This window comes from Microbacterium terrae (assembly GCF_017831975.1).
Classification (GTDB): domain Bacteria; phylum Actinomycetota; class Actinomycetes; order Actinomycetales; family Microbacteriaceae; genus Microbacterium; species Microbacterium terrae.
On sequence record NZ_JAFDSS010000001.1, the window covers coordinates 1,474,868 to 1,590,210 of the forward strand.

104 protein-coding genes and 2 tRNA genes (2 of these 106 running past the window's edge) are annotated in these 115,343 nt (G+C 70.3%); 69 read left to right on the forward strand and 37 right to left on the reverse strand.

From position 1 onward, the window contains the following. The 29 genes from JOD63_RS06835 to JOD63_RS06975 form a co-directional block, all read left to right on the forward strand. Positions 1-862, forward strand: partial view of a replication-associated recombination protein A gene (locus JOD63_RS06835; RefSeq protein WP_245618050.1) — the 3' portion only. Its footprint begins 500 nt before the window's first position; only the last 862 of its 1,362 coding nucleotides appear in the window; its start codon lies off the left edge, out of view; it ends in the stop codon at positions 860-862. Between the two features lie 208 nt (positions 863-1,070). Beyond that, entirely contained in the window at positions 1,071-1,700 is a 630-nt protein-coding gene (gene rpsD / locus JOD63_RS06840) for a 30S ribosomal protein S4 (RefSeq protein ID WP_045276869.1), read from the forward strand. Positions 1,701-1,871: 171 nt separating this feature from the next. Continuing rightward, complete coding sequence (locus JOD63_RS06845) at positions 1,872-2,168, forward strand: hypothetical protein (protein ID WP_045276870.1); 297 nt, start codon at positions 1,872-1,874, stop codon at positions 2,166-2,168. Positions 2,169-2,229: 61 nt separating this feature from the next. Continuing rightward, positions 2,230-4,887, forward strand: a complete 2,658-nt coding sequence (gene alaS / locus JOD63_RS06850; RefSeq protein WP_045276871.1) for an alanine--tRNA ligase — start codon at positions 2,230-2,232, stop codon at positions 4,885-4,887. Next, positions 4,884-5,351 (forward strand): Holliday junction resolvase RuvX, encoded by a 468-nt coding sequence (gene ruvX, locus JOD63_RS06855; protein WP_045276872.1) that lies wholly within the window; start codon positions 4,884-4,886, stop codon positions 5,349-5,351. Before alaS ends, ruvX begins: the two co-directional genes overlap by 4 nt. After that, positions 5,351-7,138: an endolytic transglycosylase MltG gene (gene mltG / locus JOD63_RS06860; RefSeq protein WP_052682609.1), complete on the forward strand. Its 1,788-nt coding sequence runs from the start codon at positions 5,351-5,353 to the stop codon at positions 7,136-7,138. Before ruvX ends, mltG begins: the two co-directional genes overlap by 1 nt. Continuing rightward, positions 7,108-7,977 (forward strand): shikimate dehydrogenase family protein, encoded by an 870-nt coding sequence (locus JOD63_RS06865; RefSeq protein ID WP_307803163.1) that lies wholly within the window; start codon positions 7,108-7,110, stop codon positions 7,975-7,977. The genes mltG and JOD63_RS06865 overlap by 31 nt, the downstream gene beginning before the upstream one ends. 30 nt (positions 7,978-8,007) lie before the next feature. Then, positions 8,008-9,222: a chorismate synthase gene (gene aroC / locus JOD63_RS06870; protein WP_045276873.1), complete on the forward strand. Its 1,215-nt coding sequence runs from the start codon at positions 8,008-8,010 to the stop codon at positions 9,220-9,222. Then, positions 9,219-9,737: a shikimate kinase gene (locus JOD63_RS06875; protein ID WP_045276874.1), complete on the forward strand. Its 519-nt coding sequence runs from the start codon at positions 9,219-9,221 to the stop codon at positions 9,735-9,737. Before aroC ends, JOD63_RS06875 begins: the two co-directional genes overlap by 4 nt. Then, positions 9,734-10,810 (forward strand): 3-dehydroquinate synthase, encoded by a 1,077-nt coding sequence (aroB, locus tag JOD63_RS06880; protein WP_045276875.1) that lies wholly within the window; start codon positions 9,734-9,736, stop codon positions 10,808-10,810. Before JOD63_RS06875 ends, aroB begins: the two co-directional genes overlap by 4 nt. Positions 10,811-10,852: 42 nt before the next feature. Further along, complete coding sequence (gene aroQ / locus JOD63_RS06885; protein ID WP_045276876.1) at positions 10,853-11,311, forward strand: type II 3-dehydroquinate dehydratase; 459 nt, start codon at positions 10,853-10,855, stop codon at positions 11,309-11,311. Positions 11,312-11,428: 117 nt separating this feature from the next. Further along, positions 11,429-11,989, forward strand: coding sequence for an elongation factor P (efp, locus tag JOD63_RS06890; protein ID WP_045276877.1), 561 nt, complete (start codon positions 11,429-11,431; stop codon positions 11,987-11,989). Positions 11,990-11,992: 3 nt separating this feature from the next. Next, on the forward strand, positions 11,993-12,403 hold the full coding sequence (nusB, locus tag JOD63_RS06895) for a transcription antitermination factor NusB (protein WP_045276878.1): 411 nt from the start codon (positions 11,993-11,995) through the stop codon (positions 12,401-12,403). Positions 12,404-12,464: 61 nt separating this feature from the next. Continuing rightward, a complete protein-coding gene (locus JOD63_RS18195) occupies positions 12,465-15,725 on the forward strand; it encodes a DEAD/DEAH box helicase (protein ID WP_045276879.1) in 3,261 nt (1,086 codons plus the stop codon). 124 nt (positions 15,726-15,849) lie between these two features. Next, entirely contained in the window at positions 15,850-17,424 is a 1,575-nt protein-coding gene (locus tag JOD63_RS06905) for a Rieske 2Fe-2S domain-containing protein (RefSeq protein ID WP_045276880.1), read from the forward strand. Between the two features lie 164 nt (positions 17,425-17,588). Next, positions 17,589-18,122, forward strand: a complete 534-nt coding sequence (locus JOD63_RS06910) for a DoxX family protein (RefSeq protein WP_084613717.1) — start codon at positions 17,589-17,591, stop codon at positions 18,120-18,122. Between the two features lie 114 nt (positions 18,123-18,236). Continuing rightward, entirely contained in the window at positions 18,237-18,767 is a 531-nt protein-coding gene (pyrR, locus tag JOD63_RS06915; RefSeq protein WP_045276881.1) for a bifunctional pyr operon transcriptional regulator/uracil phosphoribosyltransferase PyrR, read from the forward strand. Continuing rightward, on the forward strand, positions 18,764-19,750 hold the full coding sequence (locus JOD63_RS06920) for an aspartate carbamoyltransferase catalytic subunit (RefSeq protein WP_045276882.1): 987 nt from the start codon (positions 18,764-18,766) through the stop codon (positions 19,748-19,750). Before pyrR ends, JOD63_RS06920 begins: the two co-directional genes overlap by 4 nt. Beyond that, positions 19,747-21,057, forward strand: a complete 1,311-nt coding sequence (locus tag JOD63_RS06925) for a dihydroorotase (protein ID WP_045276883.1) — start codon at positions 19,747-19,749, stop codon at positions 21,055-21,057. Before JOD63_RS06920 ends, JOD63_RS06925 begins: the two co-directional genes overlap by 4 nt. Next, complete coding sequence (locus JOD63_RS06930) at positions 21,054-21,563, forward strand: PH-like domain-containing protein (RefSeq protein WP_045276884.1); 510 nt, start codon at positions 21,054-21,056, stop codon at positions 21,561-21,563. Before JOD63_RS06925 ends, JOD63_RS06930 begins: the two co-directional genes overlap by 4 nt. Next, on the forward strand, positions 21,560-22,801 hold the full coding sequence (gene carA, locus JOD63_RS06935) for a glutamine-hydrolyzing carbamoyl-phosphate synthase small subunit (RefSeq protein ID WP_245243880.1): 1,242 nt from the start codon (positions 21,560-21,562) through the stop codon (positions 22,799-22,801). Before JOD63_RS06930 ends, carA begins: the two co-directional genes overlap by 4 nt. Continuing rightward, positions 22,801-26,109: a carbamoyl-phosphate synthase large subunit gene (carB, locus tag JOD63_RS06940; RefSeq protein WP_045276885.1), complete on the forward strand. Its 3,309-nt coding sequence runs from the start codon at positions 22,801-22,803 to the stop codon at positions 26,107-26,109. The genes carA and carB overlap by 1 nt, the downstream gene beginning before the upstream one ends. After that, complete coding sequence (pyrF, locus tag JOD63_RS06945) at positions 26,106-26,945, forward strand: orotidine-5'-phosphate decarboxylase (RefSeq protein ID WP_045276886.1); 840 nt, start codon at positions 26,106-26,108, stop codon at positions 26,943-26,945. The genes carB and pyrF overlap by 4 nt, the downstream gene beginning before the upstream one ends. Then, the gene (gene gmk, locus JOD63_RS06950; protein ID WP_045276887.1) at positions 26,938-27,834 is read left to right on the forward strand and encodes a guanylate kinase; all 897 of its coding nucleotides are present in this window, start codon (positions 26,938-26,940) and stop codon (positions 27,832-27,834) included. Before pyrF ends, gmk begins: the two co-directional genes overlap by 8 nt. Before the next feature lie 100 nt (positions 27,835-27,934). Beyond that, a complete protein-coding gene (gene rpoZ / locus JOD63_RS06955) occupies positions 27,935-28,189 on the forward strand; it encodes a DNA-directed RNA polymerase subunit omega (protein ID WP_045276888.1) in 255 nt (84 codons plus the stop codon). A gap of 86 nt (positions 28,190-28,275) precedes the next feature. Next, positions 28,276-29,469, forward strand: coding sequence for a methionine adenosyltransferase (metK, locus tag JOD63_RS06960; protein WP_045277051.1), 1,194 nt, complete (start codon positions 28,276-28,278; stop codon positions 29,467-29,469). Positions 29,470-29,526: 57 nt separating this feature from the next. After that, a complete protein-coding gene (locus tag JOD63_RS06965) occupies positions 29,527-31,503 on the forward strand; it encodes a primosomal protein N' family DNA-binding protein (RefSeq protein WP_045276889.1) in 1,977 nt (658 codons plus the stop codon). A gap of 8 nt (positions 31,504-31,511) precedes the next feature. Beyond that, positions 31,512-32,435, forward strand: coding sequence for a methionyl-tRNA formyltransferase (gene fmt / locus JOD63_RS06970; protein WP_045276890.1), 924 nt, complete (start codon positions 31,512-31,514; stop codon positions 32,433-32,435). Beyond that, a complete protein-coding gene (locus JOD63_RS06975) occupies positions 32,435-33,802 on the forward strand; it encodes an RsmB/NOP family class I SAM-dependent RNA methyltransferase (RefSeq protein WP_157004057.1) in 1,368 nt (455 codons plus the stop codon). The genes fmt and JOD63_RS06975 overlap by 1 nt, the downstream gene beginning before the upstream one ends. A gap of 69 nt (positions 33,803-33,871) precedes the next feature. On the opposite strand, the gene glsA is transcribed toward JOD63_RS06975, so the two are convergent. Then, positions 33,872-35,044 (reverse strand): glutaminase A, encoded by a 1,173-nt coding sequence (gene glsA, locus JOD63_RS06980; RefSeq protein WP_045276892.1) that lies wholly within the window; start codon positions 35,042-35,044, stop codon positions 33,872-33,874. 20 nt (positions 35,045-35,064) lie between these two features. Between glsA and rpe the strand changes: the two genes are divergently transcribed. Genes rpe through JOD63_RS07010 form a run of 6 tightly spaced genes read left to right on the forward strand, consistent with a single transcriptional unit; the run spans position 35,065 to position 38,719 of the window. Beyond that, complete coding sequence (gene rpe / locus JOD63_RS06985; RefSeq protein WP_045276893.1) at positions 35,065-35,757, forward strand: ribulose-phosphate 3-epimerase; 693 nt, start codon at positions 35,065-35,067, stop codon at positions 35,755-35,757. A 53-nt stretch (positions 35,758-35,810) separates the two neighbouring features. Continuing rightward, complete coding sequence (locus JOD63_RS06990) at positions 35,811-36,074, forward strand: phosphoribosyl-ATP diphosphatase (protein ID WP_045277052.1); 264 nt, start codon at positions 35,811-35,813, stop codon at positions 36,072-36,074. Between the two features lie 42 nt (positions 36,075-36,116). Next, complete coding sequence (gene hisG, locus JOD63_RS06995) at positions 36,117-36,959, forward strand: ATP phosphoribosyltransferase (protein ID WP_045276894.1); 843 nt, start codon at positions 36,117-36,119, stop codon at positions 36,957-36,959. 16 nt (positions 36,960-36,975) lie between these two features. Further along, positions 36,976-37,749, forward strand: a complete 774-nt coding sequence (gene hisF / locus JOD63_RS07000; protein WP_045276895.1) for an imidazole glycerol phosphate synthase subunit HisF — start codon at positions 36,976-36,978, stop codon at positions 37,747-37,749. Next, positions 37,746-38,111 carry a phosphoribosyl-AMP cyclohydrolase gene (hisI, locus tag JOD63_RS07005; RefSeq protein ID WP_045276896.1) on the forward strand — a complete coding sequence of 122 codons (366 nt, stop codon included), beginning with the start codon at positions 37,746-37,748 and terminating at the stop codon, positions 38,109-38,111. Before hisF ends, hisI begins: the two co-directional genes overlap by 4 nt. Then, complete coding sequence (locus tag JOD63_RS07010) at positions 38,108-38,719, forward strand: Trp biosynthesis-associated membrane protein (RefSeq protein ID WP_045276897.1); 612 nt, start codon at positions 38,108-38,110, stop codon at positions 38,717-38,719. The genes hisI and JOD63_RS07010 overlap by 4 nt, the downstream gene beginning before the upstream one ends. Positions 38,720-39,092: 373 nt before the next feature. On the opposite strand, the gene JOD63_RS07015 is transcribed toward JOD63_RS07010, so the two are convergent. Together JOD63_RS07015 and JOD63_RS07020 are read right to left on the reverse strand one after the other, a co-directional pair. Continuing rightward, a complete protein-coding gene (locus tag JOD63_RS07015) occupies positions 39,093-39,344 on the reverse strand; it encodes a hypothetical protein (protein WP_211088067.1) in 252 nt (83 codons plus the stop codon). A 63-nt stretch (positions 39,345-39,407) separates the two neighbouring features. Then, the gene (locus JOD63_RS07020) at positions 39,408-39,665 is read right to left on the reverse strand and encodes a hypothetical protein (RefSeq protein ID WP_211088068.1); all 258 of its coding nucleotides are present in this window, start codon (positions 39,663-39,665) and stop codon (positions 39,408-39,410) included. 55 nt (positions 39,666-39,720) lie between these two features. Here JOD63_RS07020 and JOD63_RS18200 point away from each other — a divergent pair, with 55 nt between their 5' ends. From JOD63_RS18200 to JOD63_RS07070, 10 genes are all read left to right on the forward strand, one after another. Then, positions 39,721-43,974 (forward strand): cutinase family protein, encoded by a 4,254-nt coding sequence (locus JOD63_RS18200; protein ID WP_211088069.1) that lies wholly within the window; start codon positions 39,721-39,723, stop codon positions 43,972-43,974. Positions 43,975-44,066: 92 nt separating this feature from the next. Further along, a complete protein-coding gene (locus tag JOD63_RS07030; protein ID WP_045276898.1) occupies positions 44,067-44,297 on the forward strand; it encodes a DUF6704 family protein in 231 nt (76 codons plus the stop codon). 2 nt (positions 44,298-44,299) lie between these two features. Next, positions 44,300-45,076 (forward strand): indole-3-glycerol phosphate synthase TrpC, encoded by a 777-nt coding sequence (gene trpC / locus JOD63_RS07035; RefSeq protein ID WP_045276899.1) that lies wholly within the window; start codon positions 44,300-44,302, stop codon positions 45,074-45,076. Next, positions 45,073-46,281, forward strand: coding sequence for a tryptophan synthase subunit beta (gene trpB / locus JOD63_RS07040; RefSeq protein ID WP_045276900.1), 1,209 nt, complete (start codon positions 45,073-45,075; stop codon positions 46,279-46,281). Before trpC ends, trpB begins: the two co-directional genes overlap by 4 nt. Continuing rightward, on the forward strand, positions 46,278-47,072 hold the full coding sequence (trpA, locus tag JOD63_RS07045) for a tryptophan synthase subunit alpha (RefSeq protein ID WP_045276901.1): 795 nt from the start codon (positions 46,278-46,280) through the stop codon (positions 47,070-47,072). The genes trpB and trpA overlap by 4 nt, the downstream gene beginning before the upstream one ends. A 54-nt stretch (positions 47,073-47,126) precedes the next feature. Next, positions 47,127-48,098, forward strand: a complete 972-nt coding sequence (gene lgt, locus JOD63_RS07050) for a prolipoprotein diacylglyceryl transferase (RefSeq protein ID WP_045276902.1) — start codon at positions 47,127-47,129, stop codon at positions 48,096-48,098. 64 nt (positions 48,099-48,162) lie between these two features. After that, positions 48,163-52,761, forward strand: coding sequence for a glutamate synthase large subunit (gene gltB, locus JOD63_RS07055; protein WP_045276903.1), 4,599 nt, complete (start codon positions 48,163-48,165; stop codon positions 52,759-52,761). Further along, the gene (locus tag JOD63_RS07060) at positions 52,754-54,220 is read left to right on the forward strand and encodes a glutamate synthase subunit beta (protein WP_045276904.1); all 1,467 of its coding nucleotides are present in this window, start codon (positions 52,754-52,756) and stop codon (positions 54,218-54,220) included. Before gltB ends, JOD63_RS07060 begins: the two co-directional genes overlap by 8 nt. 52 nt (positions 54,221-54,272) lie before the next feature. Further along, positions 54,273-55,721 (forward strand): pyruvate kinase, encoded by a 1,449-nt coding sequence (gene pyk / locus JOD63_RS07065; RefSeq protein WP_045276905.1) that lies wholly within the window; start codon positions 54,273-54,275, stop codon positions 55,719-55,721. Positions 55,722-55,801: 80 nt separating this feature from the next. Continuing rightward, positions 55,802-56,191: an SHOCT domain-containing protein gene (locus JOD63_RS07070; protein ID WP_045276906.1), complete on the forward strand. Its 390-nt coding sequence runs from the start codon at positions 55,802-55,804 to the stop codon at positions 56,189-56,191. A gap of 60 nt (positions 56,192-56,251) precedes the next feature. Here JOD63_RS07070 and JOD63_RS07075 read toward each other — a convergent pair. Continuing rightward, positions 56,252-56,334, reverse strand: a tRNA-Leu gene (locus JOD63_RS07075). A gap of 46 nt (positions 56,335-56,380) precedes the next feature. On the opposite strand from JOD63_RS07075, the gene JOD63_RS07080 reads away from it, so the two are divergent. After that, complete coding sequence (locus tag JOD63_RS07080) at positions 56,381-57,001, forward strand: ANTAR domain-containing response regulator (RefSeq protein WP_211088070.1); 621 nt, start codon at positions 56,381-56,383, stop codon at positions 56,999-57,001. A 62-nt stretch (positions 57,002-57,063) separates the two neighbouring features. On the opposite strand, the gene JOD63_RS07085 is transcribed toward JOD63_RS07080, so the two are convergent. Continuing rightward, positions 57,064-57,495 carry a hotdog fold thioesterase gene (locus JOD63_RS07085; RefSeq protein WP_045276907.1) on the reverse strand — a complete coding sequence of 144 codons (432 nt, stop codon included), beginning with the start codon at positions 57,493-57,495 and terminating at the stop codon, positions 57,064-57,066. A gap of 53 nt (positions 57,496-57,548) precedes the next feature. On the opposite strand from JOD63_RS07085, the gene polA reads away from it, so the two are divergent. Together polA and JOD63_RS07095 are read left to right on the forward strand one after the other, a co-directional pair. Beyond that, complete coding sequence (polA, locus tag JOD63_RS07090; RefSeq protein ID WP_045276908.1) at positions 57,549-60,206, forward strand: DNA polymerase I; 2,658 nt, start codon at positions 57,549-57,551, stop codon at positions 60,204-60,206. A gap of 67 nt (positions 60,207-60,273) precedes the next feature. Further along, complete coding sequence (locus tag JOD63_RS07095) at positions 60,274-61,947, forward strand: DUF885 domain-containing protein (RefSeq protein WP_045276909.1); 1,674 nt, start codon at positions 60,274-60,276, stop codon at positions 61,945-61,947. A gap of 229 nt (positions 61,948-62,176) precedes the next feature. Here the strand turns inward: JOD63_RS07095 and JOD63_RS07100 are convergent, their stop codons facing one another. Continuing rightward, complete coding sequence (locus JOD63_RS07100; protein ID WP_045276910.1) at positions 62,177-62,797, reverse strand: phosphoribosyltransferase; 621 nt, start codon at positions 62,795-62,797, stop codon at positions 62,177-62,179. Between the two features lie 86 nt (positions 62,798-62,883). Here JOD63_RS07100 and JOD63_RS07105 point away from each other — a divergent pair, with 86 nt between their 5' ends. From JOD63_RS07105 to JOD63_RS07115, 3 genes are read left to right on the forward strand one after another with little or no spacing between them, the layout of a single operon-like run. Then, entirely contained in the window at positions 62,884-63,921 is a 1,038-nt protein-coding gene (locus tag JOD63_RS07105; protein WP_045276911.1) for an LLM class flavin-dependent oxidoreductase, read from the forward strand. Between the two features lie 52 nt (positions 63,922-63,973). Next, positions 63,974-65,329 carry an MFS transporter gene (locus JOD63_RS07110; RefSeq protein ID WP_157004051.1) on the forward strand — a complete coding sequence of 452 codons (1,356 nt, stop codon included), beginning with the start codon at positions 63,974-63,976 and terminating at the stop codon, positions 65,327-65,329. Between the two features lie 55 nt (positions 65,330-65,384). Further along, positions 65,385-66,140: an SGNH/GDSL hydrolase family protein gene (locus tag JOD63_RS07115; protein ID WP_211088071.1), complete on the forward strand. Its 756-nt coding sequence runs from the start codon at positions 65,385-65,387 to the stop codon at positions 66,138-66,140. Here JOD63_RS07115 and JOD63_RS07120 read toward each other — a convergent pair. The 3 genes from JOD63_RS07120 to JOD63_RS07130 form a co-directional block, all read right to left on the reverse strand. Continuing rightward, positions 66,129-66,710 (reverse strand): dihydrofolate reductase family protein, encoded by a 582-nt coding sequence (locus JOD63_RS07120; RefSeq protein WP_045276913.1) that lies wholly within the window; start codon positions 66,708-66,710, stop codon positions 66,129-66,131. The genes JOD63_RS07115 and JOD63_RS07120 overlap by 12 nt on opposite strands. A 71-nt stretch (positions 66,711-66,781) precedes the next feature. Beyond that, positions 66,782-67,618 carry a carbohydrate kinase family protein gene (locus JOD63_RS07125; RefSeq protein ID WP_045276914.1) on the reverse strand — a complete coding sequence of 279 codons (837 nt, stop codon included), beginning with the start codon at positions 67,616-67,618 and terminating at the stop codon, positions 66,782-66,784. Further along, positions 67,618-68,532 carry a pseudouridine-5'-phosphate glycosidase gene (locus tag JOD63_RS07130; RefSeq protein WP_045277056.1) on the reverse strand — a complete coding sequence of 305 codons (915 nt, stop codon included), beginning with the start codon at positions 68,530-68,532 and terminating at the stop codon, positions 67,618-67,620. The genes JOD63_RS07125 and JOD63_RS07130 overlap by 1 nt, the downstream gene beginning before the upstream one ends. Positions 68,533-68,695: 163 nt before the next feature. On the opposite strand from JOD63_RS07130, the gene JOD63_RS07135 reads away from it, so the two are divergent. Then, on the forward strand, positions 68,696-68,953 hold the full coding sequence (locus JOD63_RS07135; RefSeq protein WP_045276915.1) for a DUF6458 family protein: 258 nt from the start codon (positions 68,696-68,698) through the stop codon (positions 68,951-68,953). A gap of 53 nt (positions 68,954-69,006) precedes the next feature. Here the strand turns inward: JOD63_RS07135 and JOD63_RS07140 are convergent, their stop codons facing one another. The 5 genes from JOD63_RS07140 to JOD63_RS07160 all read right to left on the reverse strand — a co-directional run bounded on the left by JOD63_RS07140 (position 69,007) and on the right by JOD63_RS07160 (position 74,732). After that, positions 69,007-70,344, reverse strand: coding sequence for an MFS transporter (locus JOD63_RS07140; RefSeq protein WP_045276916.1), 1,338 nt, complete (start codon positions 70,342-70,344; stop codon positions 69,007-69,009). A gap of 42 nt (positions 70,345-70,386) precedes the next feature. Next, positions 70,387-71,064, reverse strand: a complete 678-nt coding sequence (locus tag JOD63_RS07145; protein ID WP_045276917.1) for a GNAT family N-acetyltransferase — start codon at positions 71,062-71,064, stop codon at positions 70,387-70,389. Positions 71,065-71,154: 90 nt separating this feature from the next. Beyond that, entirely contained in the window at positions 71,155-71,889 is a 735-nt protein-coding gene (locus JOD63_RS07150) for a phosphotransferase (protein ID WP_245618052.1), read from the reverse strand. Positions 71,890-71,933: 44 nt separating this feature from the next. Then, positions 71,934-73,280: a M20/M25/M40 family metallo-hydrolase gene (locus tag JOD63_RS07155; RefSeq protein ID WP_084613721.1), complete on the reverse strand. Its 1,347-nt coding sequence runs from the start codon at positions 73,278-73,280 to the stop codon at positions 71,934-71,936. Positions 73,281-73,322: 42 nt separating this feature from the next. Further along, entirely contained in the window at positions 73,323-74,732 is a 1,410-nt protein-coding gene (locus JOD63_RS07160) for an anaerobic C4-dicarboxylate transporter family protein (RefSeq protein WP_045276919.1), read from the reverse strand. A gap of 162 nt (positions 74,733-74,894) precedes the next feature. Here JOD63_RS07160 and JOD63_RS07165 point away from each other — a divergent pair, with 162 nt between their 5' ends. Then, positions 74,895-75,815 (forward strand): AEC family transporter, encoded by a 921-nt coding sequence (locus JOD63_RS07165; protein WP_045276920.1) that lies wholly within the window; start codon positions 74,895-74,897, stop codon positions 75,813-75,815. On the opposite strand, the gene JOD63_RS07170 is transcribed toward JOD63_RS07165, so the two are convergent. Genes JOD63_RS07170 through JOD63_RS07180 form a run of 3 tightly spaced genes read right to left on the reverse strand, consistent with a single transcriptional unit; the run spans position 75,802 to position 77,407 of the window. Further along, the gene (locus JOD63_RS07170; RefSeq protein ID WP_245243882.1) at positions 75,802-76,095 is read right to left on the reverse strand and encodes a DUF6510 family protein; all 294 of its coding nucleotides are present in this window, start codon (positions 76,093-76,095) and stop codon (positions 75,802-75,804) included. The genes JOD63_RS07165 and JOD63_RS07170 overlap by 14 nt on opposite strands. Continuing rightward, on the reverse strand, positions 76,092-76,817 hold the full coding sequence (locus JOD63_RS07175; protein ID WP_045276921.1) for an FAD-binding oxidoreductase: 726 nt from the start codon (positions 76,815-76,817) through the stop codon (positions 76,092-76,094). The genes JOD63_RS07170 and JOD63_RS07175 overlap by 4 nt, the downstream gene beginning before the upstream one ends. After that, positions 76,814-77,407, reverse strand: a complete 594-nt coding sequence (locus tag JOD63_RS07180) for a sulfite oxidase-like oxidoreductase (protein WP_045276922.1) — start codon at positions 77,405-77,407, stop codon at positions 76,814-76,816. The genes JOD63_RS07175 and JOD63_RS07180 overlap by 4 nt, the downstream gene beginning before the upstream one ends. Before the next feature lie 141 nt (positions 77,408-77,548). Here JOD63_RS07180 and JOD63_RS07185 point away from each other — a divergent pair, with 141 nt between their 5' ends. Next, positions 77,549-78,106 (forward strand): HdeD family acid-resistance protein, encoded by a 558-nt coding sequence (locus JOD63_RS07185; protein WP_045276923.1) that lies wholly within the window; start codon positions 77,549-77,551, stop codon positions 78,104-78,106. Between the two features lie 72 nt (positions 78,107-78,178). Here JOD63_RS07185 and JOD63_RS07190 read toward each other — a convergent pair whose 3' ends face one another. Both JOD63_RS07190 and JOD63_RS07195 read right to left on the reverse strand, forming a co-directional pair. Further along, the gene (locus tag JOD63_RS07190) at positions 78,179-80,164 is read right to left on the reverse strand and encodes a S9 family peptidase (protein ID WP_045276924.1); all 1,986 of its coding nucleotides are present in this window, start codon (positions 80,162-80,164) and stop codon (positions 78,179-78,181) included. A gap of 1 nt (position 80,165) precedes the next feature. Beyond that, the gene (locus JOD63_RS07195; RefSeq protein WP_045276925.1) at positions 80,166-80,930 is read right to left on the reverse strand and encodes an SDR family oxidoreductase; all 765 of its coding nucleotides are present in this window, start codon (positions 80,928-80,930) and stop codon (positions 80,166-80,168) included. Between the two features lie 120 nt (positions 80,931-81,050). Here JOD63_RS07195 and JOD63_RS07200 point away from each other — a divergent pair, with 120 nt between their 5' ends. The 4 genes from JOD63_RS07200 (at position 81,051) to JOD63_RS07215 (ending at position 83,934) form a co-directional block, all read left to right on the forward strand. Beyond that, positions 81,051-81,545, forward strand: coding sequence for an NfeD family protein (locus tag JOD63_RS07200; RefSeq protein WP_045276926.1), 495 nt, complete (start codon positions 81,051-81,053; stop codon positions 81,543-81,545). Then, the gene (locus JOD63_RS07205) at positions 81,538-82,605 is read left to right on the forward strand and encodes an SPFH domain-containing protein (protein ID WP_045276927.1); all 1,068 of its coding nucleotides are present in this window, start codon (positions 81,538-81,540) and stop codon (positions 82,603-82,605) included. The genes JOD63_RS07200 and JOD63_RS07205 overlap by 8 nt, the downstream gene beginning before the upstream one ends. Continuing rightward, on the forward strand, positions 82,602-83,393 hold the full coding sequence (locus tag JOD63_RS07210) for a glycerophosphodiester phosphodiesterase family protein (RefSeq protein WP_045276928.1): 792 nt from the start codon (positions 82,602-82,604) through the stop codon (positions 83,391-83,393). The genes JOD63_RS07205 and JOD63_RS07210 overlap by 4 nt, the downstream gene beginning before the upstream one ends. 160 nt (positions 83,394-83,553) lie before the next feature. Next, positions 83,554-83,934 (forward strand): RNA polymerase-binding protein RbpA, encoded by a 381-nt coding sequence (locus JOD63_RS07215; RefSeq protein ID WP_045276929.1) that lies wholly within the window; start codon positions 83,554-83,556, stop codon positions 83,932-83,934. Between the two features lie 23 nt (positions 83,935-83,957). On the opposite strand, the gene lnt is transcribed toward JOD63_RS07215, so the two are convergent. The 9 genes from lnt to JOD63_RS07260 form a co-directional block, all read right to left on the reverse strand. Next, positions 83,958-85,502: an apolipoprotein N-acyltransferase gene (gene lnt, locus JOD63_RS07220; RefSeq protein WP_045276930.1), complete on the reverse strand. Its 1,545-nt coding sequence runs from the start codon at positions 85,500-85,502 to the stop codon at positions 83,958-83,960. Then, positions 85,502-88,012 carry a DEAD/DEAH box helicase gene (locus tag JOD63_RS07225; RefSeq protein WP_045276931.1) on the reverse strand — a complete coding sequence of 837 codons (2,511 nt, stop codon included), beginning with the start codon at positions 88,010-88,012 and terminating at the stop codon, positions 85,502-85,504. Before JOD63_RS07225 ends, lnt begins: the two co-directional genes overlap by 1 nt. Then, positions 88,009-88,770: a twin-arginine translocase subunit TatC gene (tatC, locus tag JOD63_RS07230; protein ID WP_045276932.1), complete on the reverse strand. Its 762-nt coding sequence runs from the start codon at positions 88,768-88,770 to the stop codon at positions 88,009-88,011. Before tatC ends, JOD63_RS07225 begins: the two co-directional genes overlap by 4 nt. Positions 88,771-88,836: 66 nt before the next feature. Next, positions 88,837-89,091, reverse strand: coding sequence for a Sec-independent protein translocase subunit TatA (gene tatA, locus JOD63_RS17745; RefSeq protein ID WP_045276933.1), 255 nt, complete (start codon positions 89,089-89,091; stop codon positions 88,837-88,839). A gap of 80 nt (positions 89,092-89,171) precedes the next feature. Beyond that, positions 89,172-90,131 carry a helix-turn-helix transcriptional regulator gene (locus tag JOD63_RS07240; protein ID WP_045276934.1) on the reverse strand — a complete coding sequence of 320 codons (960 nt, stop codon included), beginning with the start codon at positions 90,129-90,131 and terminating at the stop codon, positions 89,172-89,174. Next, positions 90,128-91,123: a helix-turn-helix transcriptional regulator gene (locus tag JOD63_RS07245; protein WP_045276935.1), complete on the reverse strand. Its 996-nt coding sequence runs from the start codon at positions 91,121-91,123 to the stop codon at positions 90,128-90,130. The genes JOD63_RS07240 and JOD63_RS07245 overlap by 4 nt, the downstream gene beginning before the upstream one ends. A gap of 66 nt (positions 91,124-91,189) precedes the next feature. Next, positions 91,190-92,119 (reverse strand): FKBP-type peptidyl-prolyl cis-trans isomerase, encoded by a 930-nt coding sequence (locus tag JOD63_RS07250; RefSeq protein ID WP_045276936.1) that lies wholly within the window; start codon positions 92,117-92,119, stop codon positions 91,190-91,192. A 40-nt stretch (positions 92,120-92,159) separates the two neighbouring features. Beyond that, positions 92,160-93,158 carry a tRNA (adenine-N1)-methyltransferase gene (locus JOD63_RS07255; RefSeq protein WP_045276937.1) on the reverse strand — a complete coding sequence of 333 codons (999 nt, stop codon included), beginning with the start codon at positions 93,156-93,158 and terminating at the stop codon, positions 92,160-92,162. Beyond that, positions 93,158-93,862: an HAD family hydrolase gene (locus tag JOD63_RS07260; protein WP_342667301.1), complete on the reverse strand. Its 705-nt coding sequence runs from the start codon at positions 93,860-93,862 to the stop codon at positions 93,158-93,160. The genes JOD63_RS07255 and JOD63_RS07260 overlap by 1 nt, the downstream gene beginning before the upstream one ends. A gap of 241 nt (positions 93,863-94,103) precedes the next feature. On the opposite strand from JOD63_RS07260, the gene JOD63_RS07265 reads away from it, so the two are divergent. After that, complete coding sequence (locus JOD63_RS07265) at positions 94,104-94,970, forward strand: PAC2 family protein (protein ID WP_045276938.1); 867 nt, start codon at positions 94,104-94,106, stop codon at positions 94,968-94,970. Between the two features lie 130 nt (positions 94,971-95,100). Here the strand turns inward: JOD63_RS07265 and JOD63_RS07270 are convergent, their stop codons facing one another. Next, positions 95,101-95,925 (reverse strand): undecaprenyl-diphosphate phosphatase, encoded by an 825-nt coding sequence (locus tag JOD63_RS07270; protein WP_045276939.1) that lies wholly within the window; start codon positions 95,923-95,925, stop codon positions 95,101-95,103. A 51-nt stretch (positions 95,926-95,976) separates the two neighbouring features. Next, the gene (locus JOD63_RS07275) at positions 95,977-97,278 is read right to left on the reverse strand and encodes a M20/M25/M40 family metallo-hydrolase (RefSeq protein ID WP_045276940.1); all 1,302 of its coding nucleotides are present in this window, start codon (positions 97,276-97,278) and stop codon (positions 95,977-95,979) included. A gap of 99 nt (positions 97,279-97,377) precedes the next feature. Between JOD63_RS07275 and JOD63_RS07280 the strand changes: the two genes are divergently transcribed. The 6 genes from JOD63_RS07280 to JOD63_RS07305 all read left to right on the forward strand — a co-directional run bounded on the left by JOD63_RS07280 (position 97,378) and on the right by JOD63_RS07305 (position 105,671). After that, positions 97,378-97,462: transfer RNA gene (locus tag JOD63_RS07280), tRNA-Leu, on the forward strand. A gap of 158 nt (positions 97,463-97,620) precedes the next feature. Then, a complete protein-coding gene (locus tag JOD63_RS07285) occupies positions 97,621-101,322 on the forward strand; it encodes a nitrate reductase subunit alpha (RefSeq protein WP_045276941.1) in 3,702 nt (1,233 codons plus the stop codon). Then, positions 101,322-102,992 (forward strand): nitrate reductase subunit beta, encoded by a 1,671-nt coding sequence (gene narH, locus JOD63_RS07290; protein ID WP_045276942.1) that lies wholly within the window; start codon positions 101,322-101,324, stop codon positions 102,990-102,992. Before JOD63_RS07285 ends, narH begins: the two co-directional genes overlap by 1 nt. Beyond that, positions 102,989-103,633 (forward strand): nitrate reductase molybdenum cofactor assembly chaperone, encoded by a 645-nt coding sequence (gene narJ, locus JOD63_RS07295; RefSeq protein ID WP_045276943.1) that lies wholly within the window; start codon positions 102,989-102,991, stop codon positions 103,631-103,633. The genes narH and narJ overlap by 4 nt, the downstream gene beginning before the upstream one ends. Further along, positions 103,633-104,445 carry a respiratory nitrate reductase subunit gamma gene (narI, locus tag JOD63_RS07300; protein ID WP_045276944.1) on the forward strand — a complete coding sequence of 271 codons (813 nt, stop codon included), beginning with the start codon at positions 103,633-103,635 and terminating at the stop codon, positions 104,443-104,445. The genes narJ and narI overlap by 1 nt, the downstream gene beginning before the upstream one ends. Next, entirely contained in the window at positions 104,442-105,671 is a 1,230-nt protein-coding gene (locus JOD63_RS07305) for an MFS transporter (RefSeq protein ID WP_045276945.1), read from the forward strand. The genes narI and JOD63_RS07305 overlap by 4 nt, the downstream gene beginning before the upstream one ends. Positions 105,672-105,861: 190 nt before the next feature. Here JOD63_RS07305 and JOD63_RS07310 read toward each other — a convergent pair whose 3' ends face one another. The 3 genes from JOD63_RS07310 to JOD63_RS07320 are packed head-to-tail and all read right to left on the reverse strand — an operon-like array spanning position 105,862 to position 109,411. Further along, positions 105,862-106,947 (reverse strand): VIT1/CCC1 transporter family protein, encoded by a 1,086-nt coding sequence (locus tag JOD63_RS07310; protein WP_045276946.1) that lies wholly within the window; start codon positions 106,945-106,947, stop codon positions 105,862-105,864. A gap of 26 nt (positions 106,948-106,973) precedes the next feature. Then, the gene (locus JOD63_RS07315) at positions 106,974-107,447 is read right to left on the reverse strand and encodes an SRPBCC family protein (RefSeq protein ID WP_052682611.1); all 474 of its coding nucleotides are present in this window, start codon (positions 107,445-107,447) and stop codon (positions 106,974-106,976) included. A 53-nt stretch (positions 107,448-107,500) separates the two neighbouring features. Next, entirely contained in the window at positions 107,501-109,411 is a 1,911-nt protein-coding gene (locus tag JOD63_RS07320; protein ID WP_084613725.1) for a DEAD/DEAH box helicase, read from the reverse strand. Positions 109,412-109,545: 134 nt separating this feature from the next. On the opposite strand from JOD63_RS07320, the gene JOD63_RS07325 reads away from it, so the two are divergent. Then, positions 109,546-110,406, forward strand: a complete 861-nt coding sequence (locus JOD63_RS07325) for an SGNH/GDSL hydrolase family protein (RefSeq protein ID WP_045276947.1) — start codon at positions 109,546-109,548, stop codon at positions 110,404-110,406. A gap of 1 nt (position 110,407) precedes the next feature. Continuing rightward, entirely contained in the window at positions 110,408-111,097 is a 690-nt protein-coding gene (locus JOD63_RS07330; protein ID WP_045276948.1) for an SDR family oxidoreductase, read from the forward strand. Positions 111,098-111,136: 39 nt separating this feature from the next. Here the strand turns inward: JOD63_RS07330 and JOD63_RS07335 are convergent, their stop codons facing one another. Next, positions 111,137-111,970 (reverse strand): TrmH family RNA methyltransferase, encoded by an 834-nt coding sequence (locus tag JOD63_RS07335; RefSeq protein ID WP_045277062.1) that lies wholly within the window; start codon positions 111,968-111,970, stop codon positions 111,137-111,139. A gap of 134 nt (positions 111,971-112,104) precedes the next feature. Between JOD63_RS07335 and JOD63_RS07340 the strand changes: the two genes are divergently transcribed. Both JOD63_RS07340 and JOD63_RS07345 read left to right on the forward strand, forming a co-directional pair. Then, complete coding sequence (locus JOD63_RS07340; RefSeq protein WP_045276949.1) at positions 112,105-112,956, forward strand: Sir2 family NAD-dependent protein deacetylase; 852 nt, start codon at positions 112,105-112,107, stop codon at positions 112,954-112,956. Between the two features lie 41 nt (positions 112,957-112,997). Beyond that, positions 112,998-113,600, forward strand: a complete 603-nt coding sequence (locus JOD63_RS07345) for a histidine phosphatase family protein (protein WP_045276950.1) — start codon at positions 112,998-113,000, stop codon at positions 113,598-113,600. 16 nt (positions 113,601-113,616) lie between these two features. On the opposite strand, the gene JOD63_RS07350 is transcribed toward JOD63_RS07345, so the two are convergent. The 3 genes in view from JOD63_RS07350 to JOD63_RS07360 are tightly spaced (at most 19 nt apart) and all read right to left on the reverse strand, a layout consistent with a single transcriptional unit that may run on beyond the window. After that, complete coding sequence (locus JOD63_RS07350) at positions 113,617-114,426, reverse strand: HpcH/HpaI aldolase/citrate lyase family protein (RefSeq protein WP_211088073.1); 810 nt, start codon at positions 114,424-114,426, stop codon at positions 113,617-113,619. After that, entirely contained in the window at positions 114,423-114,926 is a 504-nt protein-coding gene (locus tag JOD63_RS07355) for a MaoC family dehydratase (RefSeq protein WP_045276952.1), read from the reverse strand. Before JOD63_RS07355 ends, JOD63_RS07350 begins: the two co-directional genes overlap by 4 nt. Before the next feature lie 19 nt (positions 114,927-114,945). Next, on the reverse strand, positions 114,946-115,343 hold the end of the coding sequence (locus tag JOD63_RS07360) for an acyl-CoA dehydrogenase family protein (protein WP_045276953.1). The gene runs 754 nt beyond the window's last position; only the last 398 of its 1,152 coding nucleotides appear in the window; its start codon lies beyond the right edge, outside the window; it ends in the stop codon at positions 114,946-114,948.

Here is a 115,343-nt window from a genome sequence, read left to right on the forward strand (position 1 = left end):
GCTCAGCGACGAGGACCTCCGCATCCTCATCGATCGCGCGGTCGCTGATCCCCGCGGGCTCGGCGGCGCCGTCACGCTCGGCGACGCCGCCGCCGAGGCACTCGTGCGACTGTCGTCGGGCGATGCTCGCCGAGCCCTCACCGCGCTCGAGGCCGCCGCATCCCTCGCCGAACCGGTCGACGACGCCGACGGCACCGGCGACGAGGCCGACGGCGACGACGCACGTCCGGTCATCCAGCCCGAGCACGTCTCGCAGGCCGTCGACCGCGCGCTGCTGCGCTACGACCGGCAGGGTGACGAGCACTACGACGTCATCAGCGCATTCATCAAGTCGATCCGCGGGTCCGACGTGGATGCCGCGATGCACTACCTCGCACGCATGGTCGAAGCGGGGGAGGACCCGCGCTTCATCGCTCGGCGTCTCGTCATCTCGGCGGCGGAGGACATCGGCCTGGCAGACCCGAACGCCCTCACGATCGCCGTCGCCGCCGCAGACGCCGTGCAGTTCATCGGCATGCCCGAAGGCCGCATCCCCCTCGCCGAGGCGACGGCGTACCTCGCCACGACGGCGAAGTCGAACGCCGCGTACGTCGCGATCGACGCCGCCATCGCCGACGTGCGCTCCGGCGGGTTCGGGCGGGTGCCGGTGCATCTGCGAGACGCGCACTACCCGGGCGCGAAGCGACTCGGCCACGGCAAGGGCTACGTGTACCCGCACGACCTCGACGTGGGCGTCGCCACGCAGCAGTACCTCCCCGACGAACTTCGCGGCAAGCGCTACTACGTGCCGACCGCGCGCGGCGCGGAACGCGACATCGCAGCGCGCGTCGAGAAGATTCGCCGCATCCTCGGCGACGACTGAGCGCCCGGCCGGGGCGCCGGGCGGGCTCTCAGGGGCTGCGCGGGAGCGGTCTGGTAGGCTTGAGCGGCTCGAAACGCTGTTTTCGGGCATCCCCTCTCTTCTTCACCACCTTCCGGCATGCCCCGGCGTGCAGTCCGGACAGGGCGAGGAGAGGCGATACGTCCGTGAGTCGTGAAAGACACGTCCACGTCATCGGAAGGAACACTTCGTGGCTACGAAGTCCCAGGACCGCCGCAAGGTCCGCCTCTCCCGCGCCCTCGGCGTCGCGCTGACCCCCAAGGCAGCCAAGTACCTCGAGAAGCGTCCGTACGCGCCCGGCGAGCACGGTCGCACCAAGCGCAAGCAGGACAGCGACTACGCCGTCCGCCTCCGCGAGAAGCAGCGTCTGCGCGAGCAGTACGGCATCCGCGAGAAGCAGATGCGCAACACCTTCAACGAGGCCCGCCGCAAGGACGGCCTGACCGGTGAGAACCTGGTCGAGCTGCTCGAGATGCGTCTCGACGCCCTCGTGCTGCGCGCCGGCCTCGCCCGCACCACCGCGCAGGCTCGCCAGCTCGTCGTGCACCGCCACATCCTGGTCGACGGCCAGCTCGTGGACCGCCCGTCGTTCCGCGTGAAGCCGGGTCAGCTCATCCACGTCAAGGCCAAGAGCGAGGGCACCGAGCCCTTCCAGGTCGCAGCCGCCGGCGGTCACGCCGAGGTGCTGCCGCCCGTTCCGGGCTACCTCGAGGTCGAGCTCGACAAGCTGCAGGCCCGTCTCGTGCGTCGCCCCAAGCGCGCCGAGGTTCCGGTCGTGTGCGAGGTTCAGCTGGTTGTGGAGTATTACGCAGCCCGATAGGGCCGCGCCCGAAGGTGGCGCGCAAGCGCCGCGTCGGAATCGGTACGGCGCGCTGAGCGCCGCGTACATCAACGCAACGCCGGAGGGCGTCGGGGAGACCCGGCGCCCTTCGGCGTTTCCGCCTACGATGGAGGGATGCCGCGCCCCGGCGGCCCGCGAGGAAGTGATGACATGAAGAACGTGGTCTGGTTCGTGCTCGGCATCGCCGGCGGTTTCGTGCTCGCCCACCTCGTCAACAAGGACCCGCGCGGCCAAGAAGTCCTCTCCGAGGTCGACGCCCGCATTTCGGAGTTCACCGACCGGATCGCCGACGCGTACCGCGAGCAGGAGGCCCGCATCACCGGCCTCGTCGACGACGCGAAGGATGCCGCCGCCACCGCCGCCGACGCCGCAGCCGACTTCATGTCGGACACTGCCGCCGCCGCGAAGGAAGCCGCCAAGGACGCGGCGAGCAAGCTCGCCGACTGACCCCACCCGCCCTCGCGCCCCGCGGGGCGCACCCGTATGCCTTCCGAGGAATCCAACCCGCATGAAGACCGCTGAGATCGCCCGGCGCTACCTCGACTACTTCGAGAAGAACGGCCACACGATCGTCCCGTCGGCGTCGCTCGTCACCGACGACCCCGCCCTGCTGTTCACCGTGGCCGGCATGGTGCCGTTCATCCCGTATCTCTCGGGCGATGTGCCCGCCCCCTACACGCGGGCTGCCGACAACCAGAAGTGCATCCGCACGAACGACATCGAAGAGGTCGGGAAGACGCCGCGCCACGGCACGTTCTTCCAGATGCTCGGCAACTGGTCGTTCGGCGACTACTTCAAGGAGGGCGCGATCCGCTTCGCGTGGGAGCTCCTGACCTCGGCCGAGGAGGACGGCGGTCTCGCGTTCGACCCGAAGGATCTCTGGGTCACCGTGTACGAGGACGACGACGAGGCCCGCGAGCTGTGGCTGAAGATCGCCGGTCTCCCAGAGGAGCGCATCCAGCGCCTCGGCAAGGACACGAACTACTGGTCGACCGGGCTTCCCGGCCCCGCCGGTCCCTGCTCGGAGATCTTCTTCGACCGCGGTCCCGCGTACGGCATCGACGGCGGCCCTGCCACCGACGACGACCGCTACGTCGAGATCTGGAACCTCGTGTTCATGCAGTACGAGATCACGAACGTGCGATCGAAGTACGACTTCGACATCGTCGGAGAGCTTCCGGCGAAGAACATCGACACCGGCATGGGCCTCGAGCGCGTCGCGTTCATCAAGCAGGGCGTCGACAACATGTACGAGACCGACCAGGTGCGTCCGGTCCTCGACAAGGCCGTCGAGCTGTCGGGCCGCCGCTACGGCGCGAACCACGAGGACGACGTGCGCTTCCGCGTGATCGCCGATCACGTGCGCTCGTCGCTCATGCTCATGTCCGACGGCGTCACCCCGTCCAACGACGGTCGCGGCTACATCCTGCGTCGCCTGATGCGCCGCGCGATCCGCTCGATGCGACTCCTCGGTGTCGAGGGCCCGACCTTCGCGGAGCTGTTCACCGTGTCGCGCGACGCGATGAAGGAGGCGTACCCGGTCGTCGAGACCGACTGGGCCCGCATCTCGCAGTACGCACTCGCGGAGGAGGAGACGTTCCTGCGCACCCTCGCCGCCGGCTCCGCCATCCTCGACGACTCGGTCGCCCTGACCAAGAAGTCCGGTGCGACGGCGATCGCCGGCTCCGAGGCATTCCTGCTGCACGACACGTACGGCTTCCCCATCGACCTCACGCTGGAGATCGCCGAGGAGGCCGGACTCTCGGTCGACCGCGCGGCGTTCGACACGCTCATGCAGGAGCAGCGGGCGCGGGCGAAGGCCGACGCGCGCTCGCGCAAGCGCCAGCTCGCCGACACCAGCGTGTACCGCGACTTCCGCGCGAAGGGCGAGACGGGCTTCACCGGCTACACCGACCTCGAGACCGAGTCGTCGGTGCTCGGCATCCTCGTCGACGGCGTCTCGGTCGACCGCGCGGCGGTGGGTCAGATCGCGGAGGTCATCCTCGCCGAGACGGCTCTGTACGCGGAGTCGGGCGGCCAGGTCGCCGACAAGGGCGTCATCGTCGGCCCGGGGTACGAGCTCGAGGTGCTCGACGTGCAGAAGCCCGTCCCGGGCCTCGTGAGCCACACCGTCGAGGTCACGACCGGCGAGGTCGGCGTCGGCCAGCCCGCGACGACGGTCGTGGATGCCGCGAACCGGCGCGCCGCGCGCCAGGCGCACTCGGCCACCCACCTCGTGCACGCCGCCCTTCGCGACACGCTCGGCAAGACCGCGACGCAGGCGGGCTCGCTCAACCGCGCCGGCTACATGCGCTTCGACTTCTCGTGGGCCCAGGCCCTGAGCGACGCGACCAAGAGCGAGATCGAGGAGATCGCCAACAACGCGGTCCGCGACAACCTCGAGGTGACCACGCGAGTGCTGCCGCTCGACGAGGCGAAGTCGCTCGGTGCGATGGCCCTGTTCGGCGAGAAGTACGGCGACACCGTGCGCATGGTCGACATCGGCGGCCCGTGGTCGCGCGAGCTGTGCGCCGGCACGCACGTGTCGACGAGCGCCGAGATCGGTCTCATCAACCTCGTGGGCGAGTCGTCGGTGGGTGCATCCAACCGCCGTGTGGAGGCTCTCGTCGGGCTCGACGCGTTCCGCTCCCTCGCTGCGGAGCGCGCGCTCGTGTCGCAGCTCACCACGACGCTCAAGACGCCGCGCGACCAGCTGCCGGCGCGCATCGCCGAGCTCACCGCGAGCCTCAAGGCGGCCGAGAAGAAGATCGCGGCGTTCGAGTCGAAGGCACTCGCCGACCGCCTTCCGGCCCTCACGGCCACGGCGAGCACGGTCGGCCCCTATGCGGTCGTCGCCGAGTCCCTCGGCGCCGCCGCGTCGGCCGACGACGTGCGCTCGCTCGCCCTGCAGGTGCGCGAGCGCCTCGGGTCGCAGGCATCCGTCGTCGCCCTCGGCGCCGACGTCGCCGGTCGTCCGGTCGTCATCGTCGCCACGAACGACGCGGCCCGCGCGGCGGGCGCGAAGGCTGGAGCGCTCGCGAAGGCCGCGGCCGCCGCCCTCGGCGGCGGTGGAGGCGGACGTGACGACGTCGCCCAGGGCGGCGGCACGGATGCTGCGGCACTCCCTGCCGCGCTGTCGGCCGTCACGGGGGCGCTCGGCGCGTGAGCGGATTCCGCCGCGGGGTGCGGCTCGGCGTCGACGTCGGGAAGGCTCGCGTCGGGGTCGCACGGTGCGATCCCGACGGCCTTCTCGCGACGCCGGTCGAGACCGTTCCCCGCGACGACGCCGCCGTCGCGCGCGTGCTCGCCCTCGCGGACGAGCACGGCGCGATGGAGATCCTCATCGGCCTGCCGCTCAACCTCCGGGGGGAGGAGACGGCCTCGACGACGGATGCCAAGGAGTTCGCCGGTGCCGTCGCGGCGGCATCCGACCTCTCGGTGCGCCTCGTCGACGAGCGGCTGTCGACGGTGTCCGCGCACGCGGCGCTGCGGCAATCGGGCAGATCCCAGCGTTCCTCACGTAGCATTGTCGACCAGGTCGCCGCTGTCGTCCTGCTCCAGCAGGCTCTCGAGGTCGAGAAGAACAGCGGCCGCCCACCCGGAGCACCCGCCCCCCAGGAGTCCCTCTGATGTCCGATCCTTCGCAGCCCGCCGCGCCGGGGTCACGGCGCGCGGCGCGCGAGGCCGCCGCGCGACAGGCACCGGACGCGGGAGCGACGGCGCCGACGCCGTCTCCCCAGCCCGAACCCGCGCCCTCGTCCGGAACCCTCCCCGGCACCTCGACGCCCGGTCCGTCCGCGGGCCGGTCGATCCCCAGCCACCCGTCGAGCGGCTCCATCCCCACGGCGCCCCGACCCGCCACCGCACCGGTCGAGTCTCAGGCGATGCCGGTGCTCGCCGACAGCGGACCGTTCCCGGCGCAGCTGAGCACCGGCGCACTCCCGGTCTTCACGCCGCGCACTCCGGCGGCCGCCGCACCCGCCCAGGCCGCCGCATCGGTCGAGACGCCGCGCCCGTCGGCATCGGCCGACCCCGGTCCCGTCGACGACGAGCCCTGGATCTTCGGCGCAGTCGAGGCAGCTCCCGCCATCCCGTATGCGCGCGGATCACGACCGGCAGCGCCGACTCCCGCAGCGCCGCTGCCGCAGGCCGCCCCACAGCCGCAGCCGCAGCCGCACGAGGGTGCCCAGCAGCCGCAGGAGACGCACGGCCGCACGGCGCTCGCTGAGCGCCCGACCGGGATCACCGCGTCGACGGCGACCCTCGAGGATCTGTTCACGGGCGAGTCCTCCACCGACGACCTCGGCGACGCGCCCCCGCGCCCGAACAAGCGCAAGCGACGCATCGGCGGCTGGATCGCCCTCGGCGTCGTCCTCGCGATCCTGGGCGGCATCGCCGCCGGCGGCTGGTATGTGTGGACGACGTACGAGGAGCAGATCCGCGACGTGATGGGGTGGGCCGAGCCCAAGGACTACGAAGAGGGACTCGCGAACGGCGAGACCTACATCACGATCGCCGAGGGCGACACCGGGTCGCCGATCTCGCAGAGCCTCTTCGACGCGGGTGTGACGAAGACCGACGACGCGTTCTACGACTATCTGATCGAGACGGCGCAGAACCCGCCGTTCGTGCCCGGAGTGTTCAAGCTGCAGAAGCAGATGACCTCCGAAGCCGCCCTCGCGGCGCTGCTCGACCCGGCGAACAAGATGGAGAACACCGCGCAGCTGCGCGAGGGGCTCACCGTCGAGCAGTCGCTCCCGCTGCTCGCCGAGGGCACCGGCATCGAACTCGCCGATTACGAGACCGCCGTGGCCGACCCGTCGCAGTACGGCGTCGAGGCCGACACGCTCGAGGGCTGGCTGTTCCCCGCGACCTACTCGTTCGAGCCCGGAGTGACGGCCACCCAGGTGATCCAGACGCTCGTCGACCGGACCGTCGAGTCCCTCGACGCGGCCGAGGTGCCCGAGGCCCAACGCCAGGAGATCCTCACCATCGCCTCGATCATCCAGCGCGAGGCGCGGTACGAGGAGGACATGCAGAAGGTCTCCACGGTCATCCAGAACCGCCTGAAGCCCGACAACCAGGAGACCTTCGGACTGCTGCAGATGGACTCGACCGCCCAGTACGGGTACGGCGAGATGCACGACGGCACCGTCAGCTCCTCAGCGGAGGCGCTTGCCGACGACAACCCGTGGAACACCTATGTGCACGCGGGCCTCCCTGTCGGGCCGATCGCGAATCCGGGCGACGTGGCCATCGACGCCGCGATGCATCCCGTGGACGGCGACTGGCTGTATTTCGTGACGGTGAATCTCGACACGGGCGAGACGATCTTCACGACGAACCTCGCCGACCACAACCGGGCTGTCGCGCAGTGGCAGACCTGGTGCGCCGACAACCCGGACTCGGGGTGCTGAACGGCGCCAGGCGCCTCGCGGTGTGGGGCGATCCGATCGACCACTCGCGTTCGCCGCAGCTGCACGCCGCGGCTTACGACGTGCTCGACGTCGACTGGATCTACGGGCGACGCCGCGTCGACGAGTCCACGTTCGCGGACGAGCTCGCGGGCCTCGACGGCACTTGGCGCGGTCTGTCGCTGACGATGCCGCTCAAAGGCGTCGCGCACCGCGCAGCGGTGTCGCTCGACGAGCGCGCTGCACGCACCGGCGCGGTGAACACCCTGCTGCTCACGCCCGACGGTCCACTCGGCTTCAACACCGACGTGGGCGGGATCGTCCGCGCGCTCGGTGAGCACGGCATCGCGTCGGCGGACTCCGCCCGGATCGTCGGCGCCGGCGCCACGGCGACCTCTGCCCTGGTCGCCCTGGCAGAACTCGGAGCGACAGAGGTCGACGTGGTCGCCCGCCGCGCCGAAGCCGTCGCGCCGCTGCGCGCGCTCGGCGACGACCTCGGCGTCGCGGTGCGCCACACGTCCTTCACTGCGGCGCTATTCGCCCCCGTCGACGTCACCATCGCCACACTTCCGGGCGACGCCGCGATCGCGCCGGAGGCCGCAGCCGCCCTCGCCGCCGACGGCGGCTTCCTCCTTGACGTCGTGTACGGCCACTGGCCGACGCCGCTGTCACGCGCCTGGGACGCCGCGGGCGGAGCATCCGCATCGGGTCTCGGGATGCTGCTGCACCAGGCGATCCTGCAGATCCGCATCTTCCGCTCGGGTGATGTCGACCACGCTCTTCCGCGTGAGGATGCAGTCCTTTCAGCGATGCGCTCGGTGCTGGAGCGTCCCGCGGCGTAACGCCCCCGCCGTCCGTGGGAGACTGGAGCAATGCTCCGCGTGCTCACGGCCGGCGAATCCCACGGCCCCGAACTCGTCGCCGTCATGGAGGGCCTGCCTTCGGGCGTCCCGATCTCGCGCGCCGCCATCCAGGCCGACCTCGCCCGCCGCAAGCTCGGCTACGGCCGCGGCTCGCGCATGAAGTTCGAAGAGGACGAGCTGACCATCTCGTCCGGGGTCGTGCACGGCTACAGCCTGGGCAGCCCGATCGCGCTGCGCATCGGCAACACCGAGTGGCCGAAGTGGGTCGAGGTGATGAGCCCCGACCCGATCGACCTCACCGAGAAGTCCCGCGGCCGCGGTGCCGCGCTCACGCGACCCCGGCCCGGACACGCCGACCTCGTCGGCATGCAGAAGTACGGCTTCACCGAGTCGCGTCCGATCCTCGAGCGCGCGAGCGCGCGCGAGACCGCTGCGCGCGTGGCACTCGGCGCCCTTGCCCGTGCGTTCCTCGCCGAGCTCGGCATCGAGCTCGTGAGCCACACGCTCTCGATCGGCCCCGTGCAGTCTCCTGAGGGCGCGGCGCTGCCGACTCCGGCAGACGTCGAGGCGCTCGACGCCGATCCGCTCCGGTGCTTCGACGCCGAGACCAGTGCGCGGATGGTCGCCGAGGTGGACTCCGCCCGCAAAGACGGCGACACCCTCGGCGGCATCGTCGAGGTGCTCGCCTACGGATTGCCGCCGGGACTCGGCTCGCACGTGCACTGGGATCGCCGACTGGACGGCAAGCTCGCCCAGGCGCTCATGAGCATCCAGGCCATCAAGGGCGTCGAGGTCGGCGACGGCTTCGAGACGACCCGCCGCCGCGGCTCCGCGGCGCACGACGAGCTGTTCACCGCCGACGACGGCATCACCCGTTCGAGCGACAAAGCCGGCGGCACCGAGGGCGGCATGTCCACCGGCACGGTGCTGCGCGTACGCGCCGGCATGAAGCCGATCGCGACGGTGCCCAAGGCGCTGCGCACCGTCGACGTCGCCACCGGCGACACGGCGGCCGCACACCACCAGCGCTCCGACGTGTGCGCCGTGCCCGCCGCCGGTGTCGTGGCCGAAGCCATGGTCGCCGTCGTGCTCGCCGAGTCCGTGCTCGAGAAGTTCGGCGGCGACAGCGTCGCCGAGACCCGCCGCAACATCGCCGGATACCTCGCCGCGATCCCCGAGAACCTGCGCACGTCGACCGTGAGCGACGACACGCTGGGCGGATGAACGCCCCCGCGATCGTCCTCATCGGTCCGATGGGTGCGGGCAAGTCGAGCGTCGGCAAGCGTGTCGCCAAGCTGCTCGAGCTGCCGTACACCGACACCGACACCGTCGTGGTCACCGCTCACGGCCCGATCGAGCGCATCTTCACCGAACACGGGGAGGCGCACTTCCGGGCGCTCGAGCGCGAGGCCGTCTCCACGGGGCTCGCGCGCGGGGGCATCGTCTCGCTCGGCGGGGGAGCCGTGCTCGATGCCGACACCCAGCACGACCTCGCGGCTCACCGCGTGGTGCTGCTGACGGTCGAGCCGCGCATCGTCGCCGCCCGGGTGCGCGGATCGAAACGTCCGCTCCTCTCCGGCGACGACGCGATCGCGCGCTGGACCGAGATCTACCGGGAGCGTCTGCCCGTCTACGAACGCCTCGCCGACGTCACCTACGACACGTCGACGGGCCCGATCCAGAGCGTCGTCGACGCGATCGCCGACTGGGCGCGCAACACAGGAGGACCCACCCCATGACCGATGCGACGACGATCGCCGTCTCCGGCGACGCGGCATACGAGATCACCGTCGGGCGCGGCATCCTCGCCTCCGTCGGCGCAGCCCTCCCGGCCGCGGCGCGCAAGGTGCTCATCATCCACCCGCCAACGCTCGCCGCGCAGGCGGCGGCGCTGCGCGAGCAGCTCCTCGCCGACCGGGAGGTGCTCCTCGCCGAGATCCCCGACGCCGAGCAGGGCAAGCGCGTCGAGGTGGCCGCGTTCTGCTGGCAGGTTCTCGGGCAGGCCGACTTCACCCGCACCGACGCGATCATCGGCTTCGGCGGGGGAGCGGTGACCGATCTGGCCGGGTTCGTCGCGGCCACCTGGCTTCGCGGCATCGAGGTCGTGCAGATCCCCACCACCGTGCTCGGCATGGTCGACGCGGCGGTCGGCGGCAAGACCGGCATCAACACCGCCGAGGGCAAGAACCTCGTGGGCGCGTTCTGGGCGCCGCGAGCCGTGATCTGCGACCTCGACCTCCTCGACTCGCTCTCGCGCAACGAGCGGGTCGCCGGCTATGCCGAGGTGGTGAAGGCGGGATTCATCCAGGAGCCCGAGATCCTCGACCTCGTCGAGGCCGACCCGGAGCGGGCGACCGACCCCCGCTCCGACGAATTCCGCCGCACGATCGAGCTCGCCATCGCGATGAAGGCGCGCGTCGTCGGCGCCGATCTGCGTGAGGCCGGGCTGCGCGAGATCCTCAACTACGGCCACACCCTCGGACACGCGATCGAGCACGCCGAACGCTACCGCTGGCGCCACGGCGCCGCGATCTCGGTCGGCATGGTGTTCGCCGCCGAACTGTCGCGTCTGGCGGGCAGGCTTCCGGATGCCGCCGCGCAGCGGCACCGCGACATCCTGACGTCGCTCGGCCTGCCGACCACCTACCGCGCCGGGGCCTGGCAGCAGCTGCTCGCGACCATGCAGCGCGACAAGAAGAGCCGGGGCGGGATGCTGCGCTTCATCGTGCTCGACGACATCGCCAAGCCCACCGTGCTGCAGGCGCCCGACGAGTCGCTCATGTTCGCCGCATACCAGGAGGTCGCCAGCTGACACGCGGCCGGCGGTCGCCGCGACGACGGCTAGGGTGATCGGGTGACCGATCCGCGCCGCATCCTGCTCGTCAACGGGCCGAATCTGAACCTCCTCGGCACCCGCGAGCCCGCGATCTACGGCAGCGACACCCTCGCCGACGTCGAGGCGCTCGTCACCCGGACCGCGGCCGAGACCGGCTTCGAGGTGCGCGCGGTGCAGAGCAACCACGAAGGCGTCCTGCTCGACGCGATCCACGCCGCCCGCGAGGACTGCGCGGGCATCGTCATCAACGCCGGTGGGCTCACCCACACGTCGGTGATCCTGCGCGACGCCCTCGCCGGAGTCGCGCTGCCGGTCGCCGAGGTGCACATCTCGAACGTGTACGAGCGCGAGCAGTTCCGCCACCACTCGTACATCGCCGACCTCGCCGCCGTGCACGCAGTCGGCGAGGGCATCGCCGGGTACGCCACCGCGACGCGGCGGCTCATCGCCGTCATCACCGGGCAGGCCGACGGCTGATCCCGGCCTCTTCAGCCGGCATCCCGTAGAATGACCTGTCGGCGCTTCGACGGGCTCAGCGATCTCGCGCGCCCCGCGCCTCCACCGGACTTTCAGACGAACGGAACCCACCCCGCCATGGCATCCACCGCAGACATCAAGAACGGCGTCGTCCTGAACATCGACGGACAGCTGTGGAGCGTCGTCGAGTTCCAGCACGTCAAGCCCGGCAAGGGCGGCGCATTCGTCCGCACGAAGCTCAAGAACGTCATGAGCGGCAAGGTCGTCGACAAGACGTTCAACGCCGGCGCGAAGATCGAGACCGAGAACGTCGACCGCCGCGACTTCACGTACCTGTACAACGACGGCGACAACTTCGTCTTCATGGATGTCGCCGACTACGACCAGCTCAACGTGGGCGCCGCGACGGTCGGCGACGCCGCCCACTTCCTGCTCGAGAACCAGCAGGTGCAGATCGCGCTCAACAACGGCAACCCGCTGTACATCGAGCTCCCCGCGTCGGTCATCCTCGAGATCACCTACACCGAGCCGGGTCTGCAGGGCGACCGCTCGTCGGCCGGCACCAAGCCCGCCACGCTCGAGACCGGCTACGAGATCCAGGTGCCGCTGTTCCTCGAGACCGGCACGAAGGTCAAGGTCGACACCCGCACGGGCGACTACCTCGGCCGCGAGAAGTAAGGCGTGAGCGCCCGTACGAAGGCGCGCAAGCGCGCGCTCGACCTTCTGTTCCAGAGCGACGTCCGCGGCGACGACCTGGCCGTGACACTCGCGGCCGAGGCCACCCGCGCGGCGAACGAGCCGGCGCGAGAGGCGTCGTGGCTGTACGCCCGCGAGATCGTCGACGGCATCATCGACAACCGCGACGCGATCGACGAGCAGATCACCACGTTCGCGAAGGACTGGTCGCTGGCGCGCATGCCCGCCGTCGACCGCGCGCTGCTGCGCATCGGCACGTGGGAGATCCTCTACAACGACGCCGTTCCCACGGCGGTCGCCATCGACGAGGCCGTCGAACTCGCCAAGGAGTTCTCGACCGACGACTCGGGCGCCTTCGTCCACGGCGTGCTCGCACGCATCGCGCGAGCATCCTGACGACGACGCCGGCGGCCCTCGCCGGGCCGTCGGCGTCGGTCGTCCCTGCGAGGATGGTCCGGTGACACCCCCTCCGTTCGTCGACCCCGCTGCGATCCGGCGGCATGTCGACGCGGGCACGTTCGAACGGGGCGCCGCGTACTTCGCGGCGGGCGCCGTTCGGCAGTTCACCTACGATCCGCAGTCCGGCGTGGTCGAGGCCGCCGTAGCCGGGAGCGGCTCGGCCGCGTACCGGTGCCGCGTGCGCCTCGACCCCCGCCGCGACGATCGCCCGATCGCGGCGACGTCGTGCACGTGTCCGGTGCAGTTCGACTGCAAGCACACCGTCGCAGCTCTGCTCGAGTCCAATCGCCGGGCCGCCGCGAACCCCGCGCGCGAGGCCGACGCCTCGTGGCGCACCGTGCTGGCGCCGCGGGCGGCGGCGGGCACCGCCCACACCGCACTGGCCCTCGGGTTCGAGGTGCGCCAGCGGGTACGTCGCGGCGCGTCGCAGTGGGCTCCGGTGCGGGTCGAGACGGCGACCGCACGCGGTCTCCACCGGCACGGCGACGACACCCTCGTCGGGCTGCGGCCGCTCGAGCGGAGCGGCCGCAGCGATGCATGGATCAAGGGCGACGCCTCCTGGGAGTCGGTCCGTCGGCCCGGCAGCGTCTACGCACCCGCCCAGGTGCGGTGGTTCGCCGAACTCCACAGCATCGGGCGCGACATGCGCACCTTCGGCGGCTTCTCCGACGTCTCGGAGTGGCTCACCCTCGACGACATCGAGTCGAGCCTGCTGTGGGGGCATCTCGCGGCCGCGTCGAGCGTCGGCATCGCGCTCACTGCGACCAAGCGCACGCAGAGCGTGTCGATCGCGGCGGAGGCGAGCGTGTCGGTCCGCGCCGTGCCCCACCGCGGCGAGGTGCACGTCGAGCCGCGCGTCGCCATCGCAGGCGAGACGGTGGATGCCGCGCGCGTGCGCCCGATCGGCCGCAGCGGTCTGTACCAGGTGACGGTGCGCGGCGAGCAGCTCGACCTCGTCCTCGCTCCGGTCGGGCTCGACGACACCACGGCGGCCCTGCTGTCGGCCGGCGGCGAGATCACGGTGCCCGAGGAGGATGCCGACGAGTTCGTCCGCCTGCACCTTCCGCGGATCGCGCGATCGTCGACGGTCGAGGCGCCCGGCCTCGACGTGCCGCCGCCCGAGCGGCCCGCAGCGGTGCTCCGCGTGATCTTCCAGCCCGGGCATCGCGTGCAATGGGTGCTGCAATGGCGCTACGCCGACGACACGCATCCCGCGTGGGACTCGGTACCCACCCCCGAACGCGACGCGCGCGCCGAGCGCGACATCCGCGAGCGCGTCGTGACGGCGTGGGAGCAGGCGTCGCCGGTGCCCCTCTCGGCACACGGATCCGCATCCGGTCTCGACGCCGCGGAGTTCGCCTCGAAGCTCCTGCCGCTCCTCGAGGCCGAGGACGACGTCGAGGTCGAGATCAGCGGCACGCGCCCCGCGTACCGGGAGCTCGCCGGAGACCCCCGCATCGCGGTCACCACCGTCGAATCGCCCGACCCCGACTGGTTCGAGCTCGGCGTCGTGGTGACGATCGACGGGCGGCGCATCCCGTTCGCGTCGCTGTTCACCGCGCTCTCGCTGGGGCGCAAGCGCCTGCTCCTCAGCGACGGCGCCCACTTCTCGCTGATGCATCCGTCGCTGCAGCGGTTGAAGGACCTCATCGGCGAGGCGGGCGAGCTCGAGGAGTGGGAGACCGGGCCGCGCCTCAGTCGCTACCAGACCGACGTCTGGGCCGACTTCGAAGACCTCGCGCACGAGGCCCAGCCCGCCGTCTCGTGGCGGGCGACGGTCGAAGGGCTCCGCACCGCCGAGGGCGTGCCCGCCGCGCCCGCCCCGGTGGGCCTCGCCGCCGAGCTGCGCCCGTACCAGCGTGCCGGGTACGACTGGCTCGCGTTCCTGTGGGAGCACCGGCTCGGCGGCATCCTCGCCGACGACATGGGACTCGGCAAGACGCTGCAGATGCTGGCGCTCGTCTCCCGCACCCGAGACGCCGGCGAGCGGCGCCCGTTCCTCGTCGTCGCCCCCACCTCGGTGCTCCCGACCTGGCGCGACGAGGCGGCCCGGTTCGCCCCGGGCCTCCGGGTCGCGGTCGTGGACGGCACCCGCGCGAAGCGCGGACGGACGGTGGAGGATGCCGCCGCGTCGGCCGACATCGTGGTCACCTCGTACACGCTGCTGCGGCTCGACGAGCCCGAGTTCGCGGCGGTCGAATGGGCCGGCCTCGTGCTCGACGAAGCGCAGTTCGTCAAGAACAGCAGGACGAAGGCGTACCGGGCGGCGAAGGGCCTGCGGGCCGACGTGGTGTTCGCCGTCACGGGAACACCGCTCGAGAACAGCCTGAGCGAGCTGTGGGCGCTGCTGTCGCTCACAGCACCCGGCCTCTTCCCCTCCGAGCGCCGGTTCCGCGAGGAGTACATCGGACCGATCGAGAGGGGCAAGGTGCCCGAGAATCAGGAGGGCTCCACGTTCCGTGCCGGACGGCTCGCGCGGCTGCGGCGGCGCATCCGCCCTCTCGTGCTGCGGCGCACGAAAGAGCTCGTCGCGCCGGAACTGCCCGCGAAGCAGGAGCAGCACGTCCACGTCGAGCTGAGTGCGGCGCACCGGGCGCTCTACGACACCGTGCTGCAGCGGGAGCGCCAGAAGGTGCTGGGCCTGCTCGACGACCTCGACCGCAACCGGTTCATCGTCTTCCGCTCGCTCACGCTGCTGCGACTGCTGAGCCTCGCACCCGAGCTCGTCGACCCGGCGCACGCGTCGATCGCCCCGAGCAAGCTCGGCGCCCTGTTCGAGCGCCTCGACGAGGTCGTCGCCGAGGGCCACCGGGTGCTCGTGTTCAGCCAGTTCACCTCGTTCCTCGCGCTCGTGGCCGCACGACTCGACGAGCGACGGGTGCCGTACGCCTACCTCGACGGATCGACGCGCGACCGGGAGGGGGCGATCGAGTCGTTCCGTGCGGGCGACGCGCCGGTGTTCCTCATCAGCCTCAAGGCAGGCGGGTTCGGGCTCACCCTCACCGAGGCCGACTACGTGTTCCTGCTCGACCCGTGGTGGAATCCGGCGGCCGAGGCGCAGGCCGTCGACCGCGCGCACCGCATCGGCCAGGAGCGCACAGTCATTGTCTACCGGCTGATCGCGGCAGGGACGATCGAAGACAAGGTGATGGCGCTCCAGCAGCGCAAGGCGCGGTTGTTCCGCTCCGTGATGGACGACGACGCGCTGTTCGGGCAGGCTCTCACGGCCGACGACATCCGCGGGCTGTTCGAGGCGTGAGCGCCGGGTCCGGGGCCGGCCGGATCGCCATTCTCACGGCCCGTCCGGATGGGCCCTCGCGGACGCCTCGCCTATGATCGTGTGGTTCGACGGGTTGGTCTAGAGGAAACAAAGGGGGAGTCCCATGCGCATCACGGGCCTCGGCCACGCTGGGATGTTCATCGAGACCGCGGGCGGGAGCATCCTGTGCGACCCGGTGATCGGGCCGACGTTCTTCGGCTCGTGGTTCCCCTTCCCCGACAACCGTGGCCTGGATTGGGACAAGTACGGCAAGGCGGACTTCCTGTACGTCTCGCACCGTCACCGCGACCACTTCGACCCGGCGCTCATGGAGCGCCACATCCCGAAGGACATCACGGTGCTCCTGCCGGAGTACCCGACCGACGACCTCGAGCAGGACCTCCGGCGCCTGGGCTACGACAACATCGTCTACACGCAGGCGGGCGTACCGCTGGAGTTCGGCCCGCTGAAGCTCATGGTCACCCCGCTGCGCGCGCCGAGCGACGGACCGATCGGCGACTCGTCGCTGAGCGTGGACGACGGCACCGCGAGCATCCTGAACCAGAACGACTCCCACCCGCTCGACCTCGAGAAGCTGATGGCGTTCTCGAAGCCCGAGGCGTACTTCACCCAGGTGTCGGGTGCGATCTGGTGGCCCATGGTCTACGACCTGCCGCAGGACGCCAAGCAGAACTTCGCGAAGCTCAAGCGCGACGCCCAGAACAAGCGCGCCATGTACTACATCGAGCGGGTCGACGCCGAGCACGTCTTCCCGATGGCGGGGCCGCCGATGTTCCTCCGCGAAGAGCTGTTCCGCTACAACGGCACCGGGCAGGACGGCGACTCGATCTTCACCGACCAGCGCGAGTTCCTCGCGCACATGGCCGAGGTGCGTCCCGACCAGAAGGGCTACGAGTTCGTGCCCGGCACCGTGGTCGAGATCCACGGCGGCGTGCTCACCGTCGAGCAGACGCTGTACACCGAGGCCGAGATCGACCGCATCTTCGACGACAAGTGGTCGTACCTCGCCGAGCAGCAGGCAGCCCGGCAGGACGAGATCCGCGCGGAAGAGGCGACGCGCGCCGCGGTGCTTCCCCCCGACGAGATGCTCGCGGCGATCAAGGAGTGGTGGGAGCCGCTGATCCGTCGCGCCCGCACGATCCGCACCGGCATCGGCGGCAACGTGCGCTTCCGCATCGGCGACCTCGACATGGTCGTCGACTTCCCGAAGGCGAAGGTGCGCGAGTACGCGGGGGAGGAGTGCATCTACTGGTACACGATCCCCGCAGACCTCGTCTCGACGAACATCCGCGACCACGAGATCGACTGGTCGAACTCGATCTTCCTGTCGATGCAGTTCTCGGTGGGCCGCAGCGGCAAGTTCAACGAGTTCCTCACGACCTTCCTCAAGTGCCTCTCGCGCGACCGCATCGAGTACGTCGAGAACTGGTACGCGGAGCAGACCGACCAGACCGAGGATGCCGAGATCGGCGACTGGGTCGTGCAGCGCCGCTGCCCGCACCTGCGCGCCGACCTCACCCAGACCGGCAAGATCCAGGACGGCGTGCTCACCTGCTCGCTGCACGACTGGAAGTGGGACCTCGCGTCGGGCAAGTGCCTCACGAGCCCCGGGCACCCGATCCGCGCCACCGCGGTCGGCTCCGAGGCCACGCGCCACGAGGGCGCATCGGTCGCCTGATACAGACGCTGTCGCCTCTCCACAAAGAGTGACCGAATGGATGCCGCCGCCTTGTGGCGCGGCATCCATTCTGCGTTCGCCGGTATCACCGCCCACCGCCGACGCCACCTGATCACCGTGCCCGCGACCGTGGGCGCACCATTCCGATCAGAGGGAGTCACGCGATGACCACCGTCCCCGTCCGACACGGCGCCGCCGGCGTCACCCTGCCCACCTCGACCCGCCCGGTCCGCGCGCTGCTCGCGTGGGAGTCACGTGCCGAGGCCGGCCTCAAGTCGTTCCTGCAGGCCTGGAGCATCCCCGCGCTGCGCGTCGCGCTCGGCACCGTGTTCGCGGTGTTCGGCGCGCTCAAGTTCATCCCCGGCGCGAGCCCGGTCGAGTCCCTCGTCATGCAGACATGGGAGAAGCTCACCTTCGGCCTCGTCGGCGGGCAGGCCGCGATGATCGCCACCGCGGTCATCGAGGTCGCCGCGGGCGTGCTGCTCCTCGCGGGCGGAGCGTTCGCCCGGATCGGGCTGGTCGTGCTCGCCCTCGCCTTCGTCGGCATCCTGTCGCCGATCGTGCTGCTCCCCGCAGAGGTGTGGAGCGCCGCAGGCCCCACGCTGACGGGTCAGTACATCTTCAAGAACGCGGTGCTCATCGCCGCCGCGCTCGTCGTCGCCTCGCAGGTGCTGCGCGGGCCGTCGGCGAAGCGCTGAACGATCAGGAGGCGGGGCCGGTCCGATTGGGCCGGCCCCGCCTCTGACGCTAGACTGGCCGTCGCAACCAGCAACCTTTAACCCCGTCCCGTGAGGCGGAGAAGGGAGCGGCGGATGAGCACACGAACTGTGCTGCACCAGGCCGACATCGCCCGCGCACTGACTCGGATCTCGCACGAGATCCTGGAGTCCAACAAGGGGCCGGCAGGCCTCGTGCTCCTGGGCATCCCCACCCGCGGCGTCACCCTCGCCGAACGCATCGGCGCGCTGATCGCCGACTTCGCGGGGGCCGCGGTCCCGGTCGGATCCCTCGATGTGACGATGTACCGCGACGATCTGCACCGCAACCCCACCCGCTCCCCGCGCCCCACGCAGATCCCCGCGGGCGGCATCGACGGCAAGGTGGTCGTGCTCGTCGACGACGTGCTGTTCTCCGGGCGCAGCATCCGCGCCGCGCTCGACGCCCTCCAGGACATCGGGCGGCCCGCCGCCGTGCGCCTGGCCGCCCTCGTCGACCGCGGACACCGAGAGCTGCCGATCCGCCCCGACTTCGTGGGCAAGAACCTGCCGTCCTCGCGGGAGGAGCGCGTCAACGTGCACCTCGCCGAGATCGACGGCGTCGACGAGGTGACGATCGCATCATGAGGCACCTGCTCGACACCCGCACCCTCACCCGCGCCGACGCCCTCCGCATCCTCGACGTCGCCGAAGACATGGCCGACACCCAGCAGCGCGAGGTGAAGAAGCTGCCGACGCTGCGCGGCAAGACCGTCGTGAACCTCTTCTTCGAGGACTCCACCCGCACCCGCATCTCGTTCGAGGCCGCCGCCAAGCGCCTCAGCGCCGACGTCATCAACTTCTCCGCCAAGGGGTCGAGCGTCTCGAAGGGCGAATCGCTGCAGGACACCGCTCAGACCCTGCAGGCGATGGGCGCCGACGCCGTCGTCATCCGCCACGGCGCATCGGGCGCTCCGCGCACGCTCGCCACGAGCGGCTGGATCACCGCGGGCGTGGTCAACGCCGGCGACGGCACGCACGAGCACCCCACGCAGGCCCTGCTCGACGCGTTCACGATCCGCAAGCGACGCTTCGGCGCCGACAGCCGCGGACAGGGCCTCGACGGCGTGAAGGTCACCATCGTGGGCGACGTGCTGCACTCGCGCGTCGCGCGGTCGAACGTGTGGCTGCTGACGACCCTCGGCGCACGGGTGACGCTCGTCGCGCCGCCCACGCTCGTTCCGCAGGACGTCTCGGCCTGGCCGGTCGAGATCGTCTACGACCTCGACGACGCGATCGCCGCCGAGCCCGACGCGCTGATGATGCTCCGCATCCAGCTCGAGCGCATGAATGCCGCGTATTTCCCGACTGAACGGGAGTATTCACGCCGGTGGGGCCTGGATGCGCGGCGGCTGGAGGCCCTGCCACCGGCTAGCATTGTCATGCACCCCGGGCCGATGAACCGGGGTCTCGAGATCTCCGCAGAAGCCGCAGACTCGGCCCGCTCGACAGTGCTCGAGCAGGTCGCCAACGGCGTCTCGGTGCGCATGGCCGCGCTCTACCTGCTCCTGGCAGGCGCGGAGCGCGACACCGATACGACGGATGCCTCAGGGAAGGAGCCCACGCAATGAACGAGGTGCTTCTCTTCCGCGGAGCCCTGATCGAGGGCACCGGCGCCGCCGACGTGCTCGTCGAGGACGGCGTGATCGCCGGCATCGGCCCGCGCGTCTCCCGTGCCGGGGCCACCGAGATCGACGCCGACGGCCTCGTGCTGCTCCCGGGGCTCGTCGACCTGCACACGCACCTGCGCGAGCCGGGGTACGAGGCCAGCGAGACGATCCTCACCGGGTCGCGCGCGGCAGCCGCGGGCGGGTACTCCGCCGTGTTCGCGATGCCGAACACCTCGCCGGTCGCCGACACCGCGGGCGTCGTCGAGCAGGAGCTCGCCCTCGGCGAAGCCGCCGGGTTCGTCACCGTGCAGCCCATCGGCGCCGTCACCGTCGGCCAGAAGGGCGAGCGCCTCGCCGAACTCGGCGCGATGGCCTCGTCGCTTGCCCGCGTGCGGGTGTTCAGCGACGACGGCTTCTGCGTGTGGGATCCGCTGATCATGCGACGCGCGCTCGAGTACGTGAAGGCGTTCGATGGCGTCATCGCCCAGCACGCGCAGGACCCGCGCCTCACCGAGGGCGCCCAGATGAACGAGGGGTCGGTCTCGGCCGAGCTCGGCCTCGCCGGCTGGCCGGCGGTCGCCGAGGAGTCGATCATCGCCCGGGACGTGCTGCTGGCCGAACACGTCGGCTCGCGCCTGCACGTCTGCCACCTCTCCACCGCCGGGTCGGTCGACATCATCCGGTGGGCGAAGAAGCGCGGCGTGAACGTCACCGCCGAGGTGACCCCGCACCACCTGCTCCTCACCGACGAGCTGGTGCGCGACTACGACGCCCGCTTCAAGGTGAACCCGCCGCTGCGCCGTGAGGAGGATGTCCTCGCGGTGCGCGAGGGCCTCGCCGACGGCACGATCGACATCGTGGCGACCGACCACGCCCCGCACCCGGCCGAGGCGAAGGCCTGCGAATGGCAGGCCGCCGCGAACGGCATGGTCGGGCTCGAGTCCGCCCTGCGGGTCGTGCAGCAGTCGATGGTCGACACCGGCCTCATCACCTGGGGCGACGTCGCCCGCGTCATGTCGCGCGAGCCCGCCCGCATCGGGCGCCTGGCCGGCCACGGCACGCCGCTGACGTCGGGCCAGCCGGCGTCGCTGACGTTCTACGACACGAAGCCGTCGCGGGCGTTCACGACCGCCGACCTCCGCGGCCGGAGCACCAACTCGCCCTACCTCGGACGCGAGCTCCCGGGCGAAGTGCGCTGGACCCTGCACCAGGGCGTGGTCACCGTCGCCGACGGTTCGGTGCTCGATGCTCCGGGGGTGCGCGCATGACGCAGGCGCTGGCCGTCGCCCTCATGATCGCCCTCGCTGTCGCGCTGCTGGCATCGCTGCTCCTCGCCTGGTGGGTGCGCACCCGCCGCGACGCCGGTCTTGCGGCGCCCGTCGGCGAGGCGCCGGCCGGCGCCACCGAGATCGCGTCGTTCGAGACGCTGTACGTCGCGACCACGCGGGCCGGCGAGCCGCTCGAGCGGCTCGCGATCCGCGGGCTCGGGTTCCGCTCGCGCGCCGACGTCACCGTGCTGAGCACGGGCGTCGCCATCGACCTGACCGGGCAGCCCCGCCTGTACCTCGCCGCCGACCGCATCGCCGATGTGGCCCAGGCGACCGTGACGATCGACCGCGTTGTCGAGTCCGACGGCCTCACGCGCCTGTCGTGGCGCCTCGACGACGGCACCGTCGTCGACTCCTATCTCCGCCCCCAGGATGCTTCCGCCCGCGCCCTCGCGGACGCGATCGGCGGCATCCTCCCCACCCTCCACACGGGAAGCGACGCATGACCTCCCTCTTCACCACCGATCCCGCGGTGCTCGTCCTCGAAGACGGCACGCGCCACGTCGGCCGCGCCTACGGCGCAGTCGGCACCACCCTGGGCGAGGTCGTCTTCGCCACCGGCATGACCGGCTACCAGGAGACGCTCACCGACCCGTCGTACGCCGGTCAGATCGTGCTGCAGACCGCACCGCACATCGGCAACACGGGAATGAACGACGAAGACCCCGAGTCCCGCCGCATCTGGGTGTCGGGCTACATCGTGCGCGACCCCTCGCGCGTCGTCTCGAACTGGCGCGCCGACGAATCGCTCGACGACGCGCTCGTCAGCGACGGCGTCATCGGCATCAGCGGCATCGACACGCGAGCGGTGACGCGCCACATCCGCTCCGCCGGCAGCATGCGCGGCGGCATCTTCTCGGGTGCGGCGGCGAACCTCGACGCCGACGAGCAGGTGCGCCTCGTGCGCGAGGCTCCGCAGATGGCGGGACAGAACCTGTCGGCAGCCGTGTCGGTGTCGGCCGCCGAGATCACTCCCGCGACGGGCGAGCGCATCGGCAACCTCGCCGTGCTCGACCTCGGCGTCAAGCAGGCGACGGTCGACAACCTCGCCGCACGCGGCTTCGACGTGCACGTGCTGCCGCAGGACGTCACGATCGACGGGATCCGCGCGATCGACCCGGTCGCGGTGTTCTACTCGAACGGCCCGGGCGACCCCGCCGCGTCGGGCGACCACGTCGCGCTGCTGCGCAGCGTGCTCGACGACGGCCTGCCCTTCTTCGGCATCTGCTTCGGCAACCAGCTGCTCGGCCGCGCACTGGGCCTCGGAACCTACAAGCTGCCGTTCGGCCACCGCGGCATCAACCAGCCCGTGCTCGACAAGGCCACCGGCCGGGTCGAGATCACGGCGCACAACCACGGCTTCGCCGTCGAGGCGCCCATCGCGGGCACGTTCGACAGCCCGAACGGCTACGGCCAGGTCGAGGTCAGCCACGTCGGGCTCAACGACGATGTCGTGGAAGGCCTGCGCGCCCTCGACATCCCCGCCTTCTCGGTGCAGTACCACCCCGAGGCGGCGGCCGGACCCCACGACGCCAATTACCTGTTCGACCGCTTTGCGGAGCTGGTCCGTGAGGACCAGCGAAGCAGGTTGAGCGAGCGAAGCGAGTCGAAACCCAGCGACCGAACGCGTTTCGACTCGCAAGCTCGCTCAACGACCGGGGCTATCCAGGAGGACCAGCAGTAATGCCTAAGCGCTCAGACATCACCTCCGTCCTCGTGATCGGGTCGGGCCCGATCGTGATCGGCCAGGCCTGCGAGTTCGACTACTCGGGCACCCAGGCGTGCCGGGTGCTCCGCGAGGAGGGCGTGCGCGTCATCCTCGTCAACTCCAACCCGGCCACGATCATGACCGACCCCGACTTCGCGGACGCCACGTACATCGAGCCCATCAACTGGCGCGTGATCGAGACGATCATCGCGAAGGAGAAGCCCGACGCGATCCTGCCGACGCTCGGCGGGCAGACCGCGCTCAACGCGGCCATCGACCTGCACAAGAACGGGATCCTCGAGAAGTACGACGTCGAGCTCATCGGCGCCGACTTCGAGGCGATCAACAAGGGCGAGGACCGCCAGATCTTCAAGCAGCTGGTGCTGGACGCCGGCGCCGACGTCGCGGCATCCGTCATCTGCCACACGATGGACGAGCTCCTCGCCGGCGCCGAGCAGCTCGGCTACCCGCTCGTCGTCCGCCCCTCGTTCACGATGGGCGGGCTCGGCTCGGGCTTCGCGTACGACGAGGAGGACCTCCGGCGCATCGGCGGAGCCGGCCTGCGCGACTCGCCCACGACCGAGGTGCTCCTCGAGGAGTCGATCCTCGGCTGGAAGGAGTACGAGCTCGAGCTCATGCGCGACACCGCCGACAACACGGTCGTCGTCTGCTCGATCGAGAACGTCGACCCGGTCGGCGTGCACACCGGCGACTCGATCACCGTCGCGCCGGCGCTCACGCTCACCGACCGCGAGTACCAGAAGCTGCGCGACATCGGCATCGACATCATCCGCGCCGTGGGAGTCGACACCGGCGGCTGCAACATCCAGTTCGCCGTCGACCCGAAGACCGGCCGCATCATCGTCATCGAGATGAACCCCCGGGTCTCGCGCTCGTCGGCGCTCGCGTCGAAGGCGACCGGCTTCCCGATCGCGAAGATCGCCGCGAAGCTCGCCATCGGCTACCGCCTCGACGAGATCCCGAACGACATCACGAAGGTGACGCCGGCGAGCTTCGAGCCGACGCTCGACTACGTCGTCGTGAAGGTGCCGCGCTTCAACTTCGAGAAGTTCCCCGCCGCCGACACCACGCTCACGACCACCATGAAGTCGGTGGGCGAGGCGATGGCGATCGGGCGCAACTACGCGACCGCGCTGCAGAAGGCGCTGCGCTCGCTCGAGAAGCGCGGATCGAGCTTCCACTGGGGCGCCGTCCCCACGACGAGCACCGGGGCCGAGATGTCGGCCGCGGAGCTGCTCGAGATCGCGAAGACCCCCACCGACGGCCGCATCGTGACGCTGCAGCAGGCGCTCCGCCAGGGCGCCACCGTCGAGGAGGCGTTCGACGCGACGCAGATCGACCCGTGGTTCCTCGACCAGATCGTGCTGATCAACGAGGTCGCCGACTACGTCCGCCAGGCACCCGAGCTCGACGCGGCGACGCTGCGGGTCGCGAAGGAGCACGGCTTCAGCGACGCCCAGGTGGCCGAGCTGCGCGGCGACAGCGAGGCGGCGGTGCGCGGCATCCGTCACGGTCTGGGGCTGCGCCCCGTCTACAAGACCGTCGACACCTGCGCGGGGGAGTTCCCGGCGCTCACGCCGTACCACTACTCCAGCTACGACTTCGAGACCGAGGTGACGCCGTCCGAGCGCACCAAGATCGTCATCATCGGCTCGGGGCCCAACCGCATCGGCCAGGGCGTGGAGTTCGACTACTCCTGCGTGCACGCGTCGTTCGCCCTCGCCGACGCCGGGTACGAGACCGTCATGGTCAACTGCAACCCCGAGACCGTCTCGACCGACTACGACACCAGTGACCGTCTGTACTTCGAGCCGCTGACGCTCGAAGACGTGCTCGAGGTGCTCCACGCCGAGTCGCAGTCCGGTGAGATCCTCGGCGTGATCTGCCAGCTCGGCGGTCAGACGCCGCTCGGGCTCGCGAAGGGCATCGAGGAGGCCGGGTACACGATCCTCGGCACGAAGCCGGCGGCGATCGACCTCGCCGAGGAGCGCGAGCTCTTCTCGCGCCTCCTCGACCGGGCCGGTCTCGTCGCACCCCGCAACGGCACGGCGATCGACGTCGAGGGCGCCGTGGCCGTGGCCGAGGAGATCGGCTACCCGGTGCTGGTGCGCCCGAGCTTCGTCCTCGGCGGCCGCGGCATGGAGATCGTCTACTCGTCCGAGGCGCTGCGCGACTACTTCGTGCGCGTCGCCGACCAGGCGATCATCGGCCCCGGCCTGCCGCTGCTGGTCGACCGCTTCCTCGACGACGCGATCGAGATCGACGTCGACGCGCTGTTCGACGGCGCCGAGCTGTACATCGGCGGCGTCATGGAGCACCTCGAGGAGGCCGGCATCCACTCCGGCGACTCCAGCTGCACCCTGCCCCCGGTGAGCCTCGGCCGCACCGACATCGACCGGGTGCGCGTGGCGACGCAGGCGATCGCCGAAGGCGTCGGCGTGCGCGGCCTGCTGAACGTGCAGTTCGCGATCTCGGCCGGAGTGCTCTACGTCATCGAGGCGAACCCGCGCGCCAGCCGCACGGTGCCGTTCGTCTCGAAGGCCCTCGGCATCCCGCTCGCCAAGGCCGCCTCGCGCATCATGGCGGGCTCGACGATCGCCGAGCTGAAGGGCGAGGGGCTCCTGCCCGAGCAGGACGGCTCGCGCGTGCCGCTCGACGCTCCCGTCGCCGTCAAGGAGGCCGTGCTCCCGTTCAAGCGGTTCCGCACCGCCGACGGCCAGACCGTCGACTCGGTGCTCGGCCCCGAGATGCGCTCCACCGGCGAGGTCATGGGCATCGACCGCGACTTCCCGACCGCATTCGCGAAGTCGCAGGAGGCCGCCTACGGCGGCATGCCGCTCGAGGGCACCGTGTTCATCTCCGTCGCCGACAGCGACAAGCGCGCCGTGATCCTGCCGGCCCACCGTCTGCAGGAGCTCGGCTTCGACCTGGTCGCGACCGAGGGCACCGCTGAGATCCTCTCGCGCAACGGCATCGACGTGCGCGTGGTGGGCAAGTACTCCGAGACGCAGGAGTCGGGTGCGACGAACATCGTCGACCTGATCAACGCCGGCGAGATCGACATCGTCGTGAACACCCCTTCGGGCGGCACGGCGCGGGCCGACGGCTACGAGATCCGCGCGGCGGCCGTCGCCGGCGACAAGGCGCTGTTCACCACGATGGCCGTCCTCGGCGCCGCCGTCAGCGCGCTGCCGGTGCTCCGCGAGGGCTTCGGCGTGAAGAGCCTGCAGGAGTACGCCGCGGACCGGGCGGTGCGCTCGTGACCTCGTTCGGAGAGCGCCTCCGTTCCGCCGTCGACGCACGCGGGCGCCTGTGCGTCGGGATCGACCCCCACGCGTCGCTCCTCGCCGAGTGGGGGCTGGATGCCTCGGCAGCCGGCGTCCGCGAGTTCGGCCTGCGCGTGGTCGAGGCCTCGGCCGGCGCCGTCGGCATCGTCAAGCCGCAGGTGTCGTTCTTCGAGCCGTACGGCTCCGCGGGGATCGCGGCGCTCGAAGACGTGATGCGCGCGGCGCGCGACGCCGGTCTGCTCGTGCTCGCCGACGCCAAGCGCGGCGACATCGGGTCGACGATGGACGCGTACGGCGCCGCCTGGCTCACGCCCGGTTCTCCCCTCGAGGCCGACGCGATGACCGTCAGCCCGTTCCTCGGCGTCGGCGCCCTCGACGGCACCTTCAAGATCGCCGAGCGCGGCGGCAAGGGCGTCTTCGTCCTGGCCGCGACGAGCAACCCCGACGGCCGCGCCCTCCAGGGGGCCGCGCTCTCCGACGGACGAACGGTCTCGGCCGGCATCGTGGCCGAGGTCTCGGCGCGCAACGCCCGGACCACGCCGGAGGGGGAGTGGGCGAGCCTCGGGTTCGTCGTCGGCGCGACCGTCGACTGGCAGGAGGCGGGACTCACCGCATTCGCCCCGCCCGCGCCGATCCTTGCACCCGGGTTCGGCTTCCAGGGCGCCGACGCCGGCGAGCTCGACCGCCGCTTCGGAGAGGCCGCCCCGCTCGTGATCGCGAGCGAGAGCCGGAGCATCCTCTCCGCAGGCCCCGGCGGCATCGCCGCGCGCGTCGCCGAGCGCGCCGAGCAGTATGCGAGGGTTGATGTCTGACGCACGCACCCCTCCCGAGGTCGATCGGGTCGCGGCGTCGCGACGCGCCGTCGCCGCACGGCGCGAGCGCGCGGCGCTGAAGAAGGACGTCGCGATGCGGGTCATCACCCCGCAGGAGCTGCTGCGCCGAGCGCTCGCCAACCCCGAGTCACCCGCGGGCGCCATGCGGGTGACCGAGTTCCTCACGAGCATCCCGGCGATCGGCGAGGGCAAGCGCGACCGCATCCTCTCCGACCTCGAGATCTCGCCCGTGAAGCGCCTCGGCGGGCTCGGCTCGCGCCAGCGCGATGCGCTCGCCCGCTTCCTCGACGACCGCTGGCCCGAGCTCGCGCCGCGGCGCGGACGCAGCCGGCTCGTCGTCCTCGCTGGGCCGACCGCCGTCGGCAAGGGCACTGTCGCCGCGCACATCAAGGAGCACCACCCCGACATCCACCTGTCGGTCTCGGCGACCACGCGGGCTCCGCGCCCGGGCGAGGTCGACGGCGAGCACTACTTCTTCGTCGACGACGCCGAGTTCGACCGCCTCGTCGCCGACGGCGAGCTGCTGGAGTGGGCGACGGTGCACAACCGCCACCGCTACGGCACGCCGCGCGGTCCGATCGAGGAGGTTCTCGCCGACGGACGCACCGCGCTGCTCGAGATCGACCTGCAGGGCGCTCGCCAAGTGCGCGCCGCGGAGCCCTCGGCGACGCTGGTCTTCCTCCTCCCGCCGAGCTGGGACGAGCTCGTCCAGCGCCTCGTCGGGCGCGGCACCGAAGACGAGGAGGAGCGCGCGCGACGCCTCCGCACCGCCAAGACCGAGCTCGCCTCGCAGGGTGAGTTCGACTTCCGCGTGGTCAACGACGACGTGGCGCGAGCCGCCGACGAGGTGTCTCGTCTCGCCCACTGATCCGCTTCGGGGCGAGCCTCCCGTAGACTAGGGGGATGCCTGCGCTCGCGCAGGCCCGCAGATCTCCGCTTCATCCGCCATCCGATCCAGGAGGTTTCCCATGGCCGGAACCAACCAGGGCATCATCGAGCCCCCCATCGACAGCCTGCTCGAGAAGGTCGACTCGAAGTACCAGCTCGTCATCTACGCATCCAAGCGCGCGCGTCAGATCAACGACTACTACTCCGACCTGCACGAGGGGAACCTCTTCGACAACGTCGGGCCGCTGGTCGACTCGACGGTCGAGGACAAGCCCCTCACCATCGCGATGCACGAGATCCACGAGGACAAGCTCCGCCTCCGTCGCGCCGAGTAACACAGCGTCCTCCTGATGTGCCCCCGGTCGGCGTTGTCCGCCACCGGGGGCATACTGGTGCCTGCCCGAACCCTGTCTGGAGCATGATGAGCGACCTCCGCCTGTTCACATCCGAGTCCGTCACCGAAGGACACCCCGACAAGATCTGCGACCAGATCTCGGACTCCATCCTGGACGCACTCCTGGCGGAGGACCCGGGCAGCCGTGTCGCCGTCGAGACGCTCGTGACCACGGGCCTCGTGCACGTCGCGGGCGAGGTGCGCACCGAAGGCTACGTCGACATCCCGGGCATCGTCCGCAGCGTCGTCAACCGCATCGGCTACACCTCGAGCGAGACGGGCTTCGACGGCGACTCGTGCGGCGTCACGGTGTCGATCGGCGAGCAGTCCGGCGACATCTCCGCCGGCGTCGAGACGGCGCTCGAGCATCGCGAGGGCGGGTCGGTGGACCCGACTGACGCGCTCGGCGCGGGCGATCAGGGCATCATGTTCGGCTACGCCACCAATGAGACGCCGCAGCTCATGCCGATGGCGATCTGGACGGCGCACCGCATCGCGGAGCGCCTGACCGATGCGCGTCGCAGCGGCGCGCTCCCGTTCCTGCGGCCCGACGGCAAGACGCAGGTCACCCTCGGCTACGAAGGCGCCGTGCCCCGCACGATCGAGACGGTCGTGCTCTCGACGCAGCACCAGCCCGACATCTCGCTCGCTGCGCTGCGTGCGGCCGTGCAGGCCGAGGTGATCGACCCGGTCATCTCGCAGACCGGACTCGACATCAGCGGCGTCGAGTACGTCATCAACCCCGCGGGCGCCTTCGTCATCGGCGGGCCGAAGGGCGACGCCGGCCTCACGGGCCGCAAGATCATCATCGACACCTACGGTGGCGCAGCCCGTCATGGCGGCGGCGCGTTCAGCGGCAAAGACCCGTCGAAGGTCGACCGGTCGGCCGCGTACGCGATGCGCTGGGTGGCGAAGAACGCGGTGGCCGCGGGGCTCGCCGACCGGCTCGAAGTGCAGGTCGCCTACGCGATCGGCCGCGCGGCGCCCGTCGGTCTGTACGTCGAGACGTTCGGCACCGGGCACGTCGCCGACGAGACGATCACCCACGCCATCCGCGAGGTCTTCGACCTGCGTCCGAAGGCCATCATCGACGACCTCGACCTGCTCCGCCCGATCTACGCGCAGACCGCCGCCTACGGGCACTTCGGCCGTGAGCTGCCGGAGTTCACCTGGGAGCGCACCGACCGCGTCGAGGCTCTGCGTACCGCTGCCGGCCTGTGATCGCGCGGTCCGCCCCGCCTCGGGGGATCCGCAGCGCATGAACGCCGGGGGTCGGCGATGACCGTGCAGCGTGTGGCACGCGTGCTGGTCGACTCGCCGCTGCCGCAGCTCGACCGACTGTTCGACTACGCGATCCCCGACGCCCTCGCCGGCGAGGTGGTCGCCGGCATCCGTGTGAAGGTGCCGCTGCGGTCGGCCGGACGCATGATCGAGGCGTACGTCGTCGAGGTCGGCGTGGCCGATGCGTCGGCGCGGCCGCTGTCGGAGCTCGACTCGGTGGTCTCACCGGTCCCCGTGCTCACACCGGCGCTGTGGACGCTCGCGCGACGCGCCGCGGACCGTGCGGCGGGGTCGGCGGGCGACATCCTGCGCCTCGCGATCCCGCGCCGCATGGTGCGCGCCGAGAAGGCCTGGCTCGCCGCGCCGCCGCCGGGCGCACCCGTCGTGGCCGACGAGCAGCACGCCTGGGCGCTCCGGGTGCTCGGCGCGTACCCCGGCCTCGCCGACGCGATCGCGGCCGCCGAGCGCCTCGCCGTCGACGCACCTCCGGCGGTGGCGCGCCTCGCCGACGGCACGCCGGTGGGCGAGTGGGCCGAACTCCTCGCCGCGGCGGCGGTCGACACCCTCGCGCGCGGGCGCAGCGCGGTGCTCGTCGTGCCCGATCACCGCGACCGTGCCCAGCTCGAAGGCGCTCTCGCGGCGCGGCTCCCGGCAGAGGCGCTCGTGCGCGACGACGCCAAGCAGCCGGCGCCTGCGCGCTACAGCGCCTACCTGCGCACCCTCGCCGACGTGCCCTGCGTCGTGCTCGGGAACCGCTCCGCGGTGTACGCGCCGGTGAATGCCCCCGGGCTCGTCGCGATCTGGGACGACGGCGATCCGCTCCTCTCCGAGCCGCTGAGCCCGGGGGTGCACGCCCGCGACGCCGCGCTCCTGCGGCAGGAGCTCGACGGAACCGCGCTCGTGTTCGCCGGGCACACGCGCACCGCCGACGTCGAGCGCCTCGTGCAGCTGGGGTGGGTGCGCGAGATCGCCGCGACCCGCAGGCGGAGTCCACGGGTGGTGCTCAGCGCGACGCGCGAGGGCGAGAACCGGGGTCAGCGGGTTCCGTCCGCAGCCTTCGCCGCCGCGCGGGAGGCCCTCGCCGACGGACCGGTGCTCGTGCAGGTCGCCCGCCCCGGATACGCCCCGGTGCTGGTGTGCGCGGAGTGCCGCGACCCGGCGCGCTGCGCGCACTGCGGCGGACCTCTGCACGCCGCACGTCAGGGCGCCGCACCCGCGTGCTCCTGGTGCGGACGCACCGCGCACGGTTGGTCCTGTCCCAACTGCACCTCGACCCGCGTGCGCATGGCGGCGTCCGGCAGCGAGCGCACCGCCGACGAGCTCGGTCGGGCGTTCCCCGGCGTACGGGTGATCGTGTCCGACGGCGATCATGCGGTGCTCACCGTCGACGAGAAGCCCGCGCTCGTCATCGCGACCCGCGGCGCCGAGCCTCTCGCGGCCGGCGGCTATCGTGCGGTGCTGCTGCTCGACGGCGATCGGATGCTCCTCGCAGAAGATCTGCGCATCGGCGAGTCCTGCCTGCGGTGGTGGTCCAACGCGGCAGCCCTCGCTGCCCCCGGCGCACCGGTGCACCTCGTGGGTGTCGCCGGTCCCGTCGCCCGCGCGCTGGCGACCTGGACGCAGCCCGCCTACGCCCGCTCCGAACTCGCCGACCGGGGGCCGCTGAAGATGCCGCCGACGGTGCGCGTCGCGTCGATCGAGGGGGAGCGGCCGCGCGTCGAGGCCGCCATCGCCACCGCTCGTGCCGCCGTCCCCGAGCTCGACTCCGACGCCGTCCTCGGGCCGCTCGCCCACGGTGAGGGCGTGCGCGCGCTCGTGCGGTTCGAGTACGCGCTCGGCACCCGCGTCACGGCGTCGCTGCGCGCCTCGGTCGTCGAGGCGGCGGTCAGCGGACGCCGCCCGCCCCGCGGGCGCGGCGGTGGCCCGCGCAATACACTCAGAGTCCGGGTCGACGTGCCCGATCTCGACCTGTGAGGAACTTCATGCGCCTGGTGTTCGCCGGTACGCCCGACCCTGCCGTGCCGTCGCTGCGACGCCTCGCGGCATCCGGTCACGAGATCGTCGCGGTGGTGACCCGCCGCGACGCGCCGCTCGGCCGCAAGCGCGTGATGACCCCGTCGCCGGTCGCGACCGCGGCCGGGGAGCTCGGGCTGCGGGTCATCCGCGCCGATCGGCTCGACGACGCCGTCACCGGCGAGATCGCCGCGCTCCAACCCGATCTGGGTGTGATCGTCGCGTATGGGGGGCTGGTGCGCGAGCCGCTGCTGACGACTCCCGCGCACGGCTGGATCAACCTCCACTTCTCGCTCCTGCCGCGCTGGCGCGGCGCCGCACCCGTGCAGCACGCGCTCATCGCCGGTGATGGCGAGACGGGGGCGAGCGTGTTCCAGCTCGTCGCGGGGCTCGACGCCGGCGACGTGTTCGCCGAGCGTGCGCACACCATTCCGGCGGATGCGACAGCCGGCGACCTCCTCGCGGCCCTCGCCGACGACGGCGCCGACCTCCTCGCCGACGTCGTCGATGCCATCGCGGCGGGCACCGCGACCGCCCGGCCGCAGGTCGGCGATTCCACGTACGCCGGCAAGCTGGGCGATGAGGACGGGCGCATCCGCTGGAACGAGCCGGCGTCCGCGGTGCTCGGACGCATCCGCGGGGTGACCCCCGAGCCCGGCGCGCACACGACGATCGACGGCGCCCGCCTGAAGGTGCACACCGTCGGCCGAGCCCCCGACGACGCTCCCGCTCTCGCGCCCGGAGCGCTGACGCTGCACGACAAGGCGGTCATCGTGGGCACGGCGACCGACCCGATCCGGCTCGACAGCGTGCAGCCCGCCGGCAAGGCGCCGATGCGCGCCGCCGACTGGGTGCGGGGTCTGCGCGCCGCCGAGCCCGTGCTGGGGGCATGATGCGCGTCGCCGCTTCACGTTCGGTCGCGTTCGACACGATCCGTGCCGTGCACGAGTCCGATGCCTACGCCAACCTCCTGCTGCCGACGTCGATCTCCCGCGCGGGGCTCGAGGGCCCCGACGCCGCGCTGGCCACCGAGCTGACGTACGGCACTCTGCGCCGCCAGGGAACGTACGACGCGGTCATCTCGCTCGCAGCGGAGCGCAGCGTGCAGGACATCGATCCCGGCGTGCTCGACGCACTGCGTCTCGGCGTCCACCAGCTGCTGTCGACCCGCGTCGCCTCGCACGCCGCGGTGAACGAGTCGGTCGAGCTCGCCCGAGCCGCCGCCGGTCGCGGCGCGTCGGGCTTCGCGAACGCCGTCCTCCGACGCGTGTCCCGCGACACGCCCGGCGACTGGATGACGCGCATCGCCGAGAGCGCGCGCTCCGACGACGAGCGCATCGGCCTGCTCACCTCGCACCCGGTGTGGGTCGTGCGGGCGATGCGCCGTGCCCTCGCCGCCGAGGGCCGGGCCGAGGAGCTCGAGGCCCTGCTGACGGCCGACAACGCCGCACCCCGCGTCACGATGGCCGCCCTGCCGGGACTCGCCGAGATCCCGGAGGATGCGCGTCAGACGCCGTTCTCGCCGCTCGGGTTCCGCCTCGGCGGCGGTGACCCCGAGTCGATGATCACCGGCTCGGGCGGCCGCATCCGCGTGCAGGACGAAGGGTCGCAGCTGGCCGCCCTCGCCCTGACCCGGGTGATGCCGATCGCGCCGGGGGAGCGGTGGCTGGATCTGTGCGCAGGCCCTGGCGGCAAGACGGCGGTGCTCGCAGCCGAGGCGCTCGCCTCGGGCGCCCTGCTGGAGGCGAACGAGATCTCGCCCGCGCGGGCGGGCCTCGTCCGCCGAGCGATCGCCGGCGTTCCGCTCGAGGTGACGGTGTCGGAGGAGGACGGGCGCGTCCGGGCGCAGGAAGCTCCCGAGACGTACGACCGCATCCTCGTCGACGCGCCGTGCACCGGACTCGGCGCCCTGCGCCGCCGGCCCGAGGCGCGCTGGCGCAAGTCCGCGTCCGACGTCCCCGCGCTCACGGCCCTGCAGCACGAGCTGCTCGACGCAGCGCTGGGCGCCCTCAAGCCCGGGGGAGTCGTGGCCTACGTGACGTGCTCGCCGCACCTCGCCGAGACGTCGGGCGTCGTCGCCGAGGTGCGCCGGGAGTGGGGTGCCGCGGTCGAGGAGGTGTCGGCGCGCGACGTGATCACCGCGCTCTCGACCGGCGACCCCGACCTCGCTCCGCAGGCCGACGGTTCGGGCCGCGCGCAGCTGTGGCCGCACCGGCACAACACCGACGCGATGTCGATCTCGCTGCTGCGCCGCGTCTGAGACCTCTCCAGCGGCCGAGGCCGCCGGCGGCCGAGGACGCACCTGTCGCGCCTGCACTCCCGAGGCGACTCACTCGCGCAGGATGAACCGTCCGGGCATCACGGCGAACTCGGCGCGCAGCGCGACCATCGCCTCGGGATGGGTGCGGGCCAGCTCCGCGGCATCGACGGTGACCGCAGCACCCTCCGGCACGACGGCGGCGATCTCGCGCAGAACCGCGACCACGCGCTCGATGCCGGCGAAGCCCAGCTCGCCGCTCAGACGCACGACGCGCCCGTCGGCATCCGACTGCACCCGGATCGACGGGACCGCCACGCTCTCGTGCGGCTCGAGCATGTGCATCCCGAAGCGCTCGGCGATCGCCTCGACGACGCTGCTCGCGCGCACGCTGTTGCCGTGCCCGTCGAGGTTGGGGCTGAACGCCCCGACGCCGAACTGCGACGGCGCGACCGCGACGAGGCCCCCGCTGACCCCGCTCTTCGCCGGCAGCCCCACCCGAAGCAGCCATTCGCCCGAGAAGTCGTACATGCCGCAGCTCGCCATGATCGACATCACGTCGCGCGCGACCTCCTCGCGCACGACCCGGTCGCCGGTCATCGGGTTCACGCCGCCGAAGGCCAGCGTCGCCGCCATCACGGCGAGGTCGCGCACCGTCACGAGCAGCGAGCACTGCCGGAAGTACGTCTCGACCGCGATGTCGACGGGTCCGTCGATCACGCCGTGCGAACGCAGCAGATGGGCGAGGGCCCGATTGCGGTCGCCGGTCGCGGACTCGGATGCGTACACGGCCTCGTCGACCCACAGCGAACGCCCGGCGAAAGCGGAGAGCGTGTCGACGATCCGCGTCATCCGGTCGTCGATCTCGTCGCCGACCACCAGGGCGGAGGTCGCGATCGCCCCGGCGTTCACCATCGGGTTCGCCGGTCGCCCGGTGCCGGCCTCGAGACTGATCGCGTTGAACGGCTCGCCGCTCGGCTCGACGCCGACCTTCGCGAGCACCGCTTCGCGGCCCCGCTCCTGGAGGGCGAGCGCGAGCACGAAGGGCTTCGAGATCGACTGGATGGTGAACTGCGCGTCGGCGTCGCCGACGGCACGCACCCGGCCGTGCGGTCCGACCACGGCCAGGGCGAGCTGGTCGGGGTCGGCGACCGCGAGCTCGGGGATGTAGTCGGCGGGAGCACCGTCGCGGAGCGCCCTGCTCTCCTCGAGGATCTCGTCCAGCAGCGCGGTGATCGGTTCCACGGCTCGACCATAATGGACGCGTGTCCCACGACGACCCGAACCGCCGCAACGGCACCGCCCGCATCAACCCGAGCATCCTCGCCGCCGACTTCGTGAACATGCAGGCCGAGCTCGCCCGCATCCACACCGCCGACTTCGTCCATGTCGACGTCATGGACAACCACTTCGTGCCGAACCTCACCTTCGGACCGCAGATGGTCGAGCGGATCCAGGCGACGAGCCCCGTCCCGCTCGACGTGCACCTGATGATCGCCGATCCCGACCGCTGGGCTCCCGGCTACGCCGAGCTCGGCGCTGCATCGGTGACGTTCCATCTCGAGGCGGCGACCGAGCCGGTCGCCCTCGCGCGGCGGCTGCGTGCGATCGGCGCACGGGCCGGGGTGGCCGTGAAGCCCGCGACGCCCGTCGACGGCCTGTTCGACCTGCTCGACGACTTCGACCAGATCCTGGTGATGACCGTCGAGCCGGGGTTCGGCGGCCAGTCCTTCATGCCCGAGACGATGCCCAAGCTCCGCCGTCTGGCGGACGAGGCGCGCCGCCGTGGATCCCAGATCTGGCTGCAGGTCGACGGCGGAATCGGGGAGTCCACGATCGCGCAGGCTGCCGAAGCGGGCGCGGACACGTTCGTCGCCGGCAGCGCGGTGTTCGCGGTGGGCGATCCGGATGCCGCGATCGCGGGTCTGCGGGCGGCCGCCGCCGCACACCGGCACTGACCGCAGCCGTCATGCGGCGCCGCGGCATCCTGCTCGCCCGGTAACCTGGCATGGTGAAGACGTTCGACTCTCTGTTCGCCGAGCTCTCCGTCAAGGCGCAGGAGCGCCCGGAGGGCTCGGGCACCGTCGCGGAGCTGGATGCGGGCGTCCACGCCATCGGCAAGAAGATCGTCGAAGAGGCCGCCGAAGTGTGGATGGCCGCGGAGTACGAATCGTCGGATGCCGCGGCCGAGGAGATCTCGCAGCTGCTGTACCACCTGCAGGTGCTCATGCTCGCCAAGGGTCTGTCGCTGGAGGACGTCTACCGACATCTCTGATCGGTACGAGACAGCCCACCCGCGACTCAAGGAAGCAGACACATGCTGCGCATCGCCGTGCCGAACAAGGGCTCGCTCGCCGAGACCGCCTCAGAGATGCTGAAGGAGGCGGGGTACAGCGGCAGGCGCGACCCCAAGGACCTCCACGTCGTCGATTCACTGAACGACGTCGAATTCTTCTACCTGCGCCCCAAGGACATCGCCACCTACGTCGGATCCGGAGCGCTCGACGTCGGGATCACCGGCCGCGATCTGCTCCGGGACGCCCGCATGCCCGGCGCACGCGAGATCGAGGCCCTCGGGTTCGGGCGCTCCACGTTCCGCTTCGCCGCACCTCCGGGCCGGTTCACCGAGCTCGCCGACCTCGAGGGCGTCCGCATCGCGACGTCGTACCCGGGGCTCGTCGACGGGTTCCTCGACACACACGGCGTGGCGGTCGACCTCGTGCCGCTCGACGGAGCCGTGGAATCGGCCGTGCGCCTCGGCGTCGCCGACGCGGTGGCCGACGTGGTCGAGACCGGCACGACGCTCCGCCAGGCCGGGCTCGAGGTGTTCGGGCCGCCGCTGCTCGAATCGGAGGCCGTGCTGGTTGCCGGCCCCGAGGATGCAGCCGGCACCGAGACGCTGCTGCGTCGCCTGCGCGGCGTCATGGTCGCGCGCCGCTACGTGATGGTCGACTACGACCTGCCCGCAGCGCTCGTCGACGACGCCGTCAAGATCGCGGGCGGCATCGAATCGCCGACGATCTCGCCGCTGCGCGATCCGGAGTGGGTGGCCGTGCGGGTGATGGTCGCACGCGCAGGCGTCAACCAGGTGATGGACGAGCTCTACGCCATCGGTGCGCGAGCGATCCTCGTCACCGCGATCCACAACGCGAGACTGTGATGGAAGGCGTCCGCCGATGAGCCTCGTGTGCCGCGTCATCCCCTGCCTCGACGTCGCCGCCGGGCGTGTGGTCAAGGGCGTGAACTTCCAGAACCTGCGCGACATGGGCGACCCCGTCGAACTCGCCCGCCTGTACTTCGAACAGGGCGCAGACGAGATCACCTTCCTCGACGTCACCGCCACCGTCGATGAGCGCTCCACCACCTACGACGTGGTGCGCCGCACCGCCGAAGAGGTCTTCATCCCGCTGACCGTCGGCGGGGGAGTGCGCTCCGCCGAAGACGTCGCGCGGCTGCTCGGCGTCGGCGCCGACAAGATCGGCGTGAACTCCGCAGCGATCGCACGCCCCGACCTGCTCGACGAGATCGCCGACCGCTTCGGAGCCCAGGTGCTCGTGCTGTCGCTCGATGTGAAGCGCGGCGGCGACACCGAGTCCGGCTTCGTGGTCACGACCCACGGCGGCCGCACCGAGACGACGCTCGACGCGCTCGAGTGGGCGCGCGAGGCGATCGAGCGCGGAGCCGGCGAACTCCTGGTCAACTCCATCGACGCCGACGGCACGAAGCAGGGCTTCGACCTCGAGCTCGTCAGCCTCATGCGCGAGATCTCGAGCGTCCCCGTCATCGCCTCGGGCGGCGCGGGCAAGGCATCGGACTTCGGGCCCGCGATCGCCGCGGGCGCTGACGCCGTGCTCGCGGCATCCGTCTTCCACTCCGGCCAGCTCACCATCGGCGACGTCAAGCGCGCCATGATCGACGACGGCATCGCCGTGCGCGAGACGGTCTCATGAGCGGCACGATCGACGAGCGCATCGCCCGCGTGACGTTCACGCCCGACGGCCTGGTGGCCGCGATCATCCAGCAGTGGGACACGCGCGAAGTGCTCATGCTCGGGTGGATGGATGCTGAGGCGCTGCGCCGCACGCTCACCGAGGGCCGCGTGACGTTCTGGTCGCGCTCGCGCCGGGAGTACTGGCGCAAGGGAGACACGTCGGGGCACATCCAGCTCGTGCGGGAAGCGCGACTGGACTGCGACGGCGACGCGATCCTCATCACGGTCGACCAGGTCGGCCCCGCGTGCCACACCGGCACGAGGACCTGCTTCGACGCCGACGACCTCGAAGCGGTCCGCGGGCCCGAGGTCACCGCGTGACGCGCCGCGCCAAGCTGCTGGCCGTCCTCGTCATCCTGGCGTGCGGCGCTCTGGGCGTCATCTCGTCGACGCAGACCTGGCTCGACGTGACGCTCGACGACGGCGCGGGGCACGTGCTCGCGGTTCCCGGGGCCTCTGCGGTCCCGGTGCTGGCACCACTCAGCCTCGCCGTGCTGGCCCTCGGCGGGGCTCTGACGATCGTCGGCCGGGTGCTGCGATACGTGTTCGGCGCGCTCACTGTCGCCATCGCGGGGATCCTCGGCTGGCTGTCGGCGTCGGTCGCGTTCTCGCACCCGACGTCGGCGATCACCGCGACCGTGACCGAGGCTACGGGCATCACCGGCGAGGAGTCGGTCGCCGCCCTCGTCGCACAGATCACCAGCACCGCATGGCCGGGGGTCACCCTCGCGAGCTCCCTCGTGCTGCTCGCCGCGGGCGTGCTCACCCTCGCCACCGCGCACCGGTGGCAGGGGAGCGACCGCCGGTACCGCACGGATGCCGACGCCACGGCGGGCGCGCACACCGGCGCCCGCCCGCACGACGCCGCCCAGACCGACGCGATCGAGTCGTGGGACGAGCTGTCGCGCGGCGAGGATCCGACCGTCTAGATCGCACTTGTCATTCGTTCGCATGGACCGATAGCTTGATCGCGGACGTCGCGATCGTGGCGTCCATCGGTTCGGGAGCGTGTGAAGCACGGCGCCGCCCGCGCAATGCGATCTGGGGAGACGCGTTGATCGAACAGTTCGGGGACTCTACTCGTCGCGCGCGCATGCAGTGGCAAGTCGGTCGGAGAACACGTCAGGGCATTCTCGTCGTCATGACGACAGCTGCGCTCGTGCTGGGCATGGGCGTCGGGACGGCCACAGCGGCCACCGCGTTCACGAAAGCACCCGTGCCGACGATCAGCGGCACCGTCAAAGTGGGGTCGACGCTCACCGCTGCAGCAGGCACGTGGTCGCCGTCTGCGACGCTGAGCTATCAGTGGAAGCGGAACGGCACGTCGATCTCGGGGGCGACCGCGAAGACGTACAAGCTCACGACGTCGGATGCCGGTCGCACGGTCGCCGTCACGACGACAGGCAAGCGCTCGGGGTACACGACGACGAGCAAGACGAGCGCCGGCACGGCGGTCCCGACGGTCGCGTTCACCACCGCGCCCACCCCGACGATCAGCGGCACGTCGTCTGTCGGGTCGACGCTGACCGCGACCGCCGGCACATGGTCGCCCACCGCGACCGTGTCGTATCAGTGGAGGCGGAACGGGACTGCGATCGCCAGCGCGACGGCGAAGACTTACAAGCTCGCCACAGCGGATGCCGGACAGAAGCTCACCGTCACGGTGACCGGCAAACGCACCGGGTACACGACCACCGCGAAGACCTCCGCAGCGAAGACCATCGCGACGCTGACATTCGGCACGGCGCCGACTCCGACCATCAGCGGTACTGCGTCGGTCGGATCGACGCTCACCGCGAACCCCGGCACATGGTCGCCCACTGCCACACTCAGCTTCCAGTGGAAGCGCAGCGGAGCAGCGATCAGCGGCGCCACCGCGAAGACCTACAAGCTGGTCGCGGCCGACGCCGGCGCATCGATCACAGTCACGGTGACGGGAAAGAAGACCGGCTACACCACGGCAGCGAAGACCTCCGCCGCCAAGACCATCGCTGCGACCGCGTTCACCACCGCGCCGACCCCGACGATCAGCGGCACCGCGACCGTCGGCTCGACGCTCACAGCGAACCCCGGCACCTGGTCGCCCGCCGCAACCCTCACCTACCAGTGGAAGCGCAACGGGAGCTCGATCAGCGGCGCTGCAGCGGCGACGTACAAGCTCGCCGACGCTGACGCGGGGCAGAGCCTCACCGTCACGGTGACCGGTGCGCGGGCCGGCTACGCGACGACAGCGAGGACGTCGGCTGCGAAGGCGATTCCCGCGCTCGCATTCACCGCGGCGCCCACGCCGACCATCACCGGCACAGCCGCAGTCGGATCAATCCTCACCGCAAATGCCGGCACCTGGTCGCCCACACCCACGCTCGCCTACCAGTGGAATCGCAATGGAATCGCGATCAGCGGCGCCACGAAGACGACATACGCGCTCGTCTCCGCCGATCAGGGCGCCATGATCACCGTCACCGTCACGGCGTCGAGGTCGGGCTATGCGTCGACCACACGAACAAGCGCTGTCGTCACCGTGCCGACAGGGCCTGGCGCAGCGGTTGTACAGATCTCGGCTGACATCACGGCTGACACCACGTGGGCACCTGCCAGTTCGACCGTGTATCTCCTCACGACTCAGGTAGATGTGCGGTCGGGTGTGACGTTGACCATCGGCGCCAACGCGATCGTCAAGGCGCGTACCAACGCGGGTCTGGCAGTGGAGGGGGCGTTGGTGGTGAACGGGACCGCGGGCAACCCGGTCACCTTCACCTCGCTGCGCGATGACACCATCGGCGGAGACAGCAACAGCGACGGCGACGTCACCACCCCGCAACCCGGCGACTGGTACGGCATCACCATCAGCTCGAAAGCGTCGATGACCGCCACGTATGCGACGGTCAAATACGCAAGTTCGGGCTGGCAATCCTCTGGCGCGGATGTTTTCCGGCTCTCGCACGGCGCCGTCTCCGACACCCAGTACGACGGCATCCGGGTCGCAGCCGACCGATCCGGTGCGAACGCGGGCAACGCGATCATCTCGATCACCGACACGACAGTGCGCCGGGCAGGCCGGAACGGAATCACCGTGTCCGCGACGGGGCAACCCGCAGGTTCCGGAACACAGATACCCGTCCCCGTCGTCACCGACAACACCGTCACCGACTCCGGAAAGGGTTACAACAACTCATCAGTGCCCAACCAAGTCGCGATCCGGGTTCACGGGTATGCGCTCGACGGCTCCAAACTGACCGGCAACGACGGCAACGGGAACAAGATCTCCGCGATCGCACTCTCGGGAACCCTCAAGACGAACCTCAGCCTCCCTCAGGGCGACCTCCCACTCGCCCTTCTGGACTCCGACTACCTGACGGTCGCCGCCGGCGCGACCCTCACCATCGCCGCCGGACAGACCGTGAAGGCATACCAAGCCGGTCTGGCAGTGGAGGGGTCGTTGGTGGTGAACGGGACCGCGGGCAACCCGGTCACCTTCACCTCGCTGCGCGATGACACCATCGGCGGAGACAGCAACAGCGACGGCGACGTCACCACCCCGCAACCCGGCGACTGGTACGGCATCACCATCAGCTCGAAAGCGTCGATGACCGCCACGTATGCGACGGTCAAATACGCAAGTTCGGGCTGGCAATCCTCTGGCGCGGATGTTTTCCGGCTCTCGCACGGCGCCGTCTCCGACACCCAGTACGACGGCATCCGGGTCGCAGCCGACCGATCCGGTGCGAACGCGGGCAACGCGATCATCTCGATCACCGACACGACAGTGCGCCGGGCAGGCCGGAACGGAATCACCGTGTCCGCGACGGGGCAACCCGCAGGTTCCGGAACACAGATACCCGTCCCCGTCGTCACCGACAACACCGTCACCGACTCCGGAAAGGGTTACAACAACTCATCAGTGCCCAACCAAGTCGCGATCCGGGTTCACGGGTATGCGCTCGACGGCTCCAAACTGACCGGCAACGACGGCAACGGGAACAAGATCTCCGCGATCGCACTCTCGGGAACCCTCAAGACGAACCTCAGCCTCCCTCAGGGCGACCTCCCACTCGCCCTTCTGGACTCCGACTACCTGACGGTCGCCGCCGGCGCGACCCTCACCATCGCCGCCGGACAGACCGTGAAGGCATACCAAGCCGGTCTGGCAGTGGAGGGGTCGTTGGTGGTGAACGGGACCGCGGGCAACCCGGTCACCTTCACCTCGCTGCGCGATGACACCATCGGCGGAGACAGCAACAGCGACGGCGACGTCACCACCCCGCAACCCGGCGACTGGTACGGCATCACCATCAGCTCGAAAGCGTCGATGACCGCCACGTATGCGACGGTCAAATACGCAAGTTCGGGCTGGCAATCCTCTGGCGCGGATGTTTTCCGGCTCTCGCACGGCGCCGTCTCCGACACCCAGTACGACGGCATCCGGGTCGCAGCCGACCGATCCGGTGCGAACGCGGGCAACGCGATCATCTCGATCACCGACACGACAGTGCGCCGGGCAGGCCGGAACGGAATCACCGTGTCCGCGACGGGGCAACCCGCAGGTTCCGGAACACAGATACCCGTCCCCGTCGTCACCGACAACACCGTCACCGACTCCGGAAAGGGTTACAACAACTCATCAGTGCCCAACCAAGTCGCGATCCGGGTTCACGGGTATGCGCTCGACGGCTCCAAACTGACCGGCAACGACGGCAACGGGAACAAGATCTCCGCGATCGCACTCTCGGGAACCCTCAAGACGAACCTCAGCCTCCCTCAGGGCGACCTCCCACTCGCCCTTCTGGACTCCGACTACCTGACGGTCGCCGCCGGCGCGACCCTCACCATCGCCGCCGGACAGACCGTGAAGGCATACCAAGCCGGTCTGGCAGTGGAGGGGTCGTTGGTGGTGAACGGGACCGCGGGCAACCCGGTCACCTTCACCTCGCTGCGCGATGACACCATCGGCGGAGACAGCAACAGCGACGGCGACGTCACCACCCCGCAACCCGGCGACTGGTACGGCATCACCATCAGCAATGGCGGCAGTGTGCACGGCTCCGGTCTGTCGGTGCGGTACGCATCGTACGGAATCACCGCAGGCCAGACATCCTCGCTTCAGCTCTCTGATTCGGGGGTCTCGTCCACGACCTCGCGGTGTCTCGATGTCACAGGGGCGGACTCCGCGAGCTACTTCCACGGCACCGTTCGCGACTGCGAGTTCGGGGTCTTTTCCTCCGGGCTTACGTACTTCGACGCTTCCGCTGTCGATTGGGGCGGCGACGAACCCCCGGGGAACGGCGCGGACGAGAGGCCGCGCGCATCAGGACCAGGGGTCGATGTCTTCCCCTGGGTTGGCTGGGTCGATCCACCCCCAGCGTCCAAGCCCAAGGTGTATGCCGCGTCGCCCTGCAAGGATCTTCTCGTCATCGGTGTCCGTGGCTCCGGTGAGGAGGCAACCTCGGCCAATCGCGACATGGGCAACATGGTCAAGACCTTCCACGACGCGTTCGTCGAGGAACTCGCCGAACAGTCGGCCTCACCGATCTCCACGCGAACCATCGGCCTGGAGTACCCGGCGTACGCCGTACCGCTGTCATCCCCAGATGCGCCAGGTCTGCTCACTTACACGAGCGGAGCCTGGAGCGGCGCCGTCGAACTGATGTCCACACTCGAGAACGAGATCGAGCGATGCGGCTCGTCAGGGGAGAAGATTGTCCTCAACGGCTACTCCCAAGGCGCTTGGGTGATTCACTCAACCCTGGCTTACATGGAGAAGTCGAAGCGGCTACCTGTCTCGAATCTTGCTGCAGTGAATCTCATCGCGGATCCGCAGCGCGCTCAGCTCGGGGCTGAATACAATGCGGGCAGCGCCACAGGTGACACATGGGGCGTAGCCAACGCTCAGGTCGTCGGCGTCCCAGCCGTCAGGTTCAGCAACTGGCTGGCAGGCTCGATCTACCCTGAAGTTCGACAGTTCCAAGCGAGCAACGTGAGCAGCGAGGACATGATCACGCCGGTCGACATTCCCACCAGCTTGTTGTCACGCGTCGTGACGATCTGCAACTTCACCGATCCTGTATGCGCGATCGGCGGACGGGGCTTCCCCGACGCCGACGTTCACGGCGAATACCCGACGTCGAGCGGCTGGGCGAGATTCGTGGAGGAGTCGGCCAGCACCGCCCGAATCTACGCCGACTGATCATCGACCCAGACCTGCGTCCGTCCTGAGTGTGTGGCAGGTGACCGCTAGACTGACCACGGAATCCCGCGCCCCATCCAGGAGGAACAACCATGAGCAACCCCATCGGCGACCCCGGCCACGGACACTCGCCCGCCGCCTGGACTGCCGTCGTGATCATGCTCGTGGCGGTCGCGTTCGGCACCCTGTTCTTCTACCTCGACATGCCGGTGCTCGTGTGGATCTCGGCGGGCCTGCTCGTCGTCGGCGCACTCGTCGGCTGGGGCATGACGAAGGCCGGCTACGGCGTTGGTGGATCCAAGTACGTCGCGAAAGAGCACTGAGCGTGCTCGCCGACCTCACGGCCGGCGCGGTTGCGGATGCCGAGGCCCGCGCCTCGGAGCGGCCTCTGGCCGCAGTCGAGAAGGCGGCCCTCGCGCAGGCGCCCGCAATCGACGCCCTCGCCGCTCTGGCTCCGGCCGACCGCGTGAAGATCATCGCCGAGGTCAAGCGCGCGAGCCCGTCGCGCGGTGACCTGGCCGACATCCCCGACCCGGCGCTCCAGGCGCAGCGCTACGAAGACGGCGGTGCGTCGGCGATCTCGGTGCTCACCGAGGGCCGTCGCTTCAAGGGCAGCCTCGCCGATCTCGAAGCCGTGAAGTCCGCGGTGCGGCTCCCCGTGCTCCGCAAGGACTTCATCGCGAACGAGTACCAGGTGCTCGAGGCGCGTGCCTCGGGCGCAGACCTCGTGCTGCTGATCGTCGCCGCGCTCGAGCAGGACGTGCTCGAGCGCCTCCACGGCATGGTCCGCGAGCTCGGCATGACGCCGCTCGTCGAGACCCACTCGGCCGACGAGGTGGCTCGGGCCGCCGACATCGGCGCGAAGCTCGTGGGCGTCAACGCCCGCAACCTCTCGACGTTCGAACTCGACCGCGACCTGTTCGGCTCCCTCGCGAGCCACATCCCGGCCGACGCCGTCAAGATCGCCGAGTCCGCGGTGCTGGCTCCCGCCGACGTCGCGCACTATCGCGCCGCGGGCGCCGACGTCGTGCTGGTGGGCGAGGCGCTCGTCACCAACGACCCGGTATCGACCCTTCACGCATTCCTGGAGGCAGGATCATGAGTCTGCGCGAGGCCGCGGGGCCGTTCTTCGGCGAGTTCGGCGGGCGCTACATGCCTGAGTCGCTCATCGCCGCCATCGACGAGCTCACGGCGGAATACGAAGCGGCGAAGGCCGACCCCGCCTTCCAGGACGAGTTCGTTCGCCTGCTGCTGTCGTACGCGGGTCGCCCATCGCCGATCACAGAGGTGCCCCGCTTCGCGGAGCACGCCGGCGGCGCGCGCATCTTCCTCAAGCGCGAGGACCTCAACCACACCGGCTCGCACAAGATCAACAACGTGCTCGGCCAGGCGCTGCTCACCAAGCGGCTCGGCAAGACGCGCGTGATCGCCGAGACGGGCGCGGGCCAGCACGGTGTCGCCACGGCGACTGCGGCCGCACTGTTCGGCTTCGAGTGCACCATCTACATGGGCGAGGTCGACACCGAGCGTCAGGCGCTCAACGTCGCTCGCATGCGCCTCCTCGGCGCCGAGGTGGTGCCGGTGAAGACCGGGTCGCGCACCCTGAAGGACGCCATCAACGACGCGTACCGCGACTGGGTGGCGAGCGTCGAGAACACCAACTACATCTTCGGCACAGCCGCGGGACCACACCCGTTCCCCGCGATGGTCCGCGACTTCCAGAAGGTCATCTCGGAAGAGGCGCGCGAGCAGCTCCTGAAGGTGGCGGGGCGACTGCCCGACGCGGTCCTGGCCTGCGTGGGCGGCGGCTCGAACGCGATCGGCATGTTCGACGCGTTCCTCGACGACGCCGAGGTGAAGCTCTACGGCGTCGAGGCTGCCGGCGACGGCGTCGACACGCCCCGGCACGCGGCGTCCATCGAACGCGGTCGCCCCGGCGTGCTCCACGGCGCGAAGACCTTCGTCCTCCAGGACGAGGACGGCCAGACGATCGAGTCGCACTCGATCTCCGCGGGTCTGGACTACCCGGGCGTCGGCCCCGAGCACTCGTGGCTCGCGGCGATCGGCCGCGCGGAGTACATCCCCGCCACCGACGACGAGGCGATGCAGGCGCTGCGCCTCCTCAGCCGCACCGAGGGCATCATCCCGGCCATCGAGTCGGCGCACGCCCTCGCCGGCGCGCTGCGCATCGGCCGCGAGCTCGGCCCCGACGCGATTCTCGCCGTCTGCCTGTCGGGCCGTGGCGACAAGGACATGGACACCGCCGCCCGCTACTTCGGGCTCTACGACGAAGGAGCCACCCCGTGACCTCGCGCGTCGCCGCGGCAATCGACGCCGCCCGTGCGGAGGGGCGCGGCGCGTTCGTCGGCTATCTGCCGCTCGGCTACCCCGATCTCGAGGCGAGTATCGAGGCCGCCGTGACCCTCGCCGAGAACGGCGCGGACGTGCTCGAGCTCGGCCCGCCGTACTCCGACCCCGTGATGGACGGCACGATCATCCAGGAGGCGACGCAGGCGGCACTGGCCGGCGGCTTCCGCCTGCGCGACACGTTCACCGCCGTGCGGGAGATCACCCGCCGCGTCGACGTGCCTGTGCTCGTGATGACGTACTGGAACCCCGTGCTGCAGTACGGCATCGACCGGTACGCCGACGACCTGCTCGCCGCCGGGGGAGCGGGCCTGATCACGCCTGACATCACGCCCGACGCCGCAGCCGAGTGGATCGCCGCGAGCCGGCGCACGGGTCTCGACCGCGTGTTCCTCGCCGCCCCGACGTCGACTGACGAGCGTCTCGACCTCATCATCGAGAACTCCACCGGGTTCGTGTACACCGTCTCGACGATGGGGATCACCGGCGAGCGGGCGCAGCTCGACGCCGCCGCGCGCACGCTGACGGCACGGCTGCGCGATCGAGGCGCGACCCACGCGTGCGTCGGCATCGGCATCTCGAACGCCGAGCAGGTGGCCGGGGTGCTCGAATACGCCGACGGCGCCATCGTCGGCACGGCGCTCGTGCGGGCCCTGCGCGACGGCGGTCAGGACGGCCTCGCCGACACCGCACGCGCCCTCGCCGCGGGCACCGTTCGGGCCGCGAACTAGACTTCTCACGTCGGCCACCCGCCGACGCCCCCTTCAGCAAGGACACGGTTCTCCATGATCAACGCCGCTGCGAGCGTCTTCGCCAGCATCCCGAGCCCGTCGATCAGCTACTTCGACATCGGCCCGCTGCGGATCCACATCTACGCGCTGTGCATCATCACGGGGATCATCGTCGCCGTGCTCCTGACGAACCACCGCCTGTCCAAGCGCGGCGCCGAGCCGTGGGTGGTCATCGACATCGCCCTGATCGCCGTTCCCCTCGCGATCATCGGCGCGCGCATCTACCACGTGCTCACCCACTTCGACTTCTACTTCGGCGACGGCGCGAACCCGCTCTCGGCGCTGTACATCTGGGAGGGCGGCATTGCGATCTACGGCGCCCTCATCGGCGGCGCGATCGGCGCCTGGCTCGGATGCCGGTGGACCGGCATCCGCTTCTGGACGTTCGCCGACGCCCTCGCTCCCGGACTCCTCCTCGCGCAGGCGATCGGGCGATTCGGCAACTGGTTCAACCAGGAGCTGTTCGGCCTCCCCACTGACGTGCCGTGGGGCCTCGAGATCGCGTACCCGAACCCCGCGTGGCCGACCGGCATCGCCGAGGGCACCCTGTTCCACCCCACGTTCCTCTACGAGGTGCTGTGGAACACCCTGGGCGTCGTGGTGCTCCTGTGGATCAGCTGGCGCTTCACCGCACTGCAGTGGGGCCGCGTGTTCGCGATCTATCTGATCTGGTACAGCGCCGGGCGCATCGTGTGGGAGTCGATCCGCATCGATCCGAGCGACATCATCCTGGGCCTGCGCACCAACGTGTGGGCGGCGATCTTCGGCGTGGTCGCCGGCCTCGTGATCTTCTTCGTCCAGAAGCGTCGCCACCCGGGCCTCGAGCCGTCGCCCTACACGCCCGGACGCGAATGGCACCCCGAAGGTTCTGTACAATCACAGAACACCGACGACTACGTCGACGTCTCAGAACCCCCGACGTCCGCAGTCGACGAGGCCGCCACAAGCACTCCCGCCACGAAGTAACGAGCTCCCTGAGCACACGGGCCGACGTCGTCCCATCTTGAGTATCAACGTGAGGACGGTAGGTATGGCTGCGAGCCCCCGTTCCGTCGCCTCTTCCGAGGCGAAGTCCACCCGAATGCCCGGCTTCCCCCAGAAGCAGGGCATGTACAACCCGGCGTTCGAGAAGGACGCCTGTGGCTTGGCCATGGTCGCGACCCTGCGGGGCGAGGCCGGTCACGACATCATCGACCTGGCGCTGACCGCGCTGCGCAACCTCGAGCACCGCGGTGCGATCGGGTCCGACGCGGGCACCGGCGACGGCGCCGGCATCCTCACGCAGATGCCCGACGCGTTCCTGCGCGCGGTCGTCGGCTTCGACCTGCCTCCGGTGGGGGAGTACGCCGCCGGAATGGTGTTCCTGCCGCGCGACGACGACGCCCGCGCGGCCCAGAAGGCCGGCATCGAGCGGATCGCGGCATCCGAGAACCTCACCGTGCTCGGCTGGCGCGAGGTCCCCACCGAGGACGACAACCTCGGCAAGCTCGCCTTCGAGGCGCGCCCCGTCTTCGAGCAGCTGTTCATCTCGCGTCCGGGCACCGGTGGCGAGCCCGCGCTGTCGGGCATCGCCCTCGACCGCCGCACGTTCCGGCTGCGCAAGCGCGCCCGCACCGAGCTCGACGCCTACTTCGTGTCGCTGTCGGCGCGCACGCTCGGCTATAAGGGCATGGTCACCACGCTCCAGCTCGAGCCGTTCTATCCCGACCTGCAGGACGAGCGCTTCGCCTCGGAGCTCGCCGTCGTGCACTCGCGCTACTCGACCAACACGTTCCCGTCGTGGCCGCTCGCCCAGCCGCTGCGCATGCTCGCTCACAACGGCGAGATCAACACCGTCAACGGCAACCGCAACTGGATGCGCGCGCGCCAGTCGCAGCTCGAGTCCGAGCTGCTGGGCGACATCCGTCCCCTGCTGCCGATCTGCACCGACGGCGCGAGCGACTCCGCCTCGTTCGACGAGGTGCTGGAGCTGCTCACCCTCACCGGGCGGAGCCTCCCGCACGCGGTGATGATGATGGTGCCCGAGGCCTACGAGAAGCAGGCCGACATCGACCCGAAGCTGCGGGCGTTCTACGACTTCCACTCCATGCAGATGGAGCCCTGGGACGGTCCGGCCGCGCTGATCTTCACCGACGGCACGCTCGTCGGCGCCACCCTCGACCGCAACGGGCTGCGCCCGGGCCGCTGGACCGAGACGACCGACGGACTCATCGTCATCGGCTCCGAGACCGGCGTGCTCGACTTCGAACCCGAGCGCATCAAGCGCCGCGGACGCCTGCGTCCGGGCCGCATGTTCCTCGTCGACACGGCTGAGCGCCGCATCATCGAGGACGACGAGATCAAGGCGCAGCTGTCCGACCTCGAGCCGTGGCAGGAGTGGCTCGACGCCGGTCGCGTGCGTCTGGCGGACCTCCCCGAGCGCGAGCACATTGTGCACCCGATCGCCTCGATCACCCGTCGCCAGCGCACATTCGGCTACACCGAGGAAGAAGTCAAGATCCTCCTCACCCCGATGGGGCAGAACGGCGCGGAGCCGCTCGGCGCCATGGGGTCGGACACCCCGGTCGCGGTGCTCAGCGAGCGCCCGCGCCTGCTGTTCGACTACTTCACGCAGCAGTTCGCCCAGGTGACGAACCCGCCGCTGGACTCGATCCGCGAAGAGGTCGTGACCTCGCTCGCGCTCGGTCTCGGCCCGGAGCGCAACCTGCTCGAGTGGGGTCCGGAGCACACGCGTGTCGTCACGCTCGACTTCCCGGTCATCGACAACGACGAGCTCGCCAAGATCCAGCACATCGACACCGCCCTGCCGGGCCGCACGTCGGTGACGATCCGCGGTCTCTACCGCGTCGAGGCCGGTCACAAGGGCATGCGCAAGCGCCTCGAGCAGATGTGCGCCGAAGTGGATGCCGCGATCGAGGACGGCGCCGAGTTCATCGTGCTCAGCGACCGCGACTCGAACAAGGACCTGGCGCCGATCCCGTCGCTGCTCATGCTCGCCGCTGTGCATCACCACCTCATCCGCAACGAGACCCGCATGAAGTGCGGCCTCGTGATCGAGGCCGGCGATGTGCGCGAGGTCCACCACGTCGCCACCCTCATCGGGTACGGCGCGTCGGCGGTCAACCCGTACCTCGCCATGGAGACGGTCGAGTACCTCGTCCGGGCTGGCTACATCACGGGGCTCACGCCCGAGAAGGCCGTCAAGAACCTCATCTATGCGCTCGGCAAGGGCGTGCTGAAGATCATGTCGAAGATGGGCATCTCGACCGTGTCGTCGTACGCCGGCGCCCAGGTCTTCGAGGCCGTGGGCCTGTCGGACGAGTTCGTCGCCGCCTACTTCACCGGCACCGAGTCCAAGCTCGGCGGTGTGGGTCTCGAGGTGATCGCCTCCGAGAACGCGGCGCGCCACACGTACGCGTATCCCGAGGATGCAGCGGTTCGTGCGCACGAGCGGCTGTGGACCGGCGGCGAGTACCAGTGGCGCCGCGACGGCTCTCCGCACCTGTTCAATCCCGAGACCGTGTTCCGCCTGCAGCACTCGACGCGCGAGCGCCGGTACGACATCTTCCGCGAGTACACCAAGCTCGTCGACGACCAGGCCGAGCAGCTCAAGACCCTGCGCGGCATGTTCAAGCTGCGCACCGGCGTGCGTCCGCCCGTGCCGATCGACGACGTCGAGTCGGTGTCGTCGATCGTGAAGCGCTTCTCCACCGGGGCGATGAGCTACGGCTCGATCTCCAAGGAGGCGCACGAGACGCTCGCCATCGCCATGAACCGGATCGGCGGCAAGTCGAACACCGGTGAGGGCGGCGAAGACGTCGATCGTCTCCTCGACCCGGAACGCCGCAGCTCGATCAAGCAGGTGGCCTCCGGCCGGTTCGGCGTGACGAGCATGTACCTCACCCACGCCGACGACATCCAGATCAAGCTCGCCCAGGGCGCCAAGCCCGGCGAGGGCGGCCAGCTGCCCCCGGCGAAGGTGTACCCGTGGATCGCCCGCACGCGCGGCGGCACGGCCGGCGTCGGACTCATCTCGCCGCCGCCGCACCACGACATCTACTCGATCGAAGACCTCAAGCAGCTGATCTTCGACCTGAAGCGCGCGAACCCCGCCGCCCGCGTCCACGTCAAGCTCGTGAGCCAGTCGGGCATCGGCGCGGTCGCCGCGGGCACCGCGAAGGCGCTGGCCGACGTCATCCTCGTCTCGGGGCACGACGGCGGAACGGGCGCCAGCCCGCTCAACTCGCTCAAGCACGCCGGTACGCCGTGGGAGCTGGGTCTCGCCGAGACGCAGCAGACGCTGATGCTCAACGGCATGCGCGACCGCGTGGTGGTGCAGGCCGACGGCCAGCTCAAGACCGGGCGTGACGTCGTCGTGGCCGCGCTCCTGGGTGCGGAGGAGTACGGCTTCGCGACCACGGCGCTGGTCGTCGAGGGCTGCATCATGATGCGGGTCTGCCACCTCGACACGTGTCCGGTGGGCGTCGCGACGCAGAACCCCACGCTGCGCGCCCGCTTCAGCGGCAAGCCCGAGTTCGTCGTGAACTTCATGGAGTTCATCGCCCAGGAGGTGCGCGAGTACCTCGCCGAGCTCGGCTTCCGCTCGCTCGACGAGGCGATCGGCCACAACGAGCTTCTCGATGTGGACGGTGCGGTCGACCACTGGAAGGCCAACGGCCTCGACCTGACGCCGATCCTCGAGGGCCCCGCCTTCGCCGAGGACGAGCCGCGCCGCAATGCGCGCGGTCAGGACCACGAGCTCGACGAGCACTTCGACGTGCAGCTGATCGAGCGCGCGCAGGATGTGATCGCCCACGGCGGCGAGATCTCGATCGACCTGCCGGTGCGCAACACCGCACGGTCGGTGGGCACGATGCTCGGACACCACGTGACCCGCGCACACGGCGAGAACGGTCTTCCCGCGGGGTCCATCACGGTGAACCTCACGGGCTCGGCCGGCCAGTCGTTCGGCGCGTTCATGCCCGCCGGCATCACGCTGAAGCTCGAGGGCGACTCGAACGACTACGTCGGCAAGGGTCTCTCGGGCGGCCAGATCGTGGTGCGCCCGCCGCGCGGTGCGACGTTCGACGCCGCACAGAACGTGATCGCCGGCAACGTCATCGGCTACGGCGCGACGCAGGGAACGATGTTCCTGCGCGGCGTCGTCGGCGAGCGGTTCCTGGTGCGCAACTCCGGTGCCACCGCGGTGGTCGAGGGTGTGGGCGACCACGCGCTCGAGTACATGACCGGCGGGCTCGCCGTGATCCTCGGCGCCACCGGCCGCAACCTGGGCGCCGGCATGTCTGGCGGTACCGCGTACGTGTACAAGCTCGACCGCAAGCTGGTCAACCGCGAGGCCATCGCGACCGGCGAGCTGGTCCTCGGCGAGCTCGGCTCGGGCGATGCCGAGATGCTGCGCGACCTGCTCGAGCAGCACGTCGCCGAGACCGGATCCGCGCTTGCCGAAGCGCTCCTCGCCGACTTCGAAGGCGAGCTCGACAATTTCGTCCGCGTGCTCCCGCGTGATTACGCGGCAGTGCTGCAGACCCGCCAGGATGCCGTCGCCGAGGGGCTCGACCCCGACGGAGACGTCGTCTGGACGCGAATCATGGAGGTGACGGGTGGCTGACCCGAAGGGCTTTCTGAAGGTCACCGAGCGCGAGCTGCCCCAGCGGCGCCCCGTGCCGGTGCGAATCATGGACTGGAAAGAGGTCTATGAGCCGGGCGACACCGCGGTGCTGCGCCGGCAGGCCGGGCGCTGCATGGACTGCGGTGTGCCGTTCTGCCACCAGGGCTGCCCGCTGGGCAACCTCATCCCGGAGTGGAACGACCTGACCTGGCGCGGGGAGGGCCGCTCGGCCATCGAGCGCCTGCACGCGACCAACAACTTCCCGGAGTTCACCGGCCGCCTGTGCCCGGCACCGTGCGAGAGCGCCTGCGTGCTCGGCATCAACCAGCCGGCCGTGACGATCAAGCAGATCGAGGTCTCGACGATCGACGAGGCCTTCGCCAACGGCTGGGTCGAGCCCGAGCCGCCGGGTCGCCTCACCGGCAAGACCGTCGCCGTCGTCGGTTCGGGCCCCGCCGGACTCGCAGCCGCCCAGCAGCTCACCCGTGCCGGACACACGGTCGCCGTGTACGAGCGCGACGACCGCATCGGCGGGCTGCTGCGCTACGGCATCCCCGACTTCAAGATGGAGAAGAAGCACCTCGAGGCGCGTCTTCGCCAGATGCAGGACGAGGGGACGCGCTTCCGCGCCGGTGTCGAGATCGGCAAGGACATCACCTGGAGCGACCTGCGCGCCCGTTACGACGCGGTGGTCATCGCCACCGGCGCCACGCTCCCGCGTGATCTGCCGATCCCCGGTCGCGACCTCGCCGGCGTGCACTTCGCGATGGAGTACCTCGTCGAGTCCAACCACGCAACCGCGGGCGACACGGTGCCGAACCAGATCACCGCCGAGGGCAAGCACGTCGTCGTCATCGGCGGCGGCGACACCGGCGCCGACTGCATCGGCACCGCCCACCGTCACGGTGCACTCAGCGTGACGAACCTCGCGATCGGCCGCCGTCCTCCGGGGGAGCGCCCCGAGCACCAGCCGTGGCCGATGTCGCCGACGCTGTTCGAGGTGTCGTCCGCGCACGAAGAGGGTGGAGAGCGCTCCTACCTCGCCTCGACGGTCGAGTTCCTCTCCAACGACGTCGGCGAGGTGCGCGCCCTGCGCGTGGCCGAGACCGAGTTCGTCGACGGACGTCGCGTGCCCAAGAGCGGCACCGAGCGCGAGATCCCCGCGGACCTCGTCCTCATCGCGATGGGCTTCACCGGTCCCGAGCGCGACACCCTCGACGCCCAGCTCGGCGCGGTCTTCACCGACCGCGGCAACGTGCAGCGCGAGTCCGACTACCAGACGACCGTGCCGGGCGTGTTCGCCGCCGGTGACGCCGGTCGCGGGCAGTCGCTCATCGTGTGGGCGATCGCCGAGGGCCGCGCCGCCGCCTCCGAGGTGGACCGCTACCTGATGGGCTCGACGGAGCTTCCCGCTCCCGTGCGCCCCACTGATGTCGCGATCGGCCTGCAGCCCGCGTAGGCTGGCCCCGGCTGTTCGCCCCTGACCCCTCCCTCCCGGAAGAAAGACACGGATGAGACGCGCCAAAATCGTGGCCACCCTGGGCCCCGCAACATCGACCTACGAGATGGTCCGAGCGATCATCGAAGCGGGCGTCGATGTCGCCCGGTTCAACCTGAGCCACGGGGACTACTCGGTCCACGACAACAACTTCGCCAACGTGCGCAAGGCGGCCGACGACGCCGGCCGCGCCGTCGCCATCCTGGTCGACCTCCAGGGCCCGAAGATCCGCCTCGGCAAGTTCGAGAACGGGCCGCACGAGCTCGCCGTGGGCGACATCTTCAAGATCACCACCGAAGACATCCTCGGCACCAAGGAGATCGTCGGAACGACGTTCAAGGGCCTGCCCAACGACGTCAAGGCGGGCGACTTCCTGCTGATCGACGACGGCAAGGTGCGGGTCGAAGTCATCGAGACCGACGGCACGGTCGTCACCACCAAGGTGATCGTCGCGGGCGCCGTCTCGAACAACAAGGGCATCAACCTGCCCGGCGTCGCCGTCAACGTCCCCGCGCTGTCGGAGAAGGACGAGGCCGACCTCCGCTGGGGTCTGCGCGCCGGCGCCGACATCATCGCGCTGTCGTTCGTGCGCGACGCCAAGGACGTGCAGCGCGTCCACGTGATCATGGCCGAAGAAGGACGCCACGTCCCGGTCATCGCCAAGATCGAGAAGCCGCAGGCCGTCGACAACCTCGAAGAGATCATCGACGCGTTCGACGGCATCATGGTCGCCCGCGGCGACCTCGGCGTCGAGCTCCCGCTCGAGGCCGTGCCGATCGTGCAGAAGCGCGCGGTGGAGCTCTGCCGCCGCATGGCCAAGCCGGTCATCGTCGCGACGCAGATGCTCGAGTCGATGATCGACAACCCGGTGCCCACCCGCGCCGAGACGAGCGACGTCGCCAACGCCGTCCTCGACGGCGCTGACGCGGTCATGCTCTCGGGCGAGACCAGCGTCGGCAAGTACCCCGTCGTCGTGGTCGAGACCATGGCCCGCATCGTCGACTCGACCGAGGTCCACGGCCTCGAGCGCATCGCACCGCTGACCACGAAGCCCCGCACCCAGGGCGGCGCGATCACCCTGGCAGCGAACGAGGTCGCCGAGTTCGTCGACGCGAAGTTCCTCTGCATCTTCACCGAGTCGGGCGACACCGCACGCCGCATGTCGCGCCTGCGCCCGCGCATCCCCATGATCGGGTTCGCGCCCGAGCCGGCCATCCGTCGCCGCATGGCCCTCACGTGGGGCGTGCAGTCGACGCTCGTCGAGCACGTCGCCCACACCGACCTCATGTTCATCCAGGTCGACGACTACCTGCTGTCCAACGACCTCGCGAAGGTCGGCGACAAGGTGGTCGTGATCTCCGGTTCCCCTCCCGGGATCATCGGGTCGACCAACGACATCCGCATCCACAAGGTCGGAGACGCGGTGCACGGTAAAGCGCCGATCTACAAGACACGCGACTGACGCACCTACCGGGCGGGCTGTCACGATCACTAAGGTGAGCGTGACAGCCCGTTCTTCTTTGAGTCGAAAGAGACCCCCCGATGTTCTTCCAAGACTTCTTCTGGTTCCTCCTCTGGAGCTTCTACTTCATCGCGTACCTGTACGTCGTGATCCTCATCATCACCGACCTGTTCCGCGACGACTCGCTCAACGGCTGGCTCAAGGCGGTCTGGATCATCGCGCTGCTGTTCGTGCCCTTCCTCACCGCATTGGTCTTCATCATCGTCCGCGGCAAGGGCATGGCCGCCCGCGCCATGGCCGCCCGGGGGAACGTCGTCGCCGAAGACGACGCCTATCGGCCCACCGCATCGGCGAGCCCGGCCGACGACATCGCGAAGGCGAAGGCGCTCCTCGACGCCGGCACCATCTCGCAGGGCGAGTTCGACGCGCTCAAGAGCAAGGCGCTCGGCAACCAGTTCTTCGGCGCCTGACACCCGCAGATCAGAAGAGCGGATGCCCCGGGTCGGGGCATCCGCTCTTCTTGCAATACGTGCCGGTGGTGGGAGTCGAACCCACACGCCCTTGCGGGCAACCGAGTTTGAGTCGGTCGCGTCTGCCATTCCGCCACACCGGCGCGCGGTCAGACCGCACGTCCGCGAACGACCATACCGTAGGATTCAATGGTGACTGAGCAGGAACAGACCGCCCCCGCGTCGGCATCCACCCCCCGTCGAGTCGTGGTGGCGGAAGACGAATCGCTGATCCGCCTCGACATCGTCGAGATCCTCCGTGACAACGGATTCGATGTGGTCGGCGAAGCGGGTGACGGTGAGACCGCGGTGGCATTGGCCACCGAACTGCGCCCCGACCTCGTGATCATGGACGTCAAGATGCCCCAGCTCGACGGCATCTCGGCGGCCGAGCGCCTGAGCAAGGACCACATCGCACCCGTCGTCCTCCTCACGGCGTTCAGCCAGAAGGAGCTCGTCGAGCGGGCGAGCGAGGCCGGTGCGCTGGCCTACGTCGTCAAGCCATTCACCCCGAACGACCTGCTGCCCGCGATCGAGATCGCCCTGGCCCGCTACGAGCAGATCATCACGCTCGAGGCCGAGGTGGCCGACATGGTCGAGCGCTTCGAGACCCGCAAGCTCGTCGACCGCGCCAAGGGCCTGCTCAACGAGAAGATGGGGCTGTCCGAGCCCGAGGCCTTCCGCTGGATCCAGAAGGCGTCGATGGACCGTCGCCTCACCATGCAGGACGTCGCCAAGGCGATCATCGAGCAGCTCGCTCCCAAGAAGTGAGGTGCGGCGCGCAGCGCCGACACCTGTGACAGCGGATGCCTCGCCACGAGGCATCCGCTTCGTCATGTCGGGGGCAGGTCCTTGATCATGTTCGTGATGCGGATCGTCGAGCAGCGCCGCCCCTGATCATCGGTCACGACGATCTCGTGCACGGTGATGCTGCGGCCGAGGTGCACCGGGGTGCAGACGCCGGTCACGACACCGGACGTCGCAGACCGGGTGTGCGTGGCGTTGATGTCGACGCCGACCGCGAGCCGGCCGGGCCCGGCGTGCAGGTTCGCGGCCATCGAGCCGAGCGATTCGCCGAGCACCACGTACGCGCCGCCGTGCAGGAGGCCGACCGGCTGCGTGTTCCCCTCGACCGGCATCGTGCCGACGCAGCGGTCCACCGAGAACTCGGTGAACTGCATCCCCATCTTCTCCGCGAGGGCGCCCATGCCGCGCAGGGCCGCCCACTCGAGTCCGTTCACGTCTGCCGGGGGTGCGTCGGTCATCGCTCGCCTTCGATCGGGTCGGGGGTGTCCGATGCCCTGACTAGGCTTGCAGGGTGATGGACTCCGCAAAGCCTACCCTCCTGGTCGTCGACGGCCATTCGCTGGCATATCGGGCGTTCTACGCCCTTCCCGTCGACAATTTCTCGACCAAGGACGGGCAGCACACGAACGGGATCTACGGGTTCCTGGCGATGCTCATCAACCTGCTCAAGGCCGAGCATCCCACCCATCTCGCGATCGCGTTCGACACGTCGCGGCAGTCCTTCCGCACCCGCGAGTACACCGAGTACAAGGCCAATCGGTCCGAGACCCCCTCCGAGTTCAAGGGCCAGATCCCGCTGCTGCAGGACTGCCTGGCGGCGATGGGCATCACGGTCATCCAGAAGGAGGACATCGAGGCCGACGACATCCTCGCGACCCTCGCCACGCAGGGCTCCTCCCAGGGTTTCCGCGTGCTCGTCTGCTCCGGCGACCGCGACACCATCCAGCTCGTCGACGACGACGTGACACTGCTGTACCCCAACGTGCAGGGCGTCTCGCAGCTCAAGCGCTACGACCGCGACGCGGTGATCGAGCGGTACGGCGTTCCTCCCGAGCAGTACCCCGACATCGCCGCGCTCGTCGGCGAGACCAGCGACAACCTGCCGGGCGTCCCGAAGGTGGGGGAGAAGACCGCCGTCAAGTGGCTGACGCAGTTCGGCTCGCTCGACGCACTGCTCGAGGGCGCGGGCACCATCAAGGGCGTGGTCGGCGGCAACCTGCAGGAGAACGTCGAGGTCGTGCGTCGCAATCGCCGCCTGAACCGCCTCCTCCGCGACGTCGAGCTGCCCTACGGGCCGGCCGATCTCGAGGTGCAGCCTATGGACGCGCAGGCCGTGCGCGACATCTTCTCGCGGCTCGAGTTCAAGACGCTCATCCCGCGCGTCGCCGAACTCGCCGGCATCGAGCAGCAGATGGCCGCGGTCAACTCCGCGGCTGCCGAGCTCGCCCCCGTCGCAGCCGAGCTCGCCGCCGCGGATCTCGCGGCGTGGCTCGGCGACGCGTCCGGCGAGGTGGGAGTCACCCTCACCGTCGAGCGCGGGCTGCCGGCGCGCGTCGGCTTCGCCACCGCCTCGACAGCCGCCGAGGCCACGTGGACGCCCGATGTGCAGGCCGCGCTCACGGCGTGGCTGGCCTCCGACGCCCCCAAGGTGTTCGCCGATGCGAAGCCGCAGATCAAGGCCCTGCAGCGCAGCGGTCTCACGCTCGGAGGGCTCGCGCTCGACGTCGTCCTCGCCGGCTGGCTGCTGCGCCCGAGCTTCCCCGACAAGACCCTCGCGCACCTGGTCGACCGCTACCTCGACGAGAAGCTGCCCGAGTCCGACCCCACCCAGCTCGTGCCCGAGACCGAAGGCGCGACCCCCGGTCAGCTGTCGTGGTACACGCTGCGGGTCGCCGCCGCGGTGCGCGCGGAGCTGCCTGAGAGCGTGGCGACCGTGCTCACCGACATCGAGCTGCCCACGCTGCACACGCTCGCAGCGATGGAACTCGCCGGCGTCGCTGTCTCGCACGAGAAGCTCTCGGGGTTCTCGGCCGAACTGGGCGCACGTGCCGACGCGCTCGCCCAGGACGCGTACGCCGCGATCGGCCGCGAGGTGAACCTCGGGTCGCCGAAGCAGCTGCAGGAGGTGCTCTTCGAAGACCTCCAGCTGCCGAAGACGCGCAAGACCAAGACGGGCTACTCGACGGATGCCGCCGTGCTCGCCGATCTGCAGGAGTCGAACCCGCACCCGTTCCTCGACCTGCTGCTGCAGCACCGCGAGGCGACGAAGCTGCGCCAGATCATCGAATCGCTCGACAGCGCCATCGGCAATGATCGGGCGATCGGCGACGACGGGCGCATCCACACCACGTACGTGCAGACCGGCAGCCAGACCGGCCGCCTCTCGAGCACCGACCCGAACCTGCAGAACATCCCCGTCCGCACCGACGAGAGCCGGCGCATCCGCTCCGCGTTCGAGGTCGGCGAGGGCTACGAGACGCTGCTGACCGCCGACTACTCCCAGATCGAGATGCGCATCATGGCGCACCTGTCGGAGGACCCGGGCCTGGTCGAGGCGTTCAACTCCGGCGAGGATCTGCACCGGTTCGTCGGAGCCCGCGTCTTCGGGGTCGCCCCCGAAGACGTCACGCCCGCGATGCGCACCAAGGTCAAGGCGATGTCGTACGGCCTCGTCTACGGCCTGTCGGCGTTCGGACTCTCGAAGCAGCTGCGCATCGAGCAGTCCGAGGCGAAGCAGCTCATGATGGAGTACTTCGCGCGCTTCGGGTCGGTGCGGGACTACCTGCGCTCGTCGGTCGAGCAGGCTCGCATCGACGGGTACACCGAGACGATCTTCGGGCGGCGCCGCCCGTTCCCCGACCTCGCGAGCCCGAACCGCGTGCTCCGCGAGAACGCCGAGCGTGCGGCGCTCAACGCCCCCATCCAGGGGAGCGCAGCCGACATCATGAAAATCGCGCTGTTCCGCATCCACGATCAGCTCGCCGCCGACGGCCTGCGCTCGCGCGTGCTCATGCAGATCCACGACGAACTCGTGGTCGAGGTCGCGCCGGGGGAGTGGGATGCGGCGGAGGCGATCGTGCGTGAGCGCATGGGCGATGCGGCGACCCTCTCCGTGCCGCTCGATGTGCAGATCGGGCGCGGCGCCGACTGGAACGACGCCGGGCACTGAGTCGCCCGGTCGTTCGGGTCGGCCGAAGGGTTTTGCTCGCCCGCCGCACACTCCTAGGCTCGTGGGCATGACTGAAGCACCCCGTACCCCCACGCCGATCGACAAGATCGCTGACGCGTGGGTCGACACCCTTGCCGAGCTCGAACCGACGCTGGCGACGTACATCGGCCGCGCCGAGTTCAACGACCGGTTCGGCGACTACAGCCCGGCCGGCCAGGAGCGCCTGGTCGAGGAGGGCCGCAAGACCCTCGATGCGCTCACCGCGGCCGCGCCCGTCGACGACATCGATGCCGTCACCCGCGACGACCTGCGGCGCGAGCTGGAGCTCGGCGTCGAGCTGCACGACGCGAAGTGGCACCTGCGCGACCTGAACGTCATCGCCTCGCACGCGCAGAACATCCGGTCGGCGTTCGACCTCATGCCCACCGCCACCACCGACGACTGGTCGGTCATCGCCGCCCGTCTGCAGGCCGTCCCCGAGGCGATCTCGGGCTACATCGAGACGCTCCGCACCGGAATGGGCGAAGGCATCGTGCCGGCACGGCGCCAGGTCGTCGAGGTCGTCACCCAGATCGGCCGCTACACCGCCGACGGCGGCTTCTTCGCGAACTTCGCTGCCGACGCCGCTCCGGCCGAAGGCCAGCTCCCCGCGTCGCTCGCCCGTGAGCTCGCGAATAACAGCAACGCCGCCCGCGTGGCCTACGACGAGCTCGCCGCGTTCCTCGGCAAGGAGCTCGCCCCCGCCGCATCCGAGAGCGACGCCGTCGGCCGCGAGCTGTACGCGCTGCACTCGCGCCGCTTCCTCGGCGCCACGATCGATCTCGACGAGACGTACGAGTGGGGTCTCGAAGAGCTCGCCCGCATGGTGGCCGAGCAGGAGTCGATCGCGAACGAGATCCTTCCCGGGGCGAGCGTCGACGAGGCGGTGGCGTTCCTCGAGAAGGATGCGTCGCGCAAGCTCCACGGCACCGATGCGCTGCAGAAGTGGATGCAGGAGACGAGCGACCGCGCGGTGGAGGAGCTCGGCCGCACGCACTTCGACATCGCGGACCCGATCCGACGCCTCGAATGCATGATCGCGCCGACGAAGGAAGGCGGCATCTACTACACGGGGCCGACCGATGACTTCTCGCGTCCGGGACGCATGTGGTGGTCGGTTCCCGAGGGCGTCAACGAGTTCGACACCTGGCGCGAGCTCACGACCGTGTACCACGAGGGTGTTCCCGGCCATCACCTGCAGATCGCGCAGGCCGTGTACAACCGGGCGCAGCTGAACTCGTACCGCCGTCTTCTCGGCGGAACCTCGGGTCACGCCGAGGGCTGGGCGCTCTACGCCGAGCGCCTCATGGAGCAGCTGGGCTACCTCGACGACCCTGCCGACCGCCTCGGCATGCTCGACGGGCAGCGGATGCGCGCGGCCCGCGTGGTGCTCGACATCGGCGTGCACCTGGGCAAGCCGCGCCCCGACGGTCAGGGCACCTGGGATGCCGACTTCGCGCTGGAGTTCATGCGGCGCAACGTGAACATGCCCGACGAGTTCGTGCAGTTCGAGGTCAACCGCTACCTCGGCTGGCCCGGACAGGCCCCGTCGTACAAGGTGGGTCAGCGTATCTGGGAGCAGCTGCGCGACGACATGGCTGAGCGCGAAGGCGCCGACTTCTCGATCAAGTCGTTCCACAAGCGCGCGCTCGACATCGGCGGCGTCGGTCTCGACACCCTGCGCGCGGCGCTCTCGCGCTGACGCGCCGTCTGGTCTCGCTGCGCTCCTCGTTCGTCGAACGGGGAGCGCAGCGGGCTTCGGCCCGGTGAGCGAGGAGCGCAGCGGGCTCCGGTCGTTGAGCGAGGAGCGCAGCGGGCTCCGGCCGGGTGAGCGGGGAGCGCAGTGGGCTCCGGTCGTCGAGCGAGGAGCGCAGCGGGCTCCGGCCGTCGAGCGAGGAGCGCAGCGACGAAACGAGACGAGACGCGCCGGTTCACCCGGCGGCCAGCAGCCGCACCACCTCGGCGTCCGAGGTCTGCGTGAAGTCGTCGTAGTACTCGCCGACCGCCCAGAAGTCCTGCATGCGGTGCGGGCACACGAACTCGTCGACCGCATCACCCGGTGGCGCCCAGCTCGCGGGAGCGACCGGAACGGCGAGGATGATCCGCGACGCACCGCGCAGGCGCAGCGATCGGCACGCGGCGATCGCCGTCGATCCGGTCGCTACACCGTCGTCGACGACGACAGCCGTACGCCCGGCGGCGTCGAACGGGCTCGCCTCGAAGGCCCGCATCCGCCGTTCCAGCTCCGCATGCTCGGCGGCTTCCACGTGCGCGAGATCGACTGCCGACATCCCCGCCGACCGGAGCGACCCCCGCGTCACGAGTCGCACGCCGTCGGCGATCGCGCCGACGGCGAACTCCTCGTGGCGTGTCGCACCCAGCTTCCGCACGACGACGGCCGTGAGCGGCAGCCCGAGTTCCCCGGCGACGGCTGCGGCCGTGACGACGCCGCCGCGCGGGATGCCGAAGACGACGGCATCCGTCCCCGCCGCACCGGTGAGTTCCGCTGCCAGCTCGCGGCCGGCGTGAGCACGATCGGCGAACAGCGCCATGCCCTCACGGTACGCTCGCGTCGGCGCTCCGGGAATGCACCGACCCTGCGCGACGTTCATTCACGCGCATGGAAAGGATGCCCGCGATGACCACGAACACCCCCGTCGAGCTCGGTCTCGACACATTCGGCGACGTCACGCTCGGCGACGACGGCGCACTCGTGAGCCACGCGCAGGCGATCCGCGACGTCGTCGACCAGGCCGTCCTCGCAGACGAGTCCGGCCTGGCGTTCTTCGGCGTGGGGGAGCACCACCGGCGCGAGTTCGCGGTGTCGAGTCCCGAGCTGGTCCTCGCCGCCGCTGCGGCCCGCACCTCGCAGATCCGGCTCGGCACCGCGGTGACCGTGCTGTCGAGCGATGACCCGGTGCGCGTGTACGAGCGGTTCGCGACGCTCGATGCCGTCTCGAACGGTCGCGCCGAAGTGATCCTCGGGCGTGGATCGTTCATCGAGTCCTTCCCGCTGTTCGGATACGACCTGCGCGACTACGAGGCGCTCTTCGAGGAGAAGCTCGACCTGTTCGCCCGGCTGCGCGACGAGGAGCCCGTGACCTGGCAGGGGCGGCTGCGCCCCGCGCTGGAGAGCGCAGACGTCTACCCGAAGACGGCGAACGGCATCCCCACCTGGGTCGGCGTCGGGGGCACACCCGAGTCCGCCGTCCGCGCCGCCAAGCACGGGTTCGGCCTCATGCTCGCGATCATCGGCGGCCCGGCGGGTCGCTTCCGTCCCTTCGCCGATCTGTTCCGCCGCTCGCTCGGCGAGTTCGGGCATACCGCGCGCCCGGTCGGCGTGCATTCGCCCGGACACGTCGCCGCCACCGACCAGCAGGCCTGGGAAGAGGCTTACGAGGGCTTCGCCGCGATGAACAACACGATCGGCCGAGAGCGCGGCTGGCCGCCGTACAGCCGCATGCGGTTCCAGCACGACGTCGGTCCCGACGGCGCGCTGTACGTGGGATCACCTGAGACCGTCGCCCGGAAGATCGCCGACACGGTGCGGACCGTCGGGCTCGACAGGTTCGACATGAAGTTCTCGACGGGCACGCTGTCGCACGCGAAGCTCATGAGCTCGATCGAGCTCTACGGCACGCGCGTGGCACCCCTGGTGCACGACATGCTGGCCTGACGTCGCCGACCCATCTCACGCCGGATGCCGCGGCATCCGTACGATGACACGTATGGCCGACGCCCCACCCGCCGCGGTGACGCTCTCGCAGCGTCTCGACGCACTGCCGTTCACCCGCCGCCATCTCCGCGTGCTCACGGGCTCGGGCCTCGGCTGGGCGCTCGACGCGATGGACGTCGGACTCATCTCGTTCGTGATCGCCGCACTCGCGGTGCAGTGGGACCTGAGCCCGACCGAGTCGTCGTGGATCGCATCGGCGGGATTCGTCGGCATGGCCGTCGGAGCCACGGTCGGCGGGCTCCTCGCCGACCGGTACGGCAGGCGGAGCATCTTCGCCGTCACACTGCTCGTGTACGGCCTCGCCACCGGCGCGAGCGCCCTGGTCGGCGGTCTGGCCGCGCTCCTCGTGCTCCGGTTCCTCGTCGGGCTCGGGCTCGGAGCCGAACTGCCGGTGGCGAGCACCTACGTGAGCGAGTTCGCGCCGGCGCGCATGCGCGGCCGACTCATCGTGATCCTCGAGGCGTTCTGGGCGCTCGGCTGGACCGCAGCGGCGCTCATCGGCTTCCTCGTGATCCCCGGCTCGGACGACGGATGGCGCTGGGCGTTCGCGATCGGCGCGATCCCCGCCGCCTACGCCCTCGCGGTGCGGTGGGGACTCCCGGAATCACCGCGCTGGCTCGAACGCCGCGGCCGTGCCGACGACGCCAACGCCGTCGTGCGATCGTTCGAGGCATCCGCATCGATGTCGGCTGTGGCCCGGCGGCGGATCACCACCGACGTCGTGGAGCCCGCCGCAGCCACGAGCGTGCGGGAGCGGCTCGCGACCCTGTGGTCTGCGGAGTTCCGGCTGCGCACGGCCAGTCTCTGGCTGGTGTGGTTCTGCGTCAACTTCGCGTACTACGGCGCGTTCATCTGGATCCCGTCGATCCTCGTCGCCCAGGGGTACGACCTGGTGCGGTCCTTCGGCTTCACCGTGATCATCACGCTCGCTCAGCTTCCCGGCTACGCGGTGGCCGCCTGGCTGATCGAAGTGTGGGGGCGCAGGCTCACCCTCTCGGTGTTCCTCGTCGGCTCGGCGGCGTCCGCTGTCGCCTTCGGCACGTCGACGGGGGAGACGTTCGTCATCGGCGCGGGGATGGCGCTGTCGTTCTTCAACCTGGGCGCGTGGGGCGCGCTGTACGCGGTCACCCCCGAGATGTATCCCACCTCGCTCCGCGCCACCGGCTCGGGCTGGGCAGCCGGCGTGGGCCGGATCGCCTCCATCGTCGCACCACTGTCGGTGCCGCCGCTGCTCGCCCTGGGCGGCGCGCCGACGCTGTTCGTCGTGTTCGCGGTGTTCTTCGCGGTCGCCGCCGTCGCCGCCTGGGGCCTCGCGGACCGGCGGGGCGCCGCGCTCGACGACCGCTGAGCGGTCGTACCGGAGGGGTCCCACTCCGCAGCACCGAGTCACTTAAGGTGGAGGGATGGGCACGCTGCGCTACGTCGCCATCGGCGACTCGTTCACGGAAGGGGTCGGCGACGAGCTGCCCGACGGTCGCGTCCGGGGGTGGGCAGACCTCGTGGCCGAGGGATGGGCGGCGAGCGGGGCCGACGTCGAGTACGCGAACTTCGCCATCCGCGGCAAGCTCGTCCAGCCCATCGTCGACGAGCAGCTCGAACCCGCACTCGCGCTGCGCCCGACGCATCTGTCATTCAACGGCGGCGGCAACGACATGCTCCGCCCTCGCACCAGCGTCTCGCGCGTGGTGGCGGCGTTCGAGCATGTGCTGAGGCGCTGCGACGAGGAGGGCGTGCAGCTCATCGTGCTGTCGGGCGCGAACCCGTCGGGGCAGCTGCCGCTCCGCCGCGTCATCCAGCGCCGTGGCGACCTGCTGTCGGCCGCCGTCTCGGCCGCACTCGCAGACCGCCCGGACGTCGTCCGCGCGTTCAACTGGCCTGATCGCGAGCTCTCCTCGCCGCCCTACTGGTCGGAGGACCGACTCCACATGAACTCGCGCGGTCATCACCGGGTCGCGGCGAGGGTGCTCACCTCACTCGGCGTCGAGCCGCCCGCCGCATGGTGGTCGCTTCCGCCGCTGCCCGATGTCGGAGCACGCGGAACCGCCTACTACCGCGAGCACGTCGGCCCCTGGATCCAGCGCCGCTTGACCGGCACGTCGTCGGGCGACGGCCGGCATCCGAAATACGCTGCGTGGACCCGGCTCGACTCAGCCGGCTGAGCGCTCCCGCGCCGCGTCGACCGCGTAGGTGAGCTCGGCGAATGCCCCCGCCTGACGCACGGCCGTGAGGGTCAGCCGATCCGCTCCGAGTGCGCGGGGGAGGAGAGGCTTGCCGGTGGGGAGCGTCGCCGGAGCGATCGAGACGCGGATCTCGTCGAGGAGCCCCGCATCGGCGAACTGACCCGCCAGATCGCCCCCGCCCACGATCCACACGTCGCGACCGGCTGCCGACGCCACGATCGCGGGCCACACCTCGCCGACATCGCCGCGGACGAAGCGCACGTCGGCCCCGGGGACGGCAGGCAGCTCCCGCGTGCTGAACACCCACGTCGGGCGGTCGCCGTAATAGGCGGGCCACTTCTCGGGGTGCGCGACGAGGTCTTCGTGCTCCACGACCCACTCGTAGGTCGACGAGCCCTGCACGAGCACGCCGATGCCGTCGAGGAACGCGCGGAAGTCGGCATCCCCACCCTCGCCGCCCGGCGCGGCGAAGAGCCAGTCCAACGAGTCATGCTCGTCGGCGAGGAAGCCGTTGAGCGTGGTTGCGGTGTAGAAGATCGCGCGAGGCATGGCCTCACGCTACTGCGGTGCACCGACACCGGCACCGGCACCGATACGCCGACCGAGCACTCCGGCGATGGTCAGAGCGCACCGGCACGCCGCAATGCCGCCATCGCGCGGACGCCGCCCGCACGTGCGGCTGCAGCCGCATCCGCTCCCGCGAGCGCGGCGACGATGTACCCCGCGGCGAAGGCGTCTCCCGCCCCGGTCGAGTCGAGCACGTCATCGACGGGGTCGACGGCGATCTCGGCCACCGCTCCGCGCTCGTGGACGAGCACCGGCTCAGGGCCACGCTTGACCACCAGCACGCCGCGCGTCGTCAGACCGAAGCTGCCGGCCACATCGGCCTCGTCGCGGTTGGCGAAGACCACGTCGGGTGAGATGCGGCGCAGCACCTCGGCGACCGCTCGCGCGCCCAGCGCCCGCAGCGTCGCCACGCTCGAGAGGTCGACGCTCACGCAGCCGCCTTCCGCCGCAACCGAGGTCGCGGCATCCGTCAGCGCCTGTCGCGATCCCGGCTCGGCGAACCCGTACAGCGGCAGGTGCAGCCACCGCGCACCGGTGAGCCATGCCGGGTCGATCGCCGCGAGCTCGGCGGCGGCGCCGCGGTCGGTGATCATGGTCCGCTCGCCGACCGCGTCGACCAGCACCACGATGGCTCCGGTGCGCTCGGCCCGCTGCACCCGCACGTCGACACCCGCCGATTCGAGGTCGGCGATCAGGGCGGTCGCGAGCGGATCGACGCCGACGCACCCGATGAAACGGGTCGGCACGGCTGACGCCGCGGCCGCGGCCACGTTCGCGGCGCTGCCGCCGCGGGTGAGCCGCACCTCGGCGGGGTTGTCGGTGCCGCGCTCGAGCGTCGCGCCGCCGAGCACGATGAGGTCGGCGACGAGGTCTCCGATGACGATCAGCATCACTCCGCCGCGAGGGCGCGCGCGATCTCGGCCCCGAGGCCGACGTTGCCGCGGTACACGTCGACGTTGACATCGAGGCTGCGTCCACCGGTCTCGCGCTGCATGACATCGAGGAGGAACGGCGTCGTGTCGTGACCGGTGATTCCCTCGGCCTCGGCGCGATCCAGCGCCCGTGCGAGCACCTCGTCGTGCAGGGCCGGGTCGAGTTGACGGTCCGCCGGGAGCGGATTCGCGACGAGAAGCGTGGACGTGAGCCCGAGGGCGTCGCGCGCGCGGGCGATCGCCGCGATCTCCTCGGGGGAGTCCGCTGAATACTCCAGGTCATAGCCGGAATCGGCGATGTAGAACGCGGGATAGTCCGTCGTGCGGTAGCCGACGACGCCGAGGTTGAGCGTCTCGAGCCGCTCCAGCGTGAGCGGGATGTCGAGGATCGACTTCACCCCGGCGCTCACGACCACGAGGGGGAGTGTCGCGAGCGTACCGAGGTCGGCGGATTCGTCGAATGTCGCCGGGGCGCCGCGATGGACGCCGCCGAGCCCGCCGGTCGAGAACACCCGGATGCCGACGCGGTGGGCGAGGAACGCGGTGGCTGCGACCGTGGTGCCGGCGCACAGTCCCTTCGCCGCGGCGATCGGCAGATCGCGCAGACTCGCCTTGACCACGCGCGGGGCGGTGGAGAGCCGCTCGATCTCGCTCGGCGAGAGGCCCACGGTGGGGCGACCGTCCACGACACCGATCGTGGCCGGCACGACCCCGGCGGCGCGCACCTGCTCCTCGGCAGCGAGGGCGACCTCGACGTTGCGGGGCCGGGGGAGCCCGTGGGTGAAGATCGTCGACTCGAGCGCGAGTACGGGCTCGCCGTCTGCGAGGGCGGCGCGGACGACGGGGGAGACGCGGATGCCTGCGGCGGTCACGGTCACACGCTATCGCCGGAGGCCGCCGCGCGCGCGAACCATGATCGCGCACGCGTGTCAAGACCCTGCGACTCAGGCATCGCATGGGCCAGGGTGGTCATGCAGGATCACCGAGTCCTGCGCACAGGGGAGGGGCCGACCGCCGCCCCCGGAAAGGATGATCATGAGCATCGGAGCAGGCATCGCCCTCTTCGCGATCGGCGCCATCCTCGCGTTCGCCGTCAACGTCGAGGTCGAGTGGGTGAACCTCGACCTCATCGGGTACATCCTGATGGGCGCCGGCGCCCTGGTGTTCGTCATCGGCTTGGTGCTGATGCTGCGCCGCCGGCGCACCGAGACCGTGACCCGTACGGCCGTCGACCCGAACAGCAGCGAGCAGGTCACCCGCCGCAGCACGAGCCAGACCGACGAGACCCTCTGACCTCGAGACGACCGCCGGTCGCGGCTCCCGAACGCCGGTTCCGCGGCCGGCGGTCACTTCGTCCGCCGCGGCGGCTTCGGCTGATCGAGACCCACGTGGATGCGCGTGCGGCGGCGCTCGCAGATGATGAAGTACCCGCCGAGCAGCCACAGCGGAACCTGTGTCAGGAACGCGAGCCGGAACGCCTCCAGCGAATACGTCTCGGGGGTGCCGGCGCCCTGCAGGTCGAGCGCGAGGCCGATCGCGTAGATCGCGATGAGTGCGGCGATGAAGCCGCCGGCGTTCGTGACCCCGGTGGCCGTGCTGAGCCGGTGCGCGGGGTTGTGGGTTCGGGCGTGGTCGAACGCGATCATCGACGCGGGTCCGCCCATCGCGAGCGCGAAGGCGAGTGCGTAGAGCAGCCAGAGCGGCGCCGGGCCCGGGTACACGATGACTGCGAGCCAGGCGAACAGCTGCAGTCCTACCGCAGGGAGGACGAGGGCTCGCGAGCGCATGGTCGGGATGCGCCGCGACAGCTCGCCCATGATCGGGCCGATGACCATGCCCATCACGACGTACGTCGAGAGGATCCCGGCGGCGGCGGCGGTCGAGAGTCCCTCACCTGCGGTGAGGAACGGCATGCCCCACAGCAGCACGAAGGCGGTCCCGGCGAACGGCGCGGTGAAGTGCGACCAGAATGCCAGCCGTGTTCCGGGATGCGCCCATGCGGCGCGGATGCCCACCCCCGAGTCGACCGAGGACGTCACCACGCGGATCACCCCGGTGTCGGTGTCGACCGAGACGTCGCGGTCGACCTCCGGCGGGTGGTTCCGGATGATGACGAAGATCAGGACGGCGAAGAGGACCCCGAGACCGGCGATGCTGCCGAATGTGATGCTCCACGTGGTGGCGTGCAGGAGAGCAGCGAGCGGGATCACCGCGATCAGCTGACCCGTCTGCCCGATGATCCCCGTGAGCTGCACCATGATCGGTCCGCGTTGCGCGGGGAACCACGTCGCGATGAGGCGCAGCACCCCGGGGAAGATGGCGGCGTCACCGGCTCCGAGGAGCACGCGCGCCGCGATGGCGACGCCGACGGTGGGGGAGAAGGCCATGACGAGCTGTCCGGCGGCCATGAGCAGCATCCCGACCACCATGATGGGTCGCGAGCCGAACCGATCGAGCAGCACGCCGATCGGTATCTGCATGCCGCCGTAGACCGCCAGCTGCACCACGGCGAACAGCGACAGTGTCGACGCGTCGGCGTGGAACCGCTCGGCTGCATCGACGCCCACCGCGCTCAGCGAGGAGCGGTTCACGATCGCGAGGATGTAGCCGGCGACGGCCACCGACCAGATCAGCCATGCCTGCCACCCCGGCCCGGCGGATGCGGGGCGGGGGAGAGCGGTCACCCCGTCAACGCTACTCCTGCCCGCGCTGTGGTCTGACCACGGTCACGGAGTGACCTGCGCACGGAACTGCTCGACGCCCCGCAGAATGACCGGCGCCCCGAGCCGGTCCGCGTGCGTCGGGCGCAGCTGCTTCCATCGTTCACGACTCATCCGGTACCGCCGGTGCTCCACCGCCACACCGTCGCGGGGATGCCGGAACGCACCGTCGTCGTCGTAGCCGACCGCCCGGGAGACGGCGTTCGATGCGGCGTTGTCCGCGAACGCGCCCGACAGCGCCTCCTCGGCGCCGAGGCCGTCGAACGCCAAGTTCAGGGCGAGCATCCGCATACGGGTGCCGATGCCGTGGCCCTGGTGGGCTCGGCCGAGCCACGAGCCGGTGCGGATGCTGCGCAGCACGCCCCACTCGGGTGCGTCGAGCCCCTGGATGCCGACCGGTACGCCGCGGTGGAGCACCCCCAGCTCGAGGGCGAACGCGCCGGACTCGACGTGGCCGCGCGCATTCCATTGGTACGTCAGGACGCTGCGGGCGACATCGTCGGGAGCGCCGCGCGACCAGGGGTGTTCGAAGGGCATGGCTCCGGGATCATGGATGCCGGCACCCGCGAGCTCGGCGAGCGCGACGAGCAGCTCGTCGTCGATCCACCGCAGCTCGAGGTCGCCGGAGCACACACTCACCCCGGCCGCAGGCCAGAGTCGCGCGAGATCGTCGAGGTGGGGCATCCGCGCAGTCTGCCAGATCCTCGCCGCGGTGCGCATCGGTCGCGCGGCATGCGGGGACCGGCGACTTCGCCCGATCTGACATAATGTACATTATCGGCTAATCGTTAATCGGCCGGCGTGCAGCATCCGCTCGACGTCTCGCTCGTACATCTCGGCATGTCCGATGAGGTCGGTCCGCCCCGTGAGAGCAGCCCGGTCGCGCGTGAACACCGCCAGGTCTGCGACGGATGCCGCTGCAGCAGCGATCACGTCGTCGACCGACCAAGACGCGCCGTACGCGCCGATCATCGCACCGATGCGCGCACGCCGGTCGAGTCCGTCGGCCTCCGGCGAATCCTCAGCGAACGGTGCGAGTCGGTACGCGAGGTATCCGACGTCGCGGATGCGCGGTCCCGGCCCCGCGAAGTCGACATCGATCACCCCGCTCAATCGACCTCCGCTCACGAGCAGGTTGTACGGTGCGTAATCGTTATGACAGATCACCTCGTGCGGCTCCCGAGCCACAGATCGCCATTCCAGGTCGCCACGCATCGCCAGGCCGGCGGACGCGTCGTGCAGGCGTCGCAGCAGTCGTGCGGCATCCGTCAGAATGCGGTCTGACCACAGGGCCTCCGGGGCCGCACCCGCGAGCACCTCCCCCGGGAGGAACGACAGCACCTCGCGACCCTTCTCGTCGGTGCCGAGCGCCCGCGCAGTCTCGTCGATCCCCGCCCCAGCCCAGCACCCCAGCAGCGCGTGCACCGCCGGCGTCCATGGGCCCGTCTGACGGCGGACGGTGTCGCCGACGCGCACGACCGGCTCCATGTTCCCGCCGGTCAACGCCACCTCCACATCCGGACCCCCATCCGCATCCGACTCCGGTGTCGACGTCACCCTCCTGCGAACTCCTGGATGAACCGCGTCTGTGCCACGATCATCCGCTCGATCTCAGCCGGGTCGACAGACTCGTCGGACGCGTGGATGCGGGCGTGGGCGGTGTCCTCCGCACCCCAGAGCACGATCGCCGCGTCGGGGGCGATCTTCTTCAGCGATGCAACCAGCGGGATCGACGCCCCGCTCCCGATCGACTCGACCTCTGCGCCGTATGCTTCGCGCAGCGCGTCCTCGGCGGCGACGATCGCGGGGTGCGACTCATCGACGGCGAACGGATGGCCGACCTTGACCTTCTCGACGACCACCTCGCAGTTCCATGGTCGCTGCGCTCGCAGGTGTGCCATCAGAGCCTCGAGCTGCCCATCGCCGTCGGAACCCGGGATGATGCGCATCGACAGCTTCGCCTTCACCTCGTTGAGCAGGACGTTCGACGCTTCTGCGGTGCTCGGAACATCCATGCCGAGCACCGTCACCGAGGGCTTCGCCCAGATGCGGTCGGACAGCGATCCCGTTCCGAGGTAGTCGACACCGGGCAGGATCGCCGACCCGCCGCGGTAGACGTCCTCGTCCATCGCTGCGCCGTCCCATCTCCCGCTGTCGACGCCGGGGATCACGGTGTCGCCGTTCTCGTCGTGGAGCGTGTCGAGGATGCGGATCATCGCGGTGAGCGCGTCGGGCGCCGCTCCCCCGAACTCCCCCGAGTGCACCGGATTCGCGAGGGTGCGCACGGTGACCGTGCACGCGACATCACCGCGCAGCGCAGTCGTGAGACCCGGTCGTCCCGGTGACTGGGGTCCGATGTCGGCGATGACGAACGCGTCGGCTGTGAACAGCTCCGGGTTCGCCTCGACGAACGGCTCGAGGTGCGAGATCGTCTCCTCCTCCCCCTCGACGAGGATCTTCACGCGGCAGGGGCGGTCGGCGCCGAGGAGCTTGAGCGTCGCGTAGTGGATGACCAGACCCGACTTGTCGTCGGCGGCACCGCGTCCGTAGATGCGTCCGTCGCTCTTCGTAACCGGCTCGAACGGAGGGGTCGACCAGTTCTGGCTCGCGGGCGCCGGCTGCACGTCGTAGTGGGCGTACAACAGCACCGTCGGCGCGCCGTCGGGCCCGGGAAGGTCGGCGAAGACGCAAGGGTACCCGTCGGGCACGTCGACCAGCCGCACGCCCTCGGCGCCCGCCGCTTCGAACAGGTCGACGACCGCCTGTCCCATGCGGTGCACGGGTTCGGGGTCGAACCCGGGGAACGCGATCGACGGGATGCGGACGAGATCACCGAGGCGATCGAGCACATCGGGCATGAGGGCGGCGGCCGCGGCGCGCGCGTCGGATGGATCGGACATGGTTCCTCCTGAGTGGGACGGGAGACGGATGGACGACAGTGCTCAAGCCGGGATGACGAGCTGCAGGAGCAGACCCGCTCCGACCACCGCGACCCAGGAGACGAGCATCGGGATCGTGAACGAGTGCCACACCGGCACCTGGGTGAGCTTCGTCGATCCCGTCAGGTCTGTCTCGACGGCGGCAATCTGCGACCCGTTCGCAGGGAAGAGCCAGACGCCGATGAGCGACGGCCACATCGCGGTGATGACGCCTGGGGCGAGCCCCGCGGCGAGCGCGATCGGAATGAGGGTGTTGGTGGTCGCCGACTGGCTGGTGGTGAGGCCGCAGACGATGAACAATGCGACCGCGAGCAGCAGCGGGTTCGCCTCGATCATCGCCCCGAGCGGCTCGATGATCGTCTCCTCGTTGCCCGAGATGAAGGTGTCGGCCATCCACGCGATGCCGAAGAGTGCCACCGCCGCGACGAAGCCGGCCTTCAGGAGCGGCTGCTCGACGACGACCGAGGGCTCGACCTTGCGGACGAGGATGATCACCAGCGCCGCAGTGAACATCACCATCTCGATCACGATCGACATTCCGATCGGCTCCAGTTCGCCGTCCTCGTTCGGGAACGCGGGGCGCAGCCCGGAGAAGAGCCCGAGCAGCACCACGATCAGCGTGCCGGAGATGAAGATCCACGCCGCCGTCGCTCCGCCCGGGGGCACGATGTGCTCGATCCTCGCGGTGGACGCGGTGGGGCCTGCGCCATCGCCGGTCGAAGCGGCGCCGCCCACCTTCGCGGCGTATCGCTCCCGCAGGGCCGCCGGCACCTCGACCGTGCCGTCCTCGACGCGCTTGAGGAACACCGGGTCGTCCAGCAGGTCCTTGCCCAGCCGCTGCTGCACGAGCGAGGTGGCGATGCAGGCGACGACGGCGGCCGGTACGGTGATCGTGAGGATCTGCACCAGGCCGTAGCCGGTGCCTTCCATGAGGATGAGGTAGGCCGCCATGGCCGCCGACACCGGGCTCGCAGTGATGCCCAGGCCGGATGTGACGGTCGACGCGGCGAGCGCCCGCTCGGGTCGCTGCCCGTTCCGATAGGCGGTCTCGTAGATCACCGGGATCAGGGCGAAGAAGATGTTGGAGGTGCCCGACAGCACGGTGAAAACGAACGCGACAAGAGGTGCCACGAACGTGAGCCGCGCGGGGTTGCGCTGGATGATGCGCGAGGCGAGGGCGACGAGGTAGTCGATGCCACCGGCGGCCTGCATTGCCGACGACGCCGTGATCACGGCGATGATGATGAAGAACGCGTCGACCGGCGGACTCCCCGGCGCCAGGTGGAAGACGAAGACGAGGATGGCGGTGCCGACCACACCCCACAGTCCGAGCCCGAGCCCGCCGGTGCGGACGCCGAGCATGATCGCGCCGAGCACGACGCAGGTCTGCAGCACCACGGAGACGATATCCACCAGAGACCCCCCGAGACCGCGGACTTCTCCGCCCGCTGGCGCCGACGATATCGGTGCGTCAGCGACGTGTCGAGATGGTGACGCCGCGCTTCGGCGGGCGTCCCGAGGAGAACACTGCCCGCTGTGAACGGCGGCCGGTGCCCGCCCCTCTAGGCTCGAATCATGCTGGAATCGCTCACCGGGTTCGTCGTGGTGGGCCTGGCCATCGTCGTCGGCTGGATCATCGGGCGCATCGATCTGCTCGGCGAGCACGCGCGTCCCGTGCTGGCCCGGCTGACGTTCTTCGTGCTCTCGCCGTTCCTGCTGTTCGTCGTGCTTTCGCAGGCCGACGTGCACAGCCTGTTCTCGGCGCTGCTCCCGGTGTCGGCGATCGCGGCGCTCGTGATCTTCGTCGTGTACGTGACCGTCGCGAAGCTGCTCTGGCGCCGGTCGGTCGGCGAGACGGTGATCGGGGCGCTCAGCGCCGGGCAGGTGAACTCCAACAACATCGGCATCCCGCTCTCGCTCTACCTGCTGGGAAGCGCTGCGTACCCCGCACCGGTGATCCTGCTGCAGCTGCTCGTGTTCACGCCGGTCACCATTGCCGTTCTGGATGCCGTCACCTCAGGCCGCTCGTCGGTCTGGCGGACGCTCGCGCGCACCGCATCGAACCCGATCGTGCTGGGATCGGTGCTCGGCACGCTCGTCTCGGTGTCGGGTATAGACCTGCCGCCGATCGTGCTGGAGCCGGCGAACCTGATCGCCAACGCCTGCGTGCCGATCATGCTGATCAGCTACGGCATCTCGCTGCACGGCCAGCGGGTGCTCGGCGCATCGGGGCGGCGCCGCGACATCGTGCTCGCGACCACGCTGAAGCTCGTCGCCATGCCGGTGATCGCCTGGGCGGTCGCCGAGTTCGTCTTCGGGCTGAGCCCGCACGACGTGCTCGTCGTGACGGTGCTCGCCGCCCTGCCGACCGCGCAGAACGTGTTCAACTACTCGCAGCGCTACGGCATCGGCGAGACGATCTCGCGCGACACCGTGTTCCTCACGACGATCGGATGCGTGCCGGTGCTGCTCGCGATCACGCTCATCCTGGGGTGACCGCAGCTCCGGGAACGTGGAACCCGCGGATCGCCGCGAGCACGATGCGCACGCCGTCTCCGGTCCGCAGCGCCGTGAAGAGCGTGTGCGTGCACGACCGGCAGCGCACGAGCGCCGCGACCTCATCGATCTCGACGACGGCGTCGGCGAGCGGCGCCGTGGCCCCGCATCCTCCGCACGTCCCGACGACCGTGGTCACGTCGACCGCGAACACGTCGCTCAGCAGCCCGGCCAGTGCATTGCCGTCGACGACGGCTCCCGCGATGTCGGCACGCATCATGCCCCTCCGAATCGTTCGGTCCTGATCCGCGACGGATCGTGTCCGAGAGCCACCAGGGCGTCGGCGACGGTCTCGACGAACCCCGTCGATCCGCACACGAACACGATCGGCGCGCGATCGGCGGGCCATGCCGCGGCGGCGATCCGCTCGGCGTCGAGTCGGCCGACGCTCCCCGGCCACCCATCGGGGCCACCGCGGGTGTACGCCCACGTGGTCCCCACTCCCCCGCGCCCGACCCACCCATCGAGCTCATCGCGATATATCGCGTCTTCGGGTCGTCGCACGGAGTAGAGCAGACGGACGGATGCCGCCGCCCCGGCATCCGTCGCCGCACGAGCCATCGCCATCAGCGGCACGATCCCCGAACCGCCGGCGATGAGCTGCACCGGCTCCGCTCCCCCGGGCTCCCACACGAAGTAGCCGCCGAGCGGACCTTTGATCTCCAGCTCGTCGCCGGGCTGCGCGTCATGCACGAGGTACGGCGACACCTCGCCGTCGGGAACCTCGTCGATCGCGAGCTCGATCTCGTGCGCCGCACCGTAGGAGCCGAGCGAGTAGGACCGGACCGCCTGGTAGCCGTCCTCCGCGGTGAGGCGCACGTCGACATGCTGCCCCGGCCGGCTCCCCGGCCAGTCGTCGATCGCCACGCGCAGCACGCGGGCCGTCGAGGTCGCCGCCGTCGCGCTCGAGATGCGCGCCGGACGCCACCCGCCGACGCTCACCAGTACCGCTCCTCCGTCCACGGATCGCCGTGCATGTGGTAGCCGTTCTGCTCCCAGAACCCCGGCTCGTCCTCGTCCATCAGCACGAGGCCGCGCACCCATTTCGCGCTCTTCCAGAAGTAGAGGTGGGGCACCAGCAGCCGCGCCGGGCCGCCGTGCTCGGGATCGAGCGGCTCGCCGTCGAACTCGAACGCGACCCATGCCTTCCCGCCGAGGAGGTCCTCCATCGGCAGATTGGTGGTGTACCCGCCGTAGGAGTGCACCATCGCGTAGCCGGCATCCGACTCGACCGATTCCATCAGCGTGTCGAGCGACACCCCGCGCCACGTGGTGCCCAGCTTCGACCACCGGGTCACGCAGTGGATGTCGGTGTTCACCTCTTCGATCGGCAGCGACTGGAACTCGTCCCACGACCAGGAGGCGCCTCCGCCCGACTCGTCGCGGATGGTGAACCGCCACTCGGCGGTGTCGATCCGCGGCGTCGGACCGGCCGACAGCACCGGGAAGTCGTCGGTCAGGTACTGTCCGGGCGGCAGATTCGGATCGCTCTCCCGCCGGCGAGCCCCGAAACCACGCGAGAAGACAGCCATGCACACCTCCACCACCACGACGACGACACGCCCACCGTAGTGCTGCGCGCCGCCGCACCGCGAGTGTCGATCGACAGGACTTTCATCTCCGGGTCTAGACTTGGGGCCGCACGTTCAGGGAACTCCCAGAAAGGACCCCCCATGTCCACCGAATCCGCAGCTGAGAAGTCTGCTGTCAACGGCATCCGCACGGCGCTCGGCATCGGCGGTGTGCTTGCCGTCATCGTCGGCATCCTGATCCTGGTCTGGCCCGGCAAGACCCTCATGGTCGTGACGGCGATCATCGCGATCTACGCCATCGCCGCCGGCCTGGTCTACGCCGGCCTCGGCATCTTCTCCAAGACCAAGGGCGGCTGGTCGCGCGTCGGCCACATCGCCCTCGGAGTCCTGTTCATCATCGCCGGCATCGTGGCCCTCTTCAACCTCGGCGCCACCACCGCCTGGCTGCTGCTGTTCATCGGCATCCTCGTCGGCATCATGTGGGTCGTGGAAGGCATCGTGTCGCTGTCGACCCTCGGCGACGCGTCGTCGAAGGGCTGGACGATCTTCTTCGCGATCCTCAGCATCATCGCCGGCATCCTGGTGATGTTCTCGCCGGTCTGGGGCACCACCGTGCTCTGGATCCTGCTCGGCATCTCGTTGATCGTCCTCGGCATCATCAACGTCGTCCGTGCATTCACGTTCGGCAAGGGCGTCTGACCGCTCGCATCACAACGAGGACGGCCCCGGGAGTGATCCCGGGGCCGTCCTCGTTGATGCTCTGCAGTTGCGTCAGCCGACGGGCAGGTGGCGCTGCCACCAGTCGAGCACGGCCGCGAACCGCTCGACGCGGTGCCGCGGCTGACCCGACCGGGTGAGCTCGTGGTTCTCCCCCGGGAAGATGAGCATCTCGGCGTCGACCCCGTTGCGCTTGAGCGCCGCGTAGTACCGGGTCGACTGCTCCAGGGGGCAGCGGAAGTCCAGCTCGGAGTGCACCACCAGTGTCGGCGTGGTGACCTGACCGACGACCGCCATCGGGCTCTGCCGGGCGATGTCCTCCGCCGAGACCCCGACGTACTCGTCGCCGAAGAACGAGCCGATGTCGCTCGTGCCCTGGAACGACAGCGGCTCGAGGAAGCCGCGCTCGACGATGGCGCCCGCGAAACGGTGGTCGTGCGCGATCACCCAGGCGGTGAGGTAGCCGCCGTACGAGCCGCCCATCACTCCGGCGCGCGCGCCGTCGAGACGAGAGTCGCTCGCGATCGCGCCGTCGAGGAAGTCGATCACATCGGCGAAGTCGACGGTGCCCATCTGCTGACGGATGCTGCGCCCGTGCGCGCGGCCGTAGCCCGCCGAGCCTCGCGGGTTGCAGTACACCACGGCGTACCCCGCATCGACCAGCACCTGCGTCTCGTCGAACAGGTGCACGCCGTAGGTCGCGTACGGGCCGCCGTGGATCTGCAGGATCACCGGGAACGGCCCGTCCCCCTCGGGCGTCGCGACCCACCCGTGCACGGGATACCCGTCGCGCCCGTCGACGGTGAGCTCGCGCGGGAGTGCGATGCCGGATGCCGCGGCCGCAGCGCCGAACGACGTGAGCGGGTGCGCCGCCCCGCCCTCCACGAGCAGCAGCTCACCGTACGATTCGGGTGACGACGCCGACACGACGACGCGGTCGCCGGCCACGGCGTGGCCGTTCACCTCGACGTCTCCGCCGAGCACCTCGGTAACGGTTCCCGCTCGCGTGACGCGCAGCAGGCGCACGCGGCCGCGGGTGCGGTCGTGCACCAAGAAGTCGTCGCCGGCGACGCCGATGTGACTGCCGACCTCACCGAGGTCGATCGTCTCCGCATCGGTGAGACGGCGTGCGCCGTCGGCGCCGATGAGGAAGAGACCCACACCCGGCGCGACGAAGTCCACCCCGTCGCCCACCTCGTGCGCCAGGACGGCGAGCGTGCCGTCACCGGCCACAGCGAGGTCGTACAGCGACAGCCCCGCGTCGACGCCCAGCACTTCGCGGTCACCCGAGCCGTCGACCCGCACCGCGATCACGCGACCCCGGAGATCTCGCCGGTCGGGCTCGATCTCATCGGGCGCGGTGAGGACTTCGGTGCCGTCGGCGGAGAACACCACACCGCCGTGCGACACGGCACCGCGGGTCAGCTGAACGGCGTCGGCGGCGACCAGGCGCCGGGTCGGCGCGGGATCGCCGTCGGGGCGCACGGCGGGCGCGGGGTCGTAGCTCGGCTCGCCGTCGGTGGCCGGCACCGCGATCGTGAAGAGGTGCGCCGGCCGGTCGGCGATGTAGCCGAGTCCGTTCGCGTTCCACCGCACGCCGCTGATGCGGCGCGGCGCCTCGGCCGAGGCATCCAGCCCCTCCACCGATCCGTAGCGGCCGGGTTCGGGAACGCGCGCGAGGTACGCGAGCGCGGACCCGTCAGGCGACCACGCGAATCCTTCGACGCCGAGCGTCGCGTCGGTGGCCTGCACCGGCTCACCGCCGCCCGCGTCGACCACGAACAACTGAGGCTTGCGCTTGGCGTCGGCGCGGACGAAGGCGATGCGCGTGCCGTCGGGCGACATGCGCGGCGCGGAGTCCGCGGTGCCGCGGGTGAGCCGGCGCGGGATGCCGTCGGGGAGCTCGACCCGCCAGAGCTGCCCCACCGCCCGGTTCGCAGCGAGGTCGGGTCGCGATGCCGCGAAGACCGCGAATGAGCCGTCGGGGGCGATGTCGGGGCGGCCGACCGAGATCAGCGTCTCGATGTGCTCGGCGCGCATGTCACTCCCCTGCGAACGAGCCGGTGTCGCCGACGAGACGCGTGTTGTCAGCCGGAATCGGGTCGACCGCGGCGCGGGCGACCTCTGCGGCGAACTCCGACACGTTGTAGAGCTTGCCGGCGTCCTCTCGGCGTGCGGCGATCGCCCCGGGGTTCGCCCGCTCGAGCAGCGTCGCGGTGATCGTGCCCTCGATCATGTCGCCCGACACGACGACGAATCCGACGCCGCGCTCGGCGAGAGCGGGGATCCGCTCGCGCAGGGCGTCCTCACCGGCCCGCTTCGACAGCGCGACCGGCTCGTACTCGGGCATCGTCGGGGTCGTACGGATGAAGTGCGCCTGGTGGCTCGTGACGAACACCACGCGCGATCCGTCGCCGAGGAGCGGCAGCGCGGTCTCGAGCACGTTCACCTGAGCGTCCCGGTTGAGCGTCAGCGCGTAGTCCGCCGCCATCCCGGACTCCATGCCGCCCGACGCATTCAGCACCAGGATGTCGAGACCGCCGAAGGCGCTGTTCACCTCGTCGAACATCGCCGACACCGACGCCGGATCGGTGAGGTCTGCCCCCACGACGAGCGCTTCGACGCCCAGTCCGCGCAGCTCGGTCGCGAGCTTCTCGGCGCGCGGAGCCTTGTTGCGGAAGTTGATGACGACGTTCGCGCCGGCCTCGGCGAGGTAGCGAACGGTGTCTGCCCCGATGCCGCGGGACGAGCCGGTGACGAGGGCGGTCTTGCCGCTCAGCGAACCGGCGTCGAGGATCTGGGACATGTGTGCTCCTGTGGATCGAGGGGCCCGGTGCGCGACCGGATGGGCCGTCTCGACACTATCAATCGGCCCGTCACCGGCCCGGTGTAGGGTTCCATCAAAGAGACGACCGAAAGGATGGCGATGCTGCCGGATCTCACGCAGTACATGTGGATCGCTTGGCTGATTCTCGCCCTCCTGTTCGTCATCCTCGAGCTCGTCACACTCGAGTTCACCTTCCTCATGCTCGCCGCGGGCGCTCTGATCGGCGGGCTGGGCGTGAACCTCCTCGGCGGGCCGTGGTGGCTGCAGATCGGCGTGGCTGCGGCGCTGTCGGCCCTGCTGCTGTTCACGATCCGGCCGCTGCTGCTCAAGGTGCTCCATCGCAACGACACCCCCGATGCACGGACGAACGTGGATGCCCTGTACGGCATGGGCGCCCGGGTCGTGGCCCCGTTCGTGCACGGGATCGGCTCGGTCCGCCTCGACAACGGCGAGACATGGACCGCGCAGATCTCCGACGAATCGCTCGATCTCGATGTCGGTGCCCGCGTCGCCGTCGTCTCGGTGCACGGTGCCACCGTCGAAGTCTCACCCCGCCTGACCACTCCACCAGAAGGGACCCCCACCGATGGTTGACGTCGGCGCCTTCATCGGCCAGATCTTCATCGTGATCCTCCTGATCGTCATCGCGATCTTCGTGATCGTGGTGATCTTCCGCTCGATCCGCATCATCCCGCAGGCCTACGCCGGCGTCGTCGAGCGCCTCGGCCGCTACCAGCGCACGCTGCAGCCCGGCCTCAACCTGCTGGTGCCCTTCATCGACCGCCTCCGGCCGCTCGTCGACATGCGCGAGCAGGTCGTGTCGTTCCCGCCGCAGCCCGTCATCACCGAAGACAACCTGGTCGTCTCGATCGACACCGTCGTCTACTTCCAGGTGACCGACGCCCGCGCCGCCACGTACGAGATCGCGAACTACCTGAGCGCCGTCGAGCAGCTGACCACCACCACCCTCCGCAACGTCGTCGGCGGCCTGAACCTCGAAGAGGCGCTCACCAGCCGCGACAACATCAACGGGCAGCTTCGCGTCGTCCTCGACGAGGCCACCGGCAAGTGGGGGCTGCGCGTGTCGCGTGTCGAGCTGAAGGCGATCGATCCGCCCCACTCGATCCAGGACTCGATGGAGAAGCAGATGCGCGCCGAGCGCGATCGTCGCGCCGCGATCCTCACCGCCGAGGGCTCGAAGCAGTCGCAGATCCTCGAGGCCGAGGGCCGCCGGCAGGCCGAGATCCTCAAGGCCGAGGGTGACAAGCAGGCCGCCGTGCTCCGCGCGCAGGGCGAGGCCGAGGCCATCGAGATGGTCTTCAACGCGATCCACAACGGCGACCCCGACGAGAAGCTCCTCGCCTACCAGTACCTGCAGACCCTCCCGAAGATCTCGGAGAGCCCGTCGAGCAAGCTGTGGATCATCCCGAGCGAGCTCACCGAGGCGCTCAAGGGCATCGGCGACGCGTTCGGGGGCCGTGCAGGAGCATCGGGTCCGCGACCGACGACGCCGCGCCCCACGTCGACGAGCAGCCCCACGGCTGCGGCAGCCGTCGCCGCCGCGCAGGAGGCCGCCAAGGCGGCCGACAGCATCGCGTCCGAGGCTATGGCGACGACGCCGAACGGCGGAGCAGCGACCCCGCCTGCCGAGTGATCGCGTCGCCGCACGCGCAGCACCCGTGGTTCGGCGCGACGCGCACGCCGCGGGTGCTCGCCCATCGCGGGCTCGTGACGACGGATGCCGCGGCCGCAGGCGTCGCCGAGAACTCGTTCGCCGCCGTGGCCGCCGCCCACGCGGTGGGGGCGGTCTACGTGGAGTCGGACTGCCACCTCACGGCCGACGGCGTCGTGGTGCTGTTCCACGATGACGACCTCTCCCGCGTGACGGGAGACCCGCGGCCGATCGCCGAGGTCACCTCGCGCGAACTCGACGCGCTCATGGCGCCGCTCGGCGGCCTCATCACGCTCGACCAGGCGCTCGCGGCGTTTCCGACGCTGCGTTTCAACCTCGACGTGAAGGCCGCCGCTGCCGCAGTCGGCGTCGGCCGCTCGGTCGCCCGAGCCGCGGATCGGGTGCTGGTCACGAGCTTCTCCGACGATCGGCGCCGCGCTGCTCTCGCCGCCGCGGCCGCCGCAGGCGGGCGGCTGGCGACATCTGCCGGCATGGGCACGATCGCCCGGCTCCTCGCAGCGGTCGCCCTCCGGTCGGATCGTCTGATCGCACGCACCCTCGCGGGCATCGACGCGCTGCAGGTTCCGGAGCGCCACGGCCGGCTGCGCGTGGTCACGCCTCGGATGATCGATGCCGCGCACCGCCACGGGGTCGAAGTGCATGTGTGGACCGTCAACGACCCGGTCGACATGCAGCGCCTCGTCGCGCTCGGCGTCGACGGGATCGTCACCGATCGCGCCGATGTCGCGGTGCGCGCGCTGGCGGTCTGACCAGCTCGCGCGCGTCGGGCGCGCGATCCTCACACGCCCGGCGGATCCGGTGGCTGAGCATCGACTGTGAATCGGGGCCGGCAGGGCTTTCGGAGGGCTCGTTCGGATGATCCGCACAGGTCGATTCGTTATACCTGTACAGCGACGAGAGGACCACAAAATGGCAGACCGCAGCCTGCGCGGCATCCGACTCGGCGCCCAGAGCCTACAGAGCGAAGAGGGCGTCGTTTTCCATGAGCGTGCACAGCACACCTACAACTGCACGTCCTGTGGACGTGACACCGTTCTGACCTTCGCGGCGGACGCCGAAGTCCCCGAGGCATGGGAGTGCCGCACCTGCGGCGCAGAGGCCCTGCTCCGCATCGGCGACGGCACTGCGACCGTCGATCACTCGGGCGACAAGACGCCCCGCAGCCATTGGGACATGCTGCTCGAGCGCCGCACCGTCCCCGAGCTCGAAGAGCTGCTCGAAGAGCGCCTCGCCTTCGTCCGCGCCCGCCGCGGCGCCGGAGACGTCGCGGTCGACAAGATCAGCGCCTGACGTAAACCGACGCGACGCCGGTCCTACGGGACCGGCGTTTTCGCGTCCCCGCGCGGGCTGCGCCGTCGGCCGACGACACCGCATACGACGAGTACGATCGCGCCGCCGGCGGTCAGGAGCACCTGGATCGCACCTCCGAGCAGAACTGCCGGAGTGAGCCCGGTGCGAAGCGGCACATCGGCCAGCATGTGGCCCGCGGTGTCGGCCGCGATGCCGGCGATCTCCGTGCCGTCGGGCGCGATGATCTGACTCGTGCCGACGGTGGAGATGTTCACCACCGAGCGCCCGGTCTCGACCGCGCGCATGCGCGCGAACGCGAGCTGCTGCAGATTCTCGTCGGTGCCGCGGAAGTCGGCGTTGTTCGTCTGGAACATGAAGATCTCGGCGCCCTCCAGCGCGCCGTCCCAGGCGACGTCGTCGTAGATCACGTCGAAGCAGATGGCCAGTCCCACGCCGACGCCGTTGACATCGAAGAACGGCGGCGCCGTGCCCGGCGTGTACTCGCGCTGGATGAGATCGATGAGGTCGGGCGCGAAGAAGCGGTACAGCGGGCGGTTCGGAACATACTCGCCGAACGGCACCGGGTGCCGCTTGTCGTACACGTCGACCGGGTTGTCCGAGCCCGCCTCCCAGAGCAGCGCCGAATTGAAGTACTCGTCGCCGCGCTGCGTGACCGCCGCGATGATGAGCGGGGCCTCGACCTCCTCCGACAGCGCATCGAGCACGCGCGCAGTGCCTGCAGACTGGGTCGGGTCGGAGTCGACTCCACCCTCGGGCCAGAGCAGCACGTCGAGGTCCTCGCCGAACAGCGGCGCCGACGCCGCGAGCTGGGCGTTGAGCACCTCGTTTCGGCTGCGCTGATCGAAGTACCCGGTCGGGCCGTTGCCCTGTGCCGCGCCGACCCGCATCGTGCCGGCATCGGTCGTCGGAAACTGCGGCAGCGCGAGCAGGAGCACAGCGATCAGGGCGGGCGCGACCACTGTGCGAACGTCGCGGAGACGGCGGAGGCGCACCCACTCGATCCCCGATGCGCACAGCATCACCATCAGGAACGAGAGTCCGGCGACCCCGACCCACGACGAGACGCTCGCCAGTGGACTGTCAGCCTGCGAGATGCCGACGCGCCCCCAGGGGAAGCCGCCGTAGGGCCATGTGCCGATGACCTGCTCCCGCAGCACCCACAGCGCGGCAACGAGCGCGGGAAGCGCCACGAGGCGCGCCCAGGCGCCGTCTCGCACGCGCGGCAGCCAGCGGTACGCGAGGGTGATCGGCACCGCACCCACTGCCATGAGCAGCGCCTCGAGCGTCGACAGCGCGAGCCACGGGACCGGGCCGAGGTATCGCGCGGTGAAGGAGACGTTCACCAGATAGAACGCGAGTCCGAACACGAGCCCGACCAGCACTGCGCTCCACGCGCGGCGGCCGATCAGCGGCACGAGGCCGAGCACGACGCCGACGAACGCCATGGGCCACCAGCCGAGCGCGGGGAACGCCGTCGTGAGTGCGAGCCCGCCGAGCGCGGCGGAGACGAGCGCCGCCCAGAGCGGGAGGATCGGACGCGTCACCACTAGACCGCCGAGTAGGCCACGATGCCGCGTCGCACCGACTCCAGAGCCGTGCGGGCGGTGCCGGCGAGGGGCGCGTCGGCGACGATCGAGAGCTGGTCCAGCAGGTCGATCGTCTGCTTCGCCCACCGCACGAAATCCCCTGCGGCCATGTCGGCCTCGGTCAGGACGCGATCGAGCATCCCCCCGCGCGCCCACGTGTGCATCGCCTGCGAGAGCCCCGCGGCGATCGGCTCCGACCCCGGCAGGTGGTGGTCGCGCTCGAGGTCGTCGAGGTCCTGCCACAGCTCCTGCGTGTGCGAGAGCGCCTCGCGGAATGCCCCGCGCGGGAGCCCCCGCTCCCCCGCGGACGCCTCGTCACGCCGCGGCTCGTACACGAGGCTGCACGCGAGCGCGGCGAGCGACGGCGCGTCGAGCGAGCGCCACAGGCCGAGGCGCAGCGACTCCGCCACGAGCAGGTCGCGCTCGCCGTAGATGCGCTTCATCGTGCGGCCGGATGCGGTGAGCGCCGTGCGCCCCTCCTCGTCGGCCACGTACCCGACGGCCTCGAGAACGTCGACGACACGATCGAAGATGCGCGCGACGGTGCCGGTGCGCGTCTCGATCTGACGGCGGATCTTGTCGATGCCCCGCTTCATGCGCCAGTGGCGCTCCGCCCATCGCGCATGCTGCTCGCGCTCGGGGCACTGGTGACAGGGGTGGCGCTGCATGCGACGACGGAGCCCGCCGATCTCGCGCTGCCGCTTCTCACGGGTGCCGCGCGAGGCGTTCGCATCCTTGCGGTTGAGCTTCTCGAGGTCGCTGAGGTCGCGACGGATCGCCGAGTACTCCGCGAAGTCGCCCCGGTCGCACGTCATCGCCTTCTCGTAGCCGGCGAGGGACTCCTCCTGCTCGCGCACCTGGCGGGCGAGCCCGACGACCGAGCGGTCTGCCTGGAACTGCGCGAACGACGATTCGAGGATCTCTCGGGCACGCGCACGCCCGAACTGGTCGATGAGGTTCACGGCCATGTTGTACGTCGGCCGGAAGCTGGAATTGAGCGGGTAGGTGCGCCGCGATGCGAGCGCGGCCACCGCCTGTGGATCCAGGCCCTCGGTCCACTGGATGACCGCGTGCCCCTCGACGTCGATTCCCCGGCGACCGGCGCGGCCCGTGAGCTGGGTGTACTCCCCTGACGTGATCGCGACGCGCGCCTCGCCGTTGAACTTCTCGAGCTTCTCGAGCACGACGGTGCGGGCGGGCATGTTGATGCCGAGCGCGAGCGTCTCGGTCGCGAACACGGCCTTGACCAGCTTGCGCTGGAAGAGCTCCTCGACGACCTCCTTGAACGCGGGCAGCATCCCCGCGTGGTGCGCGGCGATGCCGCGCTCGAGGTTCTCGCGCCACTCCCAGAAGCCGAGCACCGCCAGGTCTTCGTCGTGCAGCGTGCGGGTGCGCTCGTCGACGATCTCGCGGATCTCGCGACGCTCCTCCTGCGAGGTGAGCCGCAGGCCCGAACGTCGCACCTGCTGCACGGCGCCGTCGCACCCGGCGCGGCTGAAGATGAAGAAGATCGCGGGGAGCAGATTCGCCCTCCCGAGGAGGTCGACGACCTGGGGACGGTCGAGGCGTTCGATGCGCTGCACGTTCGCGGAGCGCACCGGGCGCTTCATGCCGCGGTTCGGCCGACGACGCGGCGCCTCGTGGCCGGCGTGGCGGGCGCTGTTCGAGGACTGCACCTGCCGGTTGTTGTCGAAGTTCGCCCCCTTGAACGACCGGATGCGCATGAGCTCCTGGTTCACCTGGGCCGTGGCGATGCCGGCGCGGTCGTCGAACAGCGGCAGCAGATCGCCGCGCACGAGGACGTGCTGCTCGAGGGGCACGGGCCGCACCTCGGAGACGATCACCTCGGTGTCGCCGCGCACCGTGTCGAGCCAGTCGCCGAACTCCTCGGCGTTGGAGACGGTCGCCGACAGCGACACGAGCTTCACGCTCGGCGGCAGGTGGATGATGACCTCCTCCCACACCGCGCCGCGGAAGCGGTCGGCGAGGAAGTGCACCTCGTCCATGACGACGTAGCGCAGGCCACGCAGCGCCGGTGAGTCCGCGTACAGCATGTTGCGCAGCACCTCGGTGGTCATCACGACGACGCGCGCGTTGCCGTTGATGTTGGTGTCGCCGGTGAGGAGGCCGACCTCGTCGGCGCCGTACACCTCCTGCAACTCGCGGAACTTCTGGTTCGACAGCGCCTTCATCGGCGTCGTGTAGAAGGCCTTGTCGCCGCGACCGCCGACCGCGGGCTCGCGCATCGCCAGGTGGACCGCGAACTCGCCGACGATCGTCTTGCCGGCGCCCGTCGGCGCCGCGACCAGCACACTGCGGCCCTCTTCGAGCGCGCGGCATCCTTCGATCTGGAACGGATCGAGCGTGAACCGCTGCGCCTCGGCGAACGCGGCGGTGATGGGATGCTCGCGGTCCGCCCGGGCGCCCTCGCGAGCATGCGCGTACCGCTCGGCGTAGCCGCCGTCGCTCACGCGGACCCCTCGGACCCCAGGATCGCCGCCGCGCGCTTGGCGCGGTTGCGATCGAAGACCATCGACAGCCCGGCGGCGGCGAAGAACAGCACGATGAGGATGCCGGCGAGCATGAGCATGCTCACCACGTCGGCCGCGGGGGTCGCCAGCGCCGCGAACAGCGTCGCGACGAGGATCGCCACGCGCCAGCCCTTGAGGATGCCGCGGCCGGTGATGATGCCGGCGAGGTTCAACGCGACGAGGAAGACCGGGAGGATGAACGAGACGCCCACGACGACGAGCAGCTTGAAGACGAAGTCGTAATAGAAGAGTGCGTCGTAGAACTGCGCACTGCCCTCAGGCGCGAACGTCGCCATCAGCTCGACGACGTGCGGCATGATCAGCAGTCCGACGTAGCAGCCGGCGAAGAACAGCGGGATCGCCGCCGCCATGAAGCCGATCGTGTAGCGCACCTCTTTGCGGGTGAGCCCGGGCATGATGAACGCCCAGATCTGCCAGATCCAGATCGGCGCCGAGATCAGGATGCCGATCGCGAACGAGATGCGCAGGCGCATGTCGAACGGACCGGTGATCGTCGCGTACATGAACTCGACCTTGCCCTCTTCGCCCCGCGTCTCAGCGACGATGCGGATCGGCTCGGTGATCAGGTGCATGATCGGATCGGTCAGGAAGAACGCCGCGACCATGCCGACGACGAGCGCCAGAGCCGCGATCATCAGGCGCTTGCGCAGTTCGACCAGATGCTGGCCGAGCGACATGCGCGTATCGCGCCGCGGTGCGTCCGGGCCCTCGACGCGCGGCGTTTCAGCCGATGTCACTGCGGGTCAGGATTTGGAGCCGGCGGTGCCGCCGGTGTCGGAGCGCACGTCTGCGACGGGAGCCTCGACGGATGCCGCGGTGTCGGGCGCCGCGGCATCCGACTTCACGTCGTCGTCCTTCATCGCCTTCATCTCGCCCTTGAAGACCCGGGCCGACTGGCCCATGCTCTTCGCCAGGGCGGGCAGCTTCGCCGCACCGAAGAGGAGCAGGATGACGGCGAGGATGATCAGCAGGTGCCATCCGGAGAGATTGCCGAGCATGGTGGGGGTCCTTTCGGGGAGTCCGTTGCCAGTGTAACCCGCGGGGGCGGGCGAACAGGCGCCGCAGAACCGACGATGCGCTATCGATACAGCGCGAGTCCGGCCTCGGCCCAGTCGGCCGCCGCCTGCCGTGCGCCGGCGGGTTCGAGGATCTCGACAGCTCCCCCTCGGCGCGCGGCGAGGCGGCGCAGGCTCGCCTCGTCGGCGACGCGCATGGTCGCGGTGGTGACGCCGTCGACCGTGTCGAGGGCTGCGCGGTCGAGGTAGTCGCCGAGCAGCGGCGCCACCGACTCCGGGAACCGGATGCGGGTGACGATCTCACCGGCATCGGACTGGAACCACTGCGGCGCCGGATCCTGCCCGTGGGTGGCGGGGATGTCGGTGAGCACGAGGTCGCTCACGCGGTCGAGGTGGAACGTGCGCATGGCCTGCCGCAGGTGGCACCAGCCCTGCAGGTACCACTGGTCGCTCGCGATGAGCACCTTGACCGGGTCGACGGTGCGGGTCGTCGCGGCGGCATCGGGAGCCTTGTAGGTGAAGGAGACGGCCACCGCGTCACGCAGCGCCTCGGCGACCGCCCCGCGCACCTCGTCGACCGGCTCGGGCGCGACGATCACGTCGGCGGGCACGCCCGACGCGCCGCGGGCGAGCTTGGCGAGCAGCCCGGTGAACAGGTCGGTGCCGCCGACGCCCGGGATGGCTCGTGCGACCTGGAGTCCGGCGAGCAGGGCCGCGGCCTCGCGCGCCGTGAGCCGCGGCGCGCGCTCGAGCCCGACCGTGTTCGTGATCGCGATGAGGTCCTGCCCGTCGAGCAGCTCCCAGTCGATGTCGAACAGGTCGTTCGACATCTGCCAGTACCCGCCGTCTCCGGGCAGCCCGATGACCGTGAGCTTCTCGACCATCGACCGCATCTGCGCCGGAGTGACATCGAAGTCGGCGGCCGCCTCGGCGAGCGAGACCTCGCCCTTGCCGATCAGGTACGGCACGAGCTGCAGCAGGAGCGCCGCGCGGTCGGTGGCGACGAGTGGACGCTCGGTCATGAGACACCTCCGTGTGCATCGCGGGCGGCGGTCAGTCGGGCGATGACGGCATCGCGCAGCGCGTCGGGCTCGACGACCCGCACCTCGGGCCCGTACGAGGCGAGCTCGTCGGCGAGCACGTTCACATCGACGAAAGGCAGACGGATACCGGGGTCCTCGGGCGTTGCGCGTCGTGACAGTCGCAGTGCAGCCTCCGTGCCCGGCTGCACCATGAGGAGCGCGCTCTGCCGCCCGGCCAGCTCGTCGAGCCCGGCCACCGCCCGATCCCCCGCGCCGTCGCGCAGTGCCGGATCGAACGCGGTGCGCGTCTCTGCGACCGGGCCGACCACGCGGCTGAGGAGGAACGTGCGCTCGGCGCCCGCGCCGAGGTCGATGCCGAAGACATGCCAGCGCGCCTCGTACTCGACGAGGGCGAGCGGCTGGATGCGGCGGATGCGCGCATCCTTCTCGCCGGGCTTGAGATAGGCGAACTCCACGACGCGGCACCGCTCGATCGCCTGACGCAGCGGAGCGAAGGCTGCGTCGCGCACGCTGATGCGCGGCGAATATCCGATGATCGGCTCGTCGACGGCGATGCCGAGGGCCCGGATCTTGCGGAGGCCGGCACGCGCGTCGTCCGACATCGACCGCTCGCCCCAGACTCCGCCCGCGAGGTTCAGCAGTGCGAGCTCGGCGGGGGTGAACACGATGTCCTCCGGCAGGGAGTACTCGCCCTGGGGCACGCGATAGCGCGCCTCGCGCAGATCGTCGGGGTCGGCGTGGTCGCCGATCGTCTCGATCGGCACGCCGAGGCCGCGCAGGCTCTCCTTGTCGCGCTCGAACATCTTCTCGAGCGCGTCCTTCTTGGCCCCGCCCTCGAGCTGCTCGCGGTAGCCCGCGACCGACGACAGGATCGTGTCCTTCGTCAGGCCCTGCTCGGTGGCCATGAGGGCCACGACGAGATTGACGAGCCGCTCCTCGGGAGGGTTCTTCGCGATCGCTTTGGCAGGCACTCCCTCATCCTAGGGTCGTGCCGACGCCGCGGCCCGGCGCCAGGGCGGTCGCGGCGGCCCGGCGCCTCACTCGGTCGCGTCGATGCCCAGGATGTCGATGACGTAGATCGACGCCGACGACGCCTCGTCGGCCGCGGGGACCACGACCATGAGCTGCGAGCCGACGGTGTGCCCGGTGAGCTCGGCACTGACCGGGTCCTCGGTGCCGCCGGCCGCGATCGATGCCGGAGTGGTGTCCCACGTCGTGCCCGTCACCTCGTCGTCGTCCCACGAGACCGCGGTGTAGTGCACGCGCACGGCGTCGCCGTCGGCGACCTCTGCGCCGTCGCCGCGCTTGAGGGTCTGCACGACCACGTCGTCGGGCGCCTCGCCGTCGGGGACGACGACGCCCGGGCGCCCGTCGGGTGCGCGGACGACGATGGGCAGGCCGTTGCCGGTGTTGAAGACATTCGAGCCGTCGGCGTGGTCGAGGTACACCTTGCGCACGTCGACCACCGCGATCGCGGACTCCCCCTCGGTGAGGCCGAGTCCCGAAGCCACCTCGGGGTCGATGTCATCAGGGGCCATGGCGACGACGACCTGGGAACCGGCCGACGCGCAGCGCAGCGCCTCGGGGAACACCGGGAAGGTCTGCGACCACACCGACATTGCGTTGACATTGGTCAGGCTGCCGTCGTACGGCGTCGCGACGAGCCCTTCTCCCGTGTCGCCGCTGACGACCGACACGTCGATCACGACGAGCTGCGACTCGCTGCCGTCGATCTGCGTGCCCTCGCCCTGGGCGAGCTCGCCCCACTGCGACGATTCGACGTGGAACGGGGTGTACACGTCGACCTGTGGCAGCGACTGCGCGCCTCCTGACACCTCGATGAGGTCGAGGGCGTCGGCGGTGCCCGTCGGCTGCGGGCACGCCTCGGCGGAGCCGGGCAGCGAGCAGCCGGTCAGGCCGACGGCCGAGAGGGACAGGACCGCGAGGGCGACGGGGAGTTTGCGCACCGGAACAGTTTAGGCGGCATCCCGACCCGTCGAACGACGCCTACGACGCCGACTCGTCCTCGCCCGCCGCCTGCCGCGCGCCGTCCGCCGCCCGCTGAGCCTCGCGCACGCGCTTGCGCAGGTTCTTGTCGGTGATCTGACGGTCGCCGACCGCCCCGGGGGTCCACAGTTCGACGTCCTCGTCGCCGTAGCTCGACTTCGAGGCACGACGCTTGACCTCGGGCGGCACGGCGCCGGGCGCCAGGCGGCGCGCCCAGAGGAGGAATCCGGTGTGCGCGACCATGCGGTGGTCGGGACGGACCGCGAGGCCCTCGACGTGCCAGCCGCGCACCATGGTCTCGTTCGCGTCGGGCTCGGTGAACAGGCCGGTGCCGCGGATGTACTCGGCCGTGCGGCTGAGCTGGGTCGCGGTCGCGACGTAGCAGACGACGACGCCGCCGGGCGTGAGCGCGTCGGCCACGACATCGATGCACTCCCACGGCGCCAGCATGTCGAGCACGACACGGTCGACCGAGCCCGGCTCGACCGCGGTCGGCAGCGACTCGACGAGATCGCCGACGACGACGTCCCAGTTCTCCGGGTCGCCGGCCATGAACGTCTCGACGTTCGCACGCGCGACCGCGGCGAAATCCTCGCGGCGCTCGAACGACACCAGACGGCCCTCGGCGCCGACGGCGCGCAGCAGCCACAGCGACAGCGCTCCCGATCCGACGCCCGCCTCGACGACGGTCGCTCCGGGGAAGACGTCGGCCTGGGCGAGGATCTGCGCCGCATCCTTCGGGTACACGATCGCCGCGCCGCGGGGCATCGACATCACGAAGTCACGCAGGAGCGGACGCAGCGCCAGGTACTCGTGCCCGCCGCTGTTCGCGACGACCGAGCCGTCGGGCTGGCCGATCAGCTGGGTGTGCTTGAGCACGCCGTGGTGGGTGTGCAGCTCACCGTCCTCACGCAGGGTCACGGTGTGCAGGCGTGCTTTGGGGCCGGTCAGCTGCACGCGGTCGCCGACCCGGAAGGGGCCGCTCGGACGGGTCGTCATCAGGACGTCTCCTCGGTGGTGGCGACGGCGGGATGAGCCGTCCGGTGAGCGGAGTGGAAGGATGCCACGTCTGCGGCGGTGCGCCCTTCGAGGGTGTCCCACACCGCGTGGGCGCCGGCACCGGCGATCGACACCATCAGTGGGATGCCGATGGTGGCGGCGCCCGAGGCGACGGCGGAGCGCACCCCGGTGGCGGAGTCCTCGATGGCGACGACCTCGGCCGGGTCGACCCCGAGGGTCGCGCACGCCTGCAGGTACGGGTCGGGGAAGGGCTTGGGGCGGGTGACGTCGTCGCCCGCGACGACGATGTCGAACGCGTCGAAGTCGATCAGCTCGACGACCCGCATCGCCATGCGGCGCAGCGACATCGTCACCAGCGCGGTCTTGATCCCGGCGGCCTTCAGGTCGCGCAGCATCGCCTGTGCGCCCGGACGGAAGGGCACGCCCTCGGTCGTCAGCTGACGCATCACGTCGTCGGTCAGGTGCTGCACGATGTCGTGGGCGCTCATGCGCACGCCGACGCCCTGGAAGATGCGGGCGGAGTCCTCGAGCCCCGCGCCGACCAGCTGCAGGGCCTGTTCGTGGCTCCACGTGCCGCCGAAGCTCTCGACCAGGCGCGTCTCGGCGGCCATCCAATAGCTCTCGGTGTCGACGAGGGTTCCGTCCATGTCCCACAGGACGGCCGAGAGGCGGGGCTGATTCACCGTGCAATCCTACGGCGCCCCTCCCTCCCGCACTGCCCCGCGCCCTCTGGGCCTCGCTCTTCCCGTTCATCTCCGTGGAATCGACCTCGGGCGCGGTCTCGGGCTCGATTCGACGGAGACGAAGCAGCAGGAGTGGGCAGCGGGCACAAGGGGCGCGACCCGGGCGCGCCGCGCGTGCCGGTGCCCTGATGCGATGACGGGCATATCCTGGAACGACCCCCACCGGGGCTGAGGAGGTCGTGTGGACGGACTGGGTCGCAAGGTGCTCGTGGCGGCATTCGACGGATGGAACGACGCGGGCGAAGCCGCATCGTCGGCGGTGACGAAGCTGCGCGATGAAGGCTCCTACGAGCCGGTGTTCTCCGTGGATCCCGAGCTGTACTTCGACTACCAGTACACCCGGCCCCAGATGACCGCCGACGCCGACGGACGACGGAGCCTGCGCTGGCCGGAGGCGACGCTGCTGCGTCCCACGCGCCGCAGCCGCGGCACGCAGCTGTGGCTGCTCACCGGAGTCGAGCCGGCCCGCGCCTGGCAGGCCTTCGCGACCGAGTTCGTGGACGTCGCGCTGCGAGAAGACATCACCGGGTTCATCGCGATCGGATCGATGATGTCGGATGTGCCGCACACGCGGCCGATCTCGGTCTTCGCGGGCAGTGACAACGAGCAGCTGCGCGGCGCGCTGGAACTCGAGCGCAGCACGTACGAGGGCCCCGTCGGGATCCTCAGCGTGCTGGGCGCCGCAGCCGACGCTGCCGGGATCCCGGCGGCGAGCCTGTGGGCGAGCGTGCCCCACTACGTCGCCGGGCACACGCCGTCGCCGAAGGCGACCCTGGCGCTCCTCGACCGACTCGAAGATCTCACCGGCGCGGCGGTGCCGCGCGGCGACCTCGCCACCGAGGCCGCAGCCTGGGAGGCCTCCATCGACGCCGCCGCAGCCGACGACGAGGAGATGACGGAGTACATCCACCAGCTCGAGACGACCCGCGACACGTGGGACTCCCCCGAGGCCTCGGGCGACGCGATCGCGCAGGAGTTCGAGCGGTACCTGCGCCGCGGAGGAGATGGCCCGACCAAGCCCGGCCGCGACGACCCCCCTCGTCGCTGACGACGCCCACTGGCGCCCCGTCAGCGGGCTGCAAGCCGCGGCGACCGGATGGCAGCGTCGACGACCCAGCGTCGGCGACCCGACCGCCGCCGGAGATCCGCAGCGGGAGACCCGACGCCGGAGGCCCGCGTCAGTACGCGGAGACGGCGCCCGTCGCGAGCAGCACCAGCAGGATCGAGCCCACAGCGACGCGGTAGACCACGAACGGCAGGAAGCTGTGCTTGGAGATCCAGCTCATGAAGAACGCGATCACCCCGAGCGCCACCACGAACGCCACGCCGGTGGCGACGGCGGTCTCGCCGAGCGTGAAGACGCCCGGCTCATCCCAGCTCTTGAACAGCTGGTAGAAGCCGCTGCCGAACACGGCGGGGATCGCGAGCAGGAACGCGTACCGGGCGGCGGCCGCGCGCTCGTAGCCGAGGAAGAGCCCGGCGGTGATGGTGCCGCCTGAGCGGGACACCCCCGGGATGAGGGCGAGCGCCTGCGCGAAGCCGTAGATCACGCCGTGTCCGACGGTGATGTCCTGCAGCTTGCGGCGCTTCGCGCCGACGGCATCCGCGATCCCCAGCAGCACGCCGAAGAAGATCAGCATCGCCGCAACGAGCCACAGCGACCGGAACGTGGTCTCGATCTGGTCCTGGAACAGCAGTCCGAGCACCACGATCGGGATCGAGCCGATGATGATCAGCCACCCCATCTTGGCGTCGGGGTCGTTGCGCGGGACCCGACCGACAAGCGACTTGCCCCAGCTGCCGACGATGCGCACGATGTCGCGCCAGAAGAACAGCACGACTGCCGCCTCGGTGCCCAGCTGCGTGATCGCGGTGAAAGCGGCTCCGGGGTCCTGCGCGGACGGCAGGAACTCGCCGAGGATGCGCAGGTGAGCACTGGAGGACACCGGCAGGAACTCGGTGAGTCCCTGCACGAAGCCGAGGATGATCGCCTCGAGGAGCATGGGCGCCTTTCGTGGGGCGTCGGGGATGCCTCGCGCGAGGCGCCCGGGTCGTCAGTAGCTTCGGATCAGATCGGCCAGCACCCGCTGGCCGAAGACGAGAGCCTCGATGGGGACGCGCTCGTCGACGCCGTGGAACATGCCGGTGAAGTCCATGTCCGCGGGAAGGCGCAGCGGCGCGAATCCGTAGCCGATGATACCCAGACCGGCGAGGGCCTTGTTGTCGGTGCCGCCGCCGAGCAGATACGGGATGACCGGAGCACCCGGGTCGTGACGGCCGAGCGCCGCGGTCATCGACTCCACGAGGCTCCCCGCGAACGGCACCTCGAGCCCGATGTCTCGCAGCACCATCTCGATCTCGACGTCGTCGCCGACGATGCGACGGATGTCGGCGAGCGCGGCTTCCTCGGTACCCGGGAGCACGCGCACGTCGATGAGCGCCTCGGCGCGATCGGGGATGACGTTGTGCTTGTACCCGGCGGTGAGCCCGGTGGGATTGGTCGTCGTGCGCAGCGACGAGCGGAGGAACCCGGCTGCGGGGCCCGAAGCCAGCGCCACGGCATCGGGGTCGGCCGGGTCGAGCCCGGTGAGCTCGGCCAGGCGCTCCGTCATCTCGCGCGTGGTCGCGGTGAGCGAGACGGGCCACTCGGCGCGGCCGAGGGCCAGCACCGCCTCGGCGAGCTTCGTGACCGCGTTGTCGCGGTGCAGCGACGACCCGTGCGCCGCGCGTCCGCGGGCGACGAGGCGGATCCACAGCAGCGCCTTCTCGCCGACCTGGAGCAGGTACGCCCGGCGATCGCCGATCGTGACCGAGTACCCGCCCACCTCGCTGATCGCCTCGGTGGCGCCGGCGAACCACTCCGGGCGATCCTTCACGACGAGCGCGGAGCCCTCGACACCGCCGTTCTCCTCGTCGGCGAAGAACGCCAGCACGAGATCACGCTCGGGCTGCTCCCCCGCACGCAGCAGGTCGGCGACCGACGTGAGGATCATGGCGTTCATGTTCTTCATGTCGACCGCACCGCGACCCCACAGCATCCCGTCGCGGACGACGCCGCCGAACGGGTCGACCGACCAGTCGTCGGCGATCGCCGGAACGACGTCGAGGTGCCCGTGGAGCACGAGGGCCGGCTTGTCGCGGTCGCGCCCGGGAACCCGTGCCATGACGTTCGTCCGCCGCGGGATCGGCTCGTAGTACTCCGGCGCGAGGCCGAGCGACTCGAGGTATGCCCCGACGTACTCGGCCGCCTCGCGCTCGCCGCGCGCGTCGCCGCCGCCGAAGTTCGTCGTGTCGAATCGGATCAGGTCGCGCGCGACGGCGGCGACTTCGGGCAGGTCGACCTCGGGTTCGGGCATGCCGACCAACCTACCGGCGACGCCATGCCGGCGCCGATTCGCGGTCGGCCGGTTCACCTGGTAATGTCGTTCCTCGGTTGCGAAACCGAAAACCACCAAGCGCGGGTGGCGGAATAGGTAGACGCGCTAGCTTGAGGTGCTAGTGCCCGTATAGGGCGTGGGGGTTCAAGTCCCCCCTCGCGCACACTGTGATGTCTCAGGACATCGTGAACGGACGAACCCCCGGGAGACCGGGGGTTCGTCCGTTTTCGCGTTGATGGATCCGGGTGCCGACACGGCCGCGACCGGCATCTGCACTCTTAGGCTTGCCTTATACCGAACGCGCCTCGGTAGTGTCCGAGCATGACGCCCCAGATCGGTGTGGACGGTCCGGCCTCCGATGCCCTGCTCGCCGCAGGCCGGTTCTTCACGAAATGGGAGCACACCCCCGATCACCGCGCGGCATTCCTCGAAGGCGGGCGCGAGGGCGATGCCTTCTACCGCGATCGGTGGAGTCACGACAAGGTGGTGCGCTCGACGCACGGCGTGAACTGCACCGGGTCGTGCTCGTGGAAGGTCTATGTCAAGGACGGGATCATCACGTGGGAGGCGCAGCAGACCGACTACCCGAGCGTCGGCCCCGACCGCCCCGAATACGAGCCCCGCGGATGCCCCCGCGGGGCTGCGTTCTCGTGGTACACGTACTCACCCACCCGGGTGCGCTACCCCTACGTGCGCGGAGTGCTGCTCGACGCCTACCGTGAGGCCAAGGCACGACTCGGGGATCCGGTGCTCGCGTTCGGCGAGATCTCGAAGAACCGCGACACGCGCATCCGCTATCAGCGCGCCCGCGGCAAGGGCGGATTGGTGCGGGCGACCTGGGCCGAGGCGGTCGAACTGGTGGCGGCCGGCTACGTGCACACGATCAAGGAGTACGGCCCCGATCGGGTGGCGGGGTTCTCGCCGATTCCCGCGATGTCGATGGTGTCGCACTGCGTCGGCACGCGCTTCACACAGCTGCTCGGCGGCGTGATGACGAGCTTCTACGACTGGTACGCCGACCTCCCGGTCGCGAGCCCGCAGGTGTTCGGCGACCAGACCGACGTGCCCGAGTCGGGCGACTGGTGGGATTCCACGTACCTCATGATGTGGGGCTCGAACGTACCGGTCACCCGCACCCCCGACGCCCACTGGATGGCCGAGGTGCGCTACCGCGGCACAAAGGTCGTCACGGTCAGCCCCGACTACACCGACAACACCAAGTTCGCCGACGAGTGGCTCCCCTGTCAGGCGGGCACCGACGCGGCGCTCGCCATGGCGATGGGTCATGTGATCCTCAAGGAACGCTACGTCGACCGACGGGTGCCCTTCTTCGTCGACTTCGCCAAGACGTACACCGACCTGCCGCACCTGATCACGCTCGTGCCGCACAAGGACGGCGGCCTGGTTCCCGGCAAGTTCCTCACTGCTGCCGACCTCGGCGAGAAGGCGCCGGAAGACCTGTGGAAGACGGTCGTGTTGGATGCCGCCACCGGCGCACCGCGCGTGCCGAACGGCTCGATGGGGTTCCGCTACGCAGACTCGGGCGAGGGCAGGTGGAACCTCGATCTGGGCGACATCGTGCCCGCGCTCTCGGTGCGCGACGCCAAGGCGGCGGAGGAACCCGCGGAGGTGCTCCTCCCCCGCTTCGACGCCCCCGACGGCTCGGGGGCGGTGCTGCGCCGGGGCGTTCCGGCGACGCGGGTGAACGGCATCCTCGTGACCACCGTGCTCGACCTGATGCTCGCCCAGTACGGGGTCGGGCGCGACGGACTGCCGGGTGAGTGGCCGACCGGCTACGACGACGCGGAGACCCCGTACACCCCGGCGTGGCAGGAGGACATCACCGGCGTCCCCGCCGAGGCGTGCACTCGCATCGCACGGGAATTCGCGCAGAATTCCGAGGACTCGCAGGGCCGCTCGATGATCATCATGGGCGCGGGCATCTGCCAGTGGTTCCACGGGGATGCCACGTACCGGGCGATCCTGTCGATGCTCATCCTCACCGGGGCGATGGGCCGCAACGGCGGGGGCTGGGCACACTACGTCGGCCAGGAGAAGTGCCGCCCGATCACGGGGTGGGTCTCGCTCGCGAACGCGCTCGACTGGGCGCGGCCGCCGCGCACGATGATCGGCACCGCGTACTGGTACATGCACACCGACCAGTGGCGCTTCGACGGCTACTCCGCCGACGCGCTCGCCTCACCGCTGGCGGAAGGCAATTTCGACGGCATGCACACGGCCGACACGATCGCCCAGTCGGCGCGGATCGGCTGGATGCCGTTCTACCCGCAGTTCGACCGCAACCCGCTCGACCTGGCCGACCAGGCGGCGAGCGCCGTCGAATCCGGCGAGGCGGCGGATGCGGCATCCTACGTCGTCGAGAAGCTGAAGGACGGCGACCTGAGGTCGGCGATCGAAGACATCGACGCCCCCGAGAACTGGCCGCGGCTGCTGACGCTCTGGCGCTCGAACCTCATGGGTTCGAGTGCGAAGGGCAACGAGTACTTCCTGAAGTACCTGCTCGGCACGCACAGCAACGTGATGGCATCGGATCGCTCGTCGGTGCGTCCGAAGGATGTCGTGTGGCGCGACGAGATCCCCGAGGGAAAACTCGATCTGCTCGTCTCGGCCGACTTCCGCATGACCTCGACCACACTGCTCTCCGACGTCGTCTTCCCTGCGGCCACCTGGTACGAGAAGCACGATCTGTCATCGACCGACATGCATCCGTTCGTGCACGCGTTCACCCCGGCGATCGACCCGCCGTGGGAGGCCAAGAGCGATTTCGACATGTTCCACGCGATCGCCCGCGAGTTCAGCGAGATGGCCGAGACCCACCTGGGCACGCGCCAGGATCTCGTGTCGGTGCCGATGCAGCACGACACCCCCGGCGAGGTGTCGCAGCCCGGCGGGGTGGTGCGCGACTGGGCCCGAGGCGACGTCGACCCGATTCCGGGCAGGACGATGCCGCAACTCGTCGTGGTGGAACGCGACTACACCGCCATCGCCGACAAGCTCGCCACCGTGGGGCCGCTCGCCGACAAGCTCGGCTTCACCGTGAAGAACGTCACGTACGACGTCACGCACGAGGTCGACCGGCTGGCGAAGCAGCACGGCGTCTACCCCAGCGGTCCGGCCGCCGGGCGCGCCGCGATCGACACCGACGTGAAGATGGCCGAGGCGATCCTCGCGTTCTCGGGCACCACGAACGGCGAGCTCGCCACGCAGGGGTTCCGCTCGCTCGAGAAGCGCGTGGGCAAGCGCCTCGCCGACCTGGCCGAGGGTTCGGAGGAGAAGCGGATCACCTTCCCGATGACGCAGGCCTCGCCGCAGCCGGTGATCACGTCACCCGAGTGGTCGGGATCGGAGACGGGCGGGCGCCGCTACGCCCCCTTCACCGTGAACATCGAGCGCCTCAAGCCCTTCCACACCCTCACCGGGCGGATGCACTTCTACCTCGACCACGATTGGATGCGCGACCTCGGCGAGGCGCTGCCGATCTACCGGCCGCCGCTGGACATGCACCGGCTGTTCGGCGAGCCCAAGCTCGGGCCCGACGGCCGCCAGCAGATCACGGTGCGCTACCTCACCCCGCACTCGAAGTGGTCGATCCATTCCGAATACCAGGACAACCTCTTCATGCTCTCGCTCTCCCGCGGTGGCCCCACGGTGTGGATGAGTCCGCAGGACGCGGCCGCCATCGAGGTCAAGGACAACGACTGGGTCGAGTGCGTGAACTCCAACGGTGTGCTGGTCTGCCGGGCGATCGTGTCGCACCGCATGCCGGAGGGCGTGGTGTACGTCTACCACGCCCAGGAGCGCACGATCGACGTACCGAAGTCGGAGGCGACGGGTCGGCGCGGCGGAATCCACAATTCCGTCACCCGCCTTCTCATCAAGCCGACGCACATGATCGGCGGCTACGCGCACCTCTCCTACGCCTTCAACTACCTCGGCCCGACCGGCAACCAGCGCGACATGGTGGCGACGATCCGCCGCCGCAGCCAGGAGGTGACGTACTGATGCGAGTGATGGCCCAGATGGGCATGGTCATGAACCTCGACAAGTGCATCGGATGCCACACGTGTTCCGTGACCTGCAAGCAGGCGTGGACAAACAGGGCCGGCACCGAATACGTCTGGTTCAACAACGTCGAGACCCGCCCAGGGCAGGGATACCCGCGGCGCTACGAAGACCAGGACCAGTGGAAGGGCGGCTGGGCGCTGTCGAAGTCGGGCAGGCTGAAGCTGCGCACCGGCAGCCGCCTCACGCGCCTGCTGACGATCTTCTCCTCTCCGGTGCAGCCGAAGCTCGAGGACTACTACGAGCCGTGGACCTACGACTACGAGACGCTCATCGAGTCGCCGCTCGGCACCGACTTCCCGGTGGCCAAGCCCAAGTCGCTCATCACCGGGGAGGACACGAAGATCACGTGGTCGGCCAATTGGGACGACGACCTCGGCGGTGCGAGCGAGATGGGTCACCTCGACCCGGTCGTCGAGAAGGTGCGTCGTGAGTCGGAAGACAAGATCAGGTTCGAGTTCGAGCAGACCTTCATGTTCTATCTGCCGCGCATCTGCGAGCACTGCCTGAACCCCTCGTGCATGGCGTCGTGCCCCTCGGGCGCGATCTACAAGCGGGCTGAAGACGGCATCGTGCTCGTCGATCAGGATCGCTGTCGGGGCTGGCGGCAGTGCATCACCGGCTGCCCCTACAAGAAGATCTACTTCAACCACAAGACCGGCAAGGCCGAGAAGTGCACGATGTGCTATCCGCGCCTCGAGGTGGGACTCCCCACGGTCTGCTCCGAGACCTGCGTGGGGCGGCTGCGGTACCTCGGACTCTTCCTCTACGACGCCGACAAGGTCACCGAGGCGGCCTCGACGCCCGACGAGAAGGATCTCTACGAGGCCCAGCTCGACCTCATCCTCGACCCCGACGACCCCGAGGTGATCGCCGCGGTCACCGCGCAGGGCGACATCCCCGACGACTGGATGGATGCGGCACGCCGCTCGCCGGTGTACGCACTGGCGAAGAAGTACCGTGTCGCCCTGCCGCTGCACCCCGAGTACCGCACCATGCCGATGGTCTGGTACATCCCGCCGCTGTCGCCGATCGTCGATCTCCTGCGCGATCAGGGCCACGACTCCGAGTCGGCGAGCACGCTGTTCGGGGCGATCGAGTCGCTGCGCATCCCCGTCGAATACCTCGCCGAGCTGTTCACCGCCGGAGACACCGATATCGTGCACGACGTGCTCGTCAAGCTCGCCGCCATGCGCGCCTACTTGCGCGACATGACGCTCGAGAACGACCTCGACGAATCGATCCCCGAGTCGGTCGACATGACGGGCGAGACGCTCTACGAGATGTACCGACTGCTCGCCATCGCCAAGTACGAAGACCGCTACGTCATCCCGACCGCGCACTACGAGCGGGCGCACGAGCTCGAGGAGCTGGGATGCTCGCTCGACTTCGACGGCGGGCCGTACGAGTCCGGGCCGTTCGGCGAGGCGAGCGGGCGTGTGCAGCCCGTCGCCGTCGAGACATTCCAGGCGCTGCGCGACCGGCAGACCTCCGAAGAGGGTGCGTCCGAGGAGTCGCTGCGGGGCAGGGTGAACCTGCTGAACTGGGATGGCAACGGCGCGCCCTCAGGCCTCTTCCCCGCGCGGAAGGCGCCGAAGGGCGACACATGAGCACGTCGCTGAGGGATCAGGTCGTGTACCAGGCTGCGTCGCTGTGCCTGTCGTACCCCGATGACCATGTGATGGATGCTGCGCCGCTGATCGCCGCGGCGCTGCGCGAGTCGGCGCCGGGGTCCGCACCATCGTTCGCCCCGCTGCTGGAATGGTGGGCCGCCACCCCGCGGCCCGTGGTGCAGACGGCGTACGTCGACGTCTTCGACATGTCCAAGCGCCACGCCCTGTACCTGAGCTACTGGACCGACGGCGACACCCGCCGTCGCGGCATGGTGCTCGCCGACCTCAAGCAGCGCTACCGCGAGGCCGGGCTGTCGCTCGAGCACGGCACCGGTGAGCTTCCTGACTTCGTGCCCCTCGTGCTCGAGTACGCGGCGCAGAACCCCGCCGCGGGCGCCGCGCTGCTGCAGGAGTACCGCGCCTCGATCGAGCTGATCCGCATCGCGCTCGCCGAGCGCGGGTCGCCGTATGCGGGAGTCGTCGCAGCGGTCTGTGCAACCCTTCCGGGGCGCTCCCCCGCCGACCGGCAGCAGGCGATGGCGCTCGCCTCGAACGGACCGCCGACCGAGACGGTCGGGCTCGACGCCTACGACCCGCGCCTGCTGCCGCTGGCGACCGCATCGACGGGAGGCCGGTGATGGATGTCTTCCTCTGGGGCATCCTGCCCTACATCATGGTGGCGGTGCTCGTCGGCGGCACGGTCTGGCGGTACCGCTACGACCAGTTCGGCTGGACCACCCGCTCTTCGCAGCTGTATGAGTCGCGGCTGCTGCGCATCGGCTCGCCACTGTTCCACTTCGGCATCCTGGTCGTGGTGATCGGCCACGTCATCGGCCTGGTGATCCCGAAGGCCTGGACCGACTTCTTCGGGGTCACCGAGGAGATGTACCACGTCACGGCGCTCGGCCTCGGCTCGGTCGCCGGGTTCGCCACCCTCGTCGGCGTCGGCATCCTCATCTGGCGTCGCCGCACCACGGGCCCGGTGTTCATGGCGACGACGAAGAACGACAAGACAATGTACGTGGTGCTCGTCGCCGCGATCATCGCCGGGCTGGCGACCACACTCATCAGCGTGTTCGGACCCCACCAGGAGGTCACCTACCGCGAGACGGTGGCGCCGTGGTTCCGGTCGCTGTTCATCTTCCAGCCGAACATCGAGGCGATGAGCGAGGCGGGGCTCGACTTCAAGATCCACACGCTGATCGGCATGCTGCTGTTCATGCTGTGGCCGTTCACCCGGCTGGTGCACGCCTTCACCGCGCCCGTGCACTACCTCTTCCGTCCGTACATCGTCTACCGCTCACGCGAGGATCGGCCGACGACCGCCCGCGGCATCCGCCGCGGCTGGGCACCCGTCGGCACCCCGGACAGGGTGCGTGACAAGACCGCGACCATCGCCCGCGAGCAGAAGAGTCCGGGCCCGAGTGTGCACGACAGGAACCGACGATGAGCGTGACGGATGCGAACATCGCGTCTGGGCAGATCCTGCCGGGACGCGTGAAGAACCTGTACCTGGCGCTGCTGGCGTTCACCATCACCTTCTGGGCGTGGAACCTCATCGCACCGCTCGGCATCCGGTACGCCGCCGATATGGGGCTGGACTCCACGCAGTCCTCGCTGCTGGTGGCGACCCCCGTGCTGGTGGGCTCGCTCGGCCGCATCGTGACCGGCGCCCTCACCGATCGCTTCGGCGGTCGGGTCATGTTCACCGTCCTCACCGCAGTCTCGGCCGTGCCGGTTCTGCTGGTCGCTTGGGCGGGCGTGCTCAACTCGTACGCGCTGATGATCGCGTTCGGATTCCTGCTCGGCATCGCCGGAACGACCTTCGCCATCGGCATCCCGTTCGTGAACGCCTGGTACGACGCCAAGAAGCGCGGATTCGCCACAGGTCTCTTCGGCGCAGGGATGGGCGGGACCGCACTGTCGGCGTTCTTCACGCCGCGCTTCGTCGAGTGGTTCGGCTATGTCTGGACGCACGTGATCATCGCGGTCGCCCTCGTCGCCGTCGCCGCCGTCGTGTGGTTCCTCATGGAGGACTCGCCGCTCTGGAAGCCCAACACCGACCCCGTGTTCCCGAAGCTCGTCGCCACGTCGAAGCTCGCCATCACGTGGCAGATGGCCTTCCTCTACGCGATCACCTTCGGCGGATTCGTGGCGTTCTCGAGCTACATGCCCACCTACCTCAACCACATCTACGGCTACGACCTCACAGACGCCGGCGCCCGTACGGCGGGCTTCGCGATCGCAGCCGTGATCGCCCGCCCCGTCGGCGGCTGGCTCTCCGACCGCATCGGCCCGGCCGCCGTGCTCATGATCTCGCTCGCCGGCACGACGGTGATGGCCGTCGTCGTCGCCTTCCAGCCGCCGCCGGAGATACCGGCGGGCGCGTCGTTCGTCGCGATGGCGGCTTTCCTGGGCCTCGGCACGGGTGCGGTGTTCACGTGGGTCGCACAGCGGGCACCCGCGGCGAGGGTCGGGACGGTGACGGGCATCGTCGGCGCCGCAGGCGGGCTCGGCGGGTTCTTCCCACCCTTGGTGATGGGCGCGACCTACAACGCCGAGGCGAACACCTACACAATCGGGCTGGCGCTGCTGTGCGTGGCGACCAGCATCGCGCTGGTGTTCACCGTGTGGCTGCAGGCGCACTTCCGCCGCTCGCAGCCGGCGGCATCCTGACCCGCGGTGCTCGTGGTGGCGGCCGTCAGTCGGGCGCCACCACGAGCGCGACGACGCTCACGATCAACACGACGGCGCTGACCGAGATCGCGCCGAGGAGCAGGCGCGAGAAGAGTCGTTCGGCGTTCATGGCGGAATCATCGCGCACCCGCGTGAACGAGAGGTGTCGACCGCCTCGCACCACGGTGGCTCAGCCGAGCGACACGCCGAAGACGAGCCCGAGCACGTAGGTCACGGCGGCGGCCCCGAACCCGATGGCGAGCTGGCGCAGCGCGCGCCGCAGCGGCGGAGCGCCCGACAGCAGTCCGACCGCGGCTCCTGTCGCCATGAGCGCGACGCCCACGAGCACGAGGGCGAGCACGATCGCCGCGACCCCCGACAGGCCGAAGATCCACGGCAGCACCGGGATGATCGCACCCGAGGCGAAGAACAGGAAGCTGGATGCCGCCGCCGCCCACGCGGCGCCCACCAACTCGTGATCGACCACCTCGACGGGACCGGTGACGGGCCGCGCCTCATCGGCGCCGTGCGCAGCGTCGAGCACGCGCTGCGCCCGCACCAGGGCTTCGGCTTCGGAGAGACCGCGCGCACGATAGAGCAGCGCGAGCTCGTTCGCATCGATGTCGAGGTCGGGCACGGCGCGATCGGCGAGGTCGCTCGGCCCCGTCGCCTCGAGCAGCTCCCGCTGCGAGCGCACCGAGACGAACTCCCCCGCACCCATCGACAGCGCGCCGGCGAGGAGTCCGGCGATGCCGCTGAACAGCACGAACTGCGCGGACACGCCCGTCGCGCCGATTCCCATCACCAGCGCGAGGTTCGACACGAGGCCGTCGTTCGCACCGAACACCGCCGCCCGGAAGGTGCCCGACAGACGGCGCCTGCCGCGCGCGGCGAGGCCGCGCACCACCTCGTGGTGGATCTTCTCGTCGGCCGCCATCGCCGGCGTCGCGAACGGCTCGGTGTCGTAGGGCGACCGCGCCTCGGCGGTCTGGGCGAGCGCGAGCACGAAGATCGATCCGAATCTGCGGGCGAGCGCCCCGAGCATGCGGGTGCGGATGTCGGGCTGCGGCAGCCGCTGCGGCTCGCCGCCGAGGAGCGACAGCCAGTGCTGCTCGTGCCGTCCCTCCGCTTCGGCGAGCGCGAGCAGGATCGCCTTCTCCTCCCCGTCGCGGCGTGACGCGAGCGCTTCGTAGACTCGTGCCTCCGCGCGCTCGTTGACGAGGTACTGCGCCCAGCGCCGTCGGTCTCGGGCGGTGGGCTGCACGGTCTGGCTCATCGGACTCCGATCCGTCGCAGGATGGCTCACACGCTACCGTCGAGTGCGCGGCGGAGGCCCGCCTCGCCGTGCGCCATCACCCGCGTGTGCGCCCGCTCGAACGCCGGGCGCAGCAGCCACCCGGTGGCATTCATCCACGCACGGGTCGTCGCGACGTCCCAGCGGATCGTGAGCACGCTCTCTCCCGCCGCCGCGCCCGGCTCGATCATCAGGCTTCCCGCGCCGCGCAGATCGCCCGTGGACGACGCCGCGAGCATCTCACCTGCCACCACCTCCGTCAGCCGCAGCCGCACCCTGAGCCGGTAGCCGAGCGGGCTGCGCACGATCAGGGTCAGCCCCTCCCCGGCTGCGAGGAGCGCGGGCCCGTCCGACACCGTCACTCCCGGCCACCAGTGCGCGCCCGATCCGCCGGGGCGCAGCATCCGCTCGACCTCGTCCCAGCACCGCTCGCGCGGCGCGCCGACCGTCCAGCGCGACACGAACCCGTAGCGATGGTCCATGGTGCCGGAGTCTACGACGCGCGCCGGTGCGAGCCGAGACAGCGGGCGACGACTCAGGAGTGCAGGCGTCGGCGGAGCGTGTCGATGCGGGTCTGCAGCTGCGCGACCGTCGCCTGCGGCACGGCCGGACCGCCGCAGATGCGCCGCAGCTCGGCGTGGACGGTTCCGTGCTGCTCGCCCGACTGGCGCGCGTACAGCCCCACGAGGCTGTTGAGCAGCTGGCGCTGCTCCTTGAGGGTGCGGTGCAGAGCCTGCGGAACCGCGGCCTCGTGCGGCTCGCCCGCGCCGTCACCGGACGCCTCGGTGGATTCGCGCGCGCGGCGATGCCGTCCCTGGCGGGCTTGACGCTGCATGAGGAGCTCGTGCACGTGCTCGGGCTCGAGCAGCCCCGGCAGCCCGAGGAACTCCTCTTCCTCGGGGGTGCCGGGCACCGCGAGCTGCCCGAACTCCTTGCCGTCGAAGAGCACACGATCGAAGTGGGCCACCGAGCCCAGCGCCTGGTAGGTGAACTCCTCGGTGAGCGCGTCGGATGCCTTGTCCTCGCGCTCGGCGGCATCCATCAGGTCTTCTTCGGCGTTCCACTCGTCGTCGCCGTCGCTGTCGCGGTCGAGGGCGTGGTCGCGCTGGCGCTCCATCTCGTTCGCGAGACCGATGAGCTGGGGCACGTGCGGGAGGAAGACGCTCGCGGTCTCGCCGCGGCGACGGGCGCGCACGAAGCGGCCGATGGCCTGAGCGAAGAACAGCGGGGTCGAGGCGCTCGTGGCGTAGACGCCGACGGCGAGTCGCGGTACGTCGACACCCTCCGACACCATGCGCACGGCGACCATCCACCGGCTCGTGCCCTTCGAGAACTCGTCGATGCGGCTCGAGGCCTCGGCCTCGTCGGAAAGCACGATCGTGGGCGCCTCGCCCGAGATCTCGTGGAGGATCGCCGCGTACGCGCGCGCCGCGGTCTGGTCGGTCGCGATGACGAGGCCCCCGGCGTCGGGCACCTGCTCGCGGACCTCGGAGAGGCGCCGATCGGCCGAGCGCAGCACAGCCGGGATCCATTCGCCCTCGGGATCGAGCGCCGTGCGCCAGGCCTGCGAGGTGATGTCCTTCGTGTTGTCCTGACCGAGCTGAGCCTCCATCTCGTCGCCGGTCTTGGTGCGCCAGCGCATCTGACCTGCGTAGACGAGGAAGATGACCGGGCGGACCACGCCGTCTTCGAGCGCGCGCCGATAGCCGTACGCGTAGTCGGTCTTCGAGAGGCGGATGCCCTTCGCGTCGGGGTGGTACTCCACGAACGGGATGGGTGCGGTGTCGCTGCGGAACGGCGTGCCGCTGAGGAGGAGCCGCCGCGTGGCGCGGTTGTATGCCTCGCGAAGCGCATCGCCCCAGCTGAGCGCGTCGCCGCCGTGGTGCACCTCGTCGAGGATCACGAGCGTCTTGGCGTCGAGGATGAGGTGCTGATGCACGGATGCCTTCACCGCGACCTGCGCATAGGTGACGGCGACGCCGTGGTAGTGCCGCGCGGGGGCGGCGTGGCGGTTCGAGAACGCGGGGTCGAGCTTGATGCCGACGCGCGCCGCGGCGTCGGCCCACTGCGTCTTGAGGTGCTCCGTGGGCGCCACCACGACGATGCGCGTGACCACGCGTCGGCGCAGCAGCTCGCTCGCGAGGCGGAGGGCGAAGGTGGTCTTGCCGGCGCCGGGGGTCGCCGCGGCGAGGAAGTCGCGGGGGCCACCGCCGGGCCCGTCGGGTCCGTCGAGCTCGAAGTACAGGTCGAGGGCCTCGGCCTGCCAGGCGCGCAGGCGCTGCGCGGTTCCCCACGGTGCGCGCTGCGGGTAGGTCGGCGACAGATGCTCGGCGGCGAAGCTGCCGATGTGCGCCGGCTGCGAATCGACCGGCGGCGCCTGATCGAGATGCGCGGGCACGGCGTCGAGATGAGCGGCTGCGGTGTCGATGACGGTCTCGTCGTCCATCGCACCTCCCCCGCTCGAACAACGAGAGTCCACCTTAGACGAGCCCGCCGACACCGCGGACCCGGCCCGCTGATCCGAACCGGGCGGGGTTTCGGCGATAGCCTGATGAGCGGTCACGAGCCGAGGGAAGACGAATGCCGAATCGCGATACACACCGCACCCCGTACATCCCCAACCCCGAACCGCACCCCTGGCGGCGGTACGTCGCGCTGGGCGATTCGTTCACGGAGGGCATCGGCGACCCCGATCCGGCCACGCCCGACGGCCACCGCGGGTGGGCCGACCGCGTCGCCGAGGTGCTCTCCGAGCAGGTCGACGACTTCGCCTACGCGAACCTCGCCATCCGGGGGCGCCTCATCGGCCGCATCGTCGAGGAGCAGGTCGAGACCGCCGTCGCGCTCAAGCCCGACCTCGTCACCTTCTCGGCGGGCGGCAACGATGTGATCCGCCCGAACGGCGACCCCGACCTCGTCGCGCAGCTCTTCGAGGACGCCGTGGTGCGGCTCTCGGCGGACGGGGCGACCGTCGTCGTGTTCACGGGCATCGACACGAACTTCACACCGGTGTTCCGCGGCATCCGCGGCAAGGTGGCGATCTACAACGAGAACATCCGCGCCATCGCGGACCGCTACGACTGCATCGTCGCCGACCAGTGGGCGCTCAAAGAGGTGCAGGACATGCGCTTCTTCGACGACGACCGCCTGCACATGAACCCCCTCGGCCACCACGAGGTCGCGCGCATGGTGCTGCGCGCCCTCAACGTGCCCAACGACCTCCAGCCGATGCAGCCCGAGCCGCTCCCCGCGCGCACCTGGCGCGAGGCGCGCGGGAGCGATCTCGTGTGGGCGCGTGAGCACCTGGTTCCGTGGGTGCTGCGGCGCCTGCGGCACCAGTCGTCGGGCGACAACGTCACCGCGAAGCGTCCGGACGTGCTCCCCTTCACGACGCACGCCCCGGGGCCGGACGCCGCGGCGCGGCACGGCGAGGAGGCCTGAGGTGGCGACGCACCTGATCACCGGAGGGGGCTCGGGCATCGGCGCCGCGCTCGCCGGGATGCTCGCCGAACGCGGCGACGAACTGTGGCTGCTCGCCCGCGACGCCGGTCGCGCGGCACAGCTGCGCGACAGCTTTCCCGGCGCCCGGACGCTGGTCGGCGACCTCGCCGAGCCGTCGCGGCTGTCCTGGGCCTTCAGCCACCAGAGCGTCCCGCCGCAGCTCGACTCGCTGATCCACGTCGCGGGCGTCGTGGAGCTCGGCCCCGTCGCCGACACCCCCGTGGCGACCTGGCAGCATCAGCTGAACGTGAACGCGGTCTCGCCGGCCGAGCTCACCCGCCTCCTGGCGCCGGCGCTGCGCACCGCGCGCGGCCACGTCGTCTTCGTCAACTCCGGTGCCGGTCTGCGCGTGAGCGCCGAGTGGGGGTCGTACGCGGCGAGCAAGTTCGCCGTTCGCGCGATCGCCGACGCCCTTCGCGAGGAGGAACGGCAGCACGGCGTGCGGGTGACCACGGTGTACCCCGGGCGCACGGCGACGCCGATGCAGGAGAAGGTCCACCAGCAGGAGGGCGCGGCCTACGATGCGTCGCGCTGGATCGACCCGGCCTCGGTCGCGACAGCGATCATCGCCGCACTCGACCTGCCGCGCGACGCAGAGATCACCGAACTCACCGTCCGACCCGGCGCCTGACGACCCGACGCGCCGAGCGCCCGAAACGGCCGGCGAGGGTCAGCGTGCGCGCAGCTCCCACAGCGCGACGGCGCTCGCCGCCGCGACGTTGAGCGAGTCCACTCCCCCGGCCATCGGGATCGTCACCACGGTGTCGGCGGCTTCGAGCGCGCGCCGTGACAGCCCGTCTCCCTCGGCCCCCAGCAGGAGCGCGACCCGCTCCGGGCGCTGCGCGCTGTACTCGTCGAGGGCGACCGCGTCGTCGGCGAGGGCGAGGGCTGCGAGCTCGAAGCCCGCTCCACGCAGCACGCTGCGCGCCGCACGCCACTCCGGCAGCCGGGTCCACGGCACCTGGAACACGGTTCCCATGCTGACCCGCACGCTGCGCCGGTAGAGCGGATCGGCGCACCGCGGGCTCACGAGCACCGCGTCGGCACCGATGCCGGCCGCCGCGCGGAAGATGGCCCCGACGTTGGTGTGGTCGACGATGTCCTCGAGCACGACGACCAGGCGCGCGTCGGCGATCACCTCTTCGACCGGCAGCGGCGCAGGCCGGTGCATCGCCGCGAGCGCGCCGCGGTGCACGGCGTAGCCGGTGAGCGTTTCCGCGATCTCGGGGGTGACCACATAGACGGGCACGTCGTCGCCGTCTGCGGGCGAGCCGACGGGCACGGCATCCGTCAGGAGCCTCACGACCTCGTCGAGCCATTTCTCCTGCACGAGGACGGAACGCGGTCGGTGACCCGCTGCGAGGGCGCGGGCGATCACCTTGGCGGACTCGGCGATATACAGCCCGCCCGCCGGCTCGATCACGCGCCGAAGCGCGACGTCGGTGAGGTCGCGGTAGTCGGCCAGGCGTGGGTCGGCGGCGTCGGAGATCAGGGTCGCGTCCATCGTGACCATCGTCGCACGGCGGTCGATCCTCACACGGCAGGTGATCCTCACATGGCGCAGGCGCGAGAACCCGCCTCGCTGTAACCTCCCCGAAAACGGTGCGGCCTACACTGCAGACGGGGAAAGGAGTCCGCGTGACGACGACGACCGAGCTGGGCCTGACGGCCGGCCCCGCCCTCGACGCGGCGATCGAGGCGCTCTCCGGCCGCCGTGTCGCGGTGCTCACCGGTGCCGGGGTGTCGACCGACTCCGGCATCCCCGACTATCGCGGGCAGGGCGCGCCGGTGCGCACGCCCATGACCGTCGAGCAGTTCCTCGCGAGCGAGTCGGCGCGCCGGCGGTACTGGGTCGGCAGCCACCTCGGCTGGCGGGCGTTCGCCGCCGCCGAGCCCAACGGCGGCCATCGTGCACTCGCCGCCCTGGAGAACCGAGGGCTCACCACCGGGGTGGTGACGCAGAACGTCGACGGCCTCCACGTGCGGGCGGGGAGCCGCCGTGTGGTGGAACTGCACGGCACGATGCGGCGGGTGTTCTGCACGCACTGCGGTCAGGTGTTCGATCGTCGTGACCTCGCCGTGCGCGTCGAAGCCGACAACCCCTGGATCACCGTTCCCGACAGCGTCGAACTCGGCCCCGATGGCGACGTGCTGCCCGCGAGCTCCGAGGACTTCCGCGTGCCGGCGTGCAGCGTGTGCGGCGGGATGCTCAAGCCCGACGTGGTGTTCTTCGGCGAGTTCATCCCCGCCGAGAAGTTCCGCGAGGCGGAGCAGCTCGTGCAGACCAGCCAGGCTCTTCTCATCGCCGGGTCGTCGCTGGTCGTGAACTCCGGCATCCGTCTCCTCGAGCGCGCACGCCGCCGCCGGCTCCCGGTGGTCATCGTCAACCGCGGGGCGACGCGCGCCGACGCCCGGGCGACCGTCAAGGTCGACGCCGGGACGAGCGAGATGCTGCAGGCGCTCGCCGCAGCGCTCCCCCCGATCGGCTGACGGCGCACCGGCTGTTCACGGGCACCCCGTAGGCTCGTCAGGTGACGACCCTCATCCTCGTACGCCACGGCGAGACCGACTGGAACCGCGACCGCCGGATCCAGGGCGCGACCGACATCCCCCTCAACGACACCGGTCGCGCGCAGGTGCGGGCAGCCGCTGCGACGCTGCGCGACAGACTCGGCGGCGCGGCGATCACCCTCGCCGCCAGCGATCTGCTGCGCGCGCAGGAGACCGCCGAGATCATCGGCGCCGAACTCGGCGCGGGCGCCCCACGGCTCTACCCCGGCCTGCGCGAGCGGATGTACGGCGAGGCGGAGGGGATGCTCGTGAGCGAGTTCTTCACCACCTACGGCGAGTCGTGGTCACCGGACGTCCCCGGCGCGGAGACCCCGGCGGCGCTGCGCACCCGCGCCGTCGCGGCTGTGGTGCAGGCAGTCCGCGACCACCGGGCAGCGACCGCTCCCGAGAACGCGGTGCTCGTCGCCGTCGCCCACGGCGGCCTCATCCGCGAGGTGATCGGACACGCGTCCGGCGACACGCTGCCCGCGCCGGGCGAGCGCATCCCGAACGGCTCGCTCCACGAGTTCCTCGTCGAGCGCGACGCGCTGCGGCTGCTCGCATACGACGCCATCGCCGCATAGGGCGGTTCAGCGGCGATCAGTCGCCGGCGCGTGCGACGAGAGATCGAGCGTGTCGCAGCACCGGCTCGTCGACCATGCGGCCGTCGTGGCGGAACACACCCCGCTCGCCCTCGGCGGCGGTGAGCACCGCGCGCGCCCAGGCGAGCGATCTCGCGTCGGGCAGGTACGCGTCGCGGATGATCGCGACCTGGCTCGGGTGGATGCACGCGGTCGCGGTGAATCCGGATGCCGCGGCATCGGCTGCCTCGATCCCGAGCCGCTTGGTGTCGGCGATGTCGAGGTGAACCGCATCGATCGCCGCCTTGCCCCGCGCGGCGGCCGCCAGGAGCACCCGTGAGCGTGCGTACCGCGCGATGTCACGGTAGCGGCCGTTCGGCTTGCGGCTCGATGTGCCGCCGATCGAGGCGACGAGGTCTTCCGCGCCCCACATGAGCGCCGACACGTTCGCGAGCTCGGCGATTCGATCGGCCTGGGCGACGCCCTTGGCGGTCTCGCACAGTGCGATCACCTCGAACCGTGCGTCGATGCGGCCGAGACGTTTGGGAGACTGCGCCTTAGCGACCATGATCCGCCGGTAGTCGGTCTGCGACAGCGTCGACAGGTCGGCGACGAAGGCGTCGGTCTCGGGTGGATTGACGCGCACGATCACGCGTGCCGGGTCGAGCTCGGACTCGATCAGGGCGCCGCGCGCGGCAGCCTTGTCGGCGGGGGCGACGGCGTCTTCGAGGTCGAGGATCACCGCATCCGCGCGCTCGGCTGCCTTGGCGTAGCGCTCCGGCCGGTCGGCGGGGCAGAAGAGCAGGGCGGGTCCGAGCGTGAACGTCATGAGGAGCCTTCCTGTGCGGCCTCGCGGCAGGTCATGAGTGCGACACGGGTCGCGACGGCCACGACGGCGCCGTGCTGGTTGCGGCCGGTGTGGGTCATCGTGACGATGCCTTGGCCGGGGCGCGAGGCCGAGAGCCGCATGTCGACGATCTCGGTCTCGGTGTACAGCGTGTCGCCGTGGAACAGCGGCGCAGGGAACGAGACGTCCGAGAGGCCCAGCTGCGCGACGAGGGTGCCCTGGGTGATCTGGGCGACCGATGCCCCCACCATCGTCGCGAGCGTCCACATCGAGTTCATCAGACGCTGCTGGAACGGCTGCGTCTCGGAGTACGCGGCATCCAGATGCAGGGCCTGCGTGTTCATCGTGAGCGACGAGAACAGCATGTTGTCGGCTTCGGTCGCGGTGCGGCCGGGGCGATGCAGGAAGCGGTCGCCCACGGCCAGTTCGTCGTAGTGCAGCCCGCGCTGGACGACCGTGCGGGGCGCAGCGCTCTCGTCCATCCCGTTCACGCTACTCCCCTCACGCGACGCCCAGAGCCCGGGCGACGACGAGGAGCTGCACCTCGTTGGTGCCCTCCCCGATCTCGAGGATCTTCGAATCGCGGTAGTGCCGGGCGACGGCGTATTCGTTCATGAAGCCGTTCCCGCCGAAGATCTGCGTCGCGTCCCGCGCGTTGTCCATGGCGGCGTCGCTCGCGGTCAGCTTCGCAAGGGCGGCCTCGGTCTTGAACGGCTTGCCGGCGTCGCGCAGCCGCGCGGCATGGTGCCACGCCAGACGCGCCAGGTGCACTCGCTGACGCATCCGCGCGAGGACGAACTGGATGCTCTGACGCGTCGAGAGGGCCTCGCCGAACACGGTGCGCTGACGCGCGTAGTCGACGGCCGCTTCGAGGCATCCCTCGGCTGCGCCTGTCGACA

What these genes read in the sequence shown, in the direction of transcription:
- JOD63_RS06845 (WP_045276870.1), top strand. Translation starts at nt 1,872, where the DNA reads ATGAAGAACGTGGTCTGGTTCGTGCTCGGCATCGCCGGCGGTTTCGTG.
- alaS (WP_045276871.1), top strand. Translation starts at nt 2,230, where the DNA reads ATGAAGACCGCTGAGATCGCCCGGCGCTACCTCGACTACTTCGAGAAG.
- mltG (WP_052682609.1), top strand. Translation starts at nt 5,351, where the DNA reads ATGTCCGATCCTTCGCAGCCCGCCGCGCCGGGGTCACGGCGCGCGGCG.
- aroC (WP_045276873.1), top strand. Translation starts at nt 8,008, where the DNA reads ATGCTCCGCGTGCTCACGGCCGGCGAATCCCACGGCCCCGAACTCGTC.
- JOD63_RS06875 (WP_045276874.1), top strand. Translation starts at nt 9,219, where the DNA reads ATGAACGCCCCCGCGATCGTCCTCATCGGTCCGATGGGTGCGGGCAAG.
- aroB (WP_045276875.1), top strand. Translation starts at nt 9,734, where the DNA reads ATGACCGATGCGACGACGATCGCCGTCTCCGGCGACGCGGCATACGAG.
- efp (WP_045276877.1), top strand. Translation starts at nt 11,429, where the DNA reads ATGGCATCCACCGCAGACATCAAGAACGGCGTCGTCCTGAACATCGAC.
- JOD63_RS06905 (WP_045276880.1), top strand. Translation starts at nt 15,850, where the DNA reads ATGCGCATCACGGGCCTCGGCCACGCTGGGATGTTCATCGAGACCGCG.
- JOD63_RS06910 (WP_084613717.1), top strand. Translation starts at nt 17,589, where the DNA reads ATGACCACCGTCCCCGTCCGACACGGCGCCGCCGGCGTCACCCTGCCC.
- pyrR (WP_045276881.1), top strand. Translation starts at nt 18,237, where the DNA reads ATGAGCACACGAACTGTGCTGCACCAGGCCGACATCGCCCGCGCACTG.
- JOD63_RS06920 (WP_045276882.1), top strand. Translation starts at nt 18,764, where the DNA reads ATGAGGCACCTGCTCGACACCCGCACCCTCACCCGCGCCGACGCCCTC.
- JOD63_RS06925 (WP_045276883.1), top strand. Translation starts at nt 19,747, where the DNA reads ATGAACGAGGTGCTTCTCTTCCGCGGAGCCCTGATCGAGGGCACCGGC.
- JOD63_RS06930 (WP_045276884.1), top strand. Translation starts at nt 21,054, where the DNA reads ATGACGCAGGCGCTGGCCGTCGCCCTCATGATCGCCCTCGCTGTCGCG.
- carA (WP_245243880.1), top strand. Translation starts at nt 21,560, where the DNA reads ATGACCTCCCTCTTCACCACCGATCCCGCGGTGCTCGTCCTCGAAGAC.
- carB (WP_045276885.1), top strand. Translation starts at nt 22,801, where the DNA reads ATGCCTAAGCGCTCAGACATCACCTCCGTCCTCGTGATCGGGTCGGGC.
- gmk (WP_045276887.1), top strand. Translation starts at nt 26,938, where the DNA reads ATGTCTGACGCACGCACCCCTCCCGAGGTCGATCGGGTCGCGGCGTCG.
- rpoZ (WP_045276888.1), top strand. Translation starts at nt 27,935, where the DNA reads ATGGCCGGAACCAACCAGGGCATCATCGAGCCCCCCATCGACAGCCTG.
- metK (WP_045277051.1), top strand. Translation starts at nt 28,276, where the DNA reads ATGAGCGACCTCCGCCTGTTCACATCCGAGTCCGTCACCGAAGGACAC.
- JOD63_RS06965 (WP_045276889.1), top strand. Translation starts at nt 29,527, where the DNA reads ATGACCGTGCAGCGTGTGGCACGCGTGCTGGTCGACTCGCCGCTGCCG.
- fmt (WP_045276890.1), top strand. Translation starts at nt 31,512, where the DNA reads ATGCGCCTGGTGTTCGCCGGTACGCCCGACCCTGCCGTGCCGTCGCTG.
- JOD63_RS06975 (WP_157004057.1), top strand. Translation starts at nt 32,435, where the DNA reads ATGCGCGTCGCCGCTTCACGTTCGGTCGCGTTCGACACGATCCGTGCC.
- hisG (WP_045276894.1), top strand. Translation starts at nt 36,117, where the DNA reads ATGCTGCGCATCGCCGTGCCGAACAAGGGCTCGCTCGCCGAGACCGCC.
- hisF (WP_045276895.1), top strand. Translation starts at nt 36,976, where the DNA reads ATGAGCCTCGTGTGCCGCGTCATCCCCTGCCTCGACGTCGCCGCCGGG.
- hisI (WP_045276896.1), top strand. Translation starts at nt 37,746, where the DNA reads ATGAGCGGCACGATCGACGAGCGCATCGCCCGCGTGACGTTCACGCCC.
- JOD63_RS07030 (WP_045276898.1), top strand. Translation starts at nt 44,067, where the DNA reads ATGAGCAACCCCATCGGCGACCCCGGCCACGGACACTCGCCCGCCGCC.
- trpB (WP_045276900.1), top strand. Translation starts at nt 45,073, where the DNA reads ATGAGTCTGCGCGAGGCCGCGGGGCCGTTCTTCGGCGAGTTCGGCGGG.
- lgt (WP_045276902.1), top strand. Translation starts at nt 47,127, where the DNA reads ATGATCAACGCCGCTGCGAGCGTCTTCGCCAGCATCCCGAGCCCGTCG.
- gltB (WP_045276903.1), top strand. Translation starts at nt 48,163, where the DNA reads ATGGCTGCGAGCCCCCGTTCCGTCGCCTCTTCCGAGGCGAAGTCCACC.
- pyk (WP_045276905.1), top strand. Translation starts at nt 54,273, where the DNA reads ATGAGACGCGCCAAAATCGTGGCCACCCTGGGCCCCGCAACATCGACC.
- JOD63_RS07070 (WP_045276906.1), top strand. Translation starts at nt 55,802, where the DNA reads ATGTTCTTCCAAGACTTCTTCTGGTTCCTCCTCTGGAGCTTCTACTTC.
- JOD63_RS07080 (WP_211088070.1), top strand. Translation starts at nt 56,381, where the DNA reads ATGGTGACTGAGCAGGAACAGACCGCCCCCGCGTCGGCATCCACCCCC.
- JOD63_RS07085 (WP_045276907.1), bottom strand. Translation starts at nt 57,495, where the DNA reads ATGACCGACGCACCCCCGGCAGACGTGAACGGACTCGAGTGGGCGGCC.
- JOD63_RS07095 (WP_045276909.1), top strand. Translation starts at nt 60,274, where the DNA reads ATGACTGAAGCACCCCGTACCCCCACGCCGATCGACAAGATCGCTGAC.
- JOD63_RS07100 (WP_045276910.1), bottom strand. Translation starts at nt 62,797, where the DNA reads ATGGCGCTGTTCGCCGATCGTGCTCACGCCGGCCGCGAGCTGGCAGCG.
- JOD63_RS07105 (WP_045276911.1), top strand. Translation starts at nt 62,884, where the DNA reads ATGACCACGAACACCCCCGTCGAGCTCGGTCTCGACACATTCGGCGAC.
- JOD63_RS07110 (WP_157004051.1), top strand. Translation starts at nt 63,974, where the DNA reads ATGGCCGACGCCCCACCCGCCGCGGTGACGCTCTCGCAGCGTCTCGAC.
- JOD63_RS07115 (WP_211088071.1), top strand. Translation starts at nt 65,385, where the DNA reads ATGGGCACGCTGCGCTACGTCGCCATCGGCGACTCGTTCACGGAAGGG.
- JOD63_RS07120 (WP_045276913.1), bottom strand. Translation starts at nt 66,710, where the DNA reads ATGCCTCGCGCGATCTTCTACACCGCAACCACGCTCAACGGCTTCCTC.
- JOD63_RS07125 (WP_045276914.1), bottom strand. Translation starts at nt 67,618, where the DNA reads ATGCTGATCGTCATCGGAGACCTCGTCGCCGACCTCATCGTGCTCGGC.
- JOD63_RS07135 (WP_045276915.1), top strand. Translation starts at nt 68,696, where the DNA reads ATGAGCATCGGAGCAGGCATCGCCCTCTTCGCGATCGGCGCCATCCTC.
- JOD63_RS07145 (WP_045276917.1), bottom strand. Translation starts at nt 71,064, where the DNA reads ATGCCCCACCTCGACGATCTCGCGCGACTCTGGCCTGCGGCCGGGGTG.
- JOD63_RS07155 (WP_084613721.1), bottom strand. Translation starts at nt 73,280, where the DNA reads ATGTCCGATCCATCCGACGCGCGCGCCGCGGCCGCCGCCCTCATGCCC.
- JOD63_RS07165 (WP_045276920.1), top strand. Translation starts at nt 74,895, where the DNA reads ATGCTGGAATCGCTCACCGGGTTCGTCGTGGTGGGCCTGGCCATCGTC.
- JOD63_RS07170 (WP_245243882.1), bottom strand. Translation starts at nt 76,095, where the DNA reads ATGATGCGTGCCGACATCGCGGGAGCCGTCGTCGACGGCAATGCACTG.
- JOD63_RS07180 (WP_045276922.1), bottom strand. Translation starts at nt 77,407, where the DNA reads ATGGCTGTCTTCTCGCGTGGTTTCGGGGCTCGCCGGCGGGAGAGCGAT.
- JOD63_RS07185 (WP_045276923.1), top strand. Translation starts at nt 77,549, where the DNA reads ATGTCCACCGAATCCGCAGCTGAGAAGTCTGCTGTCAACGGCATCCGC.
- JOD63_RS07190 (WP_045276924.1), bottom strand. Translation starts at nt 80,164, where the DNA reads ATGCGCGCCGAGCACATCGAGACGCTGATCTCGGTCGGCCGCCCCGAC.
- JOD63_RS07195 (WP_045276925.1), bottom strand. Translation starts at nt 80,930, where the DNA reads ATGTCCCAGATCCTCGACGCCGGTTCGCTGAGCGGCAAGACCGCCCTC.
- JOD63_RS07200 (WP_045276926.1), top strand. Translation starts at nt 81,051, where the DNA reads ATGCTGCCGGATCTCACGCAGTACATGTGGATCGCTTGGCTGATTCTC.
- JOD63_RS07205 (WP_045276927.1), top strand. Translation starts at nt 81,538, where the DNA reads ATGGTTGACGTCGGCGCCTTCATCGGCCAGATCTTCATCGTGATCCTC.
- JOD63_RS07215 (WP_045276929.1), top strand. Translation starts at nt 83,554, where the DNA reads ATGGCAGACCGCAGCCTGCGCGGCATCCGACTCGGCGCCCAGAGCCTA.
- tatC (WP_045276932.1), bottom strand. Translation starts at nt 88,770, where the DNA reads ATGTCGCTCGGCCAGCATCTGGTCGAACTGCGCAAGCGCCTGATGATC.
- tatA (WP_045276933.1), bottom strand. Translation starts at nt 89,091, where the DNA reads ATGCTCGGCAATCTCTCCGGATGGCACCTGCTGATCATCCTCGCCGTC.
- JOD63_RS07240 (WP_045276934.1), bottom strand. Translation starts at nt 90,131, where the DNA reads ATGACCGAGCGTCCACTCGTCGCCACCGACCGCGCGGCGCTCCTGCTG.
- JOD63_RS07255 (WP_045276937.1), bottom strand. Translation starts at nt 93,158, where the DNA reads ATGACGACCCGTCCGAGCGGCCCCTTCCGGGTCGGCGACCGCGTGCAG.
- JOD63_RS07270 (WP_045276939.1), bottom strand. Translation starts at nt 95,925, where the DNA reads ATGCTCCTCGAGGCGATCATCCTCGGCTTCGTGCAGGGACTCACCGAG.
- JOD63_RS07275 (WP_045276940.1), bottom strand. Translation starts at nt 97,278, where the DNA reads ATGCCCGAACCCGAGGTCGACCTGCCCGAAGTCGCCGCCGTCGCGCGC.
- JOD63_RS07285 (WP_045276941.1), top strand. Translation starts at nt 97,621, where the DNA reads ATGACGCCCCAGATCGGTGTGGACGGTCCGGCCTCCGATGCCCTGCTC.
- narH (WP_045276942.1), top strand. Translation starts at nt 101,322, where the DNA reads ATGCGAGTGATGGCCCAGATGGGCATGGTCATGAACCTCGACAAGTGC.
- narJ (WP_045276943.1), top strand. Translation starts at nt 102,989, where the DNA reads ATGAGCACGTCGCTGAGGGATCAGGTCGTGTACCAGGCTGCGTCGCTG.
- narI (WP_045276944.1), top strand. Translation starts at nt 103,633, where the DNA reads ATGGATGTCTTCCTCTGGGGCATCCTGCCCTACATCATGGTGGCGGTG.
- JOD63_RS07305 (WP_045276945.1), top strand. Translation starts at nt 104,442, where the DNA reads ATGAGCGTGACGGATGCGAACATCGCGTCTGGGCAGATCCTGCCGGGA.
- JOD63_RS07310 (WP_045276946.1), bottom strand. Translation starts at nt 106,947, where the DNA reads ATGAGCCAGACCGTGCAGCCCACCGCCCGAGACCGACGGCGCTGGGCG.
- JOD63_RS07315 (WP_052682611.1), bottom strand. Translation starts at nt 107,447, where the DNA reads ATGGACCATCGCTACGGGTTCGTGTCGCGCTGGACGGTCGGCGCGCCG.
- JOD63_RS07320 (WP_084613725.1), bottom strand. Translation starts at nt 109,411, where the DNA reads ATGGACGACGAGACCGTCATCGACACCGCAGCCGCTCATCTCGACGCC.
- JOD63_RS07325 (WP_045276947.1), top strand. Translation starts at nt 109,546, where the DNA reads ATGCCGAATCGCGATACACACCGCACCCCGTACATCCCCAACCCCGAA.
- JOD63_RS07335 (WP_045277062.1), bottom strand. Translation starts at nt 111,970, where the DNA reads ATGGACGCGACCCTGATCTCCGACGCCGCCGACCCACGCCTGGCCGAC.
- JOD63_RS07350 (WP_211088073.1), bottom strand. Translation starts at nt 114,426, where the DNA reads ATGACGTTCACGCTCGGACCCGCCCTGCTCTTCTGCCCCGCCGACCGG.
- JOD63_RS07355 (WP_045276952.1), bottom strand. Translation starts at nt 114,926, where the DNA reads ATGGACGAGAGCGCTGCGCCCCGCACGGTCGTCCAGCGCGGGCTGCAC.